Annotated in this window: 104 protein-coding genes and 1 pseudogene (1 of these 105 running past the window's edge); 58 read left to right on the top strand and 47 right to left on the bottom strand. The window is 63.2% G+C overall.

The annotated features are described in order from the left end of the window. From JT360_RS13930 to nuoG, 10 genes are all read left to right on the top strand, one after another. Positions 1–1725, top strand: partial view of a Na(+)/H(+) antiporter subunit D gene (locus JT360_RS13930; RefSeq protein ID WP_214472189.1) — the 3' portion only. Its footprint begins 36 nt before the window's first position; 1725 of the gene's 1761 nt are visible here — the last part of the coding sequence; its start codon lies beyond the left edge, outside the window; it ends in the stop codon at positions 1723–1725. Between the two features lie 7 nt (positions 1726–1732). Further along, positions 1733–3208 carry an NADH-quinone oxidoreductase subunit M gene (locus tag JT360_RS13925; RefSeq protein WP_214472188.1) on the top strand — a complete coding sequence of 492 codons (1476 nt, stop codon included), beginning with the start codon at positions 1733–1735 and terminating at the stop codon, positions 3206–3208. Continuing rightward, positions 3205–4644, top strand: coding sequence for an NADH-quinone oxidoreductase subunit N (locus JT360_RS13920; protein WP_214472187.1), 1440 nt, complete (start codon positions 3205–3207; stop codon positions 4642–4644). Before JT360_RS13925 ends, JT360_RS13920 begins: the two co-directional genes overlap by 4 nt. A gap of 154 nt (positions 4645–4798) precedes the next feature. Continuing rightward, a complete protein-coding gene (locus JT360_RS13915) occupies positions 4799–5164 on the top strand; it encodes an NADH-quinone oxidoreductase subunit A (protein WP_214472186.1) in 366 nt (121 codons plus the stop codon). Then, complete coding sequence (locus JT360_RS13910; RefSeq protein ID WP_214472185.1) at positions 5152–5655, top strand: NuoB/complex I 20 kDa subunit family protein; 504 nt, start codon at positions 5152–5154, stop codon at positions 5653–5655. The genes JT360_RS13915 and JT360_RS13910 overlap by 13 nt, the downstream gene beginning before the upstream one ends. Then, positions 5652–6188 (top strand): NADH-quinone oxidoreductase subunit C, encoded by a 537-nt coding sequence (locus JT360_RS13905; RefSeq protein ID WP_214472184.1) that lies wholly within the window; start codon positions 5652–5654, stop codon positions 6186–6188. Before JT360_RS13910 ends, JT360_RS13905 begins: the two co-directional genes overlap by 4 nt. Before the next feature lie 28 nt (positions 6189–6216). Next, entirely contained in the window at positions 6217–7431 is a 1215-nt protein-coding gene (gene nuoD, locus JT360_RS13900; protein ID WP_214472183.1) for an NADH dehydrogenase (quinone) subunit D, read from the top strand. A gap of 16 nt (positions 7432–7447) precedes the next feature. After that, a complete protein-coding gene (locus JT360_RS13895) occupies positions 7448–7960 on the top strand; it encodes an NADH-quinone oxidoreductase subunit NuoE (RefSeq protein WP_214472182.1) in 513 nt (170 codons plus the stop codon). A gap of 4 nt (positions 7961–7964) precedes the next feature. Then, positions 7965–9230 (top strand): NADH-quinone oxidoreductase subunit NuoF, encoded by a 1266-nt coding sequence (gene nuoF / locus JT360_RS13890; RefSeq protein WP_214472181.1) that lies wholly within the window; start codon positions 7965–7967, stop codon positions 9228–9230. A gap of 33 nt (positions 9231–9263) precedes the next feature. After that, complete coding sequence (gene nuoG, locus JT360_RS13885) at positions 9264–11852, top strand: NADH-quinone oxidoreductase subunit NuoG (protein WP_214472180.1); 2589 nt, start codon at positions 9264–9266, stop codon at positions 11850–11852. 56 nt (positions 11853–11908) lie between these two features. On the opposite strand, the gene JT360_RS13880 is transcribed toward nuoG, so the two are convergent. The 3 genes from JT360_RS13880 to nuoH are packed head-to-tail and all read right to left on the bottom strand — an operon-like array spanning position 11909 to position 13967. Then, on the bottom strand, positions 11909–12349 hold the full coding sequence (locus tag JT360_RS13880; protein WP_214472179.1) for a CBS domain-containing protein: 441 nt from the start codon (positions 12347–12349) through the stop codon (positions 11909–11911). Between the two features lie 45 nt (positions 12350–12394). Next, on the bottom strand, positions 12395–12961 hold the full coding sequence (locus tag JT360_RS13875; protein ID WP_214472178.1) for an NADH-quinone oxidoreductase subunit I: 567 nt from the start codon (positions 12959–12961) through the stop codon (positions 12395–12397). A gap of 19 nt (positions 12962–12980) precedes the next feature. Beyond that, positions 12981–13967 (bottom strand): NADH-quinone oxidoreductase subunit NuoH, encoded by a 987-nt coding sequence (nuoH, locus tag JT360_RS13870; protein WP_214472177.1) that lies wholly within the window; start codon positions 13965–13967, stop codon positions 12981–12983. Positions 13968–14472: 505 nt separating this feature from the next. On the opposite strand from nuoH, the pseudogene JT360_RS34075 reads away from it, so the two are divergent. The 15 genes and pseudogenes from JT360_RS34075 to JT360_RS13795 all read left to right on the top strand — a co-directional run. Then, positions 14473–14792, top strand: a pseudogene (locus JT360_RS34075) (YbhB/YbcL family Raf kinase inhibitor-like protein); the annotation flags it as partial. 92 nt (positions 14793–14884) lie between these two features. Then, positions 14885–15985, top strand: a complete 1101-nt coding sequence (locus tag JT360_RS13860; protein ID WP_214472176.1) for a CapA family protein — start codon at positions 14885–14887, stop codon at positions 15983–15985. A gap of 282 nt (positions 15986–16267) precedes the next feature. Next, the gene (locus JT360_RS13855; protein WP_250888801.1) at positions 16268–17203 is read left to right on the top strand and encodes an oxygenase MpaB family protein; all 936 of its coding nucleotides are present in this window, start codon (positions 16268–16270) and stop codon (positions 17201–17203) included. After that, a complete protein-coding gene (locus JT360_RS13850; protein WP_214472174.1) occupies positions 17200–17928 on the top strand; it encodes an SAM hydrolase/SAM-dependent halogenase family protein in 729 nt (242 codons plus the stop codon). The genes JT360_RS13855 and JT360_RS13850 overlap by 4 nt, the downstream gene beginning before the upstream one ends. A gap of 38 nt (positions 17929–17966) precedes the next feature. After that, positions 17967–18122, top strand: coding sequence for a hypothetical protein (locus JT360_RS13845; RefSeq protein WP_214472173.1), 156 nt, complete (start codon positions 17967–17969; stop codon positions 18120–18122). 46 nt (positions 18123–18168) lie between these two features. Next, entirely contained in the window at positions 18169–18504 is a 336-nt protein-coding gene (locus tag JT360_RS13840; protein ID WP_214472172.1) for a 4a-hydroxytetrahydrobiopterin dehydratase, read from the top strand. Positions 18505–19364: 860 nt separating this feature from the next. Next, positions 19365–20621 (top strand): ABC transporter substrate-binding protein, encoded by a 1257-nt coding sequence (locus tag JT360_RS13835; protein WP_214472171.1) that lies wholly within the window; start codon positions 19365–19367, stop codon positions 20619–20621. Between the two features lie 152 nt (positions 20622–20773). Further along, positions 20774–21679 carry a carbohydrate ABC transporter permease gene (locus JT360_RS13830; protein ID WP_214472170.1) on the top strand — a complete coding sequence of 302 codons (906 nt, stop codon included), beginning with the start codon at positions 20774–20776 and terminating at the stop codon, positions 21677–21679. Between the two features lie 7 nt (positions 21680–21686). Next, positions 21687–22535, top strand: a complete 849-nt coding sequence (locus JT360_RS13825) for a carbohydrate ABC transporter permease (RefSeq protein ID WP_214472169.1) — start codon at positions 21687–21689, stop codon at positions 22533–22535. Between the two features lie 3 nt (positions 22536–22538). After that, positions 22539–23603, top strand: a complete 1065-nt coding sequence (locus tag JT360_RS13820) for an ABC transporter ATP-binding protein (RefSeq protein WP_214472168.1) — start codon at positions 22539–22541, stop codon at positions 23601–23603. Beyond that, positions 23569–24351, top strand: coding sequence for a formylglycine-generating enzyme family protein (locus tag JT360_RS13815; RefSeq protein WP_502845466.1), 783 nt, complete (start codon positions 23569–23571; stop codon positions 24349–24351). Before JT360_RS13820 ends, JT360_RS13815 begins: the two co-directional genes overlap by 35 nt. After that, complete coding sequence (locus tag JT360_RS13810; RefSeq protein WP_214472167.1) at positions 24330–25364, top strand: ScyD/ScyE family protein; 1035 nt, start codon at positions 24330–24332, stop codon at positions 25362–25364. The genes JT360_RS13815 and JT360_RS13810 overlap by 22 nt, the downstream gene beginning before the upstream one ends. Positions 25365–25737: 373 nt before the next feature. Beyond that, positions 25738–26037, top strand: coding sequence for a MurR/RpiR family transcriptional regulator (locus JT360_RS34070; protein ID WP_352127366.1), 300 nt, complete (start codon positions 25738–25740; stop codon positions 26035–26037). A gap of 401 nt (positions 26038–26438) precedes the next feature. Beyond that, the gene (locus JT360_RS13800) at positions 26439–26600 is read left to right on the top strand and encodes a hypothetical protein (RefSeq protein WP_214472165.1); all 162 of its coding nucleotides are present in this window, start codon (positions 26439–26441) and stop codon (positions 26598–26600) included. A 12-nt stretch (positions 26601–26612) separates the two neighbouring features. Continuing rightward, on the top strand, positions 26613–26966 hold the full coding sequence (locus JT360_RS13795; protein WP_352127364.1) for a helix-turn-helix domain-containing protein: 354 nt from the start codon (positions 26613–26615) through the stop codon (positions 26964–26966). 100 nt (positions 26967–27066) lie between these two features. On the opposite strand, the gene JT360_RS13790 is transcribed toward JT360_RS13795, so the two are convergent. Then, positions 27067–27972 (bottom strand): LysR family transcriptional regulator, encoded by a 906-nt coding sequence (locus JT360_RS13790; protein ID WP_214472163.1) that lies wholly within the window; start codon positions 27970–27972, stop codon positions 27067–27069. Between the two features lie 135 nt (positions 27973–28107). Between JT360_RS13790 and pxpA the strand changes: the two genes are divergently transcribed. The 10 genes from pxpA to JT360_RS13740 all read left to right on the top strand — a co-directional run bounded on the left by pxpA (position 28108) and on the right by JT360_RS13740 (position 37311). Then, positions 28108–28830: a 5-oxoprolinase subunit PxpA gene (gene pxpA / locus JT360_RS13785; RefSeq protein WP_214472162.1), complete on the top strand. Its 723-nt coding sequence runs from the start codon at positions 28108–28110 to the stop codon at positions 28828–28830. 66 nt (positions 28831–28896) lie between these two features. Further along, on the top strand, positions 28897–29130 hold the full coding sequence (locus tag JT360_RS13780) for an acetyl-CoA carboxylase (protein ID WP_214472161.1): 234 nt from the start codon (positions 28897–28899) through the stop codon (positions 29128–29130). After that, positions 29130–30494 (top strand): acetyl-CoA carboxylase biotin carboxylase subunit, encoded by a 1365-nt coding sequence (locus tag JT360_RS13775; RefSeq protein WP_214472160.1) that lies wholly within the window; start codon positions 29130–29132, stop codon positions 30492–30494. The genes JT360_RS13780 and JT360_RS13775 overlap by 1 nt, the downstream gene beginning before the upstream one ends. Before the next feature lie 9 nt (positions 30495–30503). Then, complete coding sequence (locus tag JT360_RS13770; protein ID WP_214472159.1) at positions 30504–31379, top strand: 5-oxoprolinase subunit B family protein; 876 nt, start codon at positions 30504–30506, stop codon at positions 31377–31379. Further along, entirely contained in the window at positions 31369–32340 is a 972-nt protein-coding gene (locus JT360_RS13765) for a 5-oxoprolinase subunit C family protein (RefSeq protein WP_214472158.1), read from the top strand. The genes JT360_RS13770 and JT360_RS13765 overlap by 11 nt, the downstream gene beginning before the upstream one ends. 249 nt (positions 32341–32589) lie before the next feature. Further along, positions 32590–33342: an ABC transporter ATP-binding protein gene (locus JT360_RS13760; protein ID WP_214472157.1), complete on the top strand. Its 753-nt coding sequence runs from the start codon at positions 32590–32592 to the stop codon at positions 33340–33342. Further along, positions 33339–34073 (top strand): ABC transporter ATP-binding protein, encoded by a 735-nt coding sequence (locus tag JT360_RS13755; RefSeq protein ID WP_214472156.1) that lies wholly within the window; start codon positions 33339–33341, stop codon positions 34071–34073. Before JT360_RS13760 ends, JT360_RS13755 begins: the two co-directional genes overlap by 4 nt. Position 34074: 1 nt before the next feature. Then, positions 34075–34980 (top strand): branched-chain amino acid ABC transporter permease, encoded by a 906-nt coding sequence (locus JT360_RS13750; protein WP_214472155.1) that lies wholly within the window; start codon positions 34075–34077, stop codon positions 34978–34980. 3 nt (positions 34981–34983) lie between these two features. Continuing rightward, the gene (locus tag JT360_RS13745; RefSeq protein ID WP_214472154.1) at positions 34984–36072 is read left to right on the top strand and encodes a branched-chain amino acid ABC transporter permease; all 1089 of its coding nucleotides are present in this window, start codon (positions 34984–34986) and stop codon (positions 36070–36072) included. A 42-nt stretch (positions 36073–36114) separates the two neighbouring features. Beyond that, a complete protein-coding gene (locus JT360_RS13740) occupies positions 36115–37311 on the top strand; it encodes an ABC transporter substrate-binding protein (RefSeq protein ID WP_214472153.1) in 1197 nt (398 codons plus the stop codon). 98 nt (positions 37312–37409) lie between these two features. Here JT360_RS13740 and JT360_RS13735 read toward each other — a convergent pair whose 3' ends face one another. From JT360_RS13735 to JT360_RS13655, 17 genes are all read right to left on the bottom strand, one after another. Further along, positions 37410–37826, bottom strand: coding sequence for a nuclear transport factor 2 family protein (locus tag JT360_RS13735; protein ID WP_214472152.1), 417 nt, complete (start codon positions 37824–37826; stop codon positions 37410–37412). After that, on the bottom strand, positions 37823–39205 hold the full coding sequence (locus JT360_RS13730) for an aspartate aminotransferase family protein (RefSeq protein WP_214472151.1): 1383 nt from the start codon (positions 39203–39205) through the stop codon (positions 37823–37825). Before JT360_RS13730 ends, JT360_RS13735 begins: the two co-directional genes overlap by 4 nt. Positions 39206–39301: 96 nt before the next feature. Then, positions 39302–40033, bottom strand: coding sequence for a LamB/YcsF family protein (locus tag JT360_RS13725; RefSeq protein ID WP_214472150.1), 732 nt, complete (start codon positions 40031–40033; stop codon positions 39302–39304). A 12-nt stretch (positions 40034–40045) separates the two neighbouring features. Further along, positions 40046–42394: a xanthine dehydrogenase family protein molybdopterin-binding subunit gene (locus tag JT360_RS13720; protein ID WP_214472149.1), complete on the bottom strand. Its 2349-nt coding sequence runs from the start codon at positions 42392–42394 to the stop codon at positions 40046–40048. Continuing rightward, positions 42387–42884: a (2Fe-2S)-binding protein gene (locus tag JT360_RS13715; protein ID WP_214472148.1), complete on the bottom strand. Its 498-nt coding sequence runs from the start codon at positions 42882–42884 to the stop codon at positions 42387–42389. Before JT360_RS13715 ends, JT360_RS13720 begins: the two co-directional genes overlap by 8 nt. Beyond that, positions 42875–43732, bottom strand: coding sequence for an FAD binding domain-containing protein (locus JT360_RS13710; RefSeq protein WP_214472147.1), 858 nt, complete (start codon positions 43730–43732; stop codon positions 42875–42877). The genes JT360_RS13715 and JT360_RS13710 overlap by 10 nt, the downstream gene beginning before the upstream one ends. Positions 43733–43888: 156 nt before the next feature. After that, positions 43889–45856, bottom strand: a complete 1968-nt coding sequence (locus JT360_RS13705) for a hydantoinase B/oxoprolinase family protein (RefSeq protein ID WP_214472146.1) — start codon at positions 45854–45856, stop codon at positions 43889–43891. Between the two features lie 3 nt (positions 45857–45859). Continuing rightward, positions 45860–47887, bottom strand: a complete 2028-nt coding sequence (locus JT360_RS13700; RefSeq protein ID WP_214472145.1) for a hydantoinase/oxoprolinase family protein — start codon at positions 47885–47887, stop codon at positions 45860–45862. A gap of 101 nt (positions 47888–47988) precedes the next feature. Further along, positions 47989–48969: an AraC-like ligand-binding domain-containing protein gene (locus JT360_RS13695; protein WP_214472144.1), complete on the bottom strand. Its 981-nt coding sequence runs from the start codon at positions 48967–48969 to the stop codon at positions 47989–47991. 508 nt (positions 48970–49477) lie between these two features. Continuing rightward, positions 49478–51328 (bottom strand): allophanate hydrolase, encoded by a 1851-nt coding sequence (gene atzF / locus JT360_RS13690; protein ID WP_214472143.1) that lies wholly within the window; start codon positions 51326–51328, stop codon positions 49478–49480. Beyond that, positions 51325–51675: a cupin domain-containing protein gene (locus JT360_RS13685; protein WP_214472142.1), complete on the bottom strand. Its 351-nt coding sequence runs from the start codon at positions 51673–51675 to the stop codon at positions 51325–51327. Before JT360_RS13685 ends, atzF begins: the two co-directional genes overlap by 4 nt. Next, positions 51668–52336: a cysteine hydrolase family protein gene (locus tag JT360_RS13680; protein ID WP_214472141.1), complete on the bottom strand. Its 669-nt coding sequence runs from the start codon at positions 52334–52336 to the stop codon at positions 51668–51670. The genes JT360_RS13685 and JT360_RS13680 overlap by 8 nt, the downstream gene beginning before the upstream one ends. Next, positions 52336–53862 carry an ABC transporter ATP-binding protein gene (locus JT360_RS13675; RefSeq protein WP_214472140.1) on the bottom strand — a complete coding sequence of 509 codons (1527 nt, stop codon included), beginning with the start codon at positions 53860–53862 and terminating at the stop codon, positions 52336–52338. Before JT360_RS13675 ends, JT360_RS13680 begins: the two co-directional genes overlap by 1 nt. Positions 53863–53872: 10 nt before the next feature. Continuing rightward, a complete protein-coding gene (gene biuH / locus JT360_RS13670) occupies positions 53873–54574 on the bottom strand; it encodes a biuret amidohydrolase (RefSeq protein WP_214472139.1) in 702 nt (233 codons plus the stop codon). A 14-nt stretch (positions 54575–54588) separates the two neighbouring features. Beyond that, positions 54589–55515 (bottom strand): ABC transporter permease, encoded by a 927-nt coding sequence (locus tag JT360_RS13665; protein WP_214472138.1) that lies wholly within the window; start codon positions 55513–55515, stop codon positions 54589–54591. Beyond that, entirely contained in the window at positions 55515–56639 is a 1125-nt protein-coding gene (locus JT360_RS13660) for an ABC transporter permease (RefSeq protein ID WP_214472137.1), read from the bottom strand. Before JT360_RS13660 ends, JT360_RS13665 begins: the two co-directional genes overlap by 1 nt. A 19-nt stretch (positions 56640–56658) precedes the next feature. Continuing rightward, positions 56659–57783 carry a BMP family ABC transporter substrate-binding protein gene (locus JT360_RS13655; RefSeq protein WP_214472136.1) on the bottom strand — a complete coding sequence of 375 codons (1125 nt, stop codon included), beginning with the start codon at positions 57781–57783 and terminating at the stop codon, positions 56659–56661. 293 nt (positions 57784–58076) lie between these two features. Between JT360_RS13655 and JT360_RS13650 the strand changes: the two genes are divergently transcribed. The 5 genes from JT360_RS13650 (at position 58077) to JT360_RS13630 (ending at position 67558) form a co-directional block, all read left to right on the top strand. Further along, positions 58077–58751, top strand: a complete 675-nt coding sequence (locus JT360_RS13650) for a GntR family transcriptional regulator (protein WP_214472135.1) — start codon at positions 58077–58079, stop codon at positions 58749–58751. A 300-nt stretch (positions 58752–59051) separates the two neighbouring features. Further along, the gene (locus JT360_RS13645) at positions 59052–59699 is read left to right on the top strand and encodes a LuxR C-terminal-related transcriptional regulator (protein WP_214472134.1); all 648 of its coding nucleotides are present in this window, start codon (positions 59052–59054) and stop codon (positions 59697–59699) included. Between the two features lie 307 nt (positions 59700–60006). Beyond that, entirely contained in the window at positions 60007–64365 is a 4359-nt protein-coding gene (locus JT360_RS13640) for a beta strand repeat-containing protein (protein ID WP_214472133.1), read from the top strand. Positions 64366–64442: 77 nt separating this feature from the next. Beyond that, on the top strand, positions 64443–66212 hold the full coding sequence (locus JT360_RS13635; protein ID WP_214472307.1) for a type I secretion system permease/ATPase: 1770 nt from the start codon (positions 64443–64445) through the stop codon (positions 66210–66212). After that, entirely contained in the window at positions 66209–67558 is a 1350-nt protein-coding gene (locus JT360_RS13630; protein ID WP_214472132.1) for an HlyD family type I secretion periplasmic adaptor subunit, read from the top strand. The genes JT360_RS13635 and JT360_RS13630 overlap by 4 nt, the downstream gene beginning before the upstream one ends. 45 nt (positions 67559–67603) lie before the next feature. Here JT360_RS13630 and JT360_RS13625 read toward each other — a convergent pair whose 3' ends face one another. Together JT360_RS13625 and JT360_RS13620 are read right to left on the bottom strand one after the other, a co-directional pair. Beyond that, positions 67604–68713 carry a branched-chain amino acid ABC transporter substrate-binding protein gene (locus tag JT360_RS13625; protein ID WP_214472131.1) on the bottom strand — a complete coding sequence of 370 codons (1110 nt, stop codon included), beginning with the start codon at positions 68711–68713 and terminating at the stop codon, positions 67604–67606. A gap of 163 nt (positions 68714–68876) precedes the next feature. Further along, the gene (locus tag JT360_RS13620; RefSeq protein WP_214472130.1) at positions 68877–69314 is read right to left on the bottom strand and encodes a DUF2267 domain-containing protein; all 438 of its coding nucleotides are present in this window, start codon (positions 69312–69314) and stop codon (positions 68877–68879) included. Between the two features lie 191 nt (positions 69315–69505). Here JT360_RS13620 and JT360_RS13615 point away from each other — a divergent pair, with 191 nt between their 5' ends. Both JT360_RS13615 and JT360_RS13610 read left to right on the top strand, forming a co-directional pair. Beyond that, positions 69506–69751, top strand: coding sequence for a hypothetical protein (locus JT360_RS13615; RefSeq protein WP_214472129.1), 246 nt, complete (start codon positions 69506–69508; stop codon positions 69749–69751). 77 nt (positions 69752–69828) lie between these two features. Continuing rightward, complete coding sequence (locus tag JT360_RS13610; protein WP_214472128.1) at positions 69829–70296, top strand: YbhB/YbcL family Raf kinase inhibitor-like protein; 468 nt, start codon at positions 69829–69831, stop codon at positions 70294–70296. Between the two features lie 41 nt (positions 70297–70337). On the opposite strand, the gene JT360_RS13605 is transcribed toward JT360_RS13610, so the two are convergent. The 13 genes from JT360_RS13605 to JT360_RS13545 all read right to left on the bottom strand — a co-directional run bounded on the left by JT360_RS13605 (position 70338) and on the right by JT360_RS13545 (position 80381). Beyond that, positions 70338–70436 carry a putative RiPP precursor gene (locus JT360_RS13605; RefSeq protein WP_214472127.1) on the bottom strand — a complete coding sequence of 33 codons (99 nt, stop codon included), beginning with the start codon at positions 70434–70436 and terminating at the stop codon, positions 70338–70340. Positions 70437–70533: 97 nt separating this feature from the next. Then, the gene (locus JT360_RS13600; protein ID WP_214472126.1) at positions 70534–71070 is read right to left on the bottom strand and encodes an invasion associated locus B family protein; all 537 of its coding nucleotides are present in this window, start codon (positions 71068–71070) and stop codon (positions 70534–70536) included. After that, entirely contained in the window at positions 71067–71537 is a 471-nt protein-coding gene (locus JT360_RS13595) for a DUF4189 domain-containing protein (protein WP_214472125.1), read from the bottom strand. Before JT360_RS13595 ends, JT360_RS13600 begins: the two co-directional genes overlap by 4 nt. A gap of 46 nt (positions 71538–71583) precedes the next feature. Next, positions 71584–72255, bottom strand: coding sequence for a hypothetical protein (locus JT360_RS13590; RefSeq protein ID WP_214472124.1), 672 nt, complete (start codon positions 72253–72255; stop codon positions 71584–71586). 13 nt (positions 72256–72268) lie between these two features. Continuing rightward, positions 72269–72826, bottom strand: a complete 558-nt coding sequence (locus JT360_RS13585; protein ID WP_214472123.1) for an invasion associated locus B family protein — start codon at positions 72824–72826, stop codon at positions 72269–72271. A 7-nt stretch (positions 72827–72833) separates the two neighbouring features. Beyond that, the gene (locus tag JT360_RS13580; RefSeq protein WP_214472122.1) at positions 72834–77711 is read right to left on the bottom strand and encodes a beta strand repeat-containing protein; all 4878 of its coding nucleotides are present in this window, start codon (positions 77709–77711) and stop codon (positions 72834–72836) included. 196 nt (positions 77712–77907) lie between these two features. Next, entirely contained in the window at positions 77908–78327 is a 420-nt protein-coding gene (locus JT360_RS13575) for a helix-turn-helix transcriptional regulator (protein ID WP_250888800.1), read from the bottom strand. Next, entirely contained in the window at positions 78317–78655 is a 339-nt protein-coding gene (locus JT360_RS33580; protein ID WP_250888799.1) for a hypothetical protein, read from the bottom strand. The genes JT360_RS13575 and JT360_RS33580 overlap by 11 nt, the downstream gene beginning before the upstream one ends. A 10-nt stretch (positions 78656–78665) precedes the next feature. Next, positions 78666–78851 carry a hypothetical protein gene (locus JT360_RS13565; RefSeq protein WP_214472120.1) on the bottom strand — a complete coding sequence of 62 codons (186 nt, stop codon included), beginning with the start codon at positions 78849–78851 and terminating at the stop codon, positions 78666–78668. 153 nt (positions 78852–79004) lie between these two features. Further along, positions 79005–79439, bottom strand: coding sequence for a hypothetical protein (locus JT360_RS13560; protein ID WP_214472119.1), 435 nt, complete (start codon positions 79437–79439; stop codon positions 79005–79007). A gap of 11 nt (positions 79440–79450) precedes the next feature. Further along, positions 79451–79753 carry a DUF6894 family protein gene (locus tag JT360_RS13555; RefSeq protein WP_214472118.1) on the bottom strand — a complete coding sequence of 101 codons (303 nt, stop codon included), beginning with the start codon at positions 79751–79753 and terminating at the stop codon, positions 79451–79453. Positions 79754–79863: 110 nt separating this feature from the next. Beyond that, complete coding sequence (locus tag JT360_RS13550; RefSeq protein ID WP_214472117.1) at positions 79864–80049, bottom strand: hypothetical protein; 186 nt, start codon at positions 80047–80049, stop codon at positions 79864–79866. A gap of 131 nt (positions 80050–80180) precedes the next feature. Then, a complete protein-coding gene (locus JT360_RS13545) occupies positions 80181–80381 on the bottom strand; it encodes a hypothetical protein (protein WP_214472116.1) in 201 nt (66 codons plus the stop codon). Positions 80382–80693: 312 nt separating this feature from the next. On the opposite strand from JT360_RS13545, the gene JT360_RS13540 reads away from it, so the two are divergent. From JT360_RS13540 to JT360_RS13520, 5 genes are all read left to right on the top strand, one after another. Then, positions 80694–82157 carry a phospholipase D-like domain-containing protein gene (locus tag JT360_RS13540; protein ID WP_214472115.1) on the top strand — a complete coding sequence of 488 codons (1464 nt, stop codon included), beginning with the start codon at positions 80694–80696 and terminating at the stop codon, positions 82155–82157. A gap of 147 nt (positions 82158–82304) precedes the next feature. Further along, a complete protein-coding gene (locus JT360_RS13535) occupies positions 82305–83159 on the top strand; it encodes an endonuclease/exonuclease/phosphatase family protein (protein ID WP_214472114.1) in 855 nt (284 codons plus the stop codon). A 91-nt stretch (positions 83160–83250) separates the two neighbouring features. Next, positions 83251–83577, top strand: a complete 327-nt coding sequence (locus JT360_RS13530) for a hypothetical protein (protein ID WP_214472113.1) — start codon at positions 83251–83253, stop codon at positions 83575–83577. A 127-nt stretch (positions 83578–83704) separates the two neighbouring features. Further along, complete coding sequence (locus tag JT360_RS13525) at positions 83705–84307, top strand: ANTAR domain-containing response regulator (protein WP_214472112.1); 603 nt, start codon at positions 83705–83707, stop codon at positions 84305–84307. Continuing rightward, positions 84304–85542 (top strand): CmpA/NrtA family ABC transporter substrate-binding protein, encoded by a 1239-nt coding sequence (locus tag JT360_RS13520; protein ID WP_214472111.1) that lies wholly within the window; start codon positions 84304–84306, stop codon positions 85540–85542. Before JT360_RS13525 ends, JT360_RS13520 begins: the two co-directional genes overlap by 4 nt. Before the next feature lie 239 nt (positions 85543–85781). Here the strand turns inward: JT360_RS13520 and JT360_RS33965 are convergent, their stop codons facing one another. After that, complete coding sequence (locus JT360_RS33965; RefSeq protein ID WP_284731677.1) at positions 85782–85916, bottom strand: hypothetical protein; 135 nt, start codon at positions 85914–85916, stop codon at positions 85782–85784. Between JT360_RS33965 and JT360_RS13515 the strand changes: the two genes are divergently transcribed. The 9 genes from JT360_RS13515 to JT360_RS13475 all read left to right on the top strand — a co-directional run bounded on the left by JT360_RS13515 (position 85903) and on the right by JT360_RS13475 (position 97871). Then, the gene (locus tag JT360_RS13515; RefSeq protein WP_214472110.1) at positions 85903–87219 is read left to right on the top strand and encodes a CmpA/NrtA family ABC transporter substrate-binding protein; all 1317 of its coding nucleotides are present in this window, start codon (positions 85903–85905) and stop codon (positions 87217–87219) included. The genes JT360_RS33965 and JT360_RS13515 overlap by 14 nt on opposite strands. A 93-nt stretch (positions 87220–87312) precedes the next feature. Next, positions 87313–88203, top strand: coding sequence for a nitrate ABC transporter permease (gene ntrB, locus JT360_RS13510; protein WP_214472109.1), 891 nt, complete (start codon positions 87313–87315; stop codon positions 88201–88203). A 5-nt stretch (positions 88204–88208) separates the two neighbouring features. Further along, positions 88209–89006, top strand: a complete 798-nt coding sequence (locus JT360_RS13505; RefSeq protein WP_214472108.1) for an ABC transporter ATP-binding protein — start codon at positions 88209–88211, stop codon at positions 89004–89006. 194 nt (positions 89007–89200) lie between these two features. Next, positions 89201–89602, top strand: coding sequence for a hypothetical protein (locus JT360_RS33575; protein WP_250888798.1), 402 nt, complete (start codon positions 89201–89203; stop codon positions 89600–89602). 58 nt (positions 89603–89660) lie between these two features. Continuing rightward, complete coding sequence (locus JT360_RS13495) at positions 89661–90962, top strand: MFS transporter (protein ID WP_214472107.1); 1302 nt, start codon at positions 89661–89663, stop codon at positions 90960–90962. Between the two features lie 20 nt (positions 90963–90982). After that, entirely contained in the window at positions 90983–93433 is a 2451-nt protein-coding gene (gene nirB, locus JT360_RS13490) for a nitrite reductase large subunit NirB (protein WP_214472106.1), read from the top strand. Positions 93434–93499: 66 nt separating this feature from the next. Next, positions 93500–93829 (top strand): nitrite reductase small subunit NirD, encoded by a 330-nt coding sequence (nirD, locus tag JT360_RS13485; protein ID WP_214472105.1) that lies wholly within the window; start codon positions 93500–93502, stop codon positions 93827–93829. 4 nt (positions 93830–93833) lie between these two features. Next, positions 93834–96683, top strand: a complete 2850-nt coding sequence (locus tag JT360_RS13480; RefSeq protein ID WP_214472104.1) for a nitrate reductase — start codon at positions 93834–93836, stop codon at positions 96681–96683. Between the two features lie 273 nt (positions 96684–96956). Next, on the top strand, positions 96957–97871 hold the full coding sequence (locus JT360_RS13475; RefSeq protein WP_214472304.1) for a hypothetical protein: 915 nt from the start codon (positions 96957–96959) through the stop codon (positions 97869–97871). 114 nt (positions 97872–97985) lie between these two features. Here JT360_RS13475 and amaB read toward each other — a convergent pair whose 3' ends face one another. The 8 genes from amaB to JT360_RS13435 form a co-directional block, all read right to left on the bottom strand. Next, positions 97986–99500, bottom strand: coding sequence for an L-piperidine-6-carboxylate dehydrogenase (gene amaB / locus JT360_RS13470; protein ID WP_214472103.1), 1515 nt, complete (start codon positions 99498–99500; stop codon positions 97986–97988). Positions 99501–99695: 195 nt separating this feature from the next. Next, positions 99696–100970 (bottom strand): RNA polymerase sigma factor, encoded by a 1275-nt coding sequence (locus tag JT360_RS13465; protein ID WP_214472102.1) that lies wholly within the window; start codon positions 100968–100970, stop codon positions 99696–99698. Beyond that, on the bottom strand, positions 100967–101341 hold the full coding sequence (locus JT360_RS13460) for a YciI family protein (RefSeq protein ID WP_214472101.1): 375 nt from the start codon (positions 101339–101341) through the stop codon (positions 100967–100969). The genes JT360_RS13465 and JT360_RS13460 overlap by 4 nt, the downstream gene beginning before the upstream one ends. 106 nt (positions 101342–101447) lie before the next feature. Then, the gene (locus JT360_RS13455) at positions 101448–102539 is read right to left on the bottom strand and encodes a DNA topoisomerase IB (protein ID WP_214472100.1); all 1092 of its coding nucleotides are present in this window, start codon (positions 102537–102539) and stop codon (positions 101448–101450) included. 109 nt (positions 102540–102648) lie between these two features. Beyond that, positions 102649–103587 carry a glycosyltransferase family 2 protein gene (locus tag JT360_RS13450; RefSeq protein ID WP_214472099.1) on the bottom strand — a complete coding sequence of 313 codons (939 nt, stop codon included), beginning with the start codon at positions 103585–103587 and terminating at the stop codon, positions 102649–102651. Between the two features lie 143 nt (positions 103588–103730). After that, a complete protein-coding gene (locus tag JT360_RS13445; protein WP_214472098.1) occupies positions 103731–104615 on the bottom strand; it encodes a transglutaminase family protein in 885 nt (294 codons plus the stop codon). Between the two features lie 165 nt (positions 104616–104780). Beyond that, entirely contained in the window at positions 104781–107192 is a 2412-nt protein-coding gene (locus JT360_RS13440) for a circularly permuted type 2 ATP-grasp protein (RefSeq protein WP_214472097.1), read from the bottom strand. Positions 107193–107198: 6 nt separating this feature from the next. Beyond that, the gene (locus JT360_RS13435; RefSeq protein ID WP_214472096.1) at positions 107199–110558 is read right to left on the bottom strand and encodes a transglutaminase family protein; all 3360 of its coding nucleotides are present in this window, start codon (positions 110556–110558) and stop codon (positions 107199–107201) included. Between the two features lie 469 nt (positions 110559–111027). On the opposite strand from JT360_RS13435, the gene JT360_RS13430 reads away from it, so the two are divergent. Then, on the top strand, positions 111028–112050 hold the full coding sequence (locus tag JT360_RS13430) for an IS110 family RNA-guided transposase (RefSeq protein WP_214472095.1): 1023 nt from the start codon (positions 111028–111030) through the stop codon (positions 112048–112050). A gap of 359 nt (positions 112051–112409) precedes the next feature. Here JT360_RS13430 and JT360_RS13425 read toward each other — a convergent pair whose 3' ends face one another. Continuing rightward, positions 112410–113606 carry an acyl-CoA dehydrogenase gene (locus JT360_RS13425; protein ID WP_214472094.1) on the bottom strand — a complete coding sequence of 399 codons (1197 nt, stop codon included), beginning with the start codon at positions 113604–113606 and terminating at the stop codon, positions 112410–112412. Positions 113607–113709: 103 nt separating this feature from the next. Between JT360_RS13425 and JT360_RS13420 the strand changes: the two genes are divergently transcribed. Beyond that, positions 113710–114612: a LysR family transcriptional regulator gene (locus JT360_RS13420; RefSeq protein WP_214472093.1), complete on the top strand. Its 903-nt coding sequence runs from the start codon at positions 113710–113712 to the stop codon at positions 114610–114612. A 101-nt stretch (positions 114613–114713) separates the two neighbouring features. On the opposite strand, the gene JT360_RS13415 is transcribed toward JT360_RS13420, so the two are convergent. Continuing rightward, positions 114714–115136, bottom strand: a complete 423-nt coding sequence (locus JT360_RS13415) for a cupin domain-containing protein (protein WP_214472092.1) — start codon at positions 115134–115136, stop codon at positions 114714–114716. Between the last annotated feature and the right edge of the window lie 207 nt (positions 115137–115343).

The following is a 115343-nucleotide window of genomic DNA, read 5'->3' as shown; positions in this document are numbered from 1 at the left end:
CTCGGCGCCATTCCGATCCCCTTCCTAAAAGGATCTGTCCGCAAGGCCTATGTGCTGCTGATCCCAACGCTGGCGATCCTGGCCGTGCTGACGATGCATCCTGGCGGCTACGGCGCGGCGCGGTTCATCGGGCAGCAAATCATGATCGCGAAGGTCGACAAGCTAAGTGTCCTCTTCGCCACCGTTTTCAGCATCATGGCATTGATCGGCACGGTCTATGCGTTGCATCTGACCCACGCAGGCCAGCATGTGGCGGCGTTCGTCTACGTCGGCAGCGCGCTCGGGGTAGTGTTCGCCGGCGACTACCTGACCCTGTTCTTGTTCTGGGAGGGTATGACGTTTGCCTCTGCCTACCTAGTCTTTGCCCAGCGCAGCGATCAGGCGCTCAGCGCAGGGTTCCGCTACCTCATGGTCCATATCACCGGCAGCGTTGCCCTGCTCGGCGGCATCATTCTCCATGGGTTCGCCACCGGTTCGCTGCTCTTCGGCCCGATCGAGGGGGGGCTGGGCTTCGCCACCTGCCTGATCCTTGCCGGGTTCCTACTCAACGCCGCGGTGCCGCCACTCAACGCCTGGCTGACCGACGCCTACCCGGAAGCGACAGTCACCGGGGCCGTATTCATGAGCGCCTTCACCACGAAGACCGCCGTCTATGTGCTGGCGCGGGCGTTTCCGGGGACCGATCTTCTTGTCTGGCTCGGCACTGTGATGGCGCTTTACGGCGTTGTCTACGCGGTGCTGGAGAACGATTGCCGGCGGCTCTTGGCCTATCACATCGTCAGCCAGGTGGGCTACATGGTGGCGGGCATCGGCATCGGCACCGAGATGGCGGTGAACGGCGCCGTCAGCCATGCCTTCGCGCATATCCTCTACAAGGCGCTCCTCTTCATGGGCGCGGGGGCGGTGATCCACGTCACCGGGCGGCGCAAGCTCACCGAACTTGGAGGGCTGTACAAAACCATGCCGGTGACCCTTGCGCTCTACATGGTTGGCGCCTTCGCGATCTCGGCATTCCCGTTCTTCTCAGGCTTCGTCACCAAGTCGATGGTGGTGGCCGCCGCCAAACAGGATCATCGCGCGCTGGTGGTGCTGGCGCTGACAATGGCGTCGTCAGGGACGTTCCTGCACACCGGGCTCAAGCTCCCCTACTACATGTTTTTCGGCACGGACCAAGGGCTGGAGGCGCGAGAACCGCCGCGCAACATGCTGGTTGCGATGGGCATGGCAGCGGTGCTCTGCATTGCGATCGGGCTGTTCCCCCAGACGCTCTACGCGCTTCTGCCCCATCCGGTCGACTTCGAACCCTACACTGGCGTCCATGTCACCGAGAGCCTTGGCGTGCTGATGTTCACCGCCTTGGGCTTCGTCATGTTCCTCAGGGCGCTCGACCCCGAGAATACGATCAGCATCGATACCGACTGGTTCTACCGCATGGGCGCGCGGCACTTCATGTGGCTCGCCGAAAAACCGTTGGCGCGCTACGAGAAGGCGGTGAGTGATGTATCCGAAACCGCGGCGCTGCCCTTTCTGCTCGGGATGGCACGGGCAGGACTGCGGATCGATCTCCACGGCGTGGACGCCTTCGTGAATGCCGTCGCTCGCGCGATCCTGCGCGGCGGTGGGGCGCTGCGCCAGTTCCAGAGCGGCGTCGTGACCCATTACGCGCTGGCGATGATCGCTGGTGTGATCGCGGGGATCGCTGTATTCGCTGTGGCGTGGCGGTAAGAGCGCGATGACGATCCCTTTGCTCAGCCTCATCGTGTTCACGCCAGCCGTCGGGGCAGCGGCGCTGATGTTTATCCGCAACGACGATGCGGTGCGGTGGATGGCACTGGGTGTCACTATCCTCGACTTCGCGCTTTGCATCGCCATGCTCGGCGGCTTCGATACCTCTACCCACGAGATGCAGTTCACCGAGACGCGCCCGTGGGTGCCCGCGCTGGGGATCACCTACACACTTGGCATCGACGGGATCAGCGCACCCTTCGTGTTCCTGACCGCGCTGTTGGGCTGGATCTGCGTGCTTGCCTCGTGGGTTGCGATCGACCGCAAGGTGAAGGAGTTCATGGTCAGCCTGCTGGCCATGCAGGCGCTGATGCTTGGCGTGTTCTGCGCGCTCGATCTGTTCCTGTTCTACGTCTTCTGGGAGGCGATGCTGATCCCGATGTACCTGATCATCGGCGTCTGGGGTGGCGACGGCCGGGTCTATGCGGCGTTCAAGTTCTTCCTCTACACGCTGGCAGGCAGCCTGATGTTCCTGATCGGTGTCATCGTGCTCTATTTCCACGGTGGTGAGACCTTCGACATCCGCACCCTGATGGCGCAGGATTTGCCGTTCCAGGTCCAGTCATGGCTGTTCTTCGCCTTCCTGATCGCCTTCGCGGTCAAGGTGCCGATGGTCCCGGTCCATACCTGGCTGCCGGACGCCCATGTGCAGGCACCAACGGCCGGCAGCATCATCCTCGCCGCCGTGCTCCTGAAGATGGGCGCCTACGGGTTCCTGCGGTTCTCGCTGCCAATGCTGCCCGAGGCGACGGTGCATTATTCGACGCTTATGCTGGTCCTTTCGGCAGTTGCTATCGTCTATGGCGGGTTGCTTGCCTTGGCGCAGGACGACCTGAAGAAGCTGGTGGCCTATTCCAGCATCAGCCACATGGGCTTGGTGACGCTGGGGATTTTCACGCTGAACCTCCGTGGGCTCGAGGGCGGCATCCTGCAAATGTTCAATCATGGCGTGACGACGGGCGCGTTGTTCCTGTCCGTGGGTCTTATCTACGAGCGGACCCATACCCGCAGCATCGCGGATTATGGCGGGCTGATGAAGGCGGCGCCGGTTTATACGGCGTTTCTTGCACTATTCGCCCTGTCGTCGATGGCGCTGCCGGGAACGAATTCGTTCGTGGGCGAGTTGCTAGTGCTGTCAGGCGCGTTCGCAGCCAACCTGGCTGTCGGCGCTGCCGCCGTTCTAGGGGCCTTGCTGGGAGCGGCCTATCTGCTTGGCATGTATAGGAAAGTCGCGCTTGGTCCGGTCGGCATCGGCGTGCGGTTCAAGATCCGCGACGTGAACGCCCGCGAGATAGCGGCGATCTTGCCGCTAGCCGTCTTCGTTCTTTGGATCGGACTCTATCCGAAGCCCTTTCTCGAAATCATCGACGCCTCGGTGAAGCATCTACTAGCGCAGGTGCACGGTAAGGGGAGCGCCCAATGACCGCCGCCGCGCTTTTCCAGTCGACTCTAGCGAGCTTGCCCGAGATCGTGGTGGTTGCCGGGGCCTGCATCCTGCTGATCCTGGGGCAGTTGATGCGGAAGGGGCAGCAACAATTCCTTATCTGGGCTTCAATCGCGGTCGTGGTGATTGCCGCCCTGGGGACACTCATGCTGGCGGGCGAGGTGCGACCGGCCTACTCGGGCATGTTTGTCGCCGACCGCTTCGCGGTGTTCTTCAAGGTCGTGTTCTACCTGGTCACAGTTCTGACATTCCTTCTTTCGCGAAAATATGCCGAGATCGAAGGGATCGGGAGCAGTGAATACTACGTACTGCTGCTCTTGGCGCTTTCGGGAATGATGATCATGGCCTCGGCGACCGACCTCCTGTCGATCTATGTAGGCCTCGAACTGATGGTGCTCTGCACCTATGTGCTGACCGGCTTCCTGCGGCAGCAGCAGCGGTCGAACGAAGCGGCGCTGAAATACGTGATCCTTGGCGGGGTCTCGACCGGGATTTTCCTTTACGGCGTTTCGCTGATCTACGGGCTCACCGGCACGACGCAGTTGGACGGGATGGCTGCGGCGGTAACCGGTGATCCGCTCGATCCCGGATTGCTCCTGGCTGTGGTTTTTATCGTCGCGGGGCTGGTATTCAAGGTCGGCGCGGTGCCGTTCCATATGTGGGTGCCGGACGTCTATGAAGGCGCGCCGACGACGATAACCGCCTTCATGTCGGTGGGGCCCAAGGCAGCGGGATTCGCTGTGATCCTGCGGGTGTTCCTCAACCCACTGGTCGCAGCCTCGGACGTCTGGATCATCGTCGCGGTCATTGCGGCAGTGACGATGGCGCTCGGCAGTTTCGTGGCGCTGGTGCAGGACAATTTCAAGCGCCTCTTGGCCTATTCCAGCATCGCCCATGCCGGGTTCGCCATGTTCGGCGTGGCGGCCGGCGGTGCGGACGGGGTTGCCAGCGTGATGCTCTATTTGCTGATCTATGCGTTCATGAACCTCGGCATCTTCGGTATCGTCATCATGATGCGGAACGGCGATTTCTCGGGCGAGGTCATCGAGACCTACGCTGGTTTCGCCAAGTCGCATCGCGGACTGGCGCTTCTGATGCTGCTTTATCTGTTCTCGCTGGCCGGCATTCCGCCGACAGCCGGGTTCTTCGCCAAGTTCTACGTGCTGGTCGCGCTCGTCGAGCGGGGTTTCGTCATGCTGGCGGTGATCGCCGTGCTGCTGAGCGCCGTTGCCGCCTACTTCTACATCCGCATCGTGATGGTGATCTACATGCGCGAGCCAGAGGGCGCGTTCGATCCGGCGCTGACGCCCGCTGTCGGCGCCACACTCGCCATCACCGCTGCCGGCACCATCGGCATTGGCCTATTTCCGGCGTGGTTTCTGAGGCTTGCTCAACATGCCGCAATTGGCGGCTGACAGATTGGATTTGCAATGATCTGGCCGACGGAATACTCTGGCCGTGCAAGAAAGGAATGCCCAAGTCGCTTCCTAGGGCGCCCGCATCACCGGTCCCAAAGGGGTCGGTAGTGGCCTGAGCAAAGCCCTCGGTGGGTGATCGGGGCTACGCGACGTGACCGGAATGGAGTTCCTGCCGGTTCTTTTCATGGTCGCCGGAATTGTTCTGGTGGCAATGGGTACGCTTTTCGTCTCCTCGCTACTGCGCCAATCCAATCCCTATCCCGCGAAGAACATGCCCTATGAATGCGGCATGGACCCGGCGGGCGAAGCCGCCGGAGGCCGCTTCAGGGTGCAGTTCTTCATCATCGCGATCCTGTTTGTCGTCTTCGATGTCGAGACGATGTTCCTCTTTCCCTGGGCCGTTGTCCTGAAAGAGATCGGGCTGGTCGGCTATGTCGAGATGTTCATCTTCATTTTGCTGCTTCTCGTGGGCTTCGCCTACGCCTGGCTGAAGGGGGCGCTGGAATGGGAGGCGTAAACAACGCGATCCGCGACAGCGTGCTGTTCACCACGGCCGACAGCCTGATCAGCTGGAGCCGAAGGTCGGCGCTGTGGCCCGAAACCTTCGGCATTGCCTGCTGCGCCATCGAGATGATCTCGGCGGGGTGTGCCCGCTACGATCTCGACCGCTTCGGCGTGGTGTTCCGGCCTTCGCCGCGCCAGTCCGACGTGATGATCATCGCCGGCACGATAACGCGGAAATTCGCGCCAGTGGTGCGCCGGCTCTATGACCAGATGCCGGAGCCGCGCTGGGTCATCGCCATGGGCACCTGCGCCATCTCGGGCGGGGTCTATAACACCTATGCGGTGGTGCAGGGGGCGGAGACCTTCGTGCCGGTGGACGTGCATGTGCCTGGATGCCCGCCGCGGCCCGAGGCGCTGATGCACGGCTTCCTTCTGCTTCAGGAGAAGATCAAGAAATCCAGGGCGTTGGCCGGGACGCCTCTGGACCGGGTCGCGGCGCCATGAGCGTGGAGACGTCCCTCATCCGCTCTCTGATCGCGGAGCGTTTCGGGGAGGCAATCGAGGAGCTTGGCTTCTCGCATGGGGTTCACGCTTTCGCCGCTCCGCCTGACATGATCGTCGAGCTTTGCCGGTTCCTCAAGGAACACCCGGCGCTGCGGTTCGATTTCCTGTCCGACATCTGCGGGGTCGATCACTACCCCGAGGCACCGCGCTACGAGGCGGTGTACCATCTCTTTTCACTGCCAAACAAATGGCGCGTGCGGATCAAGTGCCGCCTCGGCGATCCGCCGCGGGTCCCGTCGGTGACGGGGGTCTGGCGCACCGCCAACTGGCACGAGCGCGAGGCCTGGGACATGTACGGGATCAGGTTCGAGGGCCACCCCGACCTGCGCCGGATCTATATGTGGGAAGGGTTCGAGGGCTTCCCGCAGCGCAAGGACTTTCCGCTGCGGGGCTACAAGGACAAGCTGAACCCGTTTGGCGCCGAAGGCACGCCGCCGACGCAGCCCGACCTTGCCACCAAGGACATTCCATAGGGAGGCCGTTCCATACCGAGGACTTGAGATGACCGAAGTCACCGAACTGAGCTGGCCGGAAACCGATGCGCCCCACACCAAGGAGGTGCTTCTCAACCTCGGCCCGCAGCATCCCAGCACGCATGGGGTGCTGCGGCTCGTCCTCAAGTTGGATGGCGAATATGTCGCACGCGTGGACCCGCATATCGGCTACCTCCACCGCGGCACAGAGAAACTGGCAGAGAGCTTCACCTACACCCAGATCTTCCCGCTAACCGACCGGCTCGACTACCTCTGCCCGCCCTCGAACAACCTGGCCTTCGCACTGGCGGTGGAGAAGCTCCTGGGCATCAAAGCCCCGATCCGCGCGCAATATATCCGCGTGCTGATGGCCGAACTGGCACGGATCTCCGGTCATCTCCTGATCACCGGCGCACTCCCGCTGGACCTAGGCGCCATGACCGCGCTCCTTTACGCCATGCGCGAGCGCGAAATGATCATGGACTTGTTGGAGATGATCAGCGGGGCGCGGATGCACACCTCCTTCTGCCGGGTCGGCGGTGTGCGCGAGGATCTGCCCGATGGGTTCTTCCCCAAGATCCGGGAGTTCTGCGACATCTTCCCGAACCGGATCCGCGACTATGAACGGCTGGTCGATAGCAACCGCGTGTTCCTGAAGCGCACGCAGGGGATCGGCGTGATCTCCGCCGCGGACGGCATCGATCTGGGACTGAGCGGCCCGAACCTGCGCGCCTCGGGCGTCGACTGGGACATCCGTCGCGACGAGCCCTATGAGATCTACGACCGGCTCGCGTTCAACGTTATTACCCGCGATGAAGGCGATTGCTACGCGCGCTGGCGATGCCGCGTCGACGAAATGCGCGAAAGCCTCCGGATCATCGAGCAATGCCTCGACCAGATGCCCGATGGGCCGTTCCAGATCGACATGCCGACAATCGCCTTCCCGGTGGACAAGGATCGGGTGCACTGCTCGATGGAGGCGCTGATCCAGCATTTCGACCTGTCGGCCTATGGCTTCAAGGTGCCTAAGGGCGAGGTCTACTCGGCGATCGAGGCGCCAAAGGGCGAGCTCGGCTTCTACATCATCAGCGACGGGTCGCCAAAACCGTTCCGCATGAAGGTGCGGGCACCCTCGTTCGTCAACCTTCAGGCATTGTTCGGGGTCACCAACGCGCGCTACCTGGCGGACATGATCGCCGTGCTCGGCAGCCTCGACCCCGTGATGGCGGAGGTGGACAAGTAGCAGGGAATTGGACGCGATGACCATGCGCGAAAAGATCGAAGAGGCGGCGTCGCGGTATCCCGACCAGCGCTCGGCGATCATGCCCGCGCTTCTGATCGCGCAGAGAGAACATGGCCATCTGCCCGGCCCGGTGCTGGAAGAGGTCGCCGGCATCCTCGGCGTCGAGCGCATCTGGGTCTACGAACTGGCGACCTTCTACACCCTTTTCCATACCGAGCCGGTCGGCATTTTCCACCTGCAGCTCTGCGACAACGTCTCCTGCATGCTGTGCCGATCCGAGGACCTGCTGAGACACCTGGAGGAGGTGCTCGGCATCAACAAGGGCGGCACGACGCCGGACGGGCTGTTCACGCTTTCGACCGTCGAATGCCTCGGCGCTTGCGAGATGGCCCCGGTGATGCAGGTCGGCGATGACTATCACGGCGACCTCGACATCGCTCGGATCGACGCGCTCCTGGGCAGGCTGCGCGCGACGGTGCGGCAGGCGACTGGCGCCGATCTCGTCGCCCCAGGGCCGCCGGGAGAATAGCGCCATGTTCGAACCCGTCCTTCTCAAGAACTTGGACGTGCCGGATGGCCATCTTCTCGCGACCTATGAGGCCGGCGGCGGCTACCGGGCGCTGGCCAAGGCGCTTCGCGAGCGCACGCCCGACGAGATCATCGACCTCGTCAAGAAATCCAACCTGCGCGGACGCGGCGGAGCCGGATTCCCAACGGGGTTGAAATGGAGCTTCGTGCCCAAGCGTGCCGGCAAGCCGAAATACCTGTGCTGCAACGCCGATGAAGGCGAGCCGGGCACCTTCAAGGACCGGATCATCATGGAGCGTGACCCGCACCAGCTGATCGAGGGCATGGCGATCAGCGCCTACGCGATAGGGGCGGAAACCGCCTACGTCTACATCCGCGGGGAGTACACGCTGGCGATCGCGCGGCTGGAGCAGGCGATCGCCGAGGCCGATGCGAAGGGTTATCTGGGAACACGGATTCTGGGCTCGGATTTCAGCTTCGTCGTGCACATCCATTGTGGCGCCGGCGCCTATATCTGCGGCGAGGAGACCGCGATGCTCGACTCGCTCGAAGGCAAGCGGGCGCAGCCGCGTCTGAAACCGCCGTTCCCGGCGGTCGAAGGGCTTTACGCCAGCCCGACCGTGATCAACAACGTCGAGACGCTGGCCTGTGTGCCGCATATCGTGGCGCGAGGGGCCGACTGGTTCCGCGACATCGGCCCGGACAAGAGCCCCGGCCCGAAGCTCTATTGCCTCAGCGGACAGGTGCGGAAACCGGGCCTTTACGAGCTGCCGATGGGGATACCGCTGCGCGAACTGGTCTGTGACTATGCCGGCGGGCCGCTGCCGGGGCGCAAGCTCAAGGCGGTGATACCAGGCGGGGTCTCGGCGCCGCTGATCCCGGAACGCGGGCTGGACGTGGGGATGGACTTCGACTCGCTGGCCGCCGCTGGCTCGATGCTGGGCTCGGCCGGGGTGATCGTGATCGACGACTCGACCTGCATTGTCAAAGTCGCCACCCGGATCATCGAGTTCTTCCACCACGAGTCCTGCGGCAAGTGCACCCCCTGCCGCGAAGGGCTGAACTGGGTCGTGAAAGTGCTGCGCCGAGTCGAGGCGGGCCAGGGCGAGCCGGGCGACCTGGAACAGCTGGAGGCGCTTTGCAAAGGCATTTTCGGCAACACGTTCTGCGCTCTGGGCGACGGCGCGGCGATGGGCCTGCGGGCGGCACTGGCGCATTTCGGGGATGAATTCGTCGCGCACATCGAAGAGCGGAGGTGCCCGTTTCACTGAGGAGGACGCAGCGAGAGGACCGTAAGGAAAGCCATGGTTAGCGTGACAATCGATGAACGAACGCTGGAAGTGGAGGCAGGCTCTACGGTGCTGCAGGCCGCCGAGCGTTTGGGCATCAAAATCCCGACCTTCTGCTATCTGAAGCGGCTGCCGGCGCTGGCCTCCTGCCGCATGTGCCTGGTGGAGATTGAGGGACAGCGGCGGCTACAGCCTTCTTGCGCCACCGCGGTCACCGACGGCATGGTGGTGCGGACGAACACGCAACTGATCGACGAAACGCGCTCTTCCATGCTCGACATGCTGCTCGCCAACCACCCTCTCGACTGCCCGATCTGCGACAAGGGTGGCGAGTGCGAGCTGCAAGACATGGTGATGGCATACGGGCCCCGCACAAGCCGGTTCCGCGATGCCAAGCGCGTGTTCCACTCCGAGGACATCCGTCTCAGCCCGGTCATCATCATGAACGTCAACCGCTGCATCCAGTGCCAGCGCTGCGTCCGGATGTGCGAAGAAGTCGTCGGCGCGGTCGCCTTGGGCACCGTTGAAAAAGGCATGGATACCGCCGTCACTGGCTTCGAGGGCAGTCTCGCGAGTTGCGATCAATGCGGCAATTGCGTCGAGGTCTGCCCGGTCGGCGCGCTGATGAGCTTCCCCTATCGCTACAAGGCGCGACCCTGGGATCTGGTCGAGACCGACACGGTCTGCCCGCATTGCGGCACCGGCTGCCAACTGACCGTCGGCGCGCGCAAGGGCGAATTCATGCGGGTCCGCTCGAAGGTGGAGCACGGCATAAACCGAGAAACGCTCTGCGTGCGCGGGCGCTTCGGCCTCGACTTCGTCGGGAGTCAGGACCGGATCAAGCGGCCGATGATCCGTCGTGACGGGCTCCTGGTTCCGGCTTCCTGGGACGAAGCGGGGGACTACCTCCGCCGGCGGCTGTCGTCCGTCGCCAGCAAGGCTGCGGGCGGGCTGGCCTCGCCGCGCCTGCCCAACGAGGTGCTTTATCAGTTCCAGAAGCTGATGCGGACGGCATTCCGGACCAACAATATCGACTGCTCCTCGCGCTGGTCCACGCCCTTTGATGCGCTCGGCCCGTTGGTGGCCGCCTTCTACACCCGCGCGCCGCTGGAGGAGGTGATCGGCAACGACTGTGTGCTTGTCGTCGGTGGCAACGTGACGGACGAAAACCCAGTCACCGAATATCTGCTGCGAGATTGTGCACGGCGGCGACAGACCGGCTTATTCATGCTCTCGGCGAGGCCATCCCGCCTGGACGCGGATGCGCGGGTGGTCGTTCGCGTGCCGCCGGGCGGTGAGGCTCAGGGCCTTGCCGCGGTGGTGAGCGGACTGGGGGCGGCTGGTCAGGCATTGCCGGGCGATGTCTTTGCGGACATGGGCGCGAAAACCGGCCGGCCGGCAGCGGCCACCGACAGTGACGGTCCGGACCGTCTGGCCTCAGCGCTGTTGGAAGGCCGGAGCGTCACCGTGCTTGTCAGCGCCGACCTCTTGAGATCGCCGCTAGCGCGCGCGACGTTGCAGCAGCTCAACAACCTTTTGCAGGTTCTGCGCGCACTCGGCAAGGGCCCGGCGATGCAGTTCCTCTTCGATCGTGCCAATCAACTGGGTGCCTGGGACATGGGCGTTCTGCCGACGGCGCTGCCCGGGCTGTGGGCGCTCGCCAATGATGCGGCGCGCGCAACTCTCGAACGAGCCTGGGGCGCCGAAATCCCGCCTGAACCGGGCGTGGATCTCGACGCCATGCTGGAGCTCTGTGACAGGAAGCGAATGGGCGCGCTCTATATCGTCGGAAGCGACCCCCTGATGTCCTATCCCGACCGGGGATTCGTGCAGCGGGCGCTTCGTGCCGCCGATCTCCTGATCGTGCAGGACGCGTTCCTAACGGATACGGCGAGCCTGGCGGATGTCGTGCTGCCCGCGGCGAGTTATGGCGAGGAATCCGGCACGTTCACCAACAACGAAGGCCGCACCCAGAAGGTCTGCAAGTTCCGCGAACCCGCCCTCGAGGCGCGGGACAATCTGGCGATATTCGACTTCGTAGCGGCGCTTCGCGGCCAGGCGTTGCGGCCGACGATCCAAGGCGAAATCTTCGGCGAGATCGCCCGGCTGGTTCCGGCCTACGAAGGATTGACGCAGGACGGGCTTGGCGCCGACGGAGCATTCACGAAGGCGACCCCTGCGCCACCGGTTGGCGAGTTCTTCGCCCTCCCGCCTGCCCCCATTGCAGCCGACCGGCTCATGCTGGTCACAGGCAACTGCCTGTTCCACAACGGATATCTTTCCGAGCTCTCGGAGATCCTGAATACGGTCGCGGATGACCCGTATGTCGAGATGAGCGCGCCGGATGCAACGCAGCTTGGCCTTGCGGATGGCGATCAGGTGGTCGTGCGGTCCGCCCAGGGCGAGCTGACGGCGAAGCTCAAGGTCAACAAGCGTTTTCCCAGGGGCCTCGTGTTCGTTCCCGAGAACTACAGATCCCTGCGTCTCAACAGCCTGATGCGGCGGGGCGAATACCCATGTCCGGTGGAAGTTGAAATGGCGCACGCCGCTTTCGAGATCGCCACTGTCGCCGGGGCCGAGGCGCGGCCCGACAATCCGATCTGAGGCATCCCGGGTTCCCCGTGCAGCCCGCCCTGATCCGGCGCCTTGAGCCGGTGTCGTCAGTGATAGCCGGTCCCGGCAATGTAATCGTACAGCACTTGCTCGTTGCTCATCAATTCGTCGAGCCGGTGCTTGACCACGTCGCCGATGCTCACCACGCCGACAGTAGCGCCGCCATCCATGACCAGCACATGGCGCGTACGCCGTTTGGTCATGGTCGCCATCACCGAAGGCAGCAAATCCTGTGTCGAACAGGTCGCCACACTGCGGTTCATGATGTCGGCGACCCGCATCAAGGGCGCCTCGGTTCCGTATTCAGCCACCGCATTGCAGCAGTCCCGCTCCGAAAGCGTGCCCAGGCACTGCCCGGGGAAACGGCTGACGACCACGAAGCCGATGTTGTTCTCCCGAAACAGCCGTAGCACTTCCACCATCGTCTGACTTGGAGTGACCGAGATGACCTCGGGAGCCTTGGTCTTCAAGATTTGGCAGACCAGCATTTGAGCCTCCTGTCTGCGCGCTCCGGCTTGCCAGCTGGCGCGCCTTCACGTTCGTCGGATATTCCGCCACCAGTTGTACCCCTGCGGCTCGCTCGTCTCGACCAGCACGTCCTGCTCGGTGTTCAGATGTGCAGCGACCACGCCGCCGCCGGTCATCGCCTTGCCCGGCTTGCCGAGCAGATCGTCGCGCCCGATCACCAGGTCACTCGAGGAAAAACTCGAGAACTCGTACTGTTGGCCAAGCGCGATCGCGTCCGCCGGACAGGCGTCTTCGCACAGCCCGCAGAATAGGCATCGGGCCATGTCGATCTCGAATTTTGCCGGGCGTCGGTTGCCCTTCTCGTCCTCGTAGGGGATGACTTCGATGCAGTCGCAGGGACAGATCCGCGCGCAGAGCTCGCAGGCTACGCATTTGATCTCGCCCTCTTCGTCGCGCTTCAGGAAGTGATGCCCGCGGTAACGCGAATAGGGCAACCATTTTTCCTTGTCAGGATACTGCATGGTCACGGGTCTGGAGAACATGTAGCCGAAGGTCAGCGCCAAGGCGTTCGCCAGATCGGCGAAGAACGCCCAGCCGATCCATATTCCAGTTCTGTCCAGTGCGCGCGACATCGTCGCCTCGTTGCAGCCCCTAGAGGAAAGCAACACCGGTTATGATTATGTTCGCCATTGACAGAGGAAGCAAGACTTTCCACCCGATCGCCATCAGTTGGTCGTAGCGATAGCGCGGGAAAGTGAAGCGGAACCAGATAAACACATAGACGAAGAACGCGACCTTGAGCCCGAACCAGACGAGCGGTGGCAACGGGACCAGCACGCCGTTCCAGCCGCCGAAGAACAGGATCACCGCCAGGACCGACGTCAGAAGCATGATGGCGTATTCACTGACCATGAAGAACGCAAAGCGGATACCGCTGTATTCGGTATGGAACCCGGCCCCCAAGTCGCCTTCCGCTTCCGCCAGGTCGAAGGGAATGCGCTGCGATTCGGCCAGCCCGGCAACGAAGAACACGAAGAACCCGACCGGTTGGTAGACGATGTTCCAGACATTGGCTTGCGCCCGCACGATATCGAGCAGGCTCATGGATTGCGCCAGCATGACCACGCCGATGACCGCGAACCCCATCGGGATCTCGTAGCTGATCATCTGCGCGCAGGTCCTGAGACTGCCCAGAACAGCGTATTTGCTGTTCGCTGCCCAGCCGCCGAAGATGACGCCATAGACCTCGATCCCGATCACCGCAAAGACGAAAAGCAGCGCGACGTTCATGTTGGAGACGTAGAGAGTGATCTCGGTGCCGAGGACCGATACGGATTCGCCGAAGGGGACCGCGACGAACACCACGAAGGGCGGGGCGAGCGCCAGGATTGGCGCCAGTTTGAACAGGAAGCGGTCGGCCTCGGCCGGGATGTGGTCCTCTTTGGTCAAGAGCTTGACCCCGTCCGCCACCGGCTGCAGCAGCCCATGCCATCCCACACGCATCGGCCCCATCCTCTGCTGCATGTGCCCCGCGATCTTGCGTTCCAGCCAGGTCAGCGGCAAGGGCAGCAGCAGCAAGATCGCAATCAGCAACGCGACCTTGAAGACGATCAGCCCAAGAGCAACGACGAGTTCCATGATCCGAGGCCACTCGTTCAACGGGACGAGACCCGCGACCCGATTAGCACTGCGCAGTGGTCACGCTGCGCGGGCGTGGCAATTGCCGACCGTGGCGCAACCTGTGCAATGGTATCACAGCCTTGCCATCGCTGGCTACGATGCGTTCGGCGCGGCGTGTAGACGAGACGGCAGGGCGAAGCGAACTGCCATTCAATATTGTCTCGTACATTTTCGATACAGCGCATATCCTTGCACCCGATCAACCGTGACGCTCATGTCGGAACGCAGCCTCGAGGCGACGCCCGCGCTTCCTACTAGTTTTGCCTGGCACCTGGCGTTTTGGGGCTGAGTGTTGCGCGGCGCGGCAACGGCGTAAGGGGCGACCCATGCAGCTCAGTTCAAGCAGCTTTGCGAACGGTACGACGATCCCGCAGCGCTTCACTTGCGGCGGTGAGGATCGTTCCCTCCCCTCGGCTGGACTGGCGCTCCGGCCGGAACCGCCAGCTTTGTCCTTCTCTGCGATGATCCAGACGCTCCGGCGAGGATCTGGCATCACTGGGCGGCCTATGACATTACGGCCGATTGTGTAGGGTTGGCCGAAGGCGCCGCCCAGCACGCCGGCAAGCAAGGCTTCAAGCAGGCAACCAGCGATTTCCGGCGACCAGGTTACGGTGGTCCCTGCCCCCGCATCGTCACGGCCGACACAGCTATCACTTCCGGTTGCGTGCGCTGTCGATTGATCACCTGCCGCTTGGCAACGACCCATCGTGTCAGACGGTCGAACGAGAATCGCGCAAGCATCTCCTCGCCGAGGCGGTTCTCGTCGGAGTATATGGGCGGTGATGGTCTTCGCTCGTGTGAACTTTGGCAATTGAGGAAGGCCTGCGGGTCATGAGCGGCATGACTGATCGTGATAGGCCCGGCTGGTGCGCGTCATGCGGATCTTTCTCTGTGGCGATGTGATGACGGGGCGAGGCATAGACCAGGCGCTTCCACATCCGTGTGACCCTCGTCTTCACGAGCGCTATGTGCAATCGGCCATAGACTACGTCCGGATGGCGGAGGCTGCGAACCAACCGATACCGACGCCGGTCGACTTCCCCTACATCTGGGGCGCTGCGCTGCAAGAATTGGAGCGGGCTCGGCCGGACGCGAGCATCATAAATCTCGAGACCAGCATTACGCGCTGCGAAACCTATGTCGCCAAAGGCATCAACTACAGGATGAGCCCCGAGAACGCCGACTGCCTCGTTGCCGCGGGGGTCGACTGCTGCCTGCTCGGTAACAATCACGTTCTTGATTGGGGGCGCGCTGGGCTGCTGGAGACCCTGGCGACGCTCGAGCGTTTGCAAATCAAGACCGCAGGCGCGGGGCGCAATGCCGCCCAGGCAAGCGCCCCGGCGATTTTGGCAGACACCGACGCAGGGCGCGCACTTGTTTTTTCGTTCGCCTCGAAGACGAGCGGCGTCCCTCGACATTGGGCGGCGACGCATGACCGGGCCGGAGTGAACTTTCTACCTGCGCTTTCCGATGCGACTGTCGCAGCGATCGCCGATCTTGTGGCCGCTGTCCGACGAGAAAATGACGTGGTTGTGGTCTCCCTTCATTGGGGACCAAACTGGGGCTATGACATCCCGGAGGAGCAAAGGTGGTTCGCCCACGAACTCATCGACAGGGCGGACATATCCATCGTTCACGGCCATTCATCGCATCATGCCAAATCCATCGAAGTGTACAAGAACCGCCTTATTCTGTATGGCTGCGGCGACTTCCTGAATGACTATGAAGGCATCAAAGGCCACGGGGAATTTCGGCCCGAGCTCGCCCTGATGTACATCGCTGACCTTGGACCTGGAAGCGATCTGGTCGCGCTCGAACTGGTGCCCCTCCAGATCCGCCGGTTCCAACTCATCCAGGCGGCGAACAGGGACGTTGCCTGGTTGCAGCAGACCCTGGACCGAGAAAGCCGGCAGTTTGGTACGTGCGTTGGGACTGCGCCAGAGGGGAGGCTTGCGCTCTCCTGGCCAACAATGTGAACTGGTTTCAAATCGGCGTTGAACACCGAAGCCGCTCCAAGAGATTTTCATCCATCCCTTCGCAAGGCTGCACAGAAAAAGCCCGGGCTCACTACACCAATGATCGGCGAGCATTAATCGCTCGGCTTGCGCAGCGTCCGCTCGGGGTGGGCATTATCATCCAATTGAGCTACGGTGTGCGATCGAGCATCGCAGAAAGTGACCGTAGTTTCGCCAAGTGCGTCCAGCGGCCCAACTTCGCAGTTCGGAAGCACGCGTTTCTTGTGAATGGCGCTCGTTGCCATGACCACGCCGATCGTCCTGCCTTGGCCGTTGCAAGGCCTCCTCGAGGCGGTAGCGCGGGCGGTGCTGCAACCTGGCGACCGGCCTCACATCGATTTCTCGCGACCGATCGGCGAGGCCGCGCTGGTATCGCCGGACTCCGTTTCGTGGCGCGTGTTCAAGAACCCGCTTTCACTGTTCATCGGCGGCGTCACCGCCGTGATCATGGAGCTTGCAGAACCGCGGGTGCGCGCCGGCGTATGGGAGCATACGTCTTTCCGTCTGAATCCAATTCGGCGACTGCACAGCACGGGGCTCGCTGCCATGGTGACGATCTACGGTTCCCGCACCACGGCCGAGGCCATGATCGCCCGCGTTCGGCGGATACACGACCGGGTCGCAGGCGTGACATCGTCGGGCGAGGCGTATTGCGCCAATGACCCCGACCTTCTGAACTGGGTTCAGGGCACGGCGGCATACGGCTTTGTCCAAGCTTATCACGCCTATGTGCAGCAGCTCTCCGCATCGGAGCGCGACCGCTGTTATGCCGAGGGCGTTCCCGCCGCGCGCCTTTTCGGCGCGACAGGCGCACCGGGATCGGAAGCCGAGCTTGAAGCGCTGTTCCATGCGGCAGCCGGACGGCTGGAGCGCTCGGCCATTGTGCTCGAATTTCTCGCGATCATGCGTTCGGTGCCTATCCTGCCGCTGCCGCTGAGGCCGGCACAGCACCTCCTGGTAGCGGCTGCCGTTGATCTGGTGCCTGGTTGGACGCAGGCGCAGTTGGGGCTCACCGGGCACGGCTTGCACAGTTGGGAAGCCGAGGCAGTCCGGCAGGCAGGGGCTTTGGCGGATCGCCTCGTTATGGAAACCAACCCGGCCGTTCAGGCCTGCCGGCGGATGCGCCTTCCGGCCGACTATTTGTATGTCCATCGCAGCGCGATCGGCGATCGTCCATGATTGTCCTTTTCACGGATTTCGGCTTGCACGGCCCCTATGCGGGTCAGATGAAGGCTGTGTTGCACCAGATGGCGCCGGGCATTCCCGCGATCGACCTCTTCTCCGATGCGCCGGTCGGCAATCCCAGGGCTTCGGCCTACCTGCTTGCGGTCTACGCGGAGTGGTTTCCTACGGGAACAGTCTTTCTCTGTGTCGTCGATCCAGGAGTCGGAGGGACGCGCCCGTCCGTCATTGTCGAGGCCGACGGTCGCTGGTATGTCGGCCCTGGCAACGGCCTGTTCGAGCTGATCCAGCGCCGCGCGGCTGGGACGTCCAGCTGGGATATCGACTGGAAGCCAGAGCGCCTGTCTGCCAGCTTCCACGGGCGTGACCTGTTTGCCCCGGTCGCAGCCATGCTGGCACGCGGTGAGGTGCCGCCCGGCAAGCCGCGCCTGGATGAAGCAGATCGCCGTAGAGACTGGCCGGAGGACCTCGCCGAGATCATCTATATCGACCATTTCGGCAATGCCATGACCGGCCTGAGGGCGGCCAGGCTGCCGGTAGGCGCAAGGCTCGCCGCAGCAGATCGCGTGCTGGAGGGCGCGACGACCTTCAGCGATCGGCCGCCAGGCACGGCCTTTTGGTACGAGAACTCGAACGGGCTTGCCGAGATCGCTGTCAATCAAGGGCGCGCGGACGGCGAGCTCGGTCTCGCGATCGGCAGTCCTGTGGAAATCGTCCTTTGAACGAAACCGGCTGCCCGTCACGGCGTTGATCTATTGCGATGCGTAAATCAACGAAACGAGGCCCGGGCGCCGATCTGCCGAAGCTGCGAAAAGGCGATGACAAGGCGCGGGCGACGACCGGCAACAAGCGCCTTGCCGAGCAGATTCGCAAGGTTCTTGCCAAGCACTATGCGAGCAAATACCGGGCGAGGTGAAAAAACGTGATCGCTACCCCCGGAATGAGCGCGAAGGGAGGTTGCCATGACCGATGATATTGCTCAGAAAACCTGTACGCCCTGCCGCGGTGGCGTCGCGCCGCTAACGCAGGAGGCAGCGGAGGATTATCTGTCCCAGACCCCTGGCTGGGAACTGGAGGAGGCGCAACTGCTACGCCGCAAATTCAAATTCGCGGATTTCCGTCAATCGCTCAGCTTCATCGAGAAAGTTGCTCGATTGGCGGAAGAAGAAGGGCATCATCCCGACATCTGCTTCGGCTGGGGTTATGCGGCAGTCTCGTTGCAGACTCACAAGATCAAGGGATTGCACGAGAACGACTTCATCATGGCCGCGAAGATCAACCTCATCGCCGGTTCATAGAGAGGCACCCGGCACCCAACGGCCGGAACGGGGTCCAAAAGCTCGCATTCACAATTGGCCGGTTAGCTAGCGAGATTTCGGACACTCAATGGTGGCGCGTGAGTACGGAAGTAGGTCGTTGATCAGGGATTATGCAACGTCTCCTGGAGTTTTCCCTCGACCGAGTGCGGCGAAATGCCAAGTTCTTCAAATCCGGGCATCTGCGGCGATGACACATTGTCGACCTGATTACGAGTGACGGGCGGACTCGCAAGCATTTCCGCGGCCCATGCCATTGCGTGCCAAGCGGCAAACGGCACTGGGACCAGTATGGGTCTAAGACCGGCTTGGTGTGCAACGGCTCTGAGAAATTCCTCGTAAGAGTAGATGCGAGGACCGCCGCATTCATACGTGATCGCACGCGTTTCCGTTCCTGCAGCGCTCTTGCGGTCGCCTCTGCCACATCGCCCACATAGGCCGGCTGCAATCTCGTCAGGCCGCGACCGAACATCGGATAGATTGGAAGCCGGCGGAGAAGTTTGCCCGCCGCAGGGACCGATAATCTCGTATTGACCCGACCTGGGGCGCATTCGTAACACCGTGGAGCCCCCATCCCCTTCAATTGAAGCCGCCAAGCTGATAAGATAGGGGTAGCGCACCTCGGTGCACCTGCGGGAGATGTGGGTTGTGACGACCCATGAGCTGCCCCGCAGTATTGATGCTTTGGCGGTCCAAGTGGCCCCCTGCGCTGTTCGCACACTCCCTTCAAACGTTGCCGACTGCGACGGAGCGCTCGCGCGTTTCGTGAACGGTCAAACGCGTGCAAGCGGTTCTGGCACCGGCCCGTCGGACAGGCTGGAGCGGAAAAAGGGAGGAATACGATGGTCAGAAAATTTCTCTTCTCTGTAGTCTTCGCCCTGTCGTCCCTAATGGCGACGAACGCGTGGGCCGACATAACCGTGCTCGTTCCCTCGGGAAGCGAGGGCGACGGCCTGAGAGCCGCCGCCGCCGACTATGCAAAGCTGAAGGGCACCAAAGTCGAGATCGTCCAGGCTCCTTACAGCAACGTCTTCGAACAGGCGGCCAATGCCGGCCAGACAAAATCGGGTACCTTCGACATCGTTCTGATGGACGATCCGTGGATTCCGTTCTTCGCGGAAAACGCGCATCTTGAGGATCTGACGCCCTATTTCAAGAAGGCAGGGCTCGAAGGACCGGACAGCGACTTTCTATCGAAATCCCTGGCAGTCTGCCGCAATCCTTACAACAAGGGCCCCTATGTGTGCCTGCCCTATGTCGGAAACGCGCAGATGTTCTTCTATGACGCCGCCAAATTCAAGGAAGCCGGCGTTGAGGCACCGAAGACTTGGGACGACGTGCTGAAGGCAGCCAAGGCACTCTCCGAAAAAGGTGGCGGCCGCTATTTCGGTTACGTCTTCCGCGGCGGCCAGGGCAACCCGGTCGTCGCCGACTTCATGCCGATCTTCTGGTCCTATGGCGCCGACATGTTCAACGGCGACCGGACAAAAGTGACGATCGACACGCCTGCAGGTGCCGCCGCGATGAAGACCTTCATGGCCCTGCGCGACGTCTCGCCGAAGGGTGTCGAGAGCTACAACGCCAATGAAGTCGGCCAGGCCCTGGCGGCAGGCACCGCAGCCTCGTCGATCAACTGGCCGAACTGGGTCGCGACCTTCGAGGACCCCAGCCAGTCGAAGATGGTCGGCAAGATTTCCTATTCGCCGATCCCGGCGGGCACCAAACCGGGCAGCTCGGAAATCGGCCACTGGACGATGGGCATCATGGCCGCGGCGAAGAACAAACAGGAGGCCTTCGACTTCATGCTGTGGGCGACCTCACCGGAACAGATGAAAATCTCGGCCCAGCGCGGCAACCCACCGGTGCGCAAATCGATCTTCACCGATCCCAGCCTGACCAGCCAGGAAAAATTCCGGCATTATCCAGTGCTCATGCAAGCGATCGAAGCCTCTACGCCGCGTCCGCGTCATCCGAAATGGCCTGAGATCGAGAACGCGTTCGGGATCGAGCTTTCCAAAGCGGTAGCCGGCACGGAAACGCCGGAGGAGGCGCTGAAGAGATCCCAGGCCGCGGTCGAAGAGATAACCGGCATCAAGTAGCCGGCCGTATGGTGATTGAGGTGGAGCGACATCCGGTGATGCCGCTCCATTTTGCCGGATCAGCTCGGGCGAGCAAAAGCGAGTGCTGCGCCGGCTTTGGCTCTCGGGTTCGCCATGCTATGATGAGCCCGATGTGACGGATAGAACTTCCGATGACCGTCTCTATCGGTGCGAAGTTCGGAAATTCGTTCGAGCGGTGGTTTGAGCGCCACCTTCGCGTGCTGATGCTTGCGCCGGCAATGCTCGTGCTCCTGACGCTCACGATATTCCCGTCGATCTACATGATCGTTGCGGCAGCAACGCGGATCAGCCCGAATCCCGACCTGCCCTGGCAATTTGCCGGCGCTGACAATTTTCTGCGGCTGCTCACCGACGAGCAGTTTCACGTCGGCTTGTGGAACACGCTGCTGTTCACCGTCTTCGCCGTCGGCGCCGAGTTCCTTCTCGGCCTCGGCCTCGCCTTGCTGCTCGACCGATACATCCGGCGCCTGAATTTCCTGAAAACGATCCTGATGCTGCCGATGATGCTGCCGCCGGTTGCGGTCGCTATCACCTGGAAGCTCATCTACGAGCCGCAATTCGGTGTGCTCAACGAGATCATGTTCCGGCTCGGCCTGCCTCTCCAGGCCTGGGCCGGCGACGTCAGGCTCGCAATGTTCTCCGTGATCGTCGCCGACGTATGGCAATGGACGCCGTTCATGTTCCTGCTGATGCTTGCCGGGCTCGCCAGCCTGCCGGACGAGCCCTACGAGGCAGCAGCGATTGACGGCGCCTCCGCCTGGCGGCAGTTCTGGGATCTGACGCTGCCGTTCCTGAAGCCGGTCATCGCCATCGCGCTGCTGTTGCGCATCATGGACGCACTGCGGCTCTTCGACCTCGTCTTCATCTTGACCGGCGGCGGCCCCGCCGACCGGACCAAGACGCTGAGTCTCTACATTTACCAGGTGGCGTACCGCTTCGCCGACCCCAGCTATGCGGCCGCCATCTCGCTCTTCGTGCTGTTTACGACCGTCGCGTTCAGCACGTGGTTCATCAAGCGCATGCGGCTTGCCGACTAGAGGACCTATGGCGCACCGCCGAAAAAGCATTGGGATCCAACGCATCGCCGCCTATGCTACGATCGCCGTGGCGCTCGTAGTCACCCTCTTCCCGGTCTACTGGATCGCGGCCAACTCGTTCAAATACGACATCGACATCTTCTCGATACCGCCGCAATGGGTTCCCGCCAATCCGACATCTAAGCACTACCACGCCGCCTTCGTCGAGCGGCCTTTCCTCATCTATGCATTGAACAGTCTGATCATCGCCGTCTCGACGACGCTCGTCTCGGTCGTCTTCGGCTCCCTGGCCGGCTATGCGCTGGCCCGTTTCCAATATCCGGGCAGATGGCGCTACCAGATCTCCTTCTGGATCCTGTCGACGCGCATGATGCCGCCCATCGTGACGATCATCCCGCTCTACATCGCCTTCAACCATCTCGGCATGCTGAACACGAAGCCTGCGGTGATCATCGCCTACACGGCGTTCAACCTGCCTTTCGCAACCTGGATGATGAAGAGCTACTTCCAGGACCTGCCGGTCGAGCTCGAGGAGGCGGCGATGGTCGACGGCGACACGCGATGGGGCGCGTTCCTGCATGTCGCTTTGCCGCTCGCTCGTCCCGGGCTGGCTGCCACAGCTATCTTTTGCCTGATCATTTCATGGAACGAGTTCCTGCTCGCCCTCATCCTGACCCTGACCGAACGGTCGCAGACGCTGCCGATCGGCATTGCCGGGCGCGTCACCCAGTACAACACCTATTGGGGCGAAATCAGCGCCGCCGGCTTCACTGCCTGCATCCCGATCATGCTCTTCGCCTTCGTCGTCCAGAAGCATCTGGTTCGCGGCATCTCGTTCGGCGCGGTCAAGGGGTGAGCCATGGCCTCGGTCGTCTTCCAGGACGTGGTCAAGAAGTTCGGCACCTTCACCGCCGTCAGCGACCTCAATCTTGAGGTGCGCGACAAGGAATTTCTCGTCCTGCTCGGGCCTTCGGGCTGCGGCAAGACCACGACCATGCGCATGGTCGCCGGCCTCGAGGAGGTTACGACCGGAGAGATCTTCATCGGCAGCGACCCGGTCAACGACGTGCTGCCGAAATATCGCGACGTCGCGATGGTCTTCCAGTCCTACGCGCTCTACCCCCACCTCAGCGTCGCCGAAAATATCGGCTACCCCTTGAAGATCCGCAAGGTGCCGCAGGACAAGCGGCGCCGGAGTGTCATGGAGGTGGCGCGCCGGGTCGAGCTCGACGGCCTGCTCGACCGGCTGCCGAAGCAACTCTCCGGCGGGCAGCGCCAGCGCGTCGCCCTGGCCCGCGCCATCATCCGCACACCAAAGGTCTTCCTGATGGACGAACCGCTGTCCAATCTCGACGCCAAGCTGCGGGTCCAGATGCGGGCCGAACTCAAGCACCTCCAGCACGAGCTGCAAGTGACGACGATCTACGTCACCCACGACCAGATCGAGGCGATGACCCTCGCTCATCGGGTGGCGGTGATGAACAAGGGCGTGATCGAGCAGCTCGGCACGCCGAAGGAGATCTACAACAACCCGCGGACCCTTTTTGTCGCGGGCTTCATCGGCTCGCCACCGATGAACCTGATCGATGGTGAGGTCAAGGACGGGGTCTTCACGAGCCTCGGTGGCATCAGGGTCGACGGCCTCGGGAGCGCGAACGTTGCGAGCGCCGTGCTGGGTGCTCGCCCGGAGGACATCCACGTCCTTCCCGCCGGAAACGCAAAAGCTAATATCGTCGCCCCGATCTATTCGGTCGAACTGACCGGCGAAAGCACGCTGGTGACGCTGCGCGCCGGGGCGGCATTGCTCACAATTCGCGCCGACAAGAACTTCGTGGGCGACTTCGATCAGATGGTTGAGGTGGGCTTTGCGCCCGAACGGGTGTTCCTGTTTGATCGCCAGAGCCAGGACCGTGTTGATTTCTAGGATGCTCCTAACCGTCGCAACGCTCCTGTGGACCGGAGGCGCCGCAGCCCGCGAGGATGCTATCGCGGACAACCCGCTTGTCGAAATACCGGGAGGCCCGTTCGTTTTTGGCAATGACACGGGCGATGAAAACGAGCGGCCGCGACACGTGGTCGATGGCAAGGCCTTCGCCATGAACGAGACCGAGATCACCAACGCGCAATACCGTCGCTTCGTCGCGGTGACGGGACATCGCGCAGCTTTCTATGACCGGCATCCGTCTCTCGGCCTGCCCGACCACCCGGTCGTCGGTGTCAGCTTTGCCGATGCGGTGGCGTTCTGCGCCCATTACGGCCTGAAGCTGCCGTCCGAGCAGGAATACGAACGTGCGGCGCGCGGAACGCAGGGAGCGCGCTTTCCTTGGCGCGACGGGCCGGCCGATGCGACACACGCCAATTATGGACGCGACGCCTGCTGCGACAAGGACACCGGCGATCAGATGACGGCACCGGCCCGATCGTTTCCGCTGGGAGCAAGCAGGGAGGGCCTGCTCAACCTCGTCGGCAACGTGTGGGAATGGACCCGTGACTTCTATGCGCCCTACCGCGGCGAAGCACCGCCAGAGATCGCCGGTAAGTATCGGGTGCTTCGCGGCGGCGCGTGGAACAGCGATCCCATCCGCCTCAGCACGACTTACCGGCTTGCCTACGACCCTGATTTTCGCTTCGCTGCCAACGGAGGCTTCCGATGCGTGCGCTCATCGGATTGATCGCCCTTTCGCTCATGACGATCGCAACGGACGGGTCGGCGGAGCCGAAGGCTGCACCAGGATACGAAGTCGAGACCGTGCAAAAGCCGGGAGCGATCTTCGCCGGCCTTGCACGCGACGGCGACGCCCTGCTGGTCACGGACCTCGCCGATGGCCGTCTCTACAGGCGCACTCAAGACGGCCGCTTCACCGCTTTCGGGCCGATCCTGCCGCATGGTGCCGACGTCATGGGCGACCCGACGGGACCCTATCGGGTCGAGCGCCATGGCAACGGCTACCTCGTTGCCCAGGGCTGGACACCGGCGGACCACAAGGAGGACGCCAATGACCATGCAATGCTCGAGGTTGACGAGGGCGCAGTCACGAGAGTCATTAGCAACGACTTCTGGAACCCCTACGACTTCGCCTTGTCGGGCGACATGCTCTACGTCGTAGACGCCGCGCGGAACTCGGTCGAACGCCTTCTACTCGACGGGAGCGGTCCAACACGGCTCTTTGCCTTTGCCCGGCTGAGCATCAGCGGCCAGTCACTTACCGCCCTGTCGCCGACCGAGTTCGGCAAGGGGCAGAAAGGCGAGGAGCAAAAATACGGGTTCGACGCGGTTCCGACCGGCCTTGCCGTGCATGGCGGCCGACTCTACGTCTCCCTGTTTGGCGGATTTCCCTTCGTTGCCGGCAGCGGCCGTATCGTCTCGCTCCCGCAGGCTAGCCAAGCCAGCAGCGCCCACATCGAGGCGGTCGGGCTGAATGCCCCTGTCGATGTCGTCTTCGATGCGGAGGGCGAGATGCTCATCCTGGAACACGGCACTTTCGATCAATCCAGTGGCTGGGGCGCTGGCAGCGGGAGGCTTCTTGAGGTGGACCTCACCTCAGGAAAAAGGCAGGCGCTTGTCGATGGGCTGACCCGCCCGGTCGACGTGCTCCCGCTTGACAATGGGGCTATCGTCATCTCGCAACTAGACGGGAAGGTCGTCTTTCTCAAACAGGCAGGGCCCCCACAGCCGCGCCATTGAGCGTCTGCAATCGACAGGAATGCGCGGCGAACTTGCAGGCATCGACGATTGCCGACTCCTCGCAAATCGCTGTGGCTTGGCCAATCGGGCCGCGGTCGAGAAGGTTAGCGCCGGATCATGCGGGCCTGTTTGAGACGACTCTTTTTTCCGGCCGGGCGCTCCGAGATGTTGAGCTTAATTTGGGCGCCTATCCAGCGAGTCTAGCGAGGACGACATGTTGGCCCGCTTCGACTCAAACTCTTCTTTTTGGGCTATTGTAGGCGCGAATCCACGTGAGAGCCTTCCTATCTGACCGGACGAACTCGTGAACCGGGTGGTGAAATTGGCTGGTTGAGGCGGTCCACCGGTTCGAAAGCGCCGATCGCTCAGGTCAATGACCATGCGCCGGGCTGTCAACATCAGCGTTCAATTGCGATCCTACGGGCCGCCTGCCGATCTGCGCACCTTGAAGGAGGATATTGCCGCACGACGAGTCGTTCTGCTCGGACGATTGGAACAAATTGGCCGATATGCCTTGGCAAACCCAGAAAAAATAGCCTTCGGAACTTGTCGTCAGATTGCGGCTTCGGTCGGCGCCAGCCCGTCGTCCGTTTCGCGTTTTGCACGTGCCTTGGGATTTACTTGTTTCGTTGATCTCAGAGCAATTTTCCGAGCCTACATCCGCGACCGATAGTCCAATTGTCCAAAGTGAAATCGCGGCCAACATCGCCATCTGTGAAGGAAGTGCTCGGTTTGTATGGGGATTGCCTTCGTGGCCACGACCACCGGAGGCGCCGGGCGGCTCCAAACCGCCCGGCAGTCAGTCAAGCTTGCGCGAATGCCGAGATACGTCGATCGAAGTGACGCGCTGCCGATTGGATCCGTAGACAGGCCATGCCGGAAGGCCACGACCATTCGGGTCGCCATTAGCGGCAAAAGCGGCAATCGCACCCTCGAAACAGTCGGCTGAGGTCGCTGACTTCTCGCTCGTCTGCTCCAGCGGGCATGGGTCGTGCTCCATCATCAAACAGCGCTGTATTGTCGGTATCCCTCCACCGACTCCAACCCTATTAGGGCACCACTGCGACGCTCGACATGATGCTCGATCTGATCGGAAGGCTGCGCGGGGCGAGCCTCGCCAAGGAAGTCGCCAATGCGCTCATCCATACGCGCGCGAAGACATTCATCCGCAGCGAACGGACGATGATGCGAGTGGCGAGGCACAACCTTCTTTATCCCACCGGATCGTGGCGTTGATGGAAGACAATCTTGATTTCCCGCTGTCGCCAAAGAACCTTGCGCCACCTCGGTATATCCGTGCGAACACTGGAGCGCTGCTGCCTTCGCCAATTCAACCAAACCCCGAACCAGCTCAATCTGCGCTCGCGCCTGCAGGCGGCACGCAACCTGCTTTTCTACGAAGAGCGTGAAATCAAGGATGTCGCCACGTCGTCTTCGAGAGCCCGATGCACCCATGGCGGCGGCTCGCGCCGCGAGTGGTTCAGCGTCATCGGCGTTACCGAGGCCAACCACCCCGAGCGCGTCGTCGCGGCATGGCCCGGCTTTGACGCTATAATCGCCAATCTGATCCTGCCGTGCGTTCATTCCGGGCGACCTGCTTAAGGCGGCTATGGCAACGCTTGCGGCACACTCCGTGGCTGTAGTCTACCCGCCATTCAACCAAGAGCCTGGTGCAAAGCGTCTGTCTGACGGGCCGGCGGGGTTAGCCGCCGCCGCCCATGGTCACGGACATGAAGGCCCGGAAGGCCGCCGCCGCCGGGTCGGTTGGTCTGTCACGCGACCAGGCCAGGCCGACATCCATAGTGGGGATCGGCTCGACAAGCCCGCGCACTTCGATGCGCTGCCCCTCCAAGGACCAGGGGCGGTAAACCATGTCGGACAGGACAGTGACCCCCATGCCGGCAGCCACGAGCGACCGCACGGCCTCGACCGAACTGGTGGTAAGGACGGCGCGGAGCGAAAGGCCCGCGGCATCCCAGTAACGGGCGGCGGTCGTGCGTGCCTCGTCCACCGTCAGCATGACATAATCTTCCGCCGCCACATCGGCGAGGCTGATTTCCTGCCGCGCGAGCAGATGATGATCAGCCGAAAGCCAGAGCCGGCGGTTCGACCGCATCAAGACCTCCTGCGCCAATTCCTCGGTGTGCTCCAGGTTGGACACCAGCATCACGGCCATGTCGAGGTCGCCGGACATCAAGCCGCTTTCGAGAGCGTCTCGGGGCAGTTCCAGCACCTCGACCTCGATCTCTGGATAGGTCTTTCGAAACCGCGCGTAGTGGCGCGACATGTAGTAGCCGACGACCGTGTAGGTCATGCCCAGCCGCAGCTTGCCCGCCAGGCCTTTCCTGTCGCGCAACGGGCTTCGGACGGCGGCTGCGACGGCCCCGGTGATAACTCGCGCATGTTCAAGAAACCGCGCGCCCTCCATCGTCAATCTTACGCCAGCGTGGTTACGCTCCAAAAGCCGTACGCCCAGGTCAGCCTCAAGCGTCTTTATCGCCGCAGTGACCGCCGATTGTGAGATGTTGAGTTCCACCGCGGCGTGACTGACCTGTCCGCTCTCGGCGGTCGCGATAAAATAATCGAGCTGTTTCAAGGTGATGGTCATGGTGCGCTCCGGCCCAGAACCATTATCTGTTTTTTTGATATCACAATCAATAAACTACTATTTCACAAATGCCCTCGCATGCGCAAAAAATGCTGCAACGCCGCAAAGACGGCAGCTTCGAGGGGTAACAATGCGATGGCGGTGACGCTAAACTGCGACATGGGCGAAAGCTTTGGCCTTTACAAGGTTGGCGATGATGTGGGCATGATGCCGATCATCGACGTTGCCAATGTCGCCTGTGGTTTTCACGCTTCCGATCCCGATCACATGCACGCCGCCGTCCGCAGCGCCAAGGCGAGTGGCGTAAGGATCGGCGCCCATCCAGGCTTGCCGGACATTCAGGGGTTCGGCCGGCGCGAGATGCGGATGACCCGCGACGAAGTCAGGAACACCATCATTTACCAGGTGGGAGCGCTTGCCGGCTTCCTCAAGGCCGAGGGTGTGGAACTCCACCATATCAAGCCGCATGGCAGCCTTTACTTCATGGCCATGCAGCAGGAGGCAATCGCCCATGGCGTGTGCGACGCGGCAGAGGTTTTCGGCGTACCCCTCTTCGGCATGACGGGCACCCTGCACGAGAAGATCTACCAGGAGCGCGGTATCCCATTCGTCGCCGAGTTCTATGCCGATCTCGACTACGATGCCTCCGGCAAGCTGATCCTGACACGCGTTCATGACGCCAAGGACCCCGCAGAGATGGCCGAGCGTTGCGTACGCGCCATCAGCAAGCGCGAGGGCACGGCAGAGGACGGCAGTTTCTTCCCCGTACGCTGCGAAACCATCTGCGTGCATTCCGATACGCCGAACGCCATCGAAATAGCCAGGGCCGTGCGCACCGCAATCGCCCCTTGGCACTGAACTCGACCGAACCCACTCGCGCAGGCGGTTCCAAATTAGTCTGTCTGCAGTTTTCCGGAGCTTTTTATGGCCCAGATTCTTTCGCCTCTTCCCGGCACTTTTTATCGGAGCGCTTCGCCAGACCAGCCGCCCTACAAGGCGGATGGCGACGCGGTTTCCGCCGGAGACGTAATCGGTCTCATCGAAGTGATGAAATCGTTCCACGAAGTGAGGGCCGAGACGGCCGGTACGAACATCCGCTTCATTACCGACAATGAGGACCCTATCATGGCTGGCGCACCTATTGCGGATCTCGACTGATGCTGAAAAAGCTTCTGGTTGCCAACCGGGGCGAGATAGCGGTCAGGATCATCCGGGCCGCACAAGATCTGGGCATCCCCACCGTGGCGGTGTACTCGGCCGCAGACGCGGGATCGCTCCACGTCCAGCTTGCGGACGAAGCGGTCAACATCGGCCCACCAGCAGCAAAGAAGTCCTATCTCAACGTCGAAGCAATTCTGAAGGCTGCCCGCGACACCGGTTGCGACAGCGTTCATCCTGGCTATGGTTTCCTTGCCGAGAATGCCGCGTTTTCGGACGCGATCACAGGCGCTGGATTGGTCTTCGTCGGCCCGTCGGGAGATGCGATCCGGATGATGGGAGACAAGGTCTCGGCGCGATCGGCCGCTGCCGCCGCGGGTGTCCCCGTGGTGCCAGGCTCGGCTGGCCGGGTCGATGGCCTCGAGGCTGGCCGCGAGGTGCTGGCCGAAACCGGTTTTCCGGTGATGATCAAGGCCGCGGCAGGCGGCGGCGGGCGGGGCATCCGCATTGCCGACTCGCTCGCCGAATTCGAACAGGCCTTTCCGCAGGCCGAAACAGAAGCCCTCGCCGCCTTTGGCGACGGTGGTCTCTACATGGAAAAGGTGGTCGGTCAGGCCCGCCATATCGAGGTGCAGGTCCTGGCAGACGGAAGCGATGCTATCCACTGCTACGAGCGGGAGTGCTCGCTGCAGCGGCGACGCCAGAAGGTTTGGGAGGAGGCGCCGTCGCGCGCACTTTCCGACAGGCTGCGCGAGGAGCTCTGCGCTTCGGCGGTCGCTTTGGCCAAGGCGGTCAAATACTCTGGTGCCGGCACGGTAGAGTATCTTTATGACGATGAAGCGGACCGCTTTTACTTCATCGAGATGAACACCCGTATCCAGGTTGAACACCCGGTCACCGAGGCGATCACAGGCATCGACCTCGTTGCTGAGATGCTTCGCATCGCCGGCGGCGAGAAGTTGCGGATTCGGCAGGGCGATGTCTCCGTCAAGGGGCATGCGATCGAAGTCCGGCTCAATGCCGAGGACCCGGCTAAGGAGTTCGCTCCATTCCCCGGGCAGGTGGCCGAGCTTCGCATTCCAGGCGGTCCGGGCGTACGCTTCGATTCCATGCTCTTCCAAGGCTATCAGGTGCCACCCTTTTATGACTCGCTGCTTGCCAAGCTGATCGTGCATGCGGAGACACGCGAGGCGGCGATAGTGCGCCTGATCCGCGCGCTCAACGAGTTGAGGATCGGCGGGCTGAAGACCACCAAGCCGCTGTTTCTTGCGCTCGCCGCCGATCCCGCGGTGCGGATAGGAGATGTGCATACCCGCTGGCTGGAAGGCTGGCTCATCGAAAACGCCGCAGCATTGGCGGGTTAAGGAGGACCGATGTCGATACGATTCAACTTCGGCGGTGACGAACATATCTTCGGCGAGGTGTCCGAGGAAATGTCGCTCACCTCCTTCTTTACCGGCCTTTCGATGACCAACGCGTTGCGTACGGCGGGCATCCGAGGCGTCACCGAGATCTGCCCAGCCAACGCCAGCTTCCAGATTCGCTTCAACCCCGACATCGTCAAGCCGCAGGATTTGCTCAGCGAACTGAAGTCGATGGAAGAGGCGGCCTCAAAGGCGGACCCGGTGCTGAAGACCCGGATCATCGAACTGCCGGTTTATTTCCAGGATCCATGGACGCGTGAAACCTGCTTGCGCTTCCGCGAGCGCCATCAGGACCCGTCCTCCACCGATCTTGAATATTCGGCACGCATCAACGGCTGCGCCACTGTGGAAGAGTTTATCGCGGCCTATTCCGGCCAGCCCTGGTTCGTATCCATGGTCGGTTTCGTCGCCGGACTGCCCTTCCTGTACCAGATGGTTGAGCGCAAGAAACAGATTCAGGCGCCGAAATACTTGCGTCCACGCACCGACACTCCCAAGCTCACCATTGGCCATGGCGGCTGCTTTGCAGCGATCTATTCGGTGCGCGGCGCTGGCGGCTACCAGATGTATGGCATAACCCCGGCCCCGATCTACGATCCGACCAGGAAGGTGCGCTACCTCTCCGATGACATGTGCCTGTTCAAGCCAGGCGACATCGTCAAGTTCAAGGCCATTGGCCGCGATGACTACGACGCCACGCTGGAGGAAATCGAAGCCAATCGGTGGCAGCCGACGGTTCGTGAGTGCACCTTCAGCCTGAAGGACTTCAACAGCGATATTTACGGCACCAATACAAAGCTGATGGAGCTTATCGATGGTCGTTAAGGTAATCTCTCCCGGCCTCTCCACTTCCGTGCAGGACCTTGGCCGGCCAGGCCACTATCATGTCGGCATTCCCGAAGGCGGCGGCATGGACCGCTTTGCCACACGCATCGCAAACCTGCTTGTCGGCAACGATCCGGGTGCCGCGGTGCTCGAAGCCACCTTCATGGGTCCCGAACTCGAATTCACCCAATCCGCAGTCATCGCCATCACGGGAGGAGAACTCCCACCCAAACTTAATGGCGAGGAGCGGCCGACCTGGGAAGGTTTTCCGGTGAAGGCGGGTGACCGGCTTGCCTTTGGCTTCCTCAAGGGCGGCGCGCGCGCTTATCTGGCTGTCTCCGGCGGCATCGACGTACCGGTGGTTCTCGGTTCGCGCTCGACTTATATTCTGGGCGCACTCGGCGGCCATCAGGGCCGCACGCTGAAGGCGAGTGATGAGCTTCCCGTCGGCGAAGGTTCCGGCAAAGCCGGTCTTTCACTGCCTGCAAATCTGCGCCGCGCGCGGAATAGTTTGGCGGAACTCAGAATGCTTCCCGGCATGTATTGGCATCGGATCACGGAAGCTGCCGGCAATCGGTTCTTTGAGGAAACCTGGAAGGTCGCGCCCGAAGCTGACCGCATCGGCTATCGCTTCCGTGGCGGAACGCCGCTGGAGTTCGTTGAGCGCGAGCAGCCTTTCGGTGCAGGCTCCGACCCCTCGAACATCGTCGATGCCTGCTATCCTTATGGATCCGTCCAGGTGCCGAGTGGCACGGAGCCGATCGTTCTTCACCGGGACGCGGTTTCGGGTGGCGGGTACATGATGCTGGGCGTGGTGATCTCGGCTGACATGGACTTGATCGCCCAGCTCCAGCCGCACACCCCGGCGCGCTTCGTTCCGGTGACGCTGGAAGACGCGCTTGCAGCGCGAACCGAACAACGCGCCGCGCTGGCGCGTGCTGAAGAGCATCTGGCCGGCTGACGTCAGCCGGGAAAATGCCGGCGGAGGAGCCGAATGCGAGGAGATCGGTCGGCCAAAACCGACCGCGCGTGGCGGAAGACAAAATCCGATGCGCGAAACGACAAGACGACGCCGGGCAACGGCGTGAATTTGGCATCCGAGCAGTCCGCTAGAGACCGCCGGGACCGACAGGGGAAGACATTTGCAACGTGACTGGCCGCAAGGCCGGATGCTTCGCGCCTTTCCGTCGGAAAAAAGAAGGAAAGGGACATGAGTCATCTGAGCGCGGAGAACGTCTCGGTATCGTTTGCGGGGCTGAAGGCCCTGTCATCGGTAGACCTCCAAATTACGCCCGGCCGCATCGTTGGCCTCATCGGCCCGAATGGCGCCGGCAAGACCACGCTCGTCAACGTGCTGACCGGCTTCCAGGCACCGACGGAAGGCACCATCAAGCTCGACGGGGCGGCACTCACGGGTCTCAAGCCGCATCAGGTCCGGCGGCGCGGCATCGCCCGCACCTTCCAGGGTGGGCGGCTCTTCCGCGACCTGCCTGTGCTGGACAACCTGGAGGTAACCGGCGTTGGTCTGGGAATGAACCGGCGCGATGCTATCGCCGAAGCGGAAGCGATGCTCGACTGGATAGGCATCGGTGCGCTAGGCACCCGCATCGCCGGAACGTTGCCATATACGGACGAGCGCCGCGTCGCCATTGGCCGCGCCCTGATGGGACGGCCCGCCTACATCCTGCTCGACGAGCCCGCGGCTGGCATGAGCGCACTGGAGGCGCGGGAGCTTTCGGCCCTGATAAGACACATCGCCGCCGATCTCGGCTGCGGTGTCCTGCTCATCGAGCACAATGTCGGGCTGGTGCTCGGCCTTTGCGAGCATATCGTCGTGCTCGATTCCGGAGCGATCATCGAGGAAGGTCCGCCCCCCAATATCCGCGACAGCGAGAAGGTGCGCCACGCCTATATGGGCACGGCCGCGAACACCGACCTGCCTGTGCTGGAGGTGATGGAATGAGCCTGCTCGCCCTTTCCGATATCACCATCCGCTATAGCCGTCTCACGGCGGTGCGCGACGTCTCCTTCTCCATGGACGAAGGAGAAATCCTGTTCATCACCGGCCCGAACGGAGCTGGAAAGTCTTCGCTGCTGCGCGCGATCGCCGGTGTGACGCCGGTGGCGGGCGGTCGGATCGACCTTGCAGGTCATGAGATCACCGGCCACGCACCGGAGAACATCGCCCGGCTCGGATTCTCCATGGTGCCTGAGGGGCGTGACGTCTTCGGCTCGCTGACGACCGAAGAGAACCTTCTGGTCGGCACTGGCATGCACGCCCGCGAACGCGGCTGGCGCAGCCGAGCGGCCGGCGAACTCGAAGCCGTCTACGCAACCTTCCCGATGCTGAAAGAGAGGCGGCACGGGCAGGCGGGATTGCTGTCCGGCGGGCAGCAGCAAATGCTGGTCATCGGACGCGCGCTGATGACCAATCCGCGGCTTGTAGCCATCGACGAGCCTTCGCTGGGCCTCGCCCCCAACATCAACGACCAGGTCTACGAGCGGCTGATCGCGCTGCGTGCGCAGCGCCAACTCACGCTTCTGATCGTAGAGCAGAGCTCGGCCCGGGCGATGATGGTGGGCGGGCGCATGATCCTGATGCGAGGCGGGCAGATCGTGCTCGATGGCGACGCCCGGACGCTCGGCAACGGCGAGGCAATCCAGGCTGCCTACTTCGGTTACGAGGACCATTGAGATGCTCCAGATCCTGTTTGATGCACTCTCGCTTGGTTCGCTCTACGCGCTCGGGGCGCTTGGCATTGCCCTCATCTTCGGGGTCATGCGGCTTGTGAACTTCGCGCATGGCGACGTCATCGCCTTCTGCGTGTTCGCGCTGCTGTGGCCGTCGACGGATGCGATGGCGATCGTCTTCGCCGGCCAGTTGCCGTGGTATCTGTTGGTGCCCTTCGTGCTCCTCTGCGGGGCCGGGTTGTCGATGCTGTGCGAAATCGTCGTCTTCAGGCGGTTCCGCAAGGCAAATCCGGCGACGATGATGATTGCTTCTTTCGCGCTCGGTTTCGTCATTCGCTATTTTTTGCTGATGCTTTTCTCAAGCCGGCCGAAGTCGATCAATCTCCTTCCCGAACTTTCCCAACCCGTCGAAATCTTCGGCGCCCGGCTGCCGCTTCTCCAGCTCATCACCATCGTCGCGACGATGTTGATCCTGTTGGGTCTGACCGTCTTTCTGCGCCGGACCCGGTTCGGACTGGAAATGCGGGCGGCGGCGGAGAATTTCTCCATGGCGCGCATGCTCGGCGTTCGCGCCAACCGGGTCATCATGGGGGCTTTCGCGCTGTCCGGCGCGCTGGCAGGTGCCATTGCCTTGATCTTCGTGGCCCAGACCGGCACCGCCGATATCCAGATGGGGGCGGCAATCATGCTGATGGCGTTCATCGCAACGGTTATCGGCGGCCTTGGCAGTCTGGCTGGCGCTGTGCTGGCGGGGTTCCTGCTCGGTGGCGCGTCGGTGATCATGCAGGTCATGCTGCCCATCGACGCCCGGCCATTCCGCGATGCCTTTGTCTATGGAGCGGTCATCCTCGTCCTCCTCTTCCGTCCGCAAGGCCTGATTTCGGCCCGTGGCACAAAGGAAAGGGTCTGATTCATGTCCGCAGCGTCCCCGGCCATCGAGCCGAACCTGACCACCGGCACCATCGTCGCCAAACCCCCTCGGCCCTTCGTGTTGGCGCGCCGTACCATCATCACGCCGATCCTGCTGGCGCTGTTGATGATCGCCATCGCACTGCTGACGATGATGACCGGATCGAGACCATTCAATCAGGTGATCATTGACGTCTTCCTCCGGGTCATCCTCGTCGTCGGCCTTTATGTATTTATTGGCAATTCCGGCGTGCTGAGCTTCGGCCATATCGGCTTCACCTGCCTCGGCGCCTATGTGGCGGCGTGGCTGACGATCAATCCCATCATGAAGAAGATGGCCTTTTCCGGTCTTCCCGGCTGGCTGATAAAAACCCAAATGCCCTATTGGGAGGCGGCCATCATCGCCGCGATCTTTGCGGGGTTGGCGGCGCTGATCTTCGGGCGGATCCTGATGCGGCTGTCGGGCATCGCCGCCTCCATCGCGACCTTCGCCATGCTGGCGATGATCAACACGATCTACTCCAACTGGGAAACCGTCACCGGCGGGACATCGTCGGTCGTCGGGATCCCGATCGTCCGCTCGATCTGGCCCTATCTGATCGCCGCCATCATCTCGATCTTCATTGCCTGGGCACATGCAATATCGCGTTCGGGTCTGGCACTGCGTGCCGCCCGCGACGAACCGACGGCAGCAGCAGCCTCCGGCGTCGATATTCCCAGGGAACGGCTTGTCGCCTTCGTGATCTCCGGTGCCATAATGGGTCTCGGCGGCGCCTTGATGGCCCACTCAATCGGGGTTGTAACGCCGGACACTTTCTATCTCGGTCTCACCTTCATCACCATCGCCATGCTTGTCGTTGGCGGCATGGGTAGCCTTTCGGGCGGCGTGATCGGTGTCGTGTTCCTCTCGGCGCTCATCCAGACCCTGCGCTGGCTGGAAGCCGGGGTTTCCATTGGCGACGTCGCCTTCGCCATACCGAAAGGCCTTCAGGAGATCGCCCTGGGTATCATCATGATCATCATTCTGGCGCTTCGTCCGGCAGGCGTTTTCGGCAATCGCGAGATCTCTTTAACCCGCAATCGCGGTGACTGACCGGCGGATTGTAAGCCGCCGTAACCTTGAAAGGAGAAGTCTATGATAAACAAACTAAAAATAGCGACAGCAACGATGCTCTTCACCGCAACGGCTGCCTTTCCAGCCTCGGCGGACGACAGCAAGATCGTGGTCGGTTTCGCCACGGCGGAATCGGGCTTCATGGAGGCTTACGACAAGCCTGCCACCGATGCCGCGCTGATCCGCATCGACGAAATAAACGCCGCCGGCGGTCTTCTGGGGAAGAAGATTGAAGTCGTGAAAGCCGACACCAAGTCCGACCGTGCGGAAGGCGCCAAGGCCGGTCTTTCCGTTCTCGACCAGGGCGCAGACCTCGTCGTCGTCTCCTGCGACTACGACTTCGGCTCGCCAGCGGCACTCGCCGCCGAGGCGGCTGGCAAGGTTTCCTTCTTCCTCTGTGCTGAATCCGTAAAGGCGGGCATCCAGGGCGTAGGCCCGCACAGCTTCTCCGCGTCGGTGCTGGCGGCCGTGCAGGGAGCGACGATGGCCGAATGGGCATACAACAAGAAGGAGACCAAGACCTTCTATCGCCTGCTCGACACCTGGACGGAATACAACAAGGGCATCTGCGATGGCTTCGACTGGATGATGCCGAAGCTGGAGACCAAGGGCGCCAAACTTGTGGGTCAAGATACCTTCAAGAACGACGACCCCTCAATCGCTGCCCAGATCAGCCGTATCAAGGCCCTGCCAAAAGAACCCGATGCGATCATGCTTTGCACCATGATGCCGGGCTCTGTTTCGGCAGTGAAACAAATCCGCGCCGCAGGCATCAATTCGATGATTCTCAACGGCTCCGGCGTGGACGGCAGCTACTGGCTTTCGGCTGTGCCTGACCTTTCCAATTTCTACGTTCCGGTTCAGGGTTCCATCTACGGCGACGACCCGAATCCGGAAGTCAACAAGTTCAACGCGGCCTACAAGGCCAAGACCGGCGCCGACCCGTCTTCCATGTATGTCTATCCAGGCTATGTCATGATCGACGTCTGGGCAAAGGCCGTTGAACGCGCCAAGAGCATCGATGCCGATGCCGTTGTCGCGGAACTCGAAAAAATGAAGAACGAACCGACCCTCTTCGGTCCCCGCACCTTCACCTCCGAATTGCACCACCAGAACCAGACCAAATACCTGATCGCCGACACGGAGAAAGGCAAGCCATCGATCATCGACAGCTGGACGATCTCCGAACCGATCCCGCTTGACGCACTCTTGAAGTAGTCGTTGCGGCCGGTCGGTCCGGCCGTTCTTTCCATCCCGCAACGCAAAACCCGGCCCGCATGATGCGGGCCGGGTTCAATTTATCGGCCTATGACCTTTTACGTCCGGGCCTTGCGATAGGAATCCTTGAGCGCAATCCGCGCGCCTGAAAAAACGAAGATGTCACAGCCGTCGACCTCTATCTTGTCTCCCGCCGCCATTGTTCCCGTGAAACGCCAGGAAGACAGTCCGGTATCTCCGCTGACCACATGGCTGCCATTTGACCAGGCAGCGTCCGGAAAGGCTGAAAAGATAGCAGCATAGGCAGCCCGCACGGCTTCCCGCCCAATGTGACGGCGACCGCTCGGTTCGGGTCCAGCCGAGCCATGGAAGGCGCAATCCTGCGCCATGCAGGCCATCAGGCCGTCGAGGTCGTGGGCGTTCCACGCCGCCATAAACCGGCCAAGAAGCGCGGATCTCTGTACCGGAAGATCGCCTCCGGTCATGCCGGTCTGGTCCGCAGGTCCGCCGATCATTCCAACCCCTCCTTCGCAACGGCTCCGGTTAGCCGGTCCAGCGATCTCGACATGCGGGTCATGATTTCCGCGATGTCCTCTGCCGTCACGATCATCGGCGGGCAAAGCGCCAGCTGGTCGCCGATGCTGCGGAAGATGAGACCTTCTTCGTGACCGATGGCCGACGCTATCGCGCCCGCGCGGCCTACTTTTGCAAAAGGCCGCTTGGTCGCCTTGTCAGCAACCAGCTCGACTGCCCCGATCAGGCCGGTGCCGCGGGCCTCCCCGACAAGGGGATGATCGGCAAACGAGCGAATGCCCGCCTGGAAGGCCGCTTCCATCCGGGCCGCATTGCCCATCAAATCGCGTTCCTCGATGATGGCGAGATTCTCCAGCGCAACAGCTGTCGCGACGGGATGGCCCGATGCCGTGAAGCCGTGGCCGAAATTGCCGATCGTGGCGGTGTTGTCTGCAATCGCCTGATAGATCGCATCGGAGAAAATGACGGCGGCAAGCGGCATATAAGACGACGTGATTTGCTTGGAGACCGTCATGATATCAGGCGTGAAGCCGTATTTCTGAGCGCCGAAGGGCGTTCCGAGACGGCCAAAACCGCAGATCACCTCATCCGCTATCAGGATGATATCATTTGCCCGGCAGATTTTCTCCACGCCCTCCCAGTACCCGACCGGCGGCGGCAGAACGCCGCCAGCCGCCATAAGCGGCTCTCCTATGAAGGCCGCGATCGTATCAGCCCCTTCTTCCGCGATCACGGCTTCCAGCTCGGCGAGCAGACGCGCCGTGAAGGCCGCTTCGTCTTCGCCTTCGATGCCGAAACGATAGAAGTGCGGGCAGGTCAGGTGGCGAACGGGAATCGCCGGCAGATCGAAGTCGCGATGGTTGATCGGCAGGCCCGTCAGGCTGCCGGAGGCGACGGTGATGCCGTGATAGCCCTTGGTCCGCGCCAGGAATTTTTTCTTCTTGGGCCGGCCCAGCGCGTTGTTCATGAACCACACCATCTTGACGATGGTGTCGTTGGCTTCCGAGCCCGACGATGTGAAGAAGACACGCGTCAGGTTTTCCGGCGTCATCTCCACGAGTTTCTCCGCGAGCCGGATGGATGGCTCATGCGCCTTGGAGGAGAAGGTGTGGTAGTAGGGCAGCTTCAGCATCTGCTGATAGGCAGCGTCGGCCAACCGCTTCTCCGAAAAGCCGACGCCCACCGACCACAGCCCGGCGAGCCCTTCGATATATTCCTTGCCGCGCTCGTCATACACACGAATGCCGTCGCCGCGGCTGATGATCAGCGGACCGGTTTGTTCGTGCTGACGCAGGTTGGTGTAGGGGTGCATGGTGGTGGCGATGTCGGCGGCGGCGAGAGAGTTGGAAAGCGCGTCCATGGAAGTCCTCAGCGGCTTGTGGAAATGGTTCGGGTTGTGAGTTCGAGATAGTTCCTCGATCCCATGCGCGGAGCCTTCGCGAAACGGAAAAATGTATCATGGGAGGCTTTTGGAATGCGTGTCGATGATCCGCCGCATCAGCGCCGCGACGTCGCGCGCATTCGGCGGATCGGAATGGATGCAGACGGTGTCGAAGTCGACTGGGCGGACCGTGCCATCTACCGTGACGAGTTCGCGCCGGGTAAGCGCCCCCACCATGCGGTGCTCGGCAAGCGTCAGGTCGATGGCCGACTGGACGCGCGGAATGATCAGGCTGCCGCCGGGAGCATAGGTAAGATCGGGAAAGAACTCGCCCACGAAGGCGACGCCGAGTTCCGCCGCCGCCGCCTCGTGACAGGTTCCCGCCATGCCGAAGAGCGGGACACCGAACGGTTTGACCGCAGCGGCGATTGCCCGGGCAGTGTCCAAGTCTCGCGCGGCCATGCCGTAAATGATGCCATGCGGCTTGACATGGCTGAGCCGCCCGCCCTCAGCGGCCAGCATCCCTGTCAGAGCACTGATCTGATAGAGGAAGGCGGCAGTCAGTTCCTCCGGCTGAAGTTTCATTTCCCGTCGACCGAACCCCTCGCGATCGGGAAGGGAAGGATGCGCACCGACCTGCTTGCCATGCGAGAGCGCTAGCCGCACGGTCTTCAGCATCGTCCACGGATCGGAGGCGTGGAAGCCGCAGGCGATGTTGGCGCAATCGATATGAGGCATGATGCCGGCATCGTCGCCGAAGCGCCAGTTGCCGTAACTTTCCCCCATGTCGCAGTTCAGCGTAACCATGGTTTGCTTGCCTCAGCCCAGAGTGTTCGATGCCCAACCGGGGGCGATGTGCGGGAATTCCGGCGGTGGTTCGCGTTCGTGCAGCAGTCGAAGCACGCGCGGCGGCGTCAGTGGCAGCTGCCGCACCGGCTTGCCGATGGCGCGTGCCACCGCGCAACCGATCGCCGCGCCCACGGCCAGGATGGGCACCTCGCCCGCACCCTTGGTGCCCAGAGGCCCCATCGACGGTGCGCCCTCGTAGAGGTCGGCGGCGACCGGAACCACGTCCTGCGCCAGCGGCAGGCGATAGGTCTCGAAATCGTCCTGCGCGATGTGTCCGTCGGCGGTAAGCGTCACCTCCTCATGCAACGCATAGCCCAGCCCCTGCACCACACCGCCCTGTATCTGGCCCAAGATGGCGCGCGGGTTGAGCGCGCGGCCGACATCCTGCACCACGCGATAAGCCAGCACCTCGACATGACCGGTGTCCGGATCGACCGCCACCTCGGCCTCGTGAACGACGAAGACGGGAATGTCGAGCGCATCGATGAAATGCCCCATGGCGCAGCCCGCCATGGCCGGGGCGTTCCTGGCGGCAAAGGCTCCGCTTCCGGTGATCGGGCCGGTGGTTGCCTGCGCATGGGCGACGACAGCCGGGATCGACATGCCGGAGCCGGGACGTCCCGTGATCTCGACACGACCGTCGCGCAGCACCAAGTCTTGCGGTCGGGTCTGGAGCATCTCGCCGGCGGTCCGCAGCAGCTTCTCCCGCACCTCCGCGCAGGCGGCCACGCTTGCCGCGCCGATGGATACGGTGGTGCGCCCGCCGCCAACACCGACATCGAGACCGGCGGCATCTGTATCGGCTTCTCTCACGATTACCTGGTCGGGGGCGAGGCCGAGCTGCCCAGCCACGATCTGCGGCAAGGATTGTACCATCGTGCCCGATCCGATCTCCACACCCGACGTGACCAGCGTTGCGCTACCGTCGGCGTTCAAATTCACCGTCGCCGCCGAGGGTCCGACGAAAACGAACCATGTGCCGACCGTGGTCGCAATTCCATAGAGCCTGCCGTCGGCCTTCGCTTCTGATGTGCCGGTACTGGCACGCAACGCCTCCATCCGATCGAGCATCGGACCCAGCACGTCGGCCTCGAAAACCTGGCCCGTGGCACCGAGATCGCCATCTCCAAGGACATTTTTCTTCCGGAACTCCATTGGGTCGAAGCCCAGCGCATCGCAGATTTCGTCGGTGTGTCGCTCCAACGCGAATGTGTTGTAGACGCCGTTGCAAGCTCGGAAGGCGCCGTTGGGTGGTGTGTTGGTGTATACGGCCCGGCTGACGAGCCGCATTGCACCGACCTTGTAATTGCCGCCCAGCGTGTGCGCCGTCATCGTCGTCAGGAAGACCTGCTCGCCCCCATACGCACCGCAGTCCATCAGCACGACCGCTTCGCGCCCGGCGATGTATCCTTCGGCGGTGACAGCGGACCGAATGCGGATTTCCGCATTCTCGCGGCAGAGGCAGGTTGCCATTTCTTCCTGCCGGGTGTTTTCCAGGACCACCGTGCGCCCGGTCATCCGCGCCAGAAGTGCCGTGATAGGCTCGATGGACGCATCGAATTTCAGGCCGAACCCGCCACCTACAGGGGGTACAGTGACCCGCACATGCCCGGGCGCAAGCTGCATAACCCTTCCGGTGACGTTGCGCACCGTCCAAGGCACCTGCGTCGAGGTCTGGATGTGAGCACGGCCGTCCTCCCAGGAGCCGATGGCAACGCGCGGTTCGAAGGGCACGTGGCTCTGCCGGCCGACAGTGAAGCTGCTCTCGACAATGCGTATGTCGGGACGGGCGAAGGCAGCGTCGACGTCGCCGCGACTGGATCTTGCCTCCCATGCGATGTTGCCGGCACGTGCACCGCCTTCCGTGATCACCTCATAGCCGCGCCAGCCCTCGTGGACGAGACGGGCGGCAGGCTGGAGCGCTTCGGCCATGGTGAACACCGGTGCCAGCGGCTCGACCTCGAGCATGATGGCGGCAAGTGCTGCCCGCGCCTGCTTCTCCGTCTCGGCAGCGATGACGGCGATTGGCTCGCCGTGATAGCGGATCGTTTCGATGGCCAGGAGCGGATGGTCGGCAATGCCGATGCCGTAGAGCCCCGGCGCATCGGCGCCGGTCGCTACCGCGCGCACGCCCGGACAGCGAAGTGCCGCCGAAACGTCGAGCTTGCGGATACGTCCCGCGGGAACGGTCGACCGCAGCAGCACGGCATGCAACATGTCGGGGCGAATCCGGTCGTTGGTGTATTTCGTCCGCCCGCGCAGTTTGTCCTGCGCATCGCGGCGGGCAAGATTCATCACCGTGGCGGACAGCTCAGACATCGATGCCTCCCGCCAGCCGGCCGGCCTTCCGCGCTTGGTCGAGACAGTCGGCCACGGCGTCGACGATCCGCTCATATCCGGTGCAGCGGCAGATGTTGCCGACCATCGCGGCCTTGATTTCGGGACGGCTCGCATGCGGATTGTCACGCATGAACGCCGAAAGGCTCATGACCATTCCAGGAAAGCACATGCCGCATTGCACGGCATCGATCGCCTCGAAACTGGCCTGGAGCGGGTGCAGCGCCTGGTTTCCGGAACTCAATCCCTCGATGGTCGTGACCGCGCATCCCTGGACGAGGCCAATGGGCTTCAGGCAGGACGGCACCGCTTCGTCGTCGACATGCACCGTGCAGGCGCCGCAGAAGCCTTCGCGGCACACGGCTTTGGTCCCCGTCAGGAATCGTTCCCGCCGCAGGATGTCGACGAGCGGCGTCATCGGATCGCCATGAAAGCTGCAGTCTTCGCCATTCAACTGGAATGTCACAACCATGCCAGGCCCCCGGTCTTAAGAAGTGCAGCAATACCGCGCTTGACCAGCGACGGAAGAACCTGGCGCCGGTACCAACCCTCCGCTTCCTTGCCGTCGCGCCCCTGAAAATCATTGTGCTCCAGTGCAAGCTCGGCGGCCCGTTCCGGATCGAGCGCGGAGGCCGGGCTCGCCCTCATGGCCTGTTCGAGCGCCGTCCAGCGCCGCGCTACCGGCTCCACCGAGCCGACGGCGATGCGACATCGTTTGTCCTTGTCCACCCCGATGGAAACGATGGCGACCGGATAGTCCCCGGCTTTCCGAAGCGGCAGACGGATATGAGCACTTGCGACAAGGTCGCGGCCCAGATGAATTCTCGTCACAATCGCTTCGGCCAGCAGCGTATGCCTGTCCTTGAGGAAATCCGAAATACCGAGGAGTTTTGCGCCTTCGAACGTCTCCAGTTCCACTGTCGCCTCACAGACGAGAAGCGCAGGGGCGAGATCGGCGGCGGCAAAGTCGAGGACACAAAGGTTGCCGCCCACGGTGGCGACCCTTCGGATGCCGGGATTGGCCGCATTCTCCGCCGCCCCAACCAGACCTTCGAAGCCCACTGCCGCGTGCAACGCGCGGCCAAGGACTGCATGGGTAACGGCTGCGCCGATCACGACATGGTCCGGTTCGATTTCGACCTTGGACAAGGCCGGTATTCGGTGGAGTGCGACCACCGCTTCAGGAAGTTCGCCCCCGCGCCGCGGATCGCGCATCATCCAGGTGCCGCCAGCAAGCACCGCCGCGCCTTGCCGGCGTGCGGCCAATGCCTCTTCAATGGTGCTGGCCGCGGTGAACGAGCGTTCCACGCCTGGTGCCATCTGTCATACCCCTCGGAAGCAGCCAACTTTCGCGGCGCTGCAACATTGTTGCTCCAGCTTCAGGCTCCTGTGAAATAGTAATTCTTTGAAAATGGTATCGAAAAAACAGATAACTCCATGCGAGCGCCTGCAAGGTTGCGGCGCGCTCGTTAGCGCTCAGACCCAGTGGGCAACGGTCCGTTTCTCAAAGCTCTCACGGAACTGGGCGGTCGTTATGGGAAGCAATTCGCCAGTCTCCCAGTCGAGGATCGAGGCATAGTGCCGAACCGCATCGAGCGGATCGATCTCGCCGGAGCGGTATTTGCGCGCGACCTCCTCGGGATCCATGCGTGCCCAGCCCTTCCGCTTCGCCCGGATGTCGGCACGGCAGGCTTCGGTTGCCGTCTCGTCGATTTCGTACTGGCACAGGTCGCGATCGATTTCGTGGATCACCACGCCGTAGTCAGTCTTGGCGCGCTCCAGAGAAACGTAGTCGTCAATGACGTCCTCCATCACCTTGCGGGGCTCGCGCTCCAGTGGATCGCCGAAACCGCCGCCGCCGGCCGTCGGACGAGCGAACTGGTCGCCTGTGTGGACGGAGTAATCGGAGAACACGGAGCCGAGCCAGATCTCTGTCTCTTCTCCGGCGCGCTTCATGGTCAAGCCGTGCGGCATCGACGGCAGGCCTCCTTCGACACCCCAGACGACAGCGCGCTCGCGGTCGCAAATATAGGACATGACGGCATTTTCGGCCTCAAGCAACAACGAGGTCTTCTGCACGCCGACGCCGCCGCGCCATTTGCCGGGACCGGCTGAATCCTGCTTGATCTGGAACTCGATCGTCCGAGTGGGATTCACCCGCTCATTGCCTTCGTTCGGCTGCGACATCAGCCCCGTTCCGAAGCAGGCAGTCGTGACATCGGCGCCATCCTTGCCGTTGCGCCCGCCCCAGCCGCCGGGCAACCATTCGTAGAACATGAAGATCGGCTTTTCGGGTTTGCGCGCGTCCCGTCCCCCGGCCAGCAGATATTCGAGGTTGAAGGCGCAGGCGATAGCGCGTTCGGGCATGATCTTCGACCACATCTCGAAGATCGCGTTCATGATCTTTTCGAACGGCATCAGGAACCCGGTCACGGCCACCGGCCATTCCGCGCTGACGACGCTGTTCTTCGGCGCGGTCACCTCGATCATCCGGTAAAACCCGCTGTTGAGCGGAAGGTCCGGGAAGAAGGTCTTCATGCCGGCGACCACGGCCGAGAAGGTCGCGCCCGGGGCGGAATTGTACATCGAGGCAATGGTCGAATGGCTTCCCGTAAAATCGTAATGGATCGTGTCGCCCTTGATCGTCATTTTAATGCGGATCGGGATCATGCCCTCGCCGGCACCAAGATCGCGATCGATGTAGTCGACCGTCTCCCACGGGCCGTCGGGCAGCTCCGCGAGACGCTTTCGCACGGCGCGCTCGACGTAGTCCTGAACCTCCTCCATACCGCGCATGACCTGGCCACGCCCGTACTTCCTGACCAGTCGCAACAGTTCGCGCTCGGCCGCCTGCGTCGCCTGCGCCTGGGAATGGATGTCGCCAATGATCGATGCCGGATCGCGCGTGTTGGCCGCGATCATATTGGCGACGTCGGAGCAGAAACGGCCGCGCTGGAAAAGCCGCAGCGGCGTGATCCGCAGCCCTTCTCGGAACATGTCGCGGGCGGTGACGTCGAAGGAACCCGGCACGGAGCCGCCGAGATCCGACCAGTGGCCGTTCGACTGGGAGAAGCCGATCAGTTTGTCTTCGTCGAAGATCGGCCGGACGAGCCGAACATCGCTGAAATGCGTGCCGCCGGCATAGGGATCGTTGATCGCGTAGACGTCGCCGGGTGCCATATCGCCTTCGAAGACCCGGATCACCTCCTTGCACGTGTTGTGCAGTGTGCCGACGTGGACCGCGATGTCGTAGTTGCCCTGGGCGACGGAGTTGCCATCCGCGTCGTGGAGGGCATTTGAAAAGTCTCGGTTGTAGATGACGAAGGAATAGCAGGTGCGCAGCATCTGTTCGGCCATCTGGTCGACGGTGGTGATGAAGGAGTTCTTCAGCACCTCGAACGTTACCGGATCGAGGCCAGGGCTCGTTTCAATCAGCTTTGTCATGGCTCAGCCTTTCGTCACGATGAGGATGTTCAGGAAGCCATCGACGGTCGCGCTCATTCCCGGCGGGACCACGGTGGTGGAATCGAACTGTTCGACAATGGCAGGCCCTGTGAAAGCAGCGCCGGCGCTCAGTTGGTCACGTTCATACACGGCTGCATCGTGAGATACGCCGTCGAACCAGACGCCGCGGCGGCCGAGGGGCTCGGGCACATGAGGCAAGACTTCGTGCCGCGGTATGTCGGCTTTCGGGACGATGCCGATCGCCTTGACCGCGATGCGGAAGATCGACACCGGTGCCTCTTCGCGGCGGTAGTTGAACTCGCGTTCATGCTCGTTGTGGAATGCCTCGATCAGCGAGCAGACGCTCTCGATCCGCGCCGGCGCTGACACCGCAAGCGAGCGCCACTGGCCCTGGTACATCATCTCGACCGTACGCTGCAGCGCCATGTCTTCCTGCGCCACACCCTCATGGGTTAGACGCTCAACGGCCTGTTCTTCCATCCGAACAAAGGCCGTCTGCATCTCGGCTGGTGAAACCGTCGAGGCATCCGCCATGAAGCTCTCGGAGAAATCGTGCTGCACGTCGACGAGAAGGCAACCGAGCGCGGAGGTGACGCCGGGATTGGGCGGCACGATCACGGTTGGAATCGAAAGCTCCTTGGCCACGGCCGCTCCGTGCAAAGCGCCTGCACCGCCGAATGCAACGAGTGCAAAGTCGCGCGGGTCATAGCCTCGGCTGATCGAGAGAAGTCGGACGGCATTGCCCATATTGGCGTTGGCGACTGCGATGATCGCCTCGGCCGCCTGGTGGAGTTCCATGCCGAAGGGCGCCGCCACCGTCTCCTGCACCGCCTGGGTGGCCAAGACAGGGTCGAGCGTGATCTTACCGCCCGCGAGGCTGGTGCCGAGGCGGCCGAGCACGACATTGGCATCGGTATTGGTGGCGATGCGGTTGCCGTTCTTGTAGCAGGCCGGGCCTGGAAAGGCGCCGGCGGATTGCGGTCCGTTGCGCAAGCTGCCGCCCTCGTCCCGCCATGCCAATGACCCGCCGCCTGCGCCGATGGTCAGCACCTCGATGGAGGGGAAGCGGATCGGATATCCGAATTCGATGTACCAGTCTTTTGTGATGCGCGACTCCCCGTTCCATGCGAGCGAGACGTCGGTGCTGGTGCCGCCCATGTCGAAGCCGATAGAGTTCGGGAAGCCACAGAGATTTCCGATGAAGCGGCTTGCGATCGCGCCGGCGGCGATGCCCGATCCCGCGAGTCGGGCCGAGAAATCCTTGACGCTCGCGGGTGTCATGACCCCGCCACCGCTGTGCAGCAACAGGAGATCTCGCCTATATCCGGCTGCGGCAAGCTTTTCTCCAAGACGCGACACATAGTCGACGACGACCGGGGCGCAGACGGCGTTCGCCATGGTGGTGGAGAAACGCTCGTGCTCGAAGATTTCCGGCATCACCTCCGAGGAGATCGAGACCGGCAGATCCGGCATGGCCTCCTTCAGGATCTCACGCATGCGGCGCTCATTGGCGCCGTTGACATAGGAGTTCATGAAGCAGACGGCGATGGACCTGACCTGCCGTCTCTTGAGAACGTCCGCGACGCGGCGCGCAGCCTCTTCATCCAGCGCTTCCAGGATCGTGCCCTCGGCACTGACCCGTTCCCGGACTGTCAGCCGGTCACGGCGCGGGATATAGGGCTTGGCGACATCCTTGTAGGTGTCCCAGAGATCTTCCTTGTTGGCGCGGCGGATCTCGACAACGTCACGGAAACCCTCCGTGCAGACCATTGCGGTGCGCGGCAGGCGGCGGGTGATCAGCGCATTTGTGGCGACCGTCGTGCCGTGAGAGAACATCGTCACCTCCGAAAGATCGATGCGGCCCTGCTCCACGCCATTCATAATGGCCTGCATGGGATCGTCAGGCGTGGAGGCGGTCTTTTCGATACGGATCGCACCGCTGTCTTCGTCCATGATGCAGATGTCGGTGAAGGTCCCTCCTACATCGACGGCAACTCTAATTCGGCTCATGACAATTCCTTCGCAGGGTCTTTGCGGGCAAAGCCCGGCTTTCGCCGCTTGCCGGGGCGACGTCTCGATAGATGGTGGAATTGGCCCGGATTTCGTCGGGTCTAGTGCCGCTCTCTCGAGGTCGAGGCGCGGCCTGCCCGGTTCGCTGCTTCGCGACGGGTATCCGTCGGTGCGCAGCCGAACCGCGTCCGGTAGTGCTTGCAGAACTGAGACTGGTCGGCGAAGCCCCAGCGGTAAGCGATCTCGGCAACGCTGCTGATGTTCGTCACCGACATCAGCTCCTCGGCGCAAAGTTCAAGCCGGGCGTCGCGGATGAAGCCGTTGATCGACTGGTTGCTGTCCTGAAAAAGGACCTGCAGGTAACGCAGGGAAATGCCGCAGGCATCAGCCACCGCCTGCGGGCCGAGGCCGGAATTCTTCAGGTTGTCGCGAATATACTGCTCGGCACGGTGCAAATGGCCGGCCCGGATCGACGAGATGCTGCTGTCCAGCACGCGATCGTCGCTCACGATCGACAGGCACAGCATTTCCAGGATGTGCCTGCCCATCATCTCACGAGCGACTTCAGTGATCTCATCGACATGGCCGATCGTGGTTCGCACCGTGTCGAGGAAGAGCGCGGCGACGCCTTGGGTCGCGTCGAAACTGAGTGCACTGAGCCGTTCGGCGGATCCGATCCGCGCCCGAACGCTCGATGACGGCACCTTCAGGACCCAAAGCGCGTTTGGCTTGCCGTGCCAGAATTCGTAAGGCGCATCTCCCCTCTCAACGAGGAAGCCGCCCGGACCGCAATTGACGGTCCTCGACCCTTGCGAGAAATTCACCTCCGACATCTCCGGGATGGTGATGAGCAGGCTGGCGTCACGCTCGTTGAGGAAGTGGCGGCGATGGCGGCGATAGCTTACGGCATCGCAGCGCATTTTAGACACGCTGACGAGCCCCAGAGAGAAGGTTTCCAGCGTGCCTGAAAATTCGCGACGGTTCCGATATTCGGTATCGAGCGGAAAATAGGCTTCGGTAACAGCGGCTTGCCAGGCATCACCGCCTGCGGGACCGCCGATCGTATCGACGACGTATTTCATTCCCCGACCTTTCTGGTTGGCCCGGTTGTCCCGGTGTTTTTCCGAAGATTACAGGAATCTGCCGGCGCGTATTGGTCAAAAACGAATAAACTTATGTGGCCGTTGGCAGCTGGCTCGCAGGCCGGGACGCGGGACCGACTGTACCCGTCCGCGGCGGTCCACACTTTTTGCGTGGTGGGATGGAAGCCGACCGGGCGAGATAGCGCGCAATTCCAGTTCTCGACAAGTCCGGCGGCCGGTCAGCGACGACACTCCGCCTTCGGCGACCAAAGGCATTGTCGCCGCTCGACTTATCTCGTTCAGCCGCAGCAACGAAGTCGGAACTGATGGTTCGATAAGTGGGGGAAAGACGGTAGCGCTCTCCCGCCACCAAAGCTCAACTTTCTTCCCTCAACGCCCGCGCAATCTGATCACCGGGGTTCATGAGATAGGGAAGCGTTCTGCTGGTCGAGAGGACCTCCGCCGGCGTGCCAACAGGCAAGCCCGCCAAGGCAAGCCTGCACGATAATCAGGTCGCGACGCCGGCGGGCCAGTTCTGCCGCTTTTCACTTTGATCGGCCGTGTCTTTGCCGCGTGCGATAAAGCGGCGCCAGCCGCCGAATGCGGAGATATCGGAGGCACCGTCCAAGCCCGCGGTTTCGACCAGAAAACCCTTGGCAGGGGTGCCGTCGTCGAGCTCAATCGTGCCGATGCCGAGCGGTGCCGGAATAGCGGCGACGAAACGGCCGAAGGCCTCCGGCCCAAGCCGCCAGACCTCGACGTCGATCCGCATGCCTCCATCGGCAACACGGATCAGGCCGGGCTTGGGCACGGACTGGCCGGCCAGAGCATAGAGCCTGTAGGCGGCGGTGGTCCTGGTCGCACGCAGGAAATGCGCGCCGAGCTGGTTGAGCTGGCCGTTGAGCGGCATGCCCGACAGATGCGCGCCGACCACCACCAGGTCGATCATGCCGTCGTCGGCAGGCTGGGCGGTTGGTTGCGGGCCGGGCTGCGGCCAGCCCGTGCCGCCGAGCGGAAGGCCGCTCGCCGCATGCAGGTCGCGGGCGAGCATCGCCGTCAGCGCATCGCGGCCGGCCGGCGCCAGCAGGGTGACGCTCATCGGCAGGCCGTCGCCGCGCCTGCCGGTCGGCACGGCGATGCCGCACATGTCGAGCAGGTTGACGAAATTGGTGTAGGTGCCAAGGCGGCTGTTGGTCTCGACGGGATCGGCGAGCACGGCAGCAGTGGTGTAGTGCGTCGGCGCGGTCGGCACGCAGAACAGGTCGACCGAGGCAATGACGGGGGCGAGCTTCGCCTTGTAGGCCTGCAAGGCGTAGAGGCCGCGGAAGGCGTCCGCCGCCGACAGTTTCCTGGCGCCGCCGATGATCTTGCGCGTCACCGGATGCAGGGCGGCTTCGTTGGCCTCCATGAAATCGCGGATCGCCGCATAGCGCTCGGCCACCCAGGCGCCTTCATAGAGCAGGTTGGCTGTGGCGTAGAAATCACCGAAGGGGATTTCCACCAGCCGGCAGCCGAGCCGCGACAGCATGGCAAGCGAGGTCTCGAAGCCGGCCTGCATGGCCATATCGCCGAAGAATTTGAGGTCCGATTTTGCAGGCACGCCGACGGTCAGCGCCGGCGGCCGCGTAGCGAGCGGCTGGACGGCGAGATCGCGCGAATAAGGATCGGCAGCGTCGCGCGCGGCGGCGACGGAGAACACCCTATAGGCATCGTCGACGGTCAGCGCGAACACCGAGACGCAGTCGAGCGTGCGGCAGGCCGGCACGACGCCGGCGGCCGACAGCGCACCAACCGTCGGCTTTAGCCCGACGATGTTGTTGAGGCCGGCCGGGATGCGGCCGGAGCCGGCCGTGTCGGTGCCGAGCGCGAACGAGAGGATGCCGCGCGCCGTCGCCACCGCCGAGCCGGAGGAAGAGCCGCCCGGAACCAGCGCCTCATCGATGGCGTTGCGCGGAATCGGCCAGGGTGTGCGCACGCCGACGAGGCCGGTGGCGAACTGGTCGAGATTGGTCTTGCCGACGACCAGCGCGCCGGCCGCCTTCAGCCGCGCCACCACGGCTGCGTCTTTCTCGGGCCAGTAGGTGTATTCGGCGCAGGCCGCCGTCGTCGGCATGCCGGCGACGTCGATGTTGTCCTTGACGGCGAAAGGAATGCCCCAGAGCGGCTTTGCCACCGGGTCGAACGAGCCGAGTGCCTCGGCCGCCGCCAGCAATGCGGCCTTGTCGGACAGATGGATGAAGATGCCGGGATCGTCGGCGGCCACGAGGCGGGCATGGACAGCTTCGATCACCTCCGCGACGCCGAGGCCGGCCTGATAGGCGCCGTGCAGGCTGCCTATGTCGAAATGGATATCGCTCATTTCCCCTCCCCCAGAATGATCACCGGCAGGTCCCACTGGATCAGCACGACGCAGCCGTCCTTCGTCCACACCGAATGCTCGGTCCCAACCGGATTGAGGACGACGCTGCCCGGGGGATAGTCGCCGTTCTCGTCGCTCTGGGTGCCTTCCAGCACGACGATGGTCTCCAGCCCGGCATGGCGGTGGCGCGGCACGCCCGCACCGGGCTGATAGCTGAGGATCGCGACCGACGGTTCGACCGGCCCGCCCTTCAGCAGCCAATGCACCTTGATGCCGTCGCGGAAATGCTCGAACGCGAGATCGCGCCAGCCGCCGTCGAGCAGGCCGGCAAAACTCAAATTAGGCATTGGCAATTCCCTCGAGTACTTGGTCGGTGGTTGCCGTCCAGCCGACGATGGCGCCCTGCGCCTTGATCATGGCGATCGCCGCCGCCTTGAACTCGGGAAAGTAGCTCTCCGTCGCGTCCTCGGCGAGCAAGCACTCATAGCCGCGGTCGTTGGCTTCGCGCATCGTCGTCTGCACGCAGACCTCGGTCGTCACCCCGGCAAAGACGAGGTGCTGGGCGCCGAGTCTCTTGAGGTCGTCACCGAAGCTTGTGGCATAGAACGCGCCCTTGCCGGGCTTCTCGATGACGATCTCTCCGGGCAATGGCTTGAGTTCGTCGAGGATCGCCGTGCCCGGCTCGCCGGCGATCAGCACGCGCCCCATCGGGCCGATATCGCCGATGCGGATCGACGGATTGCCGCGATCGCGCTTGGCCGGCGGCAGGTCGGAAAGGTCGGGCCTGTGGCACTCCATGGTATGGATCACCGGCAGGCCGGCGGCGCGAAAGCCTTCGATCAGTTTCTTCACCGTCGGCACGATCGCGGTGATCCGGCTGACGTCGTTGCCGAGGCTGGCGCCGAAGCCACCGGGCTCGGCAAAATCGCGCTGCATGTCAATGACGATCAGCGCCGTCGTTGCGGGCTTGAAGTTGAAGGGAAACGGCTGCGCATCGATTTGCGACATCAGTGATGCCCCGCCATGTGCTCACCGATCGTCTGTACGCTCGCCTGGGCAATCGGTGTCTCGTAGACCAGCGCGCCGTCGGACATGACGAGAATGCGGTCGGAGAGTTCGAGCAACTCATCGAGATCCTCCGACATCAACAGCACGGCCGCACCCGCATTGCGCGCCTTCATGATGCGGGCGCGGATCTCGGCCACGGCCGAGAAGTCGAGGCCGAAGCACGGGTTGGAGACAATCAGCAGATCGACCTCGCCGGTCAGCTCGCGCGCCAGCACGGCACGCTGCACATTGCCGCCCGACAGCGAGGCGATCGGCGAGGACAGCGAAGCGGTCTTGACCTTGAACTGCTCCACCAGGCGGGCGCTGAATGTCCTGATGGCACTGGTGCTGATCCAACTCACCGGTCTACCGTTACCGTCGATGTCGAAGGTGCGGAAGGAGATGTTCTCGGCCACCGTCATCTTCGGCGCGCAGGCATTCTTCAGCGGCTCTTCAGGGATGAGGCGGACGTTGAGCGCACGCGCCTCGGCACGCGTCGCCGCATAGGCGGTGCCGCGCACCATGACTTCGCCGGCATCGCGCGGGCGCTGCCCGGCCAGCACTTCGAGGAACTCCTTCTGGCCGTTGCCGGAAATGCCGGCAATGCCGACGATCTCGCCGGAGCGAACGCCGAGATCCTCTATGCGGATCGACTTCAGCCCCGTGCGGTCGGGTGCCTTCAATGCTTTCACCTTGAGCACGATCTCGGCGTCCGGCTTCGGGTCGGCGCGGCTGTCGAGGGCGGCGATCGGCTGGTCGCCTATCATCATCGCCGCCATCTGCCTGTGGTCGAGGTCGGCAACGCGACCGGTGCCGGTCAGCCTGCCCTTGCGCAGCACGCTGACATCGTCGGCGAACGCCGTCACCTCGTGGAATTTGTGCGAGATCATCAGCACTGTGAGGTCGCCGGCCCTGGTCATGGCGCGCACCAGGCCGAGCACCTCTTGCGCTTCGCCGGGGGTGAGCACCGATGTCGGTTCGTCCAGCACCAGGAAGGAACGGCCGAGATAGAGCTGCTTGACGATTTCAAGCTTCTGCTTCTCGCCGGCGGCAAGCTCGGCCACCTTGACGTCGAGCGGCAGCTTGAACGGCATCCGCTCCATGAACTTGGCGAGCCCGGCTCGCTCATTGCGCCAGTCGATGATGCCGGGCACCTTTTCGCGCGAGATGACGAGGTTCTCGGCACCGGTCAGCGACGGCACCAGCGTGAAATGCTGGTAGACCATGCCGAGGCCGAGCGCAGAGGCATCCCTGGGGCTAGCGATCGCCACCTCGCGGCCATCGACCAGCATCTCACCTGATGTCGGGTGGTAAAAACCCATCATGCATTTGACCAGCGTAGACTTGCCGGCGCCGTTCTCGCCGAGCAGCGCATGGAAGGAGCCAGCCGGCACCTTGACCGAGACGTCGTCGAGTGCCGTGAAGGCGCCGAAGCGCATGGTCATGCCGATGGTCTCGACGCCGACCGCCTTCTTGGTTCCGCTCATGGCAATTTCCTCACGGCAGCTGGGCAACGAGCGCGGCCGCATTCGACACCGCGCCGAAGACGCCACCCTGCATCTTGATCATCTTGATCGCGGCGAGGTGATTGCCGTAATCGGTCGCCCCGCAGCAATCCTCCAGCATCACGCATTCGAATCCCCGGTCGTTGGCCTCGCGCATGGTGGTGTGGACGCAGACATCGGTGGTGATGCCGGTGAGCACGATGTTGTCGATGCCGCGCTGGTTGAGGATCAGCTCGAGGTCGGTGGCGCAGAACGAGCCCTTGCCCGGCTTGTCGATGATCGGCTCGCCCTCGGCCGGATAAAGGTCGGGGATGATGTCCCAGCCGGGTTCGCCGCGCACCAGGATGCGCCCGCAGGGACCGGGATCGCCGATGCCGGCATTGATGCGGCGCGAGCGCCAGCGCTTGTTGGCCGGCAGGTCGGCGAGGTCGGGCCGATGGCCCTCGCGTGTGTGGATGATGGTATAGCCCTTGCCGCGCATTGCCGACAGCACCGACTTGATCGGCTCGATCGGGGCGCGGACCAGCGACAGGTCGTAGCCCATATGGTCGACATAGCCGCCCGGCCCGCAGAAATCGGTCTGCATGTCGATGATGATCAGCGCCGTGTTGTCGGGACGAAGTTCGCCATTGTAGGGCCATGGATAGGGGTCGGCGTCGATATAGCGTTGAGTGATCCCGGCTCTGGCGTTCATGGGCAAAACTCCAGCTATTTGGTGATCGACAGTTCGCCCGGCGCGCCGGCGAGCGAACGGGTCGGCGACGAGGTGGCGATCATGATGATCAGGGTGAGGATGTAAGGCGCGGCGTAGAAGAGGTAGTAGCCTTGCGTGACGCCGACCGATTGCAGCGCCGGTCCAAGAGCGCCGGCTCCGCCGAACAGAAGGGCGGCGGCAAAGCAGCCAAGCGGGTTCCAGCGCGCGAAGATGACAAGCGCCACCGCCATCAGCCCCTGCCCCGACGAAATGCGCTCGGTCCAGCTGCCGGGATAGTAGAGCGACAGATAGGCGCCGCCGATGCCGGCCAGCGCGCCGCCGACACCGGTGGCGATGAGGCGCACCGTGTTCGGGTTGAGGCCCATGGCGCGCGCCGCGTCGGAACTGTCGCCGACGACGCGCAGGATCAGGCCGGCGCGGGTGTTGCGGAAGGCCCACCACAGGAACACCGCCAGTGCGGCACCGATCAGGAACAGCACGTTGACGTCAAGCGCCGCCTGCACCTGCGGAATGTCCGACCAGGCACCGAAGGGAATGGCTGGCAGGTCGGGCGCCGAAGGCTGGATGAAGGGCTTGCCGAAGAAGAAGGCGAGGCCCGAACCGAACAGCATCAGGGCAATGCCGATGGCGATGTCGTTAACCCGGGGGAATTTGCAGATCCAGCCGTGGAACAGGCCGAAGCAGAGGCCGGCGAAGGCTGCGGCGATGAGGCCAAGCCATGGCGAGCCGGTCATCACCGCGACCGCATAGGCGCTCATGGCGCCGAACACCAGCGTGCCTTCCAGGCCAAGGTTGATGCGGCCGGAGCGCTCGGTGATGGCTTCGCCGAGCGAGACGAAGATGAAGGGCGTGGAGACGCGGATGGCGCCGCCGAGGATGGCGAGCGGTACGCCCCAGAGGCCGATCCCGGTGGCGTCCATCAGCTGCTCCTCTGCCACAGATCGGGATTGAAGGTCTTGAAGCGGCCGTAGAGGGTCTCGCTGAACAGGATGACGATGAAAAGCATGCCCTGCAGCACCAGCACGGTGGCGTCGGGCAGGTCCATGCGGCGCTGGATCAGCCCGCCTGAAGCGTCGATGCCGCCAAGCAGGAAGGCGACCGGGATGATGGCCAGCGGATTGTGGCGGGCGAGGAAGGCGACGAGGATGCCAGTATAGCCATAGCCGGCGGCGAGCGAGGCATTGGCGCTGCCCTGCACCGCGGCGACCTCCAGCATGCCGGCAAGCCCGGCAAACGCGCCGGCAAGCCCGGTAAAGCCCACGATCAGCGAACCGACGGCCAACCCCTGCACCTGGGCAGCCCTGACATTGCCGCCGGCGATGCGGGCGGCAAAACCCCAACGGGTCTTTTCTATCAGCACCCAGGACAGCACGCAGGCAACGACGCCGACGGCAAGCCCCCAATGCACCTCCATGCCCGGCATGTTGCCGATACGGTAGATGTCGGCCAGCGGTTGGGTCGAAGGCTTGTTGAGCGAGGCCGGGTCGCGCAGCGGCCCTTCGACCAACTGGTTCATCAGGGCAATGGCGATATAGGCCATCAGCAGGCTGGAAATGGTCTCGTTGACGGCGCGGTAATGGCGGAGCGCGCCGACGGCACCTATCCAGATGCCGCCGGCGGCCATGCCCGCCACGCCCATGACGAGAATGACGATGAAGGGAGGCGCGCCGCTGAGCGCCACGCCGGTTGCAGCGGCTGCGACGCCGCCGAGGACGATCGCACCCTCGCCACCGATGACGACGAGACCAAGCCGGGCCGGCAACGCCACGCACAGCGCCGCCAGCAGCAGGGGTGCGGCCCGCGATAACGAATTCTGCACCGAGAACCAGGAGCCGAAGCCACCGCGCCACATGGTTTCATAGAGCAGGACCGGCGACTTGCCGACCGCCAGGATGAACAGGCTGAACAGCACCATGCCGGCGATCAGCGCCGCGAGCGGGATGATGAAAGCTTCCGCCCGCCGTGCAATCCATTCGAGCGCCACCGGATAGAACCTGGCACTGAGACTCGCCGGCGCGCCGGCGCCTGCCACCGTGTCTGTCATGTTGCCGCCTCCGTCCGGTTCAGGCGGTCGAGCCGACGACGCCCTCGACGAGATAGTCCATGCTTTCGAGCTCGATGGCGTTCTCGGCGAAGGCTTGGCCTTCGGTCGCGACGACGGCGCCCTTGTTGCTCTTCAGCGGGCCCTTGATGACGGAAAAACCGCCCTTCATCATTTCGGCCAGCGTGGCGTCAAACTGCTTGCGACCTGCTTCGCCGACAGCGGGACCAAGCGGGCTCATCTTGACGAAGCCGTCGGCCAGGCCGCCGCGGGTGAAATTGGGCAGCGGCTTGCCGGCGGCGAGGTCGTCGACGAACATCTTGTAGACCTTGGCCCAGTTCCATTCGGCGCCAGTCAGGTATTTCTCGGGCGCCAGCGGGCTCTGGTTGGCGTGGTAGCCGCAAACGAAGGCGCCGCGACCGGCGGCCGTCTCGACCACGACCTTGGGGCTGTCGACATGGCAGGTGACGACGTCGACGCCCTGGTCGACCAGCGCGTTGGTGGCTTCCGCCTCCTTGACCGCCAGCGACCATTCGCCGGTGAAGATCACCTGGCAGGTGATGGTCGGATCGACCGAGCGCGCGCCAAGCAGGAAGGAGTTGATGTTGAGCAGCACCTGCGGGATCGGCTTGGCGGCGACGAAACCGAGCTTCTTCGACTTCGAGGTGTGGCCGGCGACGACGCCGTTGAGATACTGGCCCATGCCGATATAGCCGAAATAGGAGCCGGCGTTCATCGGATGCTTGTCTTTGCTCCACATGCCGCCGCAATGGCGGAACTGGACCTCGGGGAACTTTGCGCACATGGCCAGCATGTGGGGGTCGAAATAGCCGAAGGAGGTCGGGAAGATCAGCGAGGCGCCGTCGAGATTGATCATGGATTCCATCGTCTTCTGGACGTCGACCGTCTCTGGCACATTCTCCTCCTCGACGACGGTGATGCCCTCGACCCCCTTCAGCGCCGCGGCGCCCTCGGCATGCGCCTGGTTGTAACCATAGTCGTCCTTCGGGCCGACATAGATGAAGCCGACGGTGGCAGCGGCGGCGAAGGCCCTCGAGAGGGGAAATGATCCCGAGGCAAGGCCCAAGGCACCCGCGGCGGAGGTCTTCAGCAACTGGCGGCGGCTAAGCACGAATCTGTCGGTCATGTGAATGCTCCCCTGTTGGACCCTTCCGGGTCGGTTTGATGCCTTCTCAATCAAAGTGCATGCAATCAACGTGCCAGTCTTGCCACCGCTAATTATACAATGAAATCAATAATAGTTCCAAAAGCACTTGCTCATGCAGCAGGCAATTGCATGCACTTTTTGCCTCCAAAACGGACAGTTTGACAGGCAGATTAAATATAAGGCATAGAGAGCTATATCGAATCGAGCAGGCCGACACGCCGACTGGCTACACAAGAAGACGGGACGGAGGAGATTTGTCGGGAAAGCGCAGCTTGATCAGGTCGGGCACGACCGTCGATCAGATGGTGAGGGCGATCGGCGACCGCATCGTCACCGGCTACCTGCGCCCGGGCGAAAAACTCGACGAGACCTCGCTCGCCGCCCGTTTCGACGTCTCGCGCACCCCGGTCAGGGAGGCGCTGGGCCAGCTGAGCGCCATGGGTCTTGTCGAAAGGCGGCCAAACCGCGGTGCCATCGTCGCGGTGGTGACGCAGGAGCATCTCGCCTCGATGTTCGAAAGCATGGCCGAACTGGAGGCGATCTGCGCCCGCTTCTCGGCCGAGCGCATGACCACCGCCGAGCGCCGCTCGCTCGAGATCGAGCATCAGGCTTCGGCGCGGCTGGTGCAACTCGGTGCTGAAGAGGACTACGAGTATTTCAACACCGAGTTCCACACCCGGCTCTATCGCGGCGCCCACAACGCCCATATCTACGAAATGACGGTGATGACGCGAAGCCGGCTGGCGCCGTTCCGCCGCGCGCAATTCATGCTGGCGGGGCGGCTCGCCAAATCCTGGCAGGAGCATGATGCCATCGTCACCGCAATCATGCGTGGCGACGGCAATGCCGCTGGCAAGGCTGCCAAGGATCACGTCTCCATCGTCAGCGAAGCGAGCGCTGTGTTTGCCGTTGGCGACCAACCGAGAGCCGCACCACAACACCAGTGATGTCTTTCCCAGAGGAGTTCGGGTGGTTTCACCCGGTCGCACAAGTTGTGGCACCGCAAAATCGGTGCTGTCATGACCAGCACCGGCTCGATCAACTCCCGCTCGCCCTTTGCGGATTCGCTGATCACCACCTGTCCCCTGCCGTGGTGCCGGATCCCCCGTCGTCCGCCTGGCAGCATTGAATCGATTATTATAGCCTTAGATATATTAGTAGTTCCTTGACAATAAGCCGAGGGTCTGGTTTGCTTGATTTAGGGGTTTTTTAAGCATGTTTGTTGCGTTTTTACGGACGGTGTTCGCATGTCGACTTTAGTTCTGGCGGACCCGCGGGGGGTGTATCTCGCTGGTCTGGGGTGGGTGTTGCGGGAGGCTGGCCACGAAGTTGTAGCCCAGTGCAACCGCGTCGTTGACGTTCTCCTTCATGTGGAGCGCCAGCAGCCTGATATTGCGATCGTCGGTCTCGATATCTCGGACCCGCAGATGGCCGGCCTTTCATCCCGGCTGAAGGCCTGCAGCAGCGCTCTCCGCGTCATCTTCATCGTGCAGCCAAAAGGCAGGTTGGACATCACGGAAATACAGGCGCTCGACAGCGACGGCCTGCTTCTGGAGGGCATCAGCCATCGCTACCTCGTCGAATGCGTGAATGCGGTGGCGGCTGGCAAGAAGTGGATCGACAACAAGATCGTCCGGCAACTGCTGATGCCCGGACCGCAGCACCAGCCGATATCAAGGCTGACCGGGCGGGAGACCGAAATCGCCGATCTCGTCTCGCGCGGGTTGCGCAACAAGACCATCGCGCAGCAGCTGAATTTATCCGAAGGCACGGTGAAAATGCACCTGCATCACGTCTATGAGAAGCTGCACCTTGGCGGCCGGGCGGAACTGGCCTGGATGGCACATGGCAAAGGTGCAGAGCGCCCGGGAACGGGCCTCACCGGCCTGCTCTGATCATCGTTTTCAACTGACATCGACATTGATGCTGGCACCGGAAAGCCGGCTGATGGCACTGGCAGTGATGCCGGCGCGACCGCCCGCGCCGCCCTGATCTATCGAAGGATATATATCGTTCGATCAGGTGCGGACATTAATCGAAATACTATCGAACCGCGAATGGACGCGCCCTCTGCGTCGGCGACACAATGGTCAATTGAAAACCGCAAATTCAATGCGCGTGGGGTAGACCTGGGGCAGGTACATTTCGGCGTTACTGGATGTGCGGATCGTTAGAAGCAACCTTACAAAGGGGATAACGATCATGACCACCACCATCAACATCAATGGCACGCTGACCCTCGACCAGACTTCCGGAATCCAGCCAGACGATACGGCCATCAGCAACGACCTCACCGGACTTTCGACGGCGTTCAAGGATTTCCTCAATGGGCTAAGCGGCGACCTGCAACTGTCGGCAGGCCAGCTCGCTTTTGCCGATAACGTCGAGGCTGCGGTCAGCGGCGCCGGTCTTGTCACCGTCAATCCGGACGGCGCGACGATCAGCAAGCTGTTCTTCTCCGACGGCAGCGGCGCCCCGCTCGACGGCGACCAGGTCATCTTCAACAGCAGCCCGCTGCTGACGGTCGATGGCAGCCAACCTATCTTTCTGCATTCCTATGCAAACGGAACGATCGTGCTGGCCACCACCAGCGCCGCCGAAGGCGTCGGCGATGTCGTCGCCGCCTTCTATCTGAACGCGGCAGGCGACAATCTCACCGCCAGCGTCGAGATGGTGACCTTCCAGGCCATTGCGCACCCGGACAGCACCAACCCTGACGATACGATCGACTGGACCAACCTTCTCAACGTCTCGGCGACGGGCTCCACATCCTTCAATTTCGACAATCTCGCCTCGGGCAACAATCTGTTCGTGGCCGTAGGCACATCCGGCGCGGGTCTGGTGGTGAGCGGCATACATCCGGTCATTCAGGCCGACGGAACGCTCGACAACTCAGGCGACAACATCAAGACCAGCCAAGGCGGCATCGGCGCCACTATCGGCGTCAACAACCAGATGTTCGACCCGGGTGAGACCGCGGTGTTCAGCTTCGTCAAGGGCCAGGCACCGGGCACATACGGCGACATCGACAATATGAGCTATACTGACTTCATCGACGTCACCGACGCCAAGCTCTTCATCTCCCAGACCGAGGGCAGTCCGGGCACCAATTTCACCGTGAAGATCGGCGCGTTCAGCGCCGGCGGCGCCTCTACCAATCCTGAAGCCGGCCGCAGCTATATCGACAATAATCTCAACAGCGGCGCCAATCTGGGCAACGACGCCGGACAAAGCGCGCTTGCCGATGACTCGTCGGTCGCCATCGTTCGCGTCATCATCAGGGATGGCAATGGGGTGGTAGTCACCGATACGACCGCGACAAACGGTTTTGTCACCTTCAACGGGGACGGAACCATAACCGCACAGCATCTCAACGACGCCTATACGGTGCAGTGGTTCACCGACAACAGCGGCACACAGGCCGTGGAGACCTTCAACCGCTTCCAGGCGACGGCGGTGGTCGGAAAATTCGACGTCGGCCGTGTCGACCTGTCGCAAGGCGTGACCGTCACCCAATCCGTCGGCGACAAGCTGCACACCAACGACGACGGCCCGACGGCCGGCCTGACGGAGAACACGGCCAAGGTGCTGCATGACGAGACGGCTGGCGTCGATGCCAGTTCGAACGACCAGACGCTCATCTCCTTGCCCGCTGCCTTCGCGGCACTTGGCACGGCCATCGGCTGGGCGGCCAGCGCTTCCGCCGTGGTCACGCCGAACTCCACCTTCGGCACCGACGGACCGGGCACCCAGACGCTGTCGCTCGGCGTCAGCGGCGCCAATGCCGACTCCGGTTTCGATTCTCTCGACCACCACAACATCCTGCTCAATGTCGAGGGTGGTGGCCTCGTCGTCGGCCGGGTTGACGTCGGCAACGACGGCAACACGACGGGCGACCCCATCGCCATTGCCATCTCGATCAACGCGAGCGGCATCCTCAGCATTGCGCAATACATCGCCATCGCGCATCCGGACGGCAACAATCCCGACGACGTGACAACGATGCTCGACAGCGCCTTGCTGGCGAAGGTCACCGTGACCGACGGCGACGGCGACAGCAACAGCACCAGCATCGCGATTGGCGACAAGGTGCAGATCAGGGACGACGGCCCGACGGCCGGCCTGACAGAGAATGGGGCTGGGGTACTGCATGACGAGACCTCCGGCGTCGATGCCAGTTCGAACGACCAGACGCTCATCTCCTTGCCCGCTGCCTTCGCGGCACTTGGCACGGCCATCGGCTGGGCGGCCAGCGCTTCCGCCGTGGTCACGCCGAACTCCACCTTCGGCATCGACGGACCGGGCACCCAGACGCTGTCGCTCGGGGTTAGCGGCGCCAATGCCGATTCCGGTTTCGATTCACTCGACCACCACAACATCCTGCTCAATGTCGAGGGTGGTGGCCTCGTCGTCGGCCGGGTTGACGTCGGCAACGACGGCAACACGACGGGCGACCCCATCGCCATTGCCATCTCGATCAACGCGAGCGGCATCCTCAGCATTGCGCAATACATCGCCATCGCGCATCCGGACGGCACCAATCCCGACGACGTGACGACGATGCTCGACAGCGCACTGCTGGCGAAGGTCACCGTGACCGACGGCGACGGCGACAGCAACAGCACCAGCATCGCGATTGGCGACAAGGTGCAGATCAGGGACGACGGCCCGACGGCCGGCCTGACGGAGAACACGGCCAAGGTGCTGCATGACGAGACGGCTGGCGTCGATGCCAGTTCGAACGACCAGACGCTCATCTCCTTGCCCGCTGCCTTCGCGGCACTTGGCACGGCCATCGGCTGGGCGGCCAGCGCTTCCGCCGTGGTCACGCCGAACTCCACCTTCGGCACCGACGGACCGGGCACCCAGACGCTGTCGCTCGGCGTCAGCGGCGCCAATGCCGACTCCGGTTTCGATTCTCTCGACCACCACAACATCCTGCTCAATGTCGAGGGTGGTGGCCTCGTCGTCGGCCGGGTTGACGTCGGCAACGACGGCAACACGACGGGCGACCCCATCGCCATTGCCATCTCGATCAACGCGAGCGGCATCCTCAGCATTGCGCAATACATCGCCATCGCGCATCCGGACGGCACCAATCCCGACGACGTGACGACGATGCTCGACAGCGCACTGCTTGCCAAGCTCCACACTGTCGATGGTGACGGCGACACCAGCGACACCAGCATCGCCATCGGCGACAAGGTGCAGATCAGGGACGACGGCCCGACGATCACGCACCCATTCGACGGTGACCCCGACACCGCGGGTATCCAGAACGAAACCCTGGCTAACACGGCCGGTGCAACGGCTTCCGGTACCTTTGGCTACAACATCGGCGCGGATGCTCACCCGACCGCGTTCTACACGGGCGGCGGTTCCGACTTCAGCCCAATCACGTTGACGGGCACGGTCAGCGGCGTGAACCCGGCACCGACGGCTCTCCTCACCTCGGACGTGACGCTTGCGTCGGAGACACTCACCTCCGCGACGTTCAACTTCACTTTCACCTACGACAAGGACCCAGCGGCTGGCCCCCAGACGGGCACGGCCGGCGGCACCCTCGTCTTCGACAAGGTCGCCCACACCTACACTATCAACCTGACCGACCCACTCGAGGGCTTCAGCTTCGACATCATCCACACAAGTCAGTTCTTGTCCAAGGTGCCCACGAGCAATACCGGACACCCGCCGATCGTGCTGGAAAAATTGCAGGCCGATGACCCGAACACGCTGAACGTTAACGAAAACTTCTACGTGCAGTTCACGGGCAACTTGGTCAACAAAGCCAACCCGTTCGGCTTGACGAGCAATGGCGAGGGGTCATCCACCGACACCTCGTTCAACACGCCGACCGGCACCCACGACATGATCAGCAACGCCAATGAAACGTGGGTATCCGCGACGCAGAGCACCAACGGCGTCGCTGGTGACACGATCCAGAAGGGCGAACTGCTCACTTTGCGGTTCTTCAACAGCGACGTCGGTATCCAGAACGAGGCTACTGCCCCGACGGCGACCGCCAGCGCAATGGCCATCAAGTTCGACGGCATCGGCAACAGCGAGGACCTGATGCTGATCCTCGACCTGCTCGACAAGGGTGCCGACAACATCGCCGGCACAGCGGACGACGGCCCGGCGATCACGCGGGCTATGTACGTAGAGAACACTGACATCTTCAGGATAGGTCAGGTACCGGCCCCGTACAACAGCGAGTTCACACTCGACAACAATGACGGCCTCGTGGTCATCGAGCAGAACGACTACAACGCTGCCAGCGAGCACTACGCGCTGCAGGGTGTCCAGATCATGCAGTCGGGCAACGGGATCACCGGCAATGCGATCAACCTGAATACCACTGGCTCTAACGGTGGCGCCAGTTCGACCACCACCCTGGTATCCTTCGACGGCAGCGACAACGATGTGCTGAAGATCACGGACATCGGCTTCACCTCGACCGTGACCACGACGCCGGATGCCAACCTCGACTTCGCCTTCCAGGTGGCGGACGCGGACGCGGACCAGACGGCGATACAGCACATACTTGTCGACGTCGTCTGACACTTGACTAACGGGGGCAGCCATGGCTGCCCCCACTGCAATCCCTTGCACGAGATGTCATCCCGCGAGACACAATGATGAAAACCAGGCAACAGCTCCCTGCCCTGCAGACGGTGATGAAAGAGGCCAGACGCGCCATCCGGCCGCTTATCTGGTTCAGCGCCGGGATCAACATACTGATGCTGACAGGGGCACTCTACATGCTCCAAGTCTATCACCGCGTGTTGGGCAGCCACAGCTTGGAGACGCTAGTAGCGCTATCGTTGGTAGCGGCGGCAGCTCTCGCGACAATGTCAGCCTTGGACATCGTGCGTGGCCGCTTGCTGGCCAAGGTCGGCGCATGGATGAACGTGCGACTGGCACCGGTTCTCCTGACCGCGACGGTGGAATACGCCGCCGCAACACCAGGCCAGGCCACGTCCCGCCCGCTGCGCGACCTCGACCAGGTGCGGAACTTCTTCACAAGCCCGAGCATCTTCCCGATTATCGACGCACCGTGGGCACCGATCTTCTTCGCCGCCATCTTCCTCATGCACCCGTGGCTCGGCTGGTTGGCACTCTGCGGCGGCATCGTGTTATTCGCCCTAGCCCTGTTGAATGAATATATCACACGGAAGCCGACCGCGGAGGCCGCGGGCGCCCAGGCGCGGGCGTACACGCAGGCCGAGGCGGCAATCCGCAACGCCGAGGTCGTCCAGGCGATGGGCATGTTGAAGCCGCTGTTGGAGGGCTGGAAGGCGCAGCAGGACGAGGCAAACAAAGGACAGATTCTCGTCGCCCACCGCGGCGGCACAATCTCGGCCATCGCGAAGAGTTTCCGACAGGGTCTCCAGATGGCCATCCTGGGACTCGGCGCCTATCTAGTCGTGAAGAATGAGGCTTCGGGCGGTATCATGATCTCCGCCTCAATCCTGATGGGCCGCGCGTTGGCCCCGGTCGAACAGGCGATCGCCACGTGGAAGGCGACGGTGGGGGCCCGCGCGGCTTACAAGCGGCTTGTCAATGTCGCCGGTCAGCACCCGGAGATCACAACGGCCCTGCCATTGCCGCGACCAAAAGGCAAGTTTGAGGCCGAGAACATCGTCCTCGCCCGTCAGGGCGGTGAGCACATCTTGAAGGGAATCAGCTTTCAGCTCAAACCGGGTGAAGCGATGGCTTTGATCGGTCCGAGCGGGGCCGGCAAGACGAGCCTGGCGCGAATACTGGCCGGCACTTGGCGCCCGTCCGGCGGTCGCGCTTTGCTGGACGGCATGAGCGTCGCCGAATGGGCATCGGAGGACCGCGGAAAATATGTCGGTTACTTGCCGCAGGACATCGAGCTCTTCGCCGGCACCGTCTCCGAAAACATCTGCCGCTTCACGACGCTCAGCCCAGCTGTCTTCAACAAGGTGGTCGAGGCCGCGCAGTTGGCGGGAGTTCACGAGCTGATCAAGGGGCTGCCGAAGGGTTACAGCACTGAAATCGGCGAATCTGGCGCGGCACTGTCAGGCGGGCAGCGCCAGCGCATCGGGTTGGCGCGGGCACTCTACGGCGACCCGGCACTCCTTATCCTGGACGAACCCAATTCCAATCTCGACCGCGAGGGGGAGGAAGCATTGATCGCAGCCCTCGGCACGGTCAAGGCGGCGGGCACGACCATTATCCTGATCGCCCACCGGCCGAACATTATGGAGAAAGTCGACAAGATATTGCTGCTCAACCGGGGCCAGCAAGACCTCTTCGGGCCGCGCGACGCCGTCTTCAACGAACTCGCCAATCGCGCCAGCAAGGTGACCCATATGCCAAAGACGGCACAGTTGCCAACCCTCGAGGTGGTCAAGGAAATCAAAGAGGCCAAAGAAGCATGAGCCGTTCCCCGGAATTGAACGTCGTGCCGTTACCCCTGCCGCCGCCCTCCCTGCTGCAACCGGTGCCGCTGCGTCTCGCAGGAGTGACGCTCACCGGATACGCGATCATATTCCTGTTCTTCGGCGTGGCCGGAGGCTGGGCGGCGCTGGCGCCGTTGGACAGCGCCGCGGTGGCACCGGGCGTCATCAAGGTCGCCGGTGATCGCAAGCTCATCCAGCATCTCGAGGGCGGCATCATCGCGGAGTTGAACGCCGCCAACGGCGATATCGTCAAGGCGGGCAAGATCCTCGTCCGGCTCGACGACACGCAGGCAAAGGCGCAGTTGGACCTGGTCCAGAACCGCATAGCAACGCGTGAGGCATTGGCCGCTCGTCTCAGGGCAGAGCGCGACGGCAAGGCCGAGATCGCCTTCGATCCGGCCTTGCTGGCAAATCCCGCCACCGCGGTAAGGGACGCGGTGGCCGCACAGCGTGACGTGTTCGCGGCCAAGCGCCACAACTTGACGGACGAACGGGACATTCTCAGCCAGCGCCGTCACCAGACCGAAGACGAGACAAAGGGACTGGAGGATCTTATCGCCACCGAGGACAAGCAGATCGTAGCGATCGAGGGTGAAACCAAGGACCTGGAAGGTCTGCTCGAGAAGGGACTGACCACCCGCGAGCGGTCGCTGTCGCTCAGGCGACAACAGCGGGAGATCGAGGGCCAGCGCGCCACCAATGTCGCTTCCATCGCCCGTGCCAGGAGCGCCATGGCCGAGATCGACATGCAAATCCTGAACCTCGACACGGTGCGGCTGAACGATGCCGTCGATGAGTTGAGCAAGGTCGAGGCGGAGCTGTTCGATCTTAGACAGGGGGAACGCTCGGCCAAGGACGTGCTTACCCGCACCAGTATCGTCGCCCCTGTTGACGGCATCGTCATGGACCTCAAGGTCCATACGGCCGGCGGCGTCGTGAAACCCGGCGACACGCTGATGACAATCGTGCCGCTCGGACAACAACTCGTGGTCGAAGCCATGGTCAAACCAGAGGATGTCGAGACGATCGCCCCCGGACAGCCGGCGCGCGTCAGCTTCCCCGCTTTTGCCCGTTACAACCTGCCGCCGCTCGAAGGCGTGGTGGAGATCGTGTCGGCTGACCGCATGGTGGAGGAGCGCAGCGGGGCACCGTATTTCGCCGCGACCGTGCTGATCGACAAGAGCGAACTCGCAAAGCTGGAGGGGCGTAAGCTGCTGCCCGGCATGTCGAGCGAAACGATGATCCGAACAGGTGCTCGCACCGTGCTTTCTTACCTTGCCGAACCGATCATGCAGAACTTCCACCGAGCGATGCGGGAAAAATAGACCGCCACCTGGGCGGGCGCCGAACACAAGCTGAAGATGCGGATCTCATGCGACGCGGCCCGTCCGCGGGATTTCGGCAACCTGTCGGAACCGGCCGTTCTCCACGACATTGAGCGCGGTGACGGCGGCCAGATTGTCGCCTTTTTCGTCCCACTCCACGGGATCGCTATAGGCGATACCCCTGAAGTGGAGATTGCGCATCGCTGCCACCACACCGCTTCGGTCGGGATATCGTTTGGCGCCGTCGACGGCATCTTTTATCGCTGCGATCAAAACGCGGGCTGCATCATAGGAATTCACGGCATAGTTTCCGATCGGCCCAAAGCGGGCCATGTAGCGCGCCGCGAATTCGCTCGAACCAGCGACCCTGCCCAGCTCCGGCGTGGCCGAGAGCACGAGGACACCTTCCCCCGCGGTCGCGGCGTCTCCCGCCGGTTCGAGGAAATTCGTGGTGTCCCAGCAGCCGTCGCCACTGGCAAAAAGCTGGCCGAGGCCCGCGTGGCGCATCGCTTTCAAGATGTAAGCGCCCTCGAAGCTTCCACCATAGAACAAGAAATCGAAGTTCGCCCGCAAGGACGCCACCAGCGGGTCGAAATGGCGGCTTCCTTCCCTGACGGTGCGCCGCTCCGCAATGCGTCCTCCAAGCGACAGAAATGCCCGCGAGAATGCGCTACCCATGCTGTGGCCGTACATTGTTTCCGTCTCGACCAGAACGGCTCGGCGCTTGCCCAGGACGTCGTAGAGATGGCGCGCAATGGCCGCTCCGGTCTGATCGTCACGATTGGTGAAGCGAAAGACGTTCGGCAGCGCGCGCTCGGTGAGCGCCGCATCCGAAGCGATGGGCGTGATCATCGCAAGATTGTGGGCGGCATAAATCTCCGCCGCGGTCAGGGTGACGTTGCTGTTGTAGTGACCGACCACACCAAGCACATCCGGTCGTCCGCAAAAGTCGTCAGCGACTTGCCGCCCTGTCTCGATCGATCCCTGGTCGTCCGCTTTCTCGGCGGCAATGGCAAAGCCTGCTATGCCGCCGCTCGCATTCTGCTCTTCGACCGCGAGTTCGACCGCCTCCGCCATCTCGACACCGAGTACCTCCCCGCTTCCCGACAACGGTGCCCCGATTGCTACCCGGATCGTTTCGACACCGCTGTTCATGGCAGGTTCTCCACGGGCCGTGCGACGCGACAGGCCTCTTGACCGAACTGGGCTTGCGCCCATCGGTTCCCTGTTCGACGGAAAAAACACACCAACTGGCATTGAGGAGCCGCGTGAGCGACACCTCGGTCTTGCGCGCGGTTCGAGTGCCGCTACGCAGCACCTATGCGCCGATGCCGTCGGGCCACAGCGCCTGAACGCCTTTCGGCAAGGCGTCGCGCACTTTCGCCGACTGGCCAAGATCGACATGATGGGCAAGCGTCTTGAACACCGTTCTTGTCGCCTCGCCAGCGTCCACGGGCCGTCCGGATTTCAGCGCTTCCGCGATGCGATGGACAAATTCCTCGACCGAGCGATCCCGGTTCGGCACATCGGACGGCTGATACTGATCGTAATATGCGCCCCTGATCAGGAGCGGCAGCTCCGCACCGAGATTGGCTCCCAGTTCGGCGGGCAGCCTGTCGCGCAAGGCGCGCAGGACCACGCCAAGCACGTGCCATGCGAACTGCCGGTCGGGGCCGAGATCATCCATGATCTCGTTGAGCCAGACATTGGTGGTCTGCACTGTCTTGTCGAAAACATCGAGGCCGGTTGCAGTCATCATCGCCTCCAGACAAAGAACGCCCACACGCCCGCTGCCGATAGAACACGTGACCGCTCGGATTGTTTCCTTCTTTCGATGATTGGTGAAGTTCGGCGGACCGGTCCCGCAGCGGATGCACCGGCACGGAACATTCGCCCCACCCGATCGTTCCACGAAAGACGACGATAGGCTCCGATGAGGAGGAAACCATGGCCGGAAACAAGACCCACGAACAGCAGCTTCGCATCCTGGAACGACGCGAAAACACCAGGAATGCCGCCAAGGATTTCGACGCCAAGGGCGATCTGAAGAAGTCCGCGAGGGAGCGCGAGGCGTTCCGCAAGGGCGCGGACCTCAAGCCTGATATGCCGGATATTGCCGATCGCGATGACAGGAACATCATCCGGGGCGAGAACCAGGAAAGCGCGCACCATAAGCGTCGCGCGGACGGTTGAATCGCCTTTATCGGCAGGCGCTGCCAGGCAGCGAAAAAGCAGCGGCTACCCCGCAGTAACCGATAAGGAGACCAGTCATGACCTTCGCTTTGAGAAGCCCCGCCTTCGCCGATGGAGAGAGGATACCGCCGCGTTATTCCCGTGATGGCGAAAACCTCTCGCCGCCGCTGCAATGGCAAGATGCTCCCGCGGGCGTGAAAAGCTTCGCCCTCGTCGTCGAGGACCCCGACGCGCCTTCAGGCACGTTCCGCCACTGGGGGATCTACGACATCGACCCGCAACGCGACATTCTGGCCGAGGGCACGACCGCGGGCGCCAAGACGGAAAGCCTGGGGCACGGTATCAACGATTTCGGCAATCCTCACTATGATGGCCCCCAGCCGCCACCTGGGCACGGCCTTCATCACTACCATTTCAAGCTTCTGGCGCTCGATGTGGAGACATTGAATCTCGACCGGAAAGCGACCGTCGACGAGGTGATGAAGAAAGCCCGGCCGCACATATTGGAGCAGGCCGAACTGGTCGGTACGTTCGAGCGGAATTGACCATCGGCGCCATTGAGGCGGTTGGCCAAGACTCCATGCGGTCACTCGCCCAATATGATCCCGGACGCCACGATTTGCGCCGTGCGCTCGGTGAGTTTTCCACGTTTCACAAGCGTGGGTTTGACGTAGGTCTTTTTCATGATCACGATCCGACCGCAGTGGCACCGCGACTAAACGGCCATCGCACACCAACGTTCCATGTGACCCGGCGGCGGCCGAGGGCAGCCGCTTATGTCCTTACCGCGCGCTCAACGCCACCATGCGGTCGAGCGCAGCGGTCAGGCCGTGCAGCGACACCGGGAATGTCAGCGGGGTCTCGGCGTCCGTCGTGACGTTGAGCTTAAGCACCGAGCCTCCCCTCAGCTTTCCAAGCACCGGCCGATCGATGGCGAACACCGCGAGGCAACCTGTCGGCAGGCAGGTCCTGAAGCGCTGTGGGGACAGTGGCGGCTGGTCGTCGATCTGGAGCGTCACACCCTGATCGAGCAAGATGCCGAAGGGCAGGAGCAGGGTAGCCGTCGTCGAACCGTCCGCGCGTCCCGCGATTTCCACGGCAAGAAGCCTCTGGCCGTTCTGCTGGACCTGGTCCTGCGAAAGCGAGCAGGTCCTCGCCTTGTCGCGAACGGAACAGGCCACGCTCCAGTCCTGATAGACTTCGCGCAGCGACGACGGTCCATCGGGGACAGCCGCCACCTGCTGCTGCGCCGACGCCGGCGACATCAACGAAAACAGAATTGCCCCGCATGCGGAGACGGCCTTGAAGCCAAGCTTCATGTGCAGACCCACTCGCGGATCTTGCATTTCTCTCCCGCCGCCTCGCAGGCCTGCAAAGCGAGGTCCTCGGCTTCGCGGCGGGTCTCGGCGGAGTTCACACCCCAGGGCGTCAGTCGCTCGGTCTGCTTCTTCTCGGCCACGGCGAGCGCGCCGCAGTGCTTATAGGGAAAGCCGGTCTCGTCATCGTCGTTCCAGTGGCGATGGTTGCGGAACACGGTGACGACGGTGCAGGTCTTTCCGCCGGCGTTCTCGCAGTATTTCAGCGCGATGTCCTTCGCCTCCTGCCGCTTGTCCGCACCCCAGAAAAACCCGTGCTTGGTGTCGGCGCTGGAATAGGCGATCGCTCCCCAGATGCCTTTTTCTTCCTGCGGCGGAGCGGGCGGTTGCTCCGGTCCCGGCAGATCGGCCGAGACGACTTGCCCGCTCCACAGCAAGGCCATGCACAAAACTGCCAGACGCGATTTCATGGTTCGCAATCCTTTCCGGGGGTCCTCGCCCATCCGCTTGCGTGCCTTACTTCGCCGCCGAAGCGACGGAGATCACCACGCAGCTTTTGCCGGTGGGCAGGAGCAGCGCCTCGCCGGCGTTGCCGCCGAGCTCGTAGACCTCGACCTGCCCGAGATGGTCGGTGATCTTGCTGCCCTGCGGCAGAATGGCGGGTATGTCGGTGCACGGGCTGGCGAATGGCGCCACCCGCACCATCGCCCCCTCGCAACCCGAAGCCGTGGGCGATGCGAAGACAATGCCGGCGGCCGGCCCGCTATAGCGTTCCGACGCATAATCCATGCCGACAAAAGCCTGGACGGCATGTTTGTCGGCGGCCTGGTCGTTCCACAAGGATTTGACGCTGTATTTCGTGCCTGTGGTCAGGATCTGTCCAAGCACCGGATAGACGGTCGAGCAGGCCTGCACGCCGGCCTGCTTGACGTGCTCGAGGAAGGGCGTGTCCGGAAGTGCCGGCGGCGACGGCGTCGAAGCCTGTGCGGCCGTCGCGCCGCCGACCAGATTGGCGATCGCGGCATAGTTACCGGCGGCGAAGCCGAGGCCCGCGACCACCAGGCCGAGCAGCGAGAATCCGGCGATGCGCGGCCACCGCCGCCGCGGCGGCTCGACCGGCCTTTGCCGATCCGCCTCGAGGGGCGGGCTGCTGCGTTTGGCGGACATGAACTGGTCCTGCTGGCTCATGATGCTGTCCCGGTTATTTGACTGGTGAAAGGGCGTCCGACAGCCCCTTGAGGGTTGCGGTCACGGTGATCGTCTTGCCGTCGACGGTGGCGTAGGAGATTGCCGACGTCGCATTCTGCGTGATCTTCTGGCGCACTACGGGCCCGACCGGCAGCATGCCGACGCAGACCGTGTCGTTGCAGCCGTTAAGGGGAACGTCGATCGCCTTGTCGCGCCCGTCGAACTTCACCGATACCGGACTGTCGCTTTTCGCGTTCGGCGCGGTGCGCAGGATCATGTAGGGCTTGCCGTCCTGCGTGGCGGCAAGCGACCAGCTGAAGGCCATCTTGCCGGACGCGTCCTCAATGATCTGCGAGACGTTGCAGACCTTCTTGCGGGCCTTGAGGTTCTCGTCGCAGATCAGCGTCCAGTTCTGGAACGGGCGGATGGTGCGCTGGTACTCCCCGAGCTTCACGTCGGGCGGCACCACCACGTCCGAAGGCTTGATCCTGTAGGGCGATGTAACCTGCCCGGCGGCCGGCACGAGGCCGCCGCAGAGCGCCAGGCAGGTCAGGGCAACAAGTCCTTTCATTCCTGCCTCAGTTCAAGGTGAAGCTGATGCCGGCGCCGACGCCGACATGCCCACCGGCGGCAGTGCCGGACAGGTTGCCGCGGATACGGCCGTCTTCGCTGGTGTAGCCGGCGCCGAAGGCCAAGGCGCTCGAATCCCGCCAGAAGCCGCCACCCGCCGCGACGCTCAGCTTGCCGGGACGATCATCGTAACGCAGCGAGGCGGCGGCGAGCCCGATTGCCGCTGCTTGCCTTGCTTCGTCGCGTATGCCGCCCAGGTCCGAGTTGAGCTGGCTGAGCTTCTGGTCGGTATAGTTATTGGCCTGTTGCAAGGTCGTGGCGGCCACCTTGTCGGTATAGGTGTTGGAGGTGCTGATGGCGTAATCCACGCGGTTGTTCATCTGGCTGACGTTGACCGCATCGTTCGCTTTGACGCCGGGCCCGACATTGGAGATGACGACCGGCGCGTTGACGTCGCCGCCCTGCAGCGTGATGGTGTTCGTCTTGGCGCCGCCCTGGGTATCGTAGGTCACCGCATTCTGGGTGAGATTGCCGACGCCAGCCTTCAGATCCTCGATCGCGGTGTTCGTGGCGAAGAGCTGCGAACCGTTTATCGCGTCGGTGCTGCCGGAATTGACGCGGCCCGCGGCGACATTGGTGATCGTCCGCTCGGTGCCGGCATCGCCGACGCTGACGGTCCCGGCCGGGGTGGTTCCGGCAAAGGCGTAGGTCTTGCCGCCGATGACGGTGCTGGCGGTGCCGACGGCAGCCTGCGTCACCGAACCGGAACCGAGCGCCACATCCTTGGCGTTGTTGGCCTTGGCGCCCTGGCCGAGCGCCACCGCACCATCTCCCGTGGCTGTCGAGCCATTGCCGGCGGCAAGGCTGTCGATGCCGCTGGCCACGCTCGCCGGTCCGATCGCGACGCTGTTCGTGCCGCCGGCGACACTGTCGGCCAGCGTGGAATTGGCGTGGAAATACTTGATGCCGCCGCCAGTGCTGATGCTGGTCAGCGCATTGTCGACCGCCGTGAGGCCGTCATAGACGGTCGTGTAGGTATTGCCCTGGACGGTGTAGGTCGGCCCGGTGACCGAGCCATCGGGATTGACCGTCGTGCCGCCGCCAAACAAATCGCCGATGTTTTGCGACACGCCGCGCAGCTGCGAGACGTTGACGGCGTCGGTGTCGGCCGAGCCGCCCGCGACATTGGTGAGCTTGCGTTCGGAGCCGGCGCTGCCGATCGACACCTCGCCGAACGAGTTCTGCGCGGCGGTCAGGGCAAAGGCCGTGTAGCCGGTCTGAGCGCCGACGCTGGTGATGGACTGCGCGCCCAGCGCCACGCTGTTGACGAAGGTGCTTTGGGCGCCGGCGCCGAGCGCCACCGACTGGATGCCGGAGGCGAGCGAATTGGTGCCGAGCGCCAGGCCGTCGGCCAGCATGACATGGGCGTTCTGGCCGATGGCCGTGCCGCCGGGCGCGGTCTGGTCGACGACGGCGCCATTGCCGATGCCGATGCCATTATCGCCGTTGACGACCGTCGTCGGACCGACCGCGACCGACTCGGCGCCGACGGCGAGAGAGTCGACCGCAGCCGAATTGGCATGGAAATACTTGGTCGACGTCACCGAGACCGAGGCGATCGCCCCCTGCAGCTGGCGCAGCGTCACCGCATCCTGGGACTGCGTGCCGTCGGCCACATTGGTGATCTGGCGGTAGGACGAGGCGGTGCCGACCGAAACGGCGCCGAGCAGGTTCTTGTCGGTCGTGTTGTACTGGATGAAGTTCGACGGACCGGCGGCAACCTGTCCGCTGGCCGGAGCCAGGGCGCGATTGGAGATCGAACCGGAACCAAGCGCCACGCCACCGTCGATACTGACATTGCTGTCGCGGCCGAGCGCCAGCGCGCTGTCGCCAGTCGCGGTCGCGTTATAGCCGACGGCGGTGGAGCCGACCCCCTTGGCGAAGGAATCGGTCTGCGCCAGTCCGGCCTCGTTGGTGCGGGCGTAGCGGATGCCGATGCCGTTGGCGTCGGTATAGGCGGTCGAGGTATCGCCGGCGATGTTGTTGAGCGTGTTGCCGAGATTGGTCACGCCACCGCCGATGGTGCTGAGCGTGGTGCCGATGGCGTCGACGGCCTGGTTGGTGGCGGCGAGCTGCGAGCCGTTGATCGCGTCGGTCGACGTCGAACTGATCCGTCCGGCGGCGACGTTGGTGATGGTGCGCTCCGCGCCAACCGCGCCGACGCTGACCGTCGAGGTCGGGTTGGTGCCTTGGAACGCGTAGGTCGTGCCGTTGATCACGGTGCTGGGCGTGCCCACGGCTATGGCGGTGACACTGCCAGAGCCGAGCGCCACGTCACCTGCGTTGCCAGCAGCAGAGCCGGCGCCCAGCGCGAGCGCGTTCTGGGCGGCGGCATTCGCGCCTACACCAACAGCAGTCGCCTGAACGCCGGCCGCAAGCGAGTTCTGGCCGATCGCTGTGCTGGAGGTGGCTGTGGCGTTGGCGTTGGCGCCAATGGCGGTGCTGTATTGGCCTGAGGCCTTGGAGATGTAGCCCAGCGCCGTAGCGTCAAGCGCCGATGCGACGGCGCCGCTGCCGATCGCCGAGGCGTTGGCGTCGGAGGCGCTCGAATTGACACCGGCCGCGATGGCATTCGTCCCCGTCGCCGTCGCGACGGGTCCGATCGCGACGGAGTCCGTGCCAGTCGCCGAAGAGTCCGCCGCCGTCGAGTTGGCATGGAAATACTTGATGCCGCCGCCGACATTGAGGTTGTTGACGACGGCTCCGATGGCGTCGACCGCCTGGTTGGTGGCGGCGAGCTGCGAACCGTTGATCGCGTCGGTTGACGTCGAACTGATCCGCCCAGCGGCGACGTTGGTGATGGTGCGTTCCGCGCCGGGCGCGCCGATGCTGACGGTCGAGGTCGGGTTGGTGCCCTGGAAGGCATAGGTCGTGCCGTTGATCACCGCATTGGGCGTGCCGACCGCCACGGCGGTCACCGAGCCCGAGCCGAGCGCGACGTCGCCCGAGCTTGCCGCAGCCGTCGCGCCATTGCCGAGCGCGACATTGCCGGCGAGGCCGGCGGCACCCGCGGTCGAGCCGTTGCCCAGCGCCACGGAGCCTTGCCCGATGGCCTTGTTGCTGTTGCCGATGGCGACGGCACCGTTGGCCATATTGGCGGCGGTGGCGGTCGCCGTGCCGTCGCTGTTGGCGATGTTGTTAGCACCGCCGGTGAAGGCGCCGGTGCCGCTGGCGTAGCTCGGATCGCCGATCGACACCGCGCCATCGCCATAAGCGGTGTTGCCGGCGCCGATGGAGACTGCCTGGCCGCCAGCGGCGTCAGCACCCGTGCCGATGGCGACGGAGTCGGCGGACTCCGCGCCAGCGGCGGTGCCGATGGCGATGGCATTTACGTCGAGTGTCACCGCGCCCGCTCCGATTGCTGTCGAGCTCGCCGCTGTCGAGATGGCGGTCGTGCCGATGGCGATGGAATCGTCGCCGCCGGCAGTGGACGAACTGCCGCCTGCGAACGCACGGGTACCGGTGGCCTTGGAGGTGGAACCAAGCGAAGTGGCGTATGTTCCGCTCGCCGTGGCGCCCAGTCCCAGCGCGGCTGCGTTCGCGGCGGTCGCGGCGGCGTTGTTGCCGAGCGCCGTGGTGGAGACGGCCGTGGCCTGGGCTCCCGCCCCCGCCGCAACAGAACCAACTCCACTCGACACCGCTCCATTGCCGATTGCGGTGCTAAAATCGGCAGTGGCCTGAGTGGCCTGGCCGAGCGCGACGCCGAAACCGCCGGAAGAGACCGCATTGGTGCCGATAGCGATGCTGTTGGGCAAGGCCGTGTTGGCCTGAACGCCTGCAATCGCGCCCACGCCGAATGCGATGGACTGGTTGCCCCAGGCACGGGCGGTGTTGCCCATCGCCGTTGCGCCCGTTCCCGTTGCTTTGGTCAGGACACCTATGGAAATGGTATTTTGCTGAGATGCCAGCACATCCGTGCCAAAGGCGATGGCGCCCTGTGCAAGGGCTCCCGTCCCCGCGACGGTGCGCCCGCCAATGTTGATGGCGTTGATACTGTTCGCGGTCGCCTGGAAGCCGATCGCGATGGCATTCTGGTTGCTTGCACTGGCCGAGTTGCCCTGGGCAAACGCATCCACTCCCGACGCGTTCGCGCCATACCCAAGCGCGGTGGCGCGCAGCCCGCTCGCTGCGGCAACATAGCCGAGCGCCGCTGAGTTCAGCCCGCCGGCACTCGCGGCCAAACCAAGGGCGGTCGCGCCTCCGGCTGCAACAGAGTTGACACCAATGGAGGTTGCCCCGTCCGCATTGGCATGGGCGTTCCCACCTAATGCGAGAGCGTTGACGCCGGTCGCGGCCGAAATGACACCGATAGCGATCGCATTGAGGCCATTGGCGGAATTGGAGTAACCGAGAACGATCGAGCCATCGCCAGTCGTGCTGTTGCTGGAGCCCACCGCCGTGGCGTTCCGGCCATTCGCATGGGTGTTCAAGCCTACTGCGGTCGCGCCGGCTTGCGGGGCGGTGGCTCCGCAGCCGATCGCCGTGGCAAGGGACACGGCACTGGGATTGGTGCCGCAATCGGCGGCGTTGGTCGCGATTCCGTTACCAATGGCAAGCTGCGCGAACGCCGGCTGCGGGATCATGATCCCCATGATGGCAAGCTGCGCCCCGAGCGCCCCGCCGACGCCCAACGTTCCCAGCCCCAGGCGCTTGCGCCCCATGCCGAGCACAGAATGCGCCATACGCAGGACCGCCATCAGGCGGCGGCGAACCGAGCGGGAGCGATGATCCGCCCCGGCGATCCACTGCCCGGCGAAATGCGGCGCGCGACGCTGAACAAACGAGCCGCTCGAAATCTGGCCGCCCGAAATCTGGTTGTCGGTCATGGTTCCCTCTCCGCTGGCCGGCACGAAATGTCTGACAATTCCGTTCACCAGCAGAAAGACATGATTCCTGCTCGCGGTATTTCACGAAATTGCTGCCATGTGAGAAAAAAGTTGAGCAAATCGACAGAGGTTAATGGCTCGTTACCTTAGCCGGTGCTTTAAAATCAAGTAATCAAACAATGTCTCAAGCGCCGTCTCATCTAACCTTGGCGTTAAGCTTGCCCACCCTTGCCTGCAGTGGCGTCACCTGCCGGTATTTCTTCATGACGGTGGTAAAATGGCTCTGGCTCGAAAAGCCGGCCAGATGGGCGATGTCGGCGATCGTCATGCGACTGTCGGCAAGCAGTTTCTCGGCGAAGTCGAGCCGCAGGTCGAGGACATATTGGTGTGGCGGCATCCCGAACGTCCTCGAGAAAGCCCGCATGAAATGATAGGGCGAAAGTCCGCAAACCGCGGCCATCTCGGCAAGCGCCAGCTTGCGCGTAAAATTCTGATCCAGGAATTCCCGCACCTTGCGTGCACTGCGGACCGAAAGCCCGCCTTTGGCGTACAGCATCGGCTGTTGCGCGGAATTCGCCTGGGGAGCCGATCCCGCGGAACCATCATCACGCCGCATGATCCGGCCTCCTGATAATTCCAAGATGCAATTCAACCCCAGGCTGTCCTCCCTGTTCCCCTGAAAAACAATTCGTGATTGATCCGGCGGCATCGACCCGCAGGTCACCCCTGCCGAACGCGAGCGGCTCAAGCCCTGCCTCGGCGAAATGGAACTCATCAATCGCCAGTTCCGACAGCGCCGGACTGGGGATGGAATAGATGATGCTCCCGCGCGCTGTGGCGCGTCTGGGACCGGCACTCTCCGGAATGATATCCAAGACGTATCGGGTCGCCCGATCGACGCCCCGGGAAACGCCGCTTTCCCGAGCCTCGTCAGCTTTATTCATTCATGTCGCCTCAGCCGCCTTGCTGTAGCTTGAAATTCCCCTTGCCCGACCCGCGACCAGCGTAACGCACCGGCCGGGGATAGGAAAGAACTTCCACGCGCAAAGAAAAATTTTTATTCGGGAAAACTAAGAAAAAACGACCGGCGGAGGAAGTTGGCGAGCATTCTATTTCGCAGGCGTGGCCAGTCTTCGGCATGCAGGAACTCCCTGCATCAGCCTTGGCATGAGCGGTTCCGCGTTTTTCCTTGAGAGTCAGACACTAAGACGGCGCTTGGTGCGGCCTGGGCAAATCCACAGCTGGTTTGCCACCACGAGCGACGATAGGCAATGATGCGGCATCGAGCCAGGTTTACTTGTGGACAATCCAGTCCACCAAAGCGGGTTCGACCTGTTCGCAGTCGGTTAGTTCGCGGACCAGGTCCTTAGCCAGGCCGCGCCATTGATCTTCGGGCACATTGGTTTCCAGGACCAATTTCTTGAACACCTCGCGCAGAATGTCGCCATCGAACGCGGATACGCCGCCAGGTGCTTTTTCACCGGACTCGACGGGTTGGGGATACGCTTTCGGCCGGCTATCCGTCTGGTGCTCGCGGACGCGCCTCAAGAGCTTGCGCGATGCCTCGAGGACATGCCGGGAGGAGCGTAGAGTCCGCTGCAGTTCGTCAATCTCGGCTTCGGTACGCCGCACACCCAGGCGCGCAGCCTCGATGAACATCCGGATGGTGTTTGTTGCCGTTGCCATCATCGCATTTTCTCCCGCGATGCCCGCGTAGGTGGATGGCACGGAGCCGGCGCCTAAGCTGGCGTCTTGATGTCCAGTGTCAGGCTGACCAGCAACAGCGGCTTGTGGTCGTCACGGACCTCTATCGAAAGAACGCGGTGTTCTGGCCGCTCGATACCTCTGGCCAGTTCAGCCAATATTCTGGTGGCTTCGAACCCAGCCGTTTCAAGATCAGCTATCTCTGTTCCCTCCATGTCGGGAAGCAAGGTTTCGCAGTCGCGATAGTCGAAGTGGTAAATCGCCATTTGGCGAAAACGCCGTAGCCGCACGCTGGTTGCGGTACGATTTTTACCAAGTGGGCTTGTCAAATCATCCAATCGCCCAGCTTTTGTATGTACCACGCTTGCCAGGCTTCCGTGCAACGTCTAACTCTTTGTTTTAACGCAGTTCCCTAGGGAAAGCGCAACGCGCTTTTCCCGGAATTGCTCTAGTTCTCCGCGTGGCTGAAGACGACAGCTCCGCTGTCCTTGCGGACTTCAACGCATACCACGCCATCGTCACCCCTTCGGGTCTGGAACATGGCGATTGCATGATCTTTGGCGGCCTTCTCAGCGTCGAAGGTCACCTTGTCGATGACGCCCCGTTTCCCGTACCAGATGACAGTGAATGCCATTTGAAGGTTCCATGCGTTCCGCTAAGCATAGGCGCTTTCGCCCAGGGCTTCAAACGTGACCGACGCAAACTGAGACACACTGCCCACCTACGGGCTACGGGTAGTGTCTCAGTTGAAATTTCGGCGTGCTTTCACAAAACGCCGCGGCGTTGTTCGTAGAGGTCCCACGCGACCTCCACAAAGGCCAGCAGAACATCGTCCTGGTTCCAGCCGGCCGCGACCGCTTCCTGGACGATTTCGCGGATCAGGGGCCGCAACTGGCGCTGGCACTCGGCTGACATGTCGATACCGGGGCGTCCCATGGGAGGCCCCTCGAAGTTGAATCTCATCATTCGGCGCTCCCCCTCGCCTTCAATTACAGTGTTATATCACAATTTTCATTCCTCCTGATATACAATAGATGTGGCATCAAGCATAAGAAGCCTTGGAGGATCAAAGCAGCACCGGACGATGCCGGGCACACCGGTCCTATGCTTGCCCCTAGGTCAGCTTGATTTTCCTGAATACGATTCTATCAGGGCTTCATCGGCTCAATCTCTGCACGCAGTCGAAATCTTCGCCCAGGCCGCATGCCGCCATCCGGCGAATGCGCCGCATCAGCGCCTGCATTGCCTTCTGCAATCGCTCTGTGGATAGTCCCTGCAATGTTCGAGACCTTGTCGATTCACTGGCCCAATATCCTGGCGATCATCTCGGTGGTGATGGCCGCGGTCGGCATCAGCCACGCCGTCATAACCAAGGAAGATGTCCGCGCCGCCACCGGCTGGGTGGGCGTGATGGTGCTGTCGCCGATCCTCGGCGTGCTGATCTATGCCGTCGCCGGCATCAACCGCATCCGCCGCGCCACGATCACCGCGCAGCGCCCGTTTGCTGGCGATGCCGTGTCGGCCAAGCATGAGCGCGACCTCGCCGCCGAGGAAGCCCTGATCGTCGAACGATACGGGCAGCGCTTCACGGGTCTCAGAACACTGGGCGACAGGGTGGCGCGACGCGCGCTCAACCCTGGAAACGCCATCGATGTTCTGGGGACCGGCGACGAGGCCTATGCCGCCATGTGCGCGGCGATCGACGGTGCCGAACGCAGCGTCCTGCTCGAGACCTATATTTTCGACAATGACGCCGTCGGCCTGCTCTTCGTCGAATCGCTGGCCGATGCAGTCCGGCGCGGCGTCACCGTTCGCGTGCTGATCGATGCTGTCGGCGCCCGCTACTCCGTCCCCAGCATTTTGGGCCACCTGCGCAAGGCTGGCATCCCCGCCAATGTCTTCAACGGCAACATCGTCATGGGCCTGCGCCTGCCCTACGCCAACCTCAGGACCCACCGGAAGATCCTGGTGGTCGACGGCGCGGTTGCCTTTACCGGCGGCATGAACATCCGCAAGGGGTTTTCCGCCGAGTTCGCCGGCTCCAACAGCGCCAGGGACACGCATTTCCAGGTCACCGGCCCGGTCGTTGCCGACCTCTTCTCGGTCGCCGCCGAGGACTGGCGCTTCGCCACCAACGAGGCCTTGAAGGGCGATGCCTGGAAAATCGCGCCCCTATCGCCGGCGCCCGGCGTTCCGATGCTGGTGCGGGCCGTTGCGTCCGGCCCGGACGCCAGCAACGAGACCAACCACAAGCTGCTCATCGGCGCGTTCTCCGTCGCCCGCAAATCGATCCGCCTGATGTCGCCCTATTTCCTGCCCGATCGCGAACTGATCAGCGCGCTGGTCACCGCCGCCCGGCGCGGCGTCGAGATCGACATCGTCGTGCCGGCGGTGAACAACCTCTTCCTTGTCGACCGCGCCATGACCGCGCAATTCGACCAGGTGCTGAAGCACTATTGCCGCGTCTGGCGCACCGAGGGGCCGTTCGACCATTCGAAGCTGCTGTCGATCGACGGCGTGTGGGCCTATGTCGGCTCGTCCAACCTCGACGCCCGGTCGCTGCGGCTCAACTTCGAGATCGACCTGGAGATCCTCGATGCGGGGTTTGCCCGCGAGATCGAAGCGCGGATCGGATCGGCACTCGAAACGGCTGTCCCCGTCACGCTGGACACCTTGCGCGCCAGGCCGTTTCTTATCAGGCTGTTCGACCGGGTGCTTTGGCTCGGCTCGCCCTATCTCTAGATGGGTTTATCCATGTCCCTGGATGGAGTCATTCTGTCTTTAACAAAACGACGCATTTGCCGGGTAGCGTGACGCCAAGCATGGAATATAGGCTGAAAGACTCTATTTGATGTGCATGGCAAGAACGGCTGAAATGACGGGCGCACAATGCGGATGAACGGACGCAGCCTCCCGGCAAGCATGCTTCTATCCATTCGGGACCGCCGGATGCGGAAGGCAAACGCGGCCGCACATACAACCACTGTCGCCTCCGGCACGCTGGTCGCCTCCTACAATGTCCACAAATGCATTGGCGTCGACCGCAAGTTCGATCCCGACCGCACCAGCCGCGTCATCCGCGAAATCGATCCTGATGTCATCGCGCTGCAGGAAGCCGATAACCGCTTCGGCGACCGCGACGGGCTTCTCGACCTGCCCCGGCTCGAGCGGGAAACCGGCCTTGTGCCGGTGCCGATTTCAGCCACCGGCAAAGGCCACGGCTGGCACGGCAATGTCCTGCTGTTCAAGAAGGGCGTCGTTCGCGACGTGCATCAGATCAAGCTTCCGGGCCTGGAACCGCGCGGTGCCTTGGTGGCGGAGATCGATATGGACGGAGGCCAGATTTTGCGTGTCATCGCCGCTCATCTCGGCCTGTTGCGCCATTCGCGTTCCCAGCAGGCACGTGTCGTGCTCGATCTCATGAACAGCCCGGACGAAAAGCCGACCTTGCTGCTTGGCGACCTGAACGAATGGCGGCTCGGCAACCGCTCAGCGCTCAACACGCTGCATGCGACGTTCGGTCCGCAGCCGCCGGCGGTTCCCACCTTCCCGTCAAACCTGCCGCTGCTGGCGCTCGACCGGATCATGACCAATCGGCACGGAATGATCGCGGCGGTGGAGGCGCATGATACCCCGCTTTCGCGCGTTGCCTCCGACCATCTGCCGCTCACGGCGTTCGTTCGCCTGGATCGGATGGCTTCGGCCGATAACGCCATGATGTCCCCGGCGTCGCAAAGCGTGTAGCCTGAACAGGAACACCCGGTTCCTCCGCGAGTTTACATGTGCGAGTTTAGATGTACGGGTCTAAATGTTTTTGAACACTCAGGAGGATGCAATGAAAAAGCTGATCTTGGCTTCCATGTTGGCACTGGCCGCGACCGCGGCAGCCATTGCGCCAACGCAAGCCGTAAGCCTGACCATCCAGTCCGACGACGACAACCAATATTCACAGGATGATGATTCCGACAATGGCGGCATCGTTATACGCCGACACCATAACCGCTATTACAACCAGTACGACGAAGATCAGAGCGGTCAGTATGATGACAATTACGGCGGATATCGCCGCTACCACCACCGGCATCACCGCTGCCATATAGAAACGATTGTGCATTGGCGCCACCACCATAGGGTGATCGAAGACGTTCGCGTCTGCGGCTAACCCGCACCCCTCATCGTTGACGTGGCGCCGAGATGGCGCCGTCAAGGCTTGGGCATAGTCGCGGTTCCTTCCACGGACGTGGCTATGCCGCATTGCACAATCTCGCGGCCTTGCCCACAATGCAGGCATGGTCCGATCCTCCCTAGCCGTCCTGGTGATCGATGAAAATCGCATCCGTGCCTCGATCATCGAGGCCGGACTGCGCGAGGCTGGCCATCAGCGTGTCACCGTCATCCACGATGTCGCCGGCATCGCGCGGCGGATCGCCGAGATCGAGCCTGACGTCATCGTCATCGACCTCGAAAACCCCAACCGCGACATGCTGGAAAACATGTTCCAGCTGTCGCGGGCGGTGAAGCGCCCGATCGCCATGTTCGTCGACCGCTCCGATCAGGCCTCGATCGAGGCCGCGGTCGACGCCGGCGTGTCGGCCTACGTCGTCGACGGTCTCAGGCAAGAGCGTGTCAAGCCGATCCTCGACATGGCGGTGAGCCGTTTCAACGCTTTCTCGCGCATGGCGCGCGAACTGGAAGAGGCGCGCAGCGAACTCGAGAGCCGCAAGGTGGTCGACCGTGCCAAGCGCATATTGATGAAGTCGCGCGGCCTGAGCGAAGAGGCCGCCTACACGCTTCTGCGCAAGACGGCGATGAACCAGAACCGCAAGATCGGCGACATTGCACAGAGCCTGGTGACCGCCGCCGGGCTGCTCGGACCGGCGGAGGACGAATGAGCATGAGGCACCAGATCACCGCCGGCTTCATGCCGCTTTTCGACAGCGCCGTGCTGGTCGCTGCCGGCGAGCTTGGCTTCGCCGCGCGCGAAGGCATCGATCTCACGCTGCACCGCGAGACATCCTGGGCCAACATCCGCGACCGCATCGCCATCGGCCACTTCCATCTGGCGCACATGCTGGGACCGATGCCGCTCGCCTGCAATCTCGGGCTGACGCCGCTCGCTTCCGAGACCATCGTGCCGTTCTCGCTCGGGCTCGGCGGCAATTGCGTCACCATCTCCAACGCCGTCTGGGCGGGGATGGCGGCGCATGGTGCCGAACCCGATCTCGATCCGGCGCGCGCCGGTGCAGCGCTTGGCGCGCTCATTCGCGAGCGTGCCGCCGCCGGCCGTGATCCGCTGCGCTTCGGCGTGGTGCACCCGCATTCGGGACATAATTACGAACTGCGCTACTGGCTTGCTGCCTGCGGCGTCGATCCGACGCGCGAAATCGAGATCGTCATCGTGCCGCCCCCCTTCATGGCCGATGCGCTGGCCGCCGGCCGCATCGACGGCTACTGCGTCGGCGAGCCCTGGAACAGCGCTTCGGTCGCCGCGGGCACCGGCCACATCGTCACCGTCAAGGCACAGATATGGCACAACAGCCCGGAGAAGGTCATCGGCGTGCGCAAGGCCTGGGCGGACGAGAATCCCGAGGCTCTGGCGGCACTGCTGCGCGCGCTGCATCATTCGGCGCGCTGGTGCCAGCATCCCGGCAACCACGCCGAACTGGCTGAGGTGATGGCGCGACCCGGTTTCCTCGGCCTGCCGCCCGCGGTGCAGATGCCGATCCTGACCGGTCATCTCGGGCTTGGCGGCGGCGCGGAGCTTGATATCGACGACTTCTTCGTGCCCTTCGACAAGGCGGCCAACTTTCCCTGGAAGAGCCATGCGCTGTGGTTCTACACGCAGATGGTGCGCTGGGGGCATGTGGCGCACACGCCTGAAAACCTCGCTATCGCCCGCGATTGCTACCGGCCCGACCTCTACCGTTCCGCGCTGAAGCCGCTGGGTGTGGCACTTCCCGGCGCCAATTCGAAGGTCGAGGGCGCGCTGCGCGTGGCTACCGCGGTCGGCGCGACGGGAGCCGGCCTGGTGCTCGGCCCCGATGGTTTTTTCGATGGCCAGATATTCGATCCCGACGAGATCGACGCCTACATTGCCGGCCAGAAATCGGTCCGCGCCGAGGTCTGATCATTTCCTCGCCATTCTTGTGCGTTGCACAATAATTGTGCGCGCGCTTGCGCCAATGAACAATCTTTGGCTTGCTCGCCCTGCGGGCTCTTGCGCCGACAATTGTATCATATCATTGATTTAATTGATGTTTATCATCCACTCCAAAACTGGCACGGTTCCTGCGTTGCAATAGGCAGGCTCTTCTCGGGGTCACGGAACAGGCGTCCAATGGCGGGCGCTACAGGCAAAGCTGCCGCTCAGGTCAACACGCGATCCCGGATGGACGGGACGCGCGCGGCCTGGCCGGCGGCTTTTTTGTTTTGACCGAACACGCAATCGACGGCGCTGATCCCAAGCAGTGCCCAACGGGAGACGACGATGACGAAATGCATCAAGACTGAAGCCCCTCTCGAGGGCATGACCCGCCGCAATTTTCTGATGGCAAGCGCTGCCACCGCAGCAACCCTGGCAGCCGCGCGTGCGCTGCTGCCCTCTGGCGCCTATGCGGCTACTGCCGCCCCGGAAGTCACCGGCGCCAAGCTCGGCTTCATCGCGCTGACCGATGCCGCACCGCTGATGGTCGCCAAGGAGAAGGGGCTGTTCGCGAAATTCGGCATGCCCGATGTCGAGGTGCTGAAACAGGCCTCGTGGGGCGCGACGCGCGACAATCTGATGCTCGGCGGCGCCGCCAACGGTATCGACGGCGCCCATATACTGACGCCGCTGCCCTATCTCATGCACACCGGCAAGGTGACGCAGAACAACCAGCCGATGCCGATGGCGATCGTGGCGCGGCTCAACTACGACTGCCAGGGTATTTCGGTCGCGCAGGAATATGCCGCCACCGGCGTCGGCCTCGATGCTTCGAAGCTGAAGGACGTCTTCGCCGCCAAGAAGGCGGCCGGCAAGGAGATCAAGGCCGCCATGACCTTCCCGGGCGGCACACATGATTTGTGGCTGCGCTACTGGCTGGCCGCCGGCGGCATCGATCCCGACAAGGACGTCTCAACCATCGTCGTGCCGCCGCCGCAGATGGTGGCCAACATGAAGGTCGGCAACATGGACGTGTTCTGCGTCGGCGAGCCGTGGAACGAGCAGCTCGTCCACCAGGGCGTCGGCTTCACCGCCGCCACGACGGGCGAGTTGTGGAAGGGCCATCCGGAAAAGGCGCTCGGCCTGCGCGCCGAATTCATAGAAAAGTACCCGAACGCCACCAAGGCGATCCTGATGGCCGTCATGGAGGCCCAGCAATGGTGCGAGGCCAAGGAGAACAAGGACGAGATGGCCGCCATCATCGGCAAGCGGCAATGGATGAACGTGCCGGTCGCCGACATCATTGGACGCCTCAAGGGCGACATCAACTACGGCAATGGCCGCGTCGCCACCGGCACCGATCTCTACATGAAGTTCTGGAAAGGCGGCGTCTCCTATCCGTTCAAGAGCCATGACTCATGGTTCCTCGCCGAGAACATACGCTGGGGCAAATTCGCGCCGACCACCGACGTCAAGGCGCTGGTCGACCAGGTCAACCGCGAGGATATCTGGCGCGAGGCGGCCAAGGATCTCGGCGTGGCGGCGGCCGATATCCCGGCGTCCTCCTCGCGCGGTGTCGAGACCTTCTTCGACGGCAAGGTCTTCGATCCGGCCAACCCGTCCGCCTATCTCGACAGCCTGAAGATCAAGGCTTCGGCCTGATCCGAGCGCAACGGCGCCGTTTGCGCCGTTGCGCTCTGCAAACGCGTCCTGCGCCGCTTGCCCTCACCATCTGCCCACGGAGTTTTCCCAGACATGTCTATCCAGACTATCGAGGACACCAAGGTGAAGACCTTTCCCGCCAAGCCGGCCGAAATCATCGCCTTCACCGCCAAGGCGCGACGCCGCTTCGATCCGATCGCGATCGCCGGAAAGCTGGCGAGCACGCTGATGCCGCCGGTCGTCGTCATCGCCCTGATGCTCGTCGTCTGGCAAATCGCCTGCTCGTCGCCGACATCAAGCCTGCCGCCGCCCAGCCAGGTGTGGAACGAGGCCTACGACCTCATCGCCCACCCATTCTTCAACAACGGCCCGCAGGATATCGGCCTGGCCTGGCGGGTGCTGATCTCGCTGCAGCGTGTTGCCATCGGCTTCGGCCTGGCGGCGATCGTAGGCGTCGCGCTCGGCGCGCTGGTCGGCCAGTCGATCTGGGCGATGCGCGGCCTCGATCCGGTGTTCCAGATCCTGCGCACCGTGCCGCCGCTCGCCTGGCTGCCGCTGTCGCTGGCGGCGTTCCGCGATTCCAGCCCGTCGGCGCTGTTCGTCATCTTCATTACCTCGATCTGGCCGATCATCATCAACACCGCCGTCGGCGTGCGCAACATCCCTCAGGATTACCGCAACGTCGCGCGCATCCTGCGGCTCAACCCGCTCGAATTCTTCATCAAGATCATGGTGCCGGCCGCCGCGCCCTACATCTTCACAGGCTTGAGGATCGGCATCGGCCTGTCCTGGCTGGCGATCGTCGCCGCCGAAATGCTGACCGGCGGCGTCGGCATCGGCTTCTTCATCTGGGACGCCTGGAACTCGTCGCGGCTGCCCGACATCATCGTCGCGCTCGCCTATATCGGCATCACCGGCTTCTGCCTCGATCGCCTGGTCGCGGCGGTCGGCGCCTTCGTCACCCGCGGCACAACGGCAAAGTGAGCGTGATGACCGCCTACCTTAAACTCGACCATATCGACAAATCCTTCGCCCGCGGCGGCCAGGTCAGCGAGGTGCTGAAGGACATCCGGCTGACCATCGACAAGGGCGAATTCGTTTCCATCATCGGCCATTCAGGTTGTGGCAAGTCGACCTTGCTCAACCTGATCGCCGGGCTGACCACAGTATCCGCCGGCGCCGTGCTGCTCGAAAACAAGGAGGTCGACAGCCCCGGGCCCGAGCGCGCCGTGGTGTTCCAGAACCACAGTCTTTTGCCGTGGCTGACCGTCTACGAAAACATCAACCTGGCGGTGTCTAAGGTCTTTGGCCGTTCCAAGAGCAAGGCCGAGCGGCATGACTGGATCATGCGCAATCTCGACCTCGTGCAGATGGCGCATGCCAGGGACAAACGCCCGGCGGAAATCTCGGGCGGCATGAAGCAGCGCGTCGGCATTGCTCGCGCACTGGCCATGGAGCCGAAGATCCTGCTGCTCGACGAGCCGTTCGGCGCGCTCGACGCGCTGACCCGCGCCCATCTGCAGGACGCGGTGATGGACATCCATTCGCGGCTCGGCTCGACGACGATCATGATCACCCATGATGTCGACGAGGCGGTGCTGCTCTCCGATCGCATCGTCATGATGACCAACGGTCCGGCGGCGACCATCGGCGAAGTGCTTGCCGTGCCGCTCGCCCGGCCGCGCCGCCGCGTCGAACTCTCTTCCGACCGCACTTTCCTGCTCTGCCGCGAGGCGGTGTTGAAGTTCCTATACGAACGCCACCGCTTCGTGGAAGCCGCGGAGTAAGGCCATGACCGAAAAAACGTCATCATCGGCAATTGGCAATCTGCATCGGCAATGGGCAATCTACCGCATTGCACAAATATTATGCTGCTGTGCAAGGCATTCTGACTAATCTTTGATCCGCTGCCGGGCTTGATCAAAAGTCGCGCGGCGACGGTCCGCATTGATTTCGTTTGATAATCTGGAGCGCTGTCGAATTGGCACGCTTCCTGCATTGCAGAATGCAGGCCCCTCAAGGGCCAAGTGACACGGCGTCCAATGGCGGGCGCCACAGGCAAAGCTGCCGCTCAGGTCAATACGCGATCCCGGATGGACGGGCGCGCGAAGACCTGGCCGGCGGCTTTTTTGTTTTTACGCGATCGACGGCGCTGGTCCCAGGCGGCGCCCAACCGGAGACGAAGATGATGAAACGGATCGGAACTGGCACGTCCCTCGCGGACTTCACGCGCCGCGATTTTCTGACCAGCAGCGCACTGACGGCGGCGCTGTTCACCGCCGCGCTCCTGCTGTTTCCCGCAGGCGCCAAGACTGACGGCAAGGGTCTCGAAGTGACCGCGCAAAGGTCGGTTTCAACCAGTTTGCCGATGCCGCGCCGCTGACAGTCGCGAACGAACAGACAAGGGCGGTGCCTCCCACGCCGCAAACCGGAGCCTGACAATGACCGCAAATCTCCCAGCCGCGCCGAGCCAGGACAATGCTTCCCGGCAGGCGCTCATGATGTCCACCATCGCCTTCACCGTCTGCTTCGCGGTGTGGACCATCTTTTCAATCATCGGCGTCCGCATAAAGCAGGAGCTTGGGCTGAACGAGACGGAATTCGGCCTGCTCGTCGGCACGCCAATTCTCACCGGCTCGCTCGTACGCATCGTGCTCGGCATCTGGACCGATCGCTACGGCGGACGGCTGGTCTACACTGCGACCATGCTTGCAGCGGCGGTAGCGACCTTCCTGCTCGCTTATGCGCACACTTATGAGCAGATGCTGATCGCGGCGCTCGGCGTCGGGCTCGCGGGCGGCGCCTTCGCCGTCGGTGTCGCCTATGTCTCGCGGTTCTTCCCCGCCGGCAGGCAGGGAACGGCTCTCGGCATTTTCGGTGTCGGCAATGTCGGAGCCGCAGTCACCAAGTTCCTTGCACCGTTCGTGCTTCTCTCCTGGGGATGGCAGTCGGTCGCGCAAATCTGGGCGGCGGCGTTGGTCGTCATGGCCGTCGTCTTCTGGTTCACGACCGGCGACGATCCAGTCATCCGTGAACGCCGCGCTGGCAAGGCAGCACCGGCGAAAAGCTTCTGGCAGGAATTCGCGCCGCTGAAGAACCTGCAAGTCTGGCGCTTCGCCTTCTATTACTTCTTCGCCTTTGGCGCCTTCGTAGCGCTGTCGCTGTGGTTGCCGCGCTACCTGATCGGTGTCTACGGCTTCGGGCTTGCGACTGCCGGCATGATCGGTGCAGCCTATTCGATCCCGGCAAGTGTCTTCCGTGCCTATGGTGGCGTACTTTCAGACCGGATCGGCGCTCGCACCGTGCTCTATTGGACCTTCGCGGTGTCGGCCGTCGCCACGCTGATCCTGTCGCTGCCACCCACGGATTATGTCGTGCACGGCATCAGCGGGCCGATCGCCTTCCACTTCGCCATCGGGCCGGTTGCCTTCATCGCCGTCGCCAGCGTGCTCGGCTTTTTCATGAGCCTCGGCAAGGCTGCCGTCTACAAGCACATTCCGGCCTATTATCCGGGCAATGTTGGCGCGGTCGGCGGCCTTGTCGGCATGATCGGTGGGCTCGGCGGCTTTATCCTGCCGATCGCCTTCGGCGCGCTCAACGACCTCACGGGTGTGTGGTCGAGCTGCTTCATGCTGCTCTTCGTCGTCGTCGCCGTCTGCTTTGCCTGGATGCACTTCAGCATCAGGCGGATGGAGCGCGTGGCATCTGCCGAAGCTCCAGCCCTGTCCTACGCGGCCGAGTGAAACCGGAGCGGATCAGCAAAATGACCGAGAAACTCGTCATCATCGGCAACGGCATGGCCCCCGGGCGCATGCTGGAGCATCTCCTGGAAAGGGCGCCTGGGCGCTACCAGGTCACCATCTTCAACGCCGAGCCGCGTGTGAACTACGACCGCATCATGCTGTCGCCGGTTCTGTCGGGTGAGAAGGCTTACGAGGAAATCATCATCCATGGCGATGGCTGGTACATCGCCAACAACATCACCCTCTACAAGGGCCACAAGATCGTTTCCATCGACCGGCAGGCAAAGACCGTCACCTCCGATCATGGCGTGACCGAGCCCTACGACAAGCTCGTCATCGCCACCGGCTCGGTGCCGTTCATCATCCCGGTGCCGGGCCACAACCTGCCGGGCGTGCTCACCTATCGCGATCTGGACGACGTCCGGGCCATGATGCTTGCCGCGCAGTCCAGGTCCAAGGCCGTGGTCATCGGCGGCGGCCTGCTTGGACTGGAGGCAGCCGCAGGCCTCAGCGCGCAAGGCATGGACGTCACCGTGCTGCATGTAATGCCAACGCTGATGGAGCGCCAGCTTGATCCCGCCGCCGGCTACCTCCTGCAGCGCGCGGTTGAAGAACGCGGCATCAAGGTCATCACCAAGGCCAACACCCAGGCGATCACGGGCAACGGCAAGGTCGAGCAGGTGGAACTTGCCGACGGAACCATCATTCCGGCGACGCTGGTGGTCATGGCGGTCGGCATCCGGCCGAACGCCGCAATCGCCAAGGAGGCCGGCATTGCCGTCAATCGCGGCATCGTCGTCGATGCCGGCATGCGCAGCAACGATCCCGACATCTATGCGCTCGGTGAGTGCGCCGAGGTCAGTGGCCAGGTCTATGGCCTGGTCGCGCCACTCTATGAGATGGCGCGCGTCACTGCCAGCCAACTGGCCGGCGACGAGGCTGCTGCCTTCGTTCATTCGGATACGCCGACCAAGCTCAAGGTCACCGGCATCGAGCTGTTCTCGCTCGGCGATTTCGCCGATGGCGACGACCGCCAGGAAATCGTACTGCGCGATGCTTCGGCCGGTGTCTACAAGCGGCTGGTGCTGAAGGACGACCGCATCATCGGCACCGTGCTCTATGGCGAGACATCAGACGGCGCCTGGTTCAACGACCTCAAAAAGAAGCAGACCGACATATCGCAGATGCGCGACACGTTGATCTTCGGCCAGTCATACCAGGGGGGTGCCCCGCTGGACCCTATGGCGGCCGTTGCAGCCTTGCCGGATGATGCGGAAATCTGCGGCTGCAACGGCGTTTGCAAGGGCAAGATCACGGGTGCGATCACGGCCAAGGGCCTGACCTCGCTCGATGACGTGCGCGCCCACACCAAGGCCTCGGCCTCCTGCGGCTCCTGTACCGGGCTGGTCGAGAAGCTGATGGTGCTGACCATCGGAGACAAGTACAACCCGGCCGCGGTGCAACCGATGTGCGGCTGCACCACGCTCGGCCATGACGAGGTGCGCCGGCTGATCAAGGCCAAGCACCTGAAGACCATTCCCGCCGTCATGCAGGAGCTGGAGTGGACCACCTCCTGCGGCTGCGCCAAATGCCGGCCGGCGCTCAATTACTACCTCGTCTGCGACTGGCCGGACGACTACGCCGACGACTACCAGTCGCGCTTCATCAACGAGCGCGTCCACGCCAACATCCAGAAGGACGGCACCTATTCGGTGGTGCCGCGCATGTGGGGCGGCGTCACCAATGCGGCAGAGTTGCGCGCCATCGCCGATGTCGTCGACAAGTTCGAGATCCCGATGGTCAAGGTCACCGGCGGCCAGCGCATCGACATGCTGGGCATCCGCAAGGAGGACCTGCCGGCGGTTTGGGCCGATCTCGGCCAGGCTGGCTTCGTCTCCGGCCACGCCTACGCCAAGGGCTTGCGCACGGTGAAGACCTGCGTCGGTTCCGACTGGTGCCGCTTCGGCACACAGGATTCGACGGGGCTGGGCATCCGCATCGAGAAATTCATGTGGGGCTCGTGGACCCCTGCGAAGGTCAAGATGGCGGTGTCGGGCTGCCCGAGGAATTGCGCCGAGGCGACCTGCAAGGATGTCGGCGTGATCTGTGTCGACAGCGGCTATGAGATCCATTTCGCCGGCGCCGCCGGCCTCGACATCAAGGGCACCGAAGTGCTCGGCCTTGTGAAGACAGAAGACGAGGCGCTGGAGCATATCGTGGCGCTGACGCAGATGTACCGCGAGCAGGGCCGCTACCTCGAACGCATCTATAAATGGGCCAAGCGCATCGGCATCTCGGAGATCAAACGCCAGATCATGGACGATGCGGACAAGCGCAAGGCTTACTACGAGCGCTTCGTCTTCTCGCAGAAGTTCGCCCAGGTCGACCCATGGTCGGAACGCGTTTCCGGCAAGGACAAGCACGAATTCCGGCCGCTGGCTTCGGTCGGGTTCGCAGAGGCGGCGGAGTAGGCGCGTGTTCCCGAAAAGTGGAAACCGGTTTTCGGTCAAGAACACGCGCCAGCAGGGATGGGATATATGAACTGGATATCGATCGGCTCTCTCTCCGACATCCCCCGACGCGGCGCGCGCTGCGTCGCCACGCCGGAAGGCAAGGTCGCGGTCTTCCGCACCCAGGACGATCAGGTCTATGCCATCGACGACCATTGCCCGCATAAGGGTGGCCCGCTCAGCCAGGGCATCGTGCATGGGGCGGCGGTGACCTGTCCCTTGCACAACTGGGTCATCTCGCTGGAGACCGGCAAGGCGCTCGGCGCCGACGAGGGCGCGGTGCGCACCATCCCGGTGAAGCGGGAAGGCGAACACCTGTTCATCGCGCTGGAAGCGCTGGCCAGCCGCGCGGCCTGACCAGATGGAGTTTGTCGAAGCGCGCGAGGTGAGGACCACCTGCCCCTATTGCGGGGTGGGCTGCGGCGTGCTGGCGAAGGTCGCCGCGGACGGGCAAGTGTCCGTCCGCGGTGACCCCGATCATCCCGCGAATTTCGGCCGGCTCTGCTCCAAGGGTTCCGCGCTGGCCGAAACCATCGACCTCGACGGCAGGCTGCTTCATCCCGAAATCCAGGGCCGCCGCGCAGGCTGGGACGAGACACTCGACCTCGTCGCCTCGACCTTCTCGCAGACCGTCGCCGAGCACGGGCCGGATGCGGTCGCCTTCTATGTCTCTGGCCAATTGCTGACCGAGGATTATTACCTCGCCAACAAGCTGATGAAGGGGTTCGTCGGCTCGGCTAACATCGACACCAATTCGCGCCTGTGCATGGCCTCGTCCGTCGCCGGCCACCGCCGCGCCTTTGGTTCCGACACGGTGCCGGGCACCTACGAGGATCTGGAGCTTGCTGACCTCATCGTGCTGGTCGGCTCCAACCTCGCCTGGTGCCATCCCGTGCTCTACCAGCGCATCGCCGCTGCCCGGGAAAAGCGGCCTGACATGAAGATCGTGCTCATCGACCCGCGCCGCACCATGACATCCGATATCGCCGACATGCATCTGGCGATCGCGCCGGATGGCGATGTCGCCCTGTTCACCGGCCTGCTCGCCTGGCTCGGCCAGCACAACGCGCTCGACCGCGCCTATATCACCGCGCACACGACGGGCTTCGGACAAGCGCTTTTCGCCGCCTCGGCGCTCGACGTTGCCGGCGTTGCCGCCGCGACGGGTCTGAGCGAGGACGAGCTTGTCCGCTTCTACAGCCTGTTCGCCGCGACTGCGAAGACGGTGACGGTCTACAGCCAGGGCGTGAACCAGTCGTCGTCGGGCACCGACAAGGTCAACGCCATCATCAACTGCCATCTCGCCACCGGCCGCATCGGCAGACCGGGGGCCGGGCCATTTTCGGTGACCGGCCAGCCCAACGCCATGGGCGGCCGCGAGGTCGGCGGCATGGCCAATATGCTCGCCGCCCATATGGAGATCGAGAACTCCGAGCATCGCGATCGCGTGCGGCGCTTCTGGAACGCGCCTGATGTCGCGCAAAAGCCCGGCCTGAAGGCGGTCGAGATGTTTCAAGCCGTGGCCGACGGGCGCATCAAGGCGCTGTGGATCATGGCCACCAATCCAGTCGATTCGATGCCGGATGCCGATGCCGTCGAAGCGGCGATCAAGACCTGCCCCTTCGTCGTGGTTTCGGACGTGCTGGCCAGCACGGACACCGTGCGCCACGCCCATGTCCGGCTGCCGGCCGCCGCCTGGGGCGAGAAGGACGGCACCGTCACCAATTCCGAGCGCCGCATCTCGCGCCAGCGCGCCTTTCTGCCCGCGCCCGGTGAGGCGCGGCCCGACTGGTGGATTGTAGCCGAGGTGGCGCGGCGCATGGGGTTTGGCGAGGCGTTTACACATGCTTCGCCGGCGGAGATTTTCGCCGAGCATGCCGCGCTGTCTGGGTTCGAAAATGATGGTGCGCGCGATTTCGATATCGGGATTTATTCCGGTGTCGATGGGAAGGAATACGACACGCTGGCGCCTTTCCAATGGCCAGCACCGAGCCAAGGCACCCCCCTCTGGCCTGCCGGCCATCTCCCCCTCAAGGGGGGAGATCAGCTTTTGTCGCGGCCTTCGCCAATCGCCAAAGGGGAAGAACGAACGGGGATGCCTAAGCTGCCAATCTCCCCCCTTGAGGGGGAGATGGCCGGCAGGCCAGAGGGGGGGGCTCAAGCTGGAGGTCAGCCAGAAGGCCCTTCCAGCACCCGCTTCTTCGCCGACGGCCATTTCTACACCCCCGACCGCAAGGCGCGCTTCATCGCCATCCGCGCCACCACGGAATGCCGCACCAGCCCCGATTTCCCGCTCATCCTCAACACCGGCCGGATTCGCGACCACTGGCACACCATGACGCGCACCGGCAAAAGCGCGCGACTGTCCCAGCACATCGCCGAGCCCTTCGTCGAAATCCATCAGGCGGATGCACAACACCATGGCATCGGCGACGCCGACATCGTGCGTATCTCCACTCCTCGTGGCGAAGTGCTGGTCCGCGCCCTGATCACGTCCCGCCAGCGTCGGGGTAGTGTCTTCGCGCCAATGCACTGGACCGACCAGTTCGCCGCACGGGGCCGGCTCGACGCGCTGACCGCGCCGCTTACCGATCCAATCTCCGGCCAGCCGGCGTTGAAACATGTCGCGGCCCGCATCGAGAAATTTGCTGCCGGGGCGTTTGGTTTCGCCGTGACACGGCAACGTCCCCAGGCAATCGCCGCCGACTATTGGGCGGCGGCCCGCTGCAAGGGCGGCTGGCGAGTTGAACTTGCTTTTGCCAATGCCGAGGTCGACTGGACGGGCTTTGCCCGGTCACTGTTCGGCGCAGAGCCGGAAGCCGAAGTGCTCGCCTATCACGACCGCGACGCCGGCCAGCACCGCATCGCCGCTTTCGACGGCGAGCGCCTCACGGGCGCCTTGTTCATCGCGCCTGCCCCGGTCGCGGTGTCGCGCGGCTGGGCGGCTGAACAATTGGAAGCACCCCATGCCAGCCAGCGCGAACGCTTCAGGATCGTTGCCGGCCGCGCCGGTGCCGAACGACCGGACGCCGGCGCGACCGTCTGTTCCTGTTTCAACATCGGCGCCAACCAGATCGTGGCGGCGGTGGCGGGCGGCTGCACGACCGTCGAAGCCATCGGCGGTGCGCTGAAGGCCGGCACCAATTGCGGCTCCTGCCGGTCCGAGATCCGCGCGATCATCCTGGCCAATCGCGTACAGGCCGCCGAGTGATCAGTGTCCCTCGTCAGCTGACGAAATAGCGCTGCACGCCACCCGGCAGCCAGGTGTGCAGCCGGGAGAATGAGGCGGCTCTCCGCCGATCACAACCGGTCAACTTTCCGTTCCTTGCCGTGCCGAGTCCCCGAATATCCCTGTATCGACATTGCGGCCACTACCCAAACGGCTGATGCAATAATTGAACGGCCCGGTGATCACGGATCTGTGCCTCGGCTGGCCCCGTCTTCCGCAATTGTACGTCTGGACACAGGTGTTGAAGACTGGAAAATAGGGAGCGCAACTTCGCCGTCCGAGTTGATTAGAAACCTCAGGAGATCAGCGCTGAATCTGGAAGACATAGCCGCCCACCCGGCCTTGCACCGCTACGTTCAGGAACAGTCCCAGTCCCTGATCCGAATCTACGAGGAAAGCCCGCGGCTGGCTTCCATCTTTGCCACGCAGCAGCGCTGGCTGATGGGTCATGTCGGCCTTGCCATGCACTTCAGGCGCGACCCGAACGACCGCCGCAAGGAACTGACAGTATCGCGTTTCATCGAGGTCGTGCACAAGAATTCGGTCGCCAGCCGCAACACGGCGGACGCCTTCATCAAGGAGATGCTGCACTACAACATCGCCGAGTATGTGGAGGGCGGGGACGGCCGCACACATCCCCTGCAACCGACGGCGGCCACCATTGAGAGGTTCACTGGCTGGGTGCTCGCCCATCTGCGCACGCTTGACCATATCGACGGCGGCGACCGGCTGGCCAGGTTCCTGGACCGGCCCGACATGCTTGCCACGCTGCAGCCCCTGGTGGCTGACGGCCTGCTTGCCTCAAAGCCGGTGCGCGAACCCAACCAGACCTTTTCCCTGTTCATCTGGCTCAACAATGGCGGCATCGTCATGGACTGGCTGATGTCGGGTATCGATCCCGACCATGCCGGCCTGGAGCGGATTCCGACCAGCGTGGTGTCGATCGGAGACTTCGCCAAATGGCTCAAGCTGTCGCGGACCCATCTCGGCCGCAAACTGCGCACCGCCGAGGAACTCGGCAGCCTCGGCTGGCTTGGCCAGCGCGGCCATTCGGTGATGTGGGTGTCGCATCGGTTCTATGAGGAATACATGACCGTCCAGGCCGCCAAGCTGGCCGTCGTCGACAGTGCCTTCGAAGCCTGCTTTCCACCATCGCAAGCCGGCGCCTGAGCGGCGCCGCGCGAGACCGACGCGGTCAAGCTGGCCATCATCACCGACGCCTTGCCAAAGCCTGTGTCGATTGATGCTCGCCAAGCCACACCGACACGACTTTGATCGGCGTTCTCAATCGATGTCGAACGAGACGCCCTGGGCAAGCGGCAGCGCTTTCGAATAGTTCACTGTGTTGGTGGCGCGCCGCATATAGGCCTTCCACGCATCGGAGCCGCTCTCGCGGCCGCCGCCGGTTTCCTTTTCGCCGCCGAACGCGCCGCCGATCTCGGCCCCCGAAGTGCCGATATTGACATTGGCGATGCCGCAGTCCGAACCGTCGACGCCGAGGAAGCGCTCGGATTCCTGCAGGTCGCGGGTGAAGATCGACGACGACAGGCCGGCACCCACCGCATTGTGCTCGTCGAGCACGGCGTCGAAATCCGAGTACTTCATCACATAGAGGATCGGTGCGAAGGTCTCTTCCGTCACCGGTGACACCTGCTTCGGCATTTCGACCAGCGCCGGATGCACATAATAGGCATCCGGATGGCCGTTCTCGACCCGCGTGCCGCCGGTCACCTTGCCGCCATGGGCGATCGCTTCCTGCAACGCCTTCTGCATGGCATCGAACGCCGCCTTGTCGATCAGCGGCCCGACCAGCGAGGAGGTCTCCAGCGGGTTGCCCACCGAAACGCTCTGATAGGCCTTCTTCAGCCGCGGCAGCAGGGCGTCGTAGACGCTGTCATGCACGAACAGGCGCCTGAGCGTCGTGCAGCGCTGGCCGGCCGTGCCCATCGCGCCAAAGGCGATGGCGCGCAGCGCCATGTCGAGATCGGCCGTTGGGCATACGATGCCGGCATTGTTGCCGCCAAGCTCCAGCACAGCACGCGCAAAGCGCTTGGCCAGCCGCGGCCCGACATCCCGGCCCATGCGGGTCGAACCGGTGGCCGACACCAGCGGCACCTTGGGATGGTCGACCAGGATCTCGCCGACGGCACGGTCGCCGATCAGCACTGGCGCCAGGCCCTGCGGCGCATCCGCGCCGAAACGCTTGACCGCGCGCTTGAAGATTGCCTCGCAGGCGAGCGCCGTCAGCGGCGTCTTCTCCGACGGCTTCCACACCACCGCGTCACCGCAGACCAGAGCAAGTGCTGCATTCCACGACCACACGGCGACCGGGAAATTGAAGGCGGAGATAACGCCGACGACGCCGAGCGGATGCCAGGTTTCCATCATGCGATGGCCCGGACGCTCCGTGGCGATGGTCAGGCCATACAATTGCCGGGACAAACCGACGGCGAAATCGCAGATGTCGATCATCTCCTGCACTTCGCCGAGCCCTTCGGACGGGATCTTGCCGACCTCGATCGACACCAGCCGGCCGAGTTCGGCCTTGTGCGCGCGCAACTCCTCGCCGAGCAGCCGCACCAGTTCGCCGCGCTTCGGACCCGGCACCAGCCGCCAGGATTGGAACGCTTTGTGCGCGGCATCGATGGTCTTGGCAGCATCGGCCGGCGAGATCGTCTTCAGCCCCGCGATCTCTTCGCCCGTCACCGGGCTCTTCACAATGAGGTCGCCGCCGACAAGCGCGTCCTTGGCCACACCCAGTTTGGCCAGAAGCTCGGCCGTTTCCTTCGCTATGGTCATTTTTTGTCCCTTTCAGATCCCGTCGCTCATATGGCGTCGGGTCAAAGCCTCCGCCACGCGCCCGCGTGCCGACAAGGCACTGCAGGCACAGTCATGGCGTGGCATTACTCGTTTCGGGGGAAAATCGCCACCCCGGCATGGTCCAAGCCCAACCTACACGATTGAGCCAGCCGACATGATTGAGCCAGCCGGACGTCAGTTGGCCTTCTTCGCCGGCACGCGCACGGTGCCGTCTTTCATCAAACGGTCGATATGCATGCGGATATGGGCTGCTTCCGCCGCGGTGTTGGCAAGCGCGATGGCGCGGTCGAAAGCAATGCGCGCTTCGTCGCCCCGGTCGAGCTGCATCAACAGCCCGCCCTTGAGGCCGAAGAAATGGAAATAGCCGGAAAGTCTCTGCTCCAGAGGTTCGATCATGGCAAGTGCTGCTTCCGGGCCGCGCACCTTGGAGACCGCAACCGCGCGGTTGAGCGTGACCACCGGCGACGGCTGCATCTGTTCGAGCAGGCCATAAAGCAGGTCGATCTCCACCCAGTCGGTGTCTTCGGCAGTCGCCGCCCGGGCATGCAGGGCCGCGATTGCCGCTTGCACCTGGTAGGGACCGGGCTTGCGATGGCGCAACGCCTTGTCGACAAGGGCGAGCCCCTCGTCGATCATCTTGCGGCTCCACAGGCTGCGATCCTGGTCCTCGAGCAGCACGATCTCGCCGTTTTCGTCGAAGCGGGCCGGCGCGCGTGCGTGCTGGAGCAAAAGCAGCGCCGTCAGCCCCATGATCTCCGGCTCGGTCTGGAACAGCCGCAGCAAAAGCCGGGAGAGCCGGATCGCCTCTTCGCAAAGCGGCGCACGGGCCGGCGCCTCGCCGCTGTTGGTCGAATAGCCTTCGTTGAAGATCAGGTAGACCATGGCCGCCACCGCGGCCAGCCGTTCCGAGCGCTCGACGGCGCCCGGCGTCTCGAACGGTACGCCGGCGTCCGCGATACGCGCCTTGGCGCGGGTGATCCGCTGCTCCATGGCGCTCTCGCCGACCAGGAAGGCGCGCGCGATCTGCTTGACGGTCAGGCCTGAGACGATGCGCAGCGCGACAGCGATCTGCTGCGTCGCTGGCAGATCGGGATGGCAGCAGATGAACAGCAGCCGCAAGATGTCGTCGCGGTAATGCGCGCCGTCCAGCCGCTCGGCGATATCGCTCTCGGCATCTTCGAGATCGGAGATCTGGTCCTCTTCTGGCATTGGCGCCTGCTTGGCACGCTTGCGTACCGCGTCGATGCCGCTGTTGCGGCCGACGAAGATCAGCCAGGCCGCCGGGTCGCGGGGCGGCCCGTTCTGCGGCCAGTTCTTCAGCGCCCTGAGGCATGCGTCCTGGAAAGCTTCCTCCGCCGTATCGAGATCGCGGAAATAGCGCAGCAGCGCACCCATCGCCTGCGGGCGGGCGGCGCTTATCGCCGAGCTGATCCAGGCGAGTTCGGTCATGCTGGAACCTTGTTGGCATGGAACACCGAGACCGGCCGGATCTCATAGGACCCGCCGCTCGGATTGACCTCGGAAAGTTCGCGGGCGAATTCGACGGCCTCGTCGAGATCGGCACAATCAAGCGTGTAGAAGCCGAGGAACTGTTCCTTGGTCTCGGCGAACGGTCCGTCGATGACGACCGCCTCGCCCTTGACCCTGCGCAGTGTCGTCGCCGCCGTCGTCGGCAAAAGCCGCGCCACCGGGCCGAGCCGGCCGGCATTGGCGTACTTCTCCTGAACGTCGAGGAGGTCTGTCATGACCTTGTCGTCCTGTTCCTTGCTCCAGGAGCAGACGACATCTTCGGAGGCGTAGCAGAGGATAGCATAAAGCATGGGCGGTCCTTCTCCGTATCAAAGGACGAAACACTAGGACCGATCCCGACATGACGTCGATAAAAAAATCCGGGGCCGCGGATTTGGCGGCCACCGACAACCGCAGTCAGCTTTCGTGCGCCCTCAACCATCTCAGCACCAGCGCTTCTTCTTCGTCGAGACCGTCCATGGACCGCTTGCGCTTGTTGGCTTCGGCCATTTCGGCAAGCAGGCGCCCCTGCGACCAGGCCTCGAAGACCCGCGGGTGGATATAGCATTTGCGGCAGACGGCGCGCGTGTTGCCGAGCCGCTCGGCCACCTTGTCGATGACGCTGTTCATCACCCGCTTTTGCTGTGTCTGGCTTTCCGGCGGTTCGGTCTGTGCAAACAGCGACGCGGCATGGATCGTGCCGCCCCACGTGCGGAAATGCTTCGAGCTGAACGCATCCCCGGCAGCGTCCCTGATATAGCGGTTGACGTCGTCGGAGTGGACCGGGCGCCTGTTGCCCTCCTCCTCGAGATATTGGAACAGCTTCTGGCCCGGCAGATCCTGCGCACCGCGCACGATGCCTGCGATGCGGCGATCGACCAGCTTCAGCTTCCATTCCTTGCCGGACTTGCCCTTGAAGGCAAAGCGCAGGCTCGATCCCTTGATGTCGACATGACGGTCCCGCAACGTCGTCAGGCCGAAGCTCTTGTTATCGCGCGCATAGGCGGTATTGCCGACACGGATCATCGTGTTGTCGAGCAGCCAGACGACTGCGGCGACGACACGCTCGAAAGGCAGGCCGTGGCGGCGCAGGTCGCTGTCTATCGTGCGCCGCAGTTCCGGCAGGCTTTCGGCGAAGGCAACGAGGCTCGAATATTTGGCGCTGTCGCGTTCTTCGGCCCATTGCGGATGATAGCGATACTGCTTGCGCCCCCGCTGATCCCGTCCTGTCGCCTGGATGTGCCCATCCGCGTCGGGCGAAATCCAGACATCCGTCCAGGCCGGCGGAATGACGATCGCCTCGATACGCGCCCTGGCGGCATCCGAGACCGGTCGCCCGTGAGGTCCCTTGTAGGAAAATCCCTTGCCTGCCTTCAGCCGGCGGATGCCGGGCTCGGCATCGCTGACATAGGTCAGTGCGGCATCCCTGGCCGAAACCTGCGCCCCGTTCTTCGGCGCAGCATCGGCGTCGGCCGGCTGGCCGTGCGGCAATCCGGATCCCTGCAGCATGTGAGCTCCACGCAAATGTCAGTAGATAAGTTGCTGGCCGACTGCTGGTTCCACACGCCGTCTGAAAAGCGGGTAAGCCCGGTGGCGTGGGCAACCAGGGGCAGGAGGCCTACGACGCGCCCTGCATCTGGGTCGGCGGAAAGGACAGCCGGCGACGCGCCGCGAGCTTGAATTTGTAGCGCAGGCATCGCCAGGCTTCCGAGCGCCGCTTGGGCGCCGCCGAGGCCACCGCGAGAAAACGCGCGGCCATGTCCAGGTCGCCGCGCGCATAGTGGACGCGGGCGATCTTGAGGGCGACAAGGCCCTCCCTGGTCTTCAGCGCCGAGACCGGGATGTCGCAATCGATGAGCATGCGCAATTCCCGGCGCCACTCCAGGAAGCGCCGCACCGGATTGACCGCAAAACGATCATCGGAGCGCACCGGCGAAACCTCATAGACCATGACGGGTTGCGCAATCATGGCCAGCGATGCCTTGCTCATCAACCGCGCCCAGAACAGCGTGTCCTCGTCATAGGCAAGACCCACCGGAAACCGTGTCTCGCCGATCAGGCCCCGGGATGCCAGGACGCTGCCCACGGCGACCGAACGTATGTCGCCTTTCACATAGGCCGAAGCGTTTGCCAGGCACCCAGCCTGATAGCCGTTAGGAACCTTGATCTGCCGGTCCACGCCGTTCACCCGTCGCCGGAAGGCGCCAACGATCATGTCGGCTTTCGGCTGGTTCTCCGCTTGCCGCAGCAGCGCACGCAATCCGCCCTGAAGATGCATGTCGTCGGCGTCGATCAGGTACACAAAGGGATGGAGCGCCTGCGCCAGCGCCACGTTGCGCGCACCACCGGCATCGCGGCAACTGGCCGGCAGCACGCGCAGCGGTAAGGACAGTTCCCTCGCGGCCTGCCGCGCGACGGCAGCTGTACCATCCGTCGATGCATCATCGACCAGCAGCACCTCACCGATAATCTCGGCTTCGCTGCCAAGCGATGCCAGTGTTGTCGCAATGGTTGTCGCTGCATTGTGGGCGGGAATGATGACGCTGACAGCTTTCAATTACAAAATCCCGCGCCCGCGCCTTAACAATAAAGTTATTGTCCACCTCGAAACGAGAATAGATTAGCAACGTCATCGATGTTTGAGAAGTCGCTTCGCCCACCCAGAATTGCATTGGTGGTGGGCCGCGCGCTTCACCCGCCTCACGCCTTTTCGAGCGCGACCGGAATGACGTCGACAGCCTGTTCGCCCACCTGCCCACCCGTGGTCTTCAGCACACCGACGATCGGCGCGACATCGGAATAGTCGCGGCCATAGCCAACGGTGATGTGGTCGTTGCTGGCCCGCATCCCGTTGGTCGGATCGAATTCCTGCCAGCCGGCATCGCGCCCGCACCAGACCTTCACCCACGCATGCATGGCATCGGCGCCTTCCAGCCGCGGCTTGCCCTTGGGCGGGATGGTGCGCAGGAAACCGCTGACATAGCCGGCCGGAATGCCCAGTCCACGCAGCCCGGCAATCATGATGTGCGAGAAATCCTGGCAAACGCCGCGTTTCAACCTGAACGCATCGCTTGCCTTCGTCCGAACCGTGGTCGCCTCGCCATCATAGGTGAAATCGCGATGGATGCGGTTGCACAGGGTCATTGCCGTCCCGGCGGCGGAGTTGCCGACGCTGTCATGCGCATAGGAAGTGATCGCCGCATCGATGCCCGCATGGCTGCTGGGGGCCAGAAAGTGATGCGGCGAGGCGGACGCCAACGACCGCACCGCAGCCAGCTCCTGCCGCAGCCGCCCGATATCTGGCGACACGTCGAGCCCTGGCTCGGGCCGCGACACCGAAACGCGTGCGCTCATCCTGATGTCGAGCGCGTCATGCGCGTCGCGAAAGGCGATCGACGTGACGTTGTTGCCGAAGAAATCCGAGAAATCCGACCGTTCATTGGGCGCCGGCGCAAACGACAGGGATGCCGCAATGACCCGCTGCGTGCCTGATATCGTCGACGGCAGGACACGGATCTGATGACGCCCGCCGCCGGCCGCGGCAGCGTAGTCGTAGTGGAGATGAAGCCTGATGTCGTAAAGCATGCGCTACTTTTCTGTCTGGCGCAGGTTCTGCCGCAAAACCGGCGCCAGTTTTGCGGAACCTGCTTAGAGCAATTCCAGGAAAAGTGTGAAACGGTTTTCCCACAGGAATTGCGTTAAAACAAAGAGATAGAGCGGTTCGCCGTTTCCGTGAAACGGTGAACCGCTCTAGCCGAAATAGGCTTTGGCGAGGCTGTTGTAGAGGCCGCCGATTTCATAGGCGAGCTCGTCCAACGCCTTGGCCGTCATGTCCGAAGGCTCCTTGATGGCGATGGCCGTATTGAGCTGCAGGATCTCCTTCGCCGCCGGCGACATGTGCCCCTCGCCGCCGACCGACGGCAACAGCCCGATCTCCGCCTTCAGCCTTTCCAGCTGGAACAGGATCGAGCGCGGATTGAGCGGATCGAGCGCCAGAAGATCGACCACCGTGCGTCGGCCGGCCTGCACGGGATATTGCCGGCGATGGGTCATCACGCTGTCGCCGATCTCCAGCATCATGTCGAGCGCGCCGTCCGGCGCCTTGGCGCTGGTCAGCCTGGCGAGCGTGCGGGCGATCTGGATGCCGCGTTCCAGCCGCCGGCCGATTTCGAGGAAGCGCCAGCCGGCAAAACGGTACATGTTCTCGTGCAGCAGGCCGGAGAAGCCGGCGAGCTTGCGCAGGATCACCGTCATTGCCCGTGTCGCATCATCGCCGGGCGCCACGATCCTTGCGAATTGATGGATGGTCTTCGACAGGTCCTTCAGCGCCAGCCAGCCATCGGGCGAGAAACGGTCGCGGATCTGTCCGGCGCTGTAGACGGCGCTGTCCAGCGTGCCGATCAGCCCCGACGGGATCGCCGTTTCGACGTCGATGCCGAAAGGTTCGAGATAATCCCTGATGTCGGCCAGCAGCGGCATATCCGGGTCGGATGTTTCGGCGAGCCGCACATGATAGGCGCGCAGGATGCGCACCGTATCTTCCGAACGTTCGATGTAGCGGCCGAGCCAGGTCAGGTTTTCCGCGGCGCGGCTGGGCAGGCTGCCCGGCCTGGTGCGGGTGAAGCTGTCGCCTTCCTGCGGCAGCAGCGTCTCGCGCTCCACCGGCCTGTCGCTGACCACCCAGACATCGGCCGCCTGACCGCCGCGCTGCATGGCAATCGCCGTCGGGTCGAGCGACAGGCCGACGCGAGCGAACCCGCCCGGCATCACCGTCCAGCCCTCAGGGGTCCGTGCCAGATGGACGCGCAGGCTCGCCGGCCGCGGCTCAAGCCAGCCGCCGACATAGACCGGTGTCGTCGAAAGCGTCACCGCTTCCTGGCCGACGAAGGCGCCACCGTCGCGCTCGATTTGCGCCACCAGTTCCGCCCGCTCCCCTGCCGACAGCGCCGCGCCGAGCTTGGTCTGGTCGTCATCTTCGAAGGCCAGCCGCGTCGACAGTGCCGGGCCGATCACCATGCGGTCGATATTGGCCAGCACATGGGCGCGTTCGGCTGCTTGCCCGCACCACCACGTTGCGACGCTCGGCAGCAACAATTCCTCGCCCCGCAATTCGCGCGCGATCTTGGGCAGGAAGCCGAGCAAAGCACGCGTTTCCATCAGGCCCGACCCCAGCGCATTGACGGTCGCAACCGCGCCCTGGCGGATCGCTTCCACCAGCCCCGGCGTGCCGATCTGCGAGTCCGATCGCAATTCGAGCGGATCGGCAAAGGCGGCATCGAGCCGCCGCCACAGCACGCTGATCGGCATCAGGCCGGAAACGGTCCGCACCATCAGCCTGCCGCCGGACACGGTCAGGTCCTCGCCTTCGAGCAGCATGATGCCGAGATAGCGGGCGATGTAGGCGTGTTCGTAATAGGTTTCGTTGAGCGGACCAGGCGTCAGGATGGCGACGCGGCCGTCGGTCTCCTTCGCCATGCCGATCAGCGCATCGCGGAAGCGTCGGAAAAAACCGGCAAGCCGGTGGACATGCATCTCGCCATAGATGTCGGACAACGCTCGCGTGGTGGCGACACGGTTCTCCAGTGCAAAGCCGGCGCCCGATGGCGCCTGCGTGCGGTCGCCCAGCACCCACCAGCGGCCGTCGGGCCCCCGGCCAAGCTCGAAGGCGCAGAAATGCAGGTAATGGCCGCCGGCCGGGATGGTGCCCACGACGGGCCGCAAATATTCGGGGCTGGCGGCGATCAGTCCCGCCGGCAGGATGCCTTTTTCGACGAGCCGGTTACGCCCATAGATATCGGCGATTGTTTCCTCGAACAGCTCGGCGCGCTGGACGAGGCCGGCGCTGATCGCGGCCCATTCGGTATCTTCGATGAGCAGGGGCACATGCGCCAGCGGCCATTCGCGCTCATTGGCGCCGGCCTTGTCGTAGACGCGGTAGTAGACGCCGGCATCGCGCAGATACTGGTCGGCACGGGCGAAGCGCTGGCCGAGCTTTTCGGCGCCGAGATCTTCAAGCGCCTCGATAAAGTGCTTCCAGGCTGGACGGGGATTGCCGGAGGCGTCGACCATCTCGTCGACGACGCCGTCGATCGGCTGGTAGTGCTCCAGCAGTCTGTGGGTTTGCGGCTTGCCGCGTGCCCTTTTGTGATTCCCCTTGGCCATGTCCGATCACAGTCTGGGTGGGCGCCGAAGGTCAAGGGTCATCGGGAAATCTTCCGCCGGTTGTTCCTCGCGCAGCACATAGCCCGACGGCGTGTGGCCGCGCGGTTCGAAGCGGGCGAGCCGGCGTGCCTCCGCCTCGTTGCCGTTGACCGGGAAAGTGTCGTAGTTGCGCCCGCCGGGATGCGCGACATGGTAGACGCAGCCGCCCACCGCCCGGCCCGACCAGCGGTCGTAGATATCGAACACCAGCGGCGTGTTGACCGGCAGCGCCGGATGCAGGCCGGAGGCGGGCTGCCAGGCCTTGAAGCGCACGCCCGCCACCGCGACTTCCCTGTTATCGGTGACCTTCATCGGCACGATGCGGCCGTTGCAGACGACGGCATGGCGCTCCGGGTTCAGCCCTTCGGTCTTGACCTGAAGCCGTTCGACCGAGGAATCGACGAAACGCACTGTGCCGCCGATCGCGCCTTGCTCGCCCATCACATGCCACGGCTCCAGCGCCTGCCGCAGCTCCAGCTTGATGCCCGCGTGCTGGACCTCGCCGCAGAAAGGAAAGCGGAATTCGAGCTGGGCATCGAACCATTCGGGACGGAATTCGAAGCCGTTGAGCTTGAGGTCGTCGAGCACGTCGAGAAAATCCGCCCAGACATGATGCGGCAGCATGAAGCGATCATGCAGCGAGGTTCCCCAGCGCACGAAGCGCCCGTCGAGCGGGTTCTTCCAGGCGCGTGCGATGATCGCCCTAACAAGCAATTGCTGCGCTAGGCTCATGCGCGCATTGGGTGGCATCTCGAAGCCTCGGAACTCGACCAGCCCGAGCCGTCCGGTCGGACCGTCCGGCGAAAACAGCTTGTCGATGCAGATCTCCGAGCGGTGCGTATTGCCGGTGACATCGGTCAACAGGTTGCGGAACAGCCGGTCGACCAGCCACGGCAGCGGTGCCGCGCCTTTGTCCGGGTGCGGCACTTGCGCCATTGCGATCTCAAGTTCGTACAGCGAATCGTGACGCGCTTCGTCGAAGCGCGGCGCCTGGCTGGTCGGGCCAATGAACAGGCCGGAGAACAGATAGGACAGTGAGGGATGCCGTTGCCATTGCAGCACGAGGCTCTTCAGCAGATCGGGCCGGCGCAGGAACGGACTGTCGTTGGGCGTCGCGCCGCCGACCACGACATGGTTGCCGCCGCCGGTGCCGGTGTGCCGGCCATCGATCATGAACTTGTCGGCGCCAAGCCGCGTCTGCCGCGCCTCGTCATAGATCGCCGTCGTCGTCGCCACGCAATCCTGCCAATTGGAAGCCGGATGGATGTTGACCTCGATGACACCGGGATCCGGCGCCACACGGATGACGTTGAGGCGCGGATCATGCGGCGGGCCATAGCCCTCTATATGCACGGGAAGACCGATCGCCCGCGCCGCGTTCTCGGCGGCTGCGACGAGTTCGAGATAGTCCTCCAGCGCCTCGACGGGTGGCATGAACACGCACAGCCGCCCGTCGCGTGGCTCGACCGAAAGTGCCGTGCGCACCGCGCCGCCGATCTCGGTGATCTCCTGCTCGACCCGGTCCTGCTGTGCGGTCGCGGCGGTAAATGAGGCGGCCTGCTGGCGCCGCGCCATCTCATCGGCGCCTTCAAGTTCGGCCGGCGCAGGCCCCGGCAGCATGGCTTCACGCGCGGGCAACGGGCCGCGCGGCAGCGACGGATCGACCGGCACGATATAAGGGAACTGCGCCGGCGGCACATAAGGCAGCGTGCCGAGCGGCAGCCGATACCCGACCGGTGAATCGCCCGGCACCAGGAACAACCGGCCGCGCCGCGTCGTCCATTTTTCGGACCGCCAGCGAGGGTCCGACGCCTGGCTGTTCCAGCGCTGCACCGGCAGCACGTAGCCCGACGGCTTGGTCAGCCCGCGCTCGAACACCTTTGCCATGCGGCTACGCTCTTCCGGGTCTTCCAGCCTTGAATTGGACGGGTCGACATTTTCCGGCAGCTTGCCTTCCTTGAGCAGCCATTCGGCCGGGTCCTCATAGGCTTCGCTGACCATGGTTTTGTCGATGCCGAGTTCATCCGCGATCGCCGTCAGCAGGCTCTCGGCCTGCCTCGGCCCGATATCCGCCTCGCTCTTTTCGCGGGCGATCAGCGACGGGTCGCTCCACACCGGCTGGCCATCGGCGCGCCAGTAGAGCGAGAAGGTCCAGCGCGGCAGGGTTTCGCCGGGATACCATTTGCCCTGGCCGTAATGCAGGAAGCCGCCGGGCGCGAAACGCTCGCGCAGGCGGCGGATCAGCGCATCGGCCTTTTCGCGCTTGGTCGGCCCGACAGCGGCGGTGTTCCACTCGGCGGATTCGAAGTCATCGATCGACACGAAAGTCGGCTCGCCGCCCATCGTCAGCCGTACATCGCCGGCCGCAAGCGCGGCATCGACCTTGTTGCCGAGCGCGTCGAGCGCTTGCCAGCTTTCGTCGGAGAACGGCTTGGTGATGCGCGGATGCTCGGCAATGCGATCGACCCGCATCTCGAAGCCGAACTCGACATTGGCAAAGCTCGCCATGCCGGAAATCGGTGCAGCATTGCGGAAATGCGGCGTTGCCGCCAGCGGCACATGGCTCTCGCCGGTGAGCAGGCCCGAGGTGGGATCGAAGCCGATCCAGCCGGCGCCCGGAAGATAGACCTCGCACCAGGCATGCAGATCGGTGAAATCGACTGATGTGCCCGCCGGCCCATCGAGCGCCACCAGATCCGGCTTGAGCTGGATCAGATAGCCGGAGACGAAGCGCGCGGCGATGCCGAGATTGCGCAGGATCTGCACCAGCAGCCAACTCGAATCGCGGCATGAGCCCTTGGCCGCCGCCAGCGTCTCTTCCGGCGAAAACACGCCGGTCTCCATGCGCACGATGTAAGCGATCTCGCGCTGCAGCCTGGCATTGAGATCGACGAGGAAATTGACCGTGTTTTTCGCACTGCGGTCGATGGTGTTCAGGAGGGCCGAGAGCAGCGGTCCCGCCGGCTCCGGTGTCCGGTAGATGGCGAGATCGTCGCGGATCTCTTCCGGATATTCGAACGGGAATGCCTCGGCCGATGGCTCGACGAAGAAATCGAACGGATTGTAGACCGTCATGTCGGCGACGAGATCGACCTCGATCTTGAGTTCCGTCACCGGCTCGGGAAAGACGAAGCGGGCGAGGAAGTTGCCATAAGGATCCTGCTGCAGGTTGACGAAGTGGTTCGCCGGCTCGACCTTCAAAGAGTGGCTGAGCACCTTGGTGCGGGAATGGGGCGCCGGCTGCAGCCTGATGATCTGGGGACCGAGAACCACCGGCCGGTCATATTTGTAATGGGTCAGGTGGTAGACGGCTGCCAGAATTGCCATGGGGCCCCGGAGATCGGCGTTAAACTGGCCGAACCCTGACACAGGTCCTGGGTATTCTCCAAGCACAGATGTTGCGGTGCACCTAATTTAAGCAGCTACCGAATGCCCAATTCGCCTATAATTGGCGAACGGGCCTCAATCACTTCGTCATCCTGGGGCGCAGCAAGGAGCGAAGCGACGCAGCGCAGACCCCAGGATCCATGCCGCGACTTTCGAGCACGGCAACGGTGCAATTCTATTCTGCCGTAATGCCCATGGTTCTATTCTGTCGTAATGCCCATGGTCGGGCGTTCTTAAGCCCGTTCTGAGCCGCTGCATTCTACAGCAAATGTCGCGGCATGGATCCTAGGGTCTGAGCGACGCCGCTGCGCGGCTGCTTCGCCCTAGGATGATGGGTGGACGGCCCCTTGCGGCATCGAATGTGCCAAACTGGGCTGTGATTAACCCCCAGCGGAGGAGACCGTCCGACATGCAAGCTATCAGATTTGGAATCGATTTGGCCAAGAATGTGTTTCAGGTGCACGGCGTGGATGCTGCCGGGCATGTGGTGGTGCAGCGCCAGCTGCGCCGTGCGCAGGTGGTGAAGTTCTTCGCCGCGCAGCCGCCGGCTCTGGTCGGCATGGAGGCTTGCGGCTCGGCCCATCATTGGGGCCGCACGCTGCGAGCGCTTGGCCATGAGGTCAAGCTGATGCCGCCGGCCTATGTGAAGCCCTATGTCCCGCGCAACAAGAACGATGCCCGCGACGCAGACGGATGTTGCGAAGCGGTGAGCCGGCCGAAGATGCGCTTTGTGCCGATCAAGACGGTCGAACAGCAATGGGCCAGGGGGCTGCATCGCACGCGCAACCTTCTGGTGCGCCAGCGCACGCAACTGGCCAACGCCATTCGTGGCCTGCTCTATGAGATGGGTCAGACAAGCGCCAAGGGGGCTGCAGGCATCGAAGCCCTGCTGCAGCGCATCGAGGCGTCGGACGAAGCCATCCCCGCGCCGCTGTTGATCTGCCTGGCGCCTCTGGCCGGGCAATGGCGCGCGCTCGATGGCGAGATCGGCAAACTGGACAAGCAAATCGTCAACCAGGTCAAGCAGGATCGGGCGGCCATGCGGCTGACGAAGATCCCGAGCGTCGGCCCGATCATCGCGCAGGCGACCATCGCGGCCATCGGCGACGGCCGCCAGTTCACCTCGGCCAGGGACTTCGCCGCCTGGCTGGGCCTGACCCGCAAGAGCCATGACACCGGCGGCAAGCACAGCTTGACAGGCCATATCAGCCGCGCCGGCGACAGGGACCTGCGAAGGCTGCTCATTCTCGGCGCCAGTTCCTGGCTGCGGCAGGTCAGGGCCAAGCCCGACAGAGGCTCGCCCTGGATACGCGGCCTGCTGGCCAGGCGACCGGTCAAGGTCGCGGTCGTCGCCCAGGCGGCCAAGACCGCTCGCATCATCTGGGCGATGCTGAGCTCGGGACAGGAATACAGGGCACCGGCTGCGGCATAAGCCGCAAATCGAGACCCTCAACAGCGTAAGGAGCAGAAAGGCAGCACGGCAAAATGGTCAGGACCTGGGTCGGGACACTCCGCCTTCGTCATCGCGATACAAGAGCGCGCTGTGGATGATTGGAACCCGATCCGCGTAACCCTTGAGGGCCAGCGGTCATCACAACTCGACCGCATCAAAGGCCGAATACATGACCGCTCCAGACTTGCGCCGCCGCCGCCATTTTGCCTCTTGCCTAAGAGGGGCCGTCCATACATGACGAAGCAAGGGGCGCCTTTGAGCAATCTCCAAGGCTTGCGAATTGCCGCGCGACCCATGTCCGCGGCCAATCGCTAACATTGCGATTGCGAGCCAATGCCTCAGAAAAAAGCCTGTATCCCCGTTTGCGCCCGCCCGAGGATCAACGCATGCACGTCATGCGTGCCCTCATAGGTGTTGACCGTCTCCAGGTTCTGCGCGTGGCGCATGACGTGGTAGCCGATCTGGATGCCGTTGCCGCCGTGCATGTCGCGGGCCTGCCGGGCGATGTCGAGCGCCTTGCCGCAATTGTTGCGCTTGACGATCGAGATCATCTCCGGCGCCATCTTGCCTTCGTCGAGCAGGCGGCCGACGCGCAAGGATGCCTGCAGGCCGAGCGCGATCTCGGTCTGCATGTCGGCGAGCTTCTTCTGGTAAAGCTGTGTGCCCGCCAGCGGCTTGCCGAACTGCTTGCGGTCGAGGCCATACTGGCGGGCGCGATGCCAGCAATCTTCCGCGGCCCCCATCGAGCCCCAGGAAATGCCGTAGCGAGCCCGGTTGAGGCAGCCGAACGGTCCGCCGAGACCCCTGGCGTTGGGCAGCAGCGCGTCCTCGCCGACCTCGACGCCTTCCATCACCACTTCGCCGGTGATCGAGGCCCGCAGCGACAGCTTGCCGCCGATCTTCGGCGCCGACAGCCCCTTCATGCCCTTTTCCAGCACGAAGCCGCGGATCTCGTCCTTGCCGTTGTCGCCCTTCAACTTCGCCCAGACGACGAACACGTCGGCGACCGGCGCGTTGGAAATCCACATCTTCGAGCCGGAGAGCTTGTAGCCGTTGGCGGTTTTCTCTGCGCGCGTCTTCATGCCGCCGGGATCGGAGCCGGCATCCGGCTCGGTCAGGCCAAAGCAGCCGATCCACTCGCCGCTGGCGAGCTTCGGCAAATATTTCTTGCGCTGCTCGTCCGAGCCGTAGGCATAGATCGGATACATCACCAGCGACGACTGCACCGACATCATCGAGCGATAGCCGGAATCGACGCGTTCGACTTCCCGTGCGACCAGCCCGTAGGTGACATAGTTGGCACCAAGACCACCAAACTCCTCGGGAATGTTGATGCCGAGAAGGCCGGCATCGCCCATCTCGCGAAAGATCGCGGTGTCAAAGGTCTCGTTGAGATAGGCCTCCTCGATACGCGGGGCGAGCTTGTCGGCGGCGAAAGCCGCCGCACCGTCGCGCACCATGCGCTCGTCTTCCGAAAGCTGGTCCTCGATCAGGAACGGGTCTTCCCAGACGAATGCATTCTTGTCGGCGGCCATGGCTTCTCGATCCTCGAAACGGGTGAAGCCCGGCTTATCGGCCTGCGGTCAGAAAAAATCAAACGAAATTGCTTCACAGATCAATGAGCGTTAGGAATGGATCATGAGTGTCCAGCGCCGCCTTTTGCCGAACATCAGCGCCCTTGCCGCCTTCGAGGCGGTGGCCCGGCTTGGCAGTTTCACCGCCGCCGCCCAGGAGCTGGATTTGACCCAGGGCGCAGTCAGCCGACAGATCAGGCTGCTGGAGGATCAGTTCGGCCGTCGTTTGTTCGAGCGCGACAGCCGTAATGTCCGACTGTCGACAGCAGGCGAAATCTATGCCGAGGCGGTGCGTTCGGCGCTTGGCCAGTTGCGTGACGCAGCCCTTGGATTGATGAGCAATCGGCATAGTGGCATCCTGAACCTGGCCATTCTGCCGACCTTCGGCACGCGCTGGCTGATGCCGATGATCCCCGATTTCGTCGAAAAAAATCCTGACATCACCATCAACTTCGTCACCCGCGTCGGCCGCTTCGACTTCACCAGGGAAAGGCTGGATGCCGCCATCCATTACGGCCTGCCGGAATGGCCCGAAGCCGACTCGACGCTGCTGGTGCGCGAAACCGTGGCGCCGGTGGTGTCGCCCGAATTCCTCGCCGGCCGCGCCATCGCCAATCCGGCCGATATCGGCCGCCTGCCGCTGCTGCATATGGCAACGCGCCCCGGCGCCTGGACCGAATGGTTCGAGCATCAGGGCCTGAGTGCGCCGACCGGACCGGGCATGCAGTTCGAACAGTTCGGCACCGCCGCCCAGGCCTGCATGGCGGGGCTCGGCGTCGCGCTGTTGCCGCTGCTCCTGATCGCAGGCGAATTGCAGCGCGGCCAGCTGGTGCCGGCTCCAGGCCAGCCCATGCAGAGCCGCAGCGCCTATTATCTCGTCGTCCCGCACGACAAGCGCGGCCATCCGCCCGTCGCCAGCTTTCGCGACTGGCTGCTGACGCTTGTTGCGTTGCGACACGCTACCTGACCAGCGGTGGCGCACATCGCCCTCAATGCGAATTGATCTCAGGTCAGACCGGACTCACGGCGGAATCAGGCGCCCGATCGTCCGGCCCGAACCCGTTTTGTTCAGGCAGGTATCAACATGGCGATGCGGTGCACGCCGACCTCCTTGCTCGTATTCGTCGCCTCGTCGGTCTTGCCCTTGGCGCAGGTGTACATGTCACCCACCTTGAGCTTGAATTCCTTGTCCGCTTTCTTGATGGTGAATGCGCCTGAAGTAATGGTGCATACCATGTCGTTGGGCATCACGCTTTGAGGCGCGTGTGCTCCGGGCTGAAAGACTATATCGACAATCGAAATGCTCTTGTAAGCGGGAATATCGGAATTGCCGGTGCCGACCTCAACCAATCTGACGCCGGGCGCAATCTCCTTGCCCTCCTTCGGGCCGTATTGCTTGGTTTTTGCGGATGCCGCGAAGGTGAACAAGGGTGTTACCGCCGCGGCCGTCACACCGAGAGCAATCGCAGACCTGCGATTCATAGTTTTCATCGCATCCTCCCATATGTCAACCACGCACGAAGGTGCGCGGTTACATATATTAGCACAACCGCAAGTAAGATGCAGGGATTCCGCGACGGCAAGCTCGTTGGCGCGAAATGCCGACATCTGTGCCCAGGTCATTGGAGGGAGGTCCGGTCTTTTTCACTTAAAAACCGCCCTTCCCCTCCCGCGCCCCCGCCCGCCCCCCCCCCACCC

Source organism: Mesorhizobium sp. dw_380 (assembly GCF_018588885.1).
Classification (GTDB): domain Bacteria; phylum Pseudomonadota; class Alphaproteobacteria; order Rhizobiales; family Rhizobiaceae; genus Mesorhizobium.
This window is presented reverse-complemented; position numbering and strand designations above follow the sequence as displayed.

Excerpts from the sequence above, each read along its gene's own strand:
- atzF (WP_214472143.1), bottom strand. The coding sequence starts at position 51,328 with ATGAGCGATATCCATTTCGACATAGGCAGCCTGCACGGCGCCTATCAG.
- biuH (WP_214472139.1), bottom strand. The coding sequence starts at position 54,574 with ATGAACGCCAGAGCCGGGATCACTCAACGCTATATCGACGCCGACCCC.
- JT360_RS13710 (WP_214472147.1), bottom strand. The coding sequence starts at position 43,732 with ATGGCACCAGGCGTGGAACGCTCGTTCACCGCGGCCAGCACCATTGAA.
- JT360_RS13495 (WP_214472107.1), top strand. The coding sequence starts at position 89,661 with ATGACCGCAAATCTCCCAGCCGCGCCGAGCCAGGACAATGCTTCCCGG.
- nuoF (WP_214472181.1), top strand. The coding sequence starts at position 7,965 with ATGTTCGAACCCGTCCTTCTCAAGAACTTGGACGTGCCGGATGGCCAT.
- JT360_RS34070 (WP_352127366.1), top strand. The coding sequence starts at position 25,738 with ATGACCATGCGCCGGGCTGTCAACATCAGCGTTCAATTGCGATCCTAC.
- amaB (WP_214472103.1), bottom strand. The coding sequence starts at position 99,500 with ATGACCATAGCGAAGGAAACGGCCGAGCTTCTGGCCAAACTGGGTGTG.
- JT360_RS13880 (WP_214472179.1), bottom strand. The coding sequence starts at position 12,349 with ATGCTGGTCTGCCAAATCTTGAAGACCAAGGCTCCCGAGGTCATCTCG.
- ntrB (WP_214472109.1), top strand. The coding sequence starts at position 87,313 with ATGTCTATCCAGACTATCGAGGACACCAAGGTGAAGACCTTTCCCGCC.
- JT360_RS13515 (WP_214472110.1), top strand. The coding sequence starts at position 85,903 with ATGACGAAATGCATCAAGACTGAAGCCCCTCTCGAGGGCATGACCCGC.
- JT360_RS13835 (WP_214472171.1), top strand. The coding sequence starts at position 19,365 with ATGGTCAGAAAATTTCTCTTCTCTGTAGTCTTCGCCCTGTCGTCCCTA.
- nirD (WP_214472105.1), top strand. The coding sequence starts at position 93,500 with ATGAACTGGATATCGATCGGCTCTCTCTCCGACATCCCCCGACGCGGC.
- JT360_RS13860 (WP_214472176.1), top strand. The coding sequence starts at position 14,885 with ATGCGGATCTTTCTCTGTGGCGATGTGATGACGGGGCGAGGCATAGAC.
- JT360_RS13790 (WP_214472163.1), bottom strand. The coding sequence starts at position 27,972 with ATGACCATCACCTTGAAACAGCTCGATTATTTTATCGCGACCGCCGAG.
- JT360_RS13765 (WP_214472158.1), top strand. The coding sequence starts at position 31,369 with ATGGTCGTTAAGGTAATCTCTCCCGGCCTCTCCACTTCCGTGCAGGAC.
- JT360_RS13750 (WP_214472155.1), top strand. The coding sequence starts at position 34,075 with ATGCTCCAGATCCTGTTTGATGCACTCTCGCTTGGTTCGCTCTACGCG.
- nuoH (WP_214472177.1), bottom strand. The coding sequence starts at position 13,967 with ATGGAACTCGTCGTTGCTCTTGGGCTGATCGTCTTCAAGGTCGCGTTG.
- JT360_RS13545 (WP_214472116.1), bottom strand. The coding sequence starts at position 80,381 with ATGATGAGATTCAACTTCGAGGGGCCTCCCATGGGACGCCCCGGTATC.
- JT360_RS13530 (WP_214472113.1), top strand. The coding sequence starts at position 83,251 with ATGAAAAAGCTGATCTTGGCTTCCATGTTGGCACTGGCCGCGACCGCG.
- JT360_RS13910 (WP_214472185.1), top strand. The coding sequence starts at position 5,152 with ATGGGAGGCGTAAACAACGCGATCCGCGACAGCGTGCTGTTCACCACG.
- JT360_RS13440 (WP_214472097.1), bottom strand. The coding sequence starts at position 107,192 with ATGGCCAAGGGGAATCACAAAAGGGCACGCGGCAAGCCGCAAACCCAC.
- JT360_RS13920 (WP_214472187.1), top strand. The coding sequence starts at position 3,205 with ATGACCGCCGCCGCGCTTTTCCAGTCGACTCTAGCGAGCTTGCCCGAG.
- JT360_RS13770 (WP_214472159.1), top strand. The coding sequence starts at position 30,504 with ATGTCGATACGATTCAACTTCGGCGGTGACGAACATATCTTCGGCGAG.
- JT360_RS13850 (WP_214472174.1), top strand. The coding sequence starts at position 17,200 with ATGATTGTCCTTTTCACGGATTTCGGCTTGCACGGCCCCTATGCGGGT.
- JT360_RS13800 (WP_214472165.1), top strand. The coding sequence starts at position 26,439 with ATGATGCTCGATCTGATCGGAAGGCTGCGCGGGGCGAGCCTCGCCAAG.
- JT360_RS13550 (WP_214472117.1), bottom strand. The coding sequence starts at position 80,049 with ATGGCATTCACTGTCATCTGGTACGGGAAACGGGGCGTCATCGACAAG.
- JT360_RS13905 (WP_214472184.1), top strand. The coding sequence starts at position 5,652 with ATGAGCGTGGAGACGTCCCTCATCCGCTCTCTGATCGCGGAGCGTTTC.
- JT360_RS13730 (WP_214472151.1), bottom strand. The coding sequence starts at position 39,205 with ATGGACGCGCTTTCCAACTCTCTCGCCGCCGCCGACATCGCCACCACC.
- JT360_RS13740 (WP_214472153.1), top strand. The coding sequence starts at position 36,115 with ATGATAAACAAACTAAAAATAGCGACAGCAACGATGCTCTTCACCGCA.
- JT360_RS13460 (WP_214472101.1), bottom strand. The coding sequence starts at position 101,341 with ATGCTTTATGCTATCCTCTGCTACGCCTCCGAAGATGTCGTCTGCTCC.
- JT360_RS13525 (WP_214472112.1), top strand. The coding sequence starts at position 83,705 with ATGGTCCGATCCTCCCTAGCCGTCCTGGTGATCGATGAAAATCGCATC.
- JT360_RS13715 (WP_214472148.1), bottom strand. The coding sequence starts at position 42,884 with ATGGTTGTGACATTCCAGTTGAATGGCGAAGACTGCAGCTTTCATGGC.
- JT360_RS13625 (WP_214472131.1), bottom strand. The coding sequence starts at position 68,713 with ATGAACAGCGGTGTCGAAACGATCCGGGTAGCAATCGGGGCACCGTTG.
- JT360_RS13820 (WP_214472168.1), top strand. The coding sequence starts at position 22,539 with ATGGCCTCGGTCGTCTTCCAGGACGTGGTCAAGAAGTTCGGCACCTTC.
- JT360_RS13640 (WP_214472133.1), top strand. The coding sequence starts at position 60,007 with ATGACCACCACCATCAACATCAATGGCACGCTGACCCTCGACCAGACT.
- JT360_RS13685 (WP_214472142.1), bottom strand. The coding sequence starts at position 51,675 with ATGCCTAATTTGAGTTTTGCCGGCCTGCTCGACGGCGGCTGGCGCGAT.
- nuoG (WP_214472180.1), top strand. The coding sequence starts at position 9,264 with ATGGTTAGCGTGACAATCGATGAACGAACGCTGGAAGTGGAGGCAGGC.
- JT360_RS13430 (WP_214472095.1), top strand. The coding sequence starts at position 111,028 with ATGCAAGCTATCAGATTTGGAATCGATTTGGCCAAGAATGTGTTTCAG.
- JT360_RS13535 (WP_214472114.1), top strand. The coding sequence starts at position 82,305 with ATGCGGATGAACGGACGCAGCCTCCCGGCAAGCATGCTTCTATCCATT.
- JT360_RS13720 (WP_214472149.1), bottom strand. The coding sequence starts at position 42,394 with ATGTCTGAGCTGTCCGCCACGGTGATGAATCTTGCCCGCCGCGATGCG.
- JT360_RS13680 (WP_214472141.1), bottom strand. The coding sequence starts at position 52,336 with ATGTCGCAAATCGATGCGCAGCCGTTTCCCTTCAACTTCAAGCCCGCA.
- JT360_RS13415 (WP_214472092.1), bottom strand. The coding sequence starts at position 115,136 with ATGAAAACTATGAATCGCAGGTCTGCGATTGCTCTCGGTGTGACGGCC.
- JT360_RS13925 (WP_214472188.1), top strand. The coding sequence starts at position 1,733 with ATGACGATCCCTTTGCTCAGCCTCATCGTGTTCACGCCAGCCGTCGGG.
- JT360_RS13600 (WP_214472126.1), bottom strand. The coding sequence starts at position 71,070 with ATGAAGCTTGGCTTCAAGGCCGTCTCCGCATGCGGGGCAATTCTGTTT.
- JT360_RS13595 (WP_214472125.1), bottom strand. The coding sequence starts at position 71,537 with ATGAAATCGCGTCTGGCAGTTTTGTGCATGGCCTTGCTGTGGAGCGGG.
- JT360_RS13675 (WP_214472140.1), bottom strand. The coding sequence starts at position 53,862 with ATGAGCGGAACCAAGAAGGCGGTCGGCGTCGAGACCATCGGCATGACC.
- JT360_RS13780 (WP_214472161.1), top strand. The coding sequence starts at position 28,897 with ATGGCCCAGATTCTTTCGCCTCTTCCCGGCACTTTTTATCGGAGCGCT.
- JT360_RS13540 (WP_214472115.1), top strand. The coding sequence starts at position 80,694 with ATGTTCGAGACCTTGTCGATTCACTGGCCCAATATCCTGGCGATCATC.
- JT360_RS13660 (WP_214472137.1), bottom strand. The coding sequence starts at position 56,639 with ATGACAGACACGGTGGCAGGCGCCGGCGCGCCGGCGAGTCTCAGTGCC.
- JT360_RS13585 (WP_214472123.1), bottom strand. The coding sequence starts at position 72,826 with ATGAAAGGACTTGTTGCCCTGACCTGCCTGGCGCTCTGCGGCGGCCTC.
- JT360_RS13420 (WP_214472093.1), top strand. The coding sequence starts at position 113,710 with ATGAGTGTCCAGCGCCGCCTTTTGCCGAACATCAGCGCCCTTGCCGCC.
- JT360_RS33965 (WP_284731677.1), bottom strand. The coding sequence starts at position 85,916 with ATGCATTTCGTCATCGTCGTCTCCCGTTGGGCACTGCTTGGGATCAGC.
- JT360_RS13565 (WP_214472120.1), bottom strand. The coding sequence starts at position 78,851 with ATGCCGAAGACTGGCCACGCCTGCGAAATAGAATGCTCGCCAACTTCC.
- JT360_RS13520 (WP_214472111.1), top strand. The coding sequence starts at position 84,304 with ATGAGCATGAGGCACCAGATCACCGCCGGCTTCATGCCGCTTTTCGAC.
- JT360_RS13605 (WP_214472127.1), bottom strand. The coding sequence starts at position 70,436 with ATGAAAAAGACCTACGTCAAACCCACGCTTGTGAAACGTGGAAAACTC.
- JT360_RS13695 (WP_214472144.1), bottom strand. The coding sequence starts at position 48,969 with ATGAAATACGTCGTCGATACGATCGGCGGTCCCGCAGGCGGTGATGCC.
- JT360_RS13575 (WP_250888800.1), bottom strand. The coding sequence starts at position 78,327 with ATGCGGCGTGATGATGGTTCCGCGGGATCGGCTCCCCAGGCGAATTCC.
- JT360_RS13465 (WP_214472102.1), bottom strand. The coding sequence starts at position 100,970 with ATGACCGAACTCGCCTGGATCAGCTCGGCGATAAGCGCCGCCCGCCCG.
- JT360_RS13615 (WP_214472129.1), top strand. The coding sequence starts at position 69,506 with ATGGCCGGAAACAAGACCCACGAACAGCAGCTTCGCATCCTGGAACGA.
- nirB (WP_214472106.1), top strand. The coding sequence starts at position 90,983 with ATGACCGAGAAACTCGTCATCATCGGCAACGGCATGGCCCCCGGGCGC.
- JT360_RS13580 (WP_214472122.1), bottom strand. The coding sequence starts at position 77,711 with ATGACCGACAACCAGATTTCGGGCGGCCAGATTTCGAGCGGCTCGTTT.
- JT360_RS13745 (WP_214472154.1), top strand. The coding sequence starts at position 34,984 with ATGTCCGCAGCGTCCCCGGCCATCGAGCCGAACCTGACCACCGGCACC.
- JT360_RS13825 (WP_214472169.1), top strand. The coding sequence starts at position 21,687 with ATGGCGCACCGCCGAAAAAGCATTGGGATCCAACGCATCGCCGCCTAT.
- JT360_RS13610 (WP_214472128.1), top strand. The coding sequence starts at position 69,829 with ATGACCTTCGCTTTGAGAAGCCCCGCCTTCGCCGATGGAGAGAGGATA.
- JT360_RS13435 (WP_214472096.1), bottom strand. The coding sequence starts at position 110,558 with ATGGCAATTCTGGCAGCCGTCTACCACCTGACCCATTACAAATATGAC.
- JT360_RS13735 (WP_214472152.1), bottom strand. The coding sequence starts at position 37,826 with ATGATCGGCGGACCTGCGGACCAGACCGGCATGACCGGAGGCGATCTT.
- JT360_RS13655 (WP_214472136.1), bottom strand. The coding sequence starts at position 57,783 with ATGACCGACAGATTCGTGCTTAGCCGCCGCCAGTTGCTGAAGACCTCC.
- JT360_RS13700 (WP_214472145.1), bottom strand. The coding sequence starts at position 47,887 with ATGAGCCGAATTAGAGTTGCCGTCGATGTAGGAGGGACCTTCACCGAC.
- nuoD (WP_214472183.1), top strand. The coding sequence starts at position 6,217 with ATGACCGAAGTCACCGAACTGAGCTGGCCGGAAACCGATGCGCCCCAC.
- JT360_RS13895 (WP_214472182.1), top strand. The coding sequence starts at position 7,448 with ATGACCATGCGCGAAAAGATCGAAGAGGCGGCGTCGCGGTATCCCGAC.
- JT360_RS13705 (WP_214472146.1), bottom strand. The coding sequence starts at position 45,856 with ATGACAAAGCTGATTGAAACGAGCCCTGGCCTCGATCCGGTAACGTTC.
- JT360_RS13830 (WP_214472170.1), top strand. The coding sequence starts at position 20,774 with ATGACCGTCTCTATCGGTGCGAAGTTCGGAAATTCGTTCGAGCGGTGG.
- JT360_RS13455 (WP_214472100.1), bottom strand. The coding sequence starts at position 102,539 with ATGCTGCAGGGATCCGGATTGCCGCACGGCCAGCCGGCCGACGCCGAT.
- JT360_RS13775 (WP_214472160.1), top strand. The coding sequence starts at position 29,130 with ATGCTGAAAAAGCTTCTGGTTGCCAACCGGGGCGAGATAGCGGTCAGG.
- JT360_RS13755 (WP_214472156.1), top strand. The coding sequence starts at position 33,339 with ATGAGCCTGCTCGCCCTTTCCGATATCACCATCCGCTATAGCCGTCTC.
- JT360_RS13620 (WP_214472130.1), bottom strand. The coding sequence starts at position 69,314 with ATGACTGCAACCGGCCTCGATGTTTTCGACAAGACAGTGCAGACCACC.
- pxpA (WP_214472162.1), top strand. The coding sequence starts at position 28,108 with ATGGCGGTGACGCTAAACTGCGACATGGGCGAAAGCTTTGGCCTTTAC.
- JT360_RS33580 (WP_250888799.1), bottom strand. The coding sequence starts at position 78,655 with ATGAATAAAGCTGACGAGGCTCGGGAAAGCGGCGTTTCCCGGGGCGTC.
- JT360_RS13505 (WP_214472108.1), top strand. The coding sequence starts at position 88,209 with ATGACCGCCTACCTTAAACTCGACCATATCGACAAATCCTTCGCCCGC.
- JT360_RS13445 (WP_214472098.1), bottom strand. The coding sequence starts at position 104,615 with ATGCTTTACGACATCAGGCTTCATCTCCACTACGACTACGCTGCCGCG.
- JT360_RS13845 (WP_214472173.1), top strand. The coding sequence starts at position 17,967 with ATGCGTAAATCAACGAAACGAGGCCCGGGCGCCGATCTGCCGAAGCTG.
- JT360_RS13480 (WP_214472104.1), top strand. The coding sequence starts at position 93,834 with ATGGAGTTTGTCGAAGCGCGCGAGGTGAGGACCACCTGCCCCTATTGC.
- JT360_RS13425 (WP_214472094.1), bottom strand. The coding sequence starts at position 113,606 with ATGGCCGCCGACAAGAATGCATTCGTCTGGGAAGACCCGTTCCTGATC.
- JT360_RS13875 (WP_214472178.1), bottom strand. The coding sequence starts at position 12,961 with ATGTCGCGCGCACTGGACAGAACTGGAATATGGATCGGCTGGGCGTTC.
- JT360_RS13855 (WP_250888801.1), top strand. The coding sequence starts at position 16,268 with ATGACCACGCCGATCGTCCTGCCTTGGCCGTTGCAAGGCCTCCTCGAG.
- JT360_RS13665 (WP_214472138.1), bottom strand. The coding sequence starts at position 55,515 with ATGGACGCCACCGGGATCGGCCTCTGGGGCGTACCGCTCGCCATCCTC.
- JT360_RS13725 (WP_214472150.1), bottom strand. The coding sequence starts at position 40,033 with ATGGTTACGCTGAACTGCGACATGGGGGAAAGTTACGGCAACTGGCGC.
- JT360_RS13630 (WP_214472132.1), top strand. The coding sequence starts at position 66,209 with ATGAGCCGTTCCCCGGAATTGAACGTCGTGCCGTTACCCCTGCCGCCG.
- JT360_RS13635 (WP_214472307.1), top strand. The coding sequence starts at position 64,443 with ATGAAAACCAGGCAACAGCTCCCTGCCCTGCAGACGGTGATGAAAGAG.
- JT360_RS13810 (WP_214472167.1), top strand. The coding sequence starts at position 24,330 with ATGCGTGCGCTCATCGGATTGATCGCCCTTTCGCTCATGACGATCGCA.
- JT360_RS13840 (WP_214472172.1), top strand. The coding sequence starts at position 18,169 with ATGACCGATGATATTGCTCAGAAAACCTGTACGCCCTGCCGCGGTGGC.
- JT360_RS13760 (WP_214472157.1), top strand. The coding sequence starts at position 32,590 with ATGAGTCATCTGAGCGCGGAGAACGTCTCGGTATCGTTTGCGGGGCTG.
- JT360_RS13645 (WP_214472134.1), top strand. The coding sequence starts at position 59,052 with ATGTCGACTTTAGTTCTGGCGGACCCGCGGGGGGTGTATCTCGCTGGT.
- JT360_RS13590 (WP_214472124.1), bottom strand. The coding sequence starts at position 72,255 with ATGAGCCAGCAGGACCAGTTCATGTCCGCCAAACGCAGCAGCCCGCCC.